We start from the raw sequence: 115,343 nt of genomic DNA on the forward strand, positions 1-115,343 counted from the left end.
TACGCAATGCTCCATAACTATACCAGGAAGATGATGGTGGTGTTATATTTTCTATGACCGAGCTACCCGGATAACTTCTCAATTTACTATTCACCAGGTATTTTACACCATTTATATAAACGGATACGGTATAATCACCTGCAGCCAGATTTTCGGGAATCACCGGTTGACACCACGAAACCCCATCGGTCATAGTTCCGGAAGAGCTTAAAGAAGCGGGAAGAGTTATATTATCATTGAGCTTAACGACTACAGAACTGGAAGAAGGAATAAACTTCGTATAATGAACATTGAGTGAGACCGATTTACCTTTTAAAGGTGTTGAACCAATTCCCTGACCTTCGTCAGTATAGTAGCTATCAATTCCGGAACTGTAAAAATCGATATACTTTATACCGAAATCCGTATTATTAAAATCCGAAGACAAATAGACTACCTTGTATGAGGACGAATAAACATTTTTGTCCGATTCGAGTACCGCTCTCACCTTATAATCATGATATTGCGTAGGCATCTTTATTTTCACCCAGGATGAATCCAATCTGTTTTCTGACAAGTTCAAATCATAGGTAAAATGATTATTCATATCTGTAAGCTCATAAAAATCAAGATAGTATTTATGAAATGATGTCCCTGCCCCCTGATCGGTTTTAATTCCAATAACACAGGAGTCCTTTGAAAGAGTTTTTACACTAATAATCGAAATGGAAGGAGTCTCGAAATCTTCATAAATCTTCTTACAACCATGAAGTACCAATGAAAGTAAAATAATTACGGCAGGAATGAGAAGCGTTTTTTTCATGGTTAAAGAGAAAAGATACATTTTCAGTTTTCAATACAAAAAATATAAAAACAAAGATAGATATTTTTTTATTGCCATATAAATATTTTTTTCTCAAAAAAAAACAAAAAACTCAGATCCAAACCAACACAATACCAACCACAACCAAATACGATGGCTTTTTTCTACCTTTGCAAAAAAATAATTTATGAATATTCTTGTCACCTATGCCATCCCACAGGAACGCGTTGCCGTATTTTTCCCCGGTTGCTCCATCACTTACTGCGAAACAGGAGTTGGAAAAGTAAACGCATTATTGGCTGTTATTGATGCAATCGGGATACAAAAGCCCGATTTAATACTCAATATCGGCACTGCGGGTTCGGTCGACCGTGACGTGGATTCAATCGTAATTTGCGACACATTTGTGGACAGGGACATGAAGAAATGCAAGGATTTTGGAGTTACCTATCACCTTGATTTCAAAGAAGAACTACAGAACATTCCCATCATCGAACACTGGGATAAGAACAATACCTGCAATACGGGAGACTCGTTCGTCACCCGCGTAATTGATGAAGCAGACGCTTTTGATATGGAAAACTTCGCCGTAGCTGCATTGTGTAAACGACGCCACATCCCATTCGTTTCCGTGAAATACATTACCGACAAAATCGGAGAAAATTCGGTTAAACACTGGGAAGACAAACTGGAAGATGCCCAAAAGGGACTTCAGGCTTTCTTCCATAGCCAGAAATGAGTTTCATTTGCAGCAGGAAGCGGTGCTTGCTCAATTCTCACCAGCAACAGAGCCATACTCAGAACCAATCGGATTGACACGTTACGTAGAACCTGAACAAAAATAACTCCGTCCTTCAGGGCGGAGTCTCCGAGCCCTTATCCTATTCGGGCTTTAGCCCTGATGCTTTAGTGTTCTACCCCAAACCCCTACAGGGGCTTCAATCTGCCTGTTAGAACCGATTTCATTTCTCAAACTTTCCTGTTTGCACCGCCCCAAAGTTCTTTTAAGGAAATAGAAAATCAGGAACTCTGTTTATTGACGATCCAGCTCATATAATTTCTGCTTAATTTTCCTTATTACTTTGTCAATATCATCGAACACTTCCTCATTTCGAAAGCGAATGACAGTAATACCCAAACGCTCAAGTTCTGCAGTACGTCCGTCATCATAATCTGTTTGGGATGCATGAACTTGACCGTCTACTTCTATAACCAGCTTAGCCGGATGACAATAAAAATCGGCAATAAAAATATCAATCGGATGCTGTGGCTTAAACCGAACTCCCAATTGATTGCGCCTGAGTTTCTCCCAAAGCATCATTTCCGCCTGAGTCATATTTTCCCGTAACTCTTTTGCCTTTGCAAAAATCGAGGGCAAAGCATTGTAATACATGGTATGTTCTACCGTATTCTTTTGAAGCATCGGTGTAAGATTTAGTTCAACCCCAAACCCCTGCAGGGGCTTCAATCTGCCTGTAAAAAAACAATCTCATTTATCAAACTTTCCTGTTTGCACTGTCTCCAAGTCCCCTGTAGGGGATTTAGGGGTAAGCTATGCTATTCCACACTAACATCTCTACTTAGCACGAATCAGGAAACCCACGCTAGCGAAGAGAAACATAACTCCGTCCTTCAGGGCGGAGTCTACAAGACCTTATCCTATTCGGGCTTTAGCCCTGATGCTTTAGTGTTCTACCCCAAACCCCTACAGGGGCTTCAATCTGCCTAAGAAAAACAATCTCATTTCTCAAACTCTCCTGTTTGCACTGTCCCCAAGTCCCCTGTAGGGGAATTGAAAATCAGCGAAGCTAAATAGGGGTAAATTATGCCATTCCACACTAGCTTATCTCTACTTTGTACGGATCAGGAGATCCGCGCTAGCGGAGTCATCAGGGGTATATTCTTTGTTGCAGAAGGTAAATGTATCATTGTTCATACAGAAATCTAGTTTAATCACCGGCTTACCGATTGGTGCGACTGGATTACCTTCCACTGATTATCTATTTTCTCGTAAACAAACGACCAGTCAAATTTTGTAGCAACGACAGAGCCATTCTTCAATTCAATCTGCGATTCACCGCTAGCAGTCAACAACGCAATAGATTCGGACAATACCGTAATCTTCTCTTTCTGCACGGTGATGTGCTGTCCGGCCACACCCGAAGATCGTGACTTGAGCAAATCAATCAACTCATCATACTTCTCATAATAAGTGCCGCCAACAATAAAACCTGCACTATGCTTGTCATCCACACCTGTGGTAAGTTTATTATAGTCCAGATTTTCTCCAGCCTTAATCATTTCATGAAAAATTGAGTCCACCCGGGTTTCAATTGCTTTTGATGAAGGTTTTTGTCCGCTCACATTGCAGACATATCCCAACGAAAAAAATCCCAATCAGACAATGAGTATTGCTTTTTTCATACGATAATAATTTATTTTTTAAAGGTCGTATGTAACTTCATGTTGCTGAAATTATTTCCCGATAGCTATCAGGAACCCTTGAGCGTTGTAAAGCAACATGTTCGTTTCATACCATTTTTTTATTAGAAGGATGAACAGGTATTACGCATTTAAGAATTACATAATTAGATAAGAGGCTTCCGCCCCTATGCCCCCTACTTCCTTTTTGTCCCCTCCCTTTCGGTCGGGATGTTCCACTTAAACTAAAAAGGAAGCAAAAAAATTCAAGGCTATGCATGGTTGCTCACGCGATGCATTAACTCCGTTGATTTTCAATTTGCGCGAGAGCAGTATCCTATTTCTACATCGGCAGAGCCATACGCAGAACCTCAACCCGTTTTACACGCTACTCAGAACCAGAGGAACATAAATCGAAAATGGACAATCTAGTGCCAGTTTTGCTCTTTCTATTAAATCAAAAACATTGCCGGTTTCAGCAACCTATATATTGATGGAATTTTCCGGATATATACCTCCGCTTGGTTTGCTCATGCGATTACATCGCGTGAACGGAAGTCTTTTTTCTTTTCATTTATTCTCTTGGTAATCCGAACTTAATAGGAATCGTATATTTCATTGATATAGGCTGACCTGTTTTTATGGCAGGTTTCCATTTTGGCATTAACGAAAGTACCCTTATCGCCTCATTATCCAGATCTCCTCTTACTCCTTTAACTATTGTGATATTTGTAATCTTACCGGTTTTGTATACTACAAAACGGATTATGACGGTTCCTTCTACTCGATCTTTCCAAGCAGATTCCGGATATCGTAAATGGGAGGAAATAAATTGAAAACATTTTTCTTTTCCACCTGGAAATTCAGGCATAGTATCCACAATACAAATTGTATCTATACCGTTTGTTTCATGTTCAATGCCATTGATCACAATTTTATGATACTTGTTGGTTGGTGTCTGTGCATACAATAACCCCACAACACTTATAAGACACGGGATAATAACTTTTTTCATATATTTCTGCATTTTCCTACTCGATATATTCTCACGATGCCCTCTTAGCACAAGCCTAAGCGAAGCGGGGCACTGTCCCCAAGTCCCCGGCTGGCGCAGAGCTCTGCTCTGTGCCCATGCCATACTAAATTCTTTCATGATTAGCACGGATCAGGAGATCCGCGCTAGCGGAGAAACTTATCTTATATTTTTTGAAACAATCCGGATCATATCATCTTCGATCTTAGGTTCATATGTAAAATTATATTTCCACAAGAACTGAGAAAGCAGTAGATTGTGTTTGTTGTTTTCAAATTTTGGTCGTTTACCTTTTTGTAATGCGATTTTAGCATAATCTCCTCCTAATTGGGTTAATCCTTCAACCACGAACTCTTCATCATACGTAGACGTGATGCATTTCTGTGTAAAGAGAGTGAGTTTATATTCTTGATTTGTACTATTCTTCAATAATTCAATCACGAGTTCTTTGCTCAGTTTAATCTCTTGTTGGGTACTTAGTATTTTGCAGACTGTTGTAGCTAATTGGGGTTGCTTATCTACTATTTCTATCGATAGGGTATAAATTATGGTTAGTCTTTCATTTTGTGTAAGGCGATCATTTTGCAGTAGTTTTAAGGCAATATTCGGTTTGAGGTCTAACTCTTTAATTAGAAAAAAATAGCTGCTTTTATTCTCTAAAATAAAATCAATTGTTTGATTTTTAAAATGATCTTCTATGAGCTGATAATTATGTAGATTAAATTCTATTCCTTTCGTTTCAATCAGATATTGAACTCGGACTTCTTCTAATTGAGTAAAATCAGTATCATTAAAAGTTTGATCAAAAGCCTTCCTGATATTCTTATAAACTTGCAACGATAATTGATTCGTATTAATCAATAAAGCAAATAAAAGTTTCCCATGTTTTTCTGAGATGTAATCTCTTATTGAATGTAATGCTAATATTTCATTATTGAGTTCTATAAAATGGATTAGATCTACCGATATTTTTATTTCACCATCCTCAGGAAAAGTATAAAGTGCAATATTATTCCATGTTGGGGAAATAATATTACTTCTTAAAGCCAAATCCCAGTATTCTTCATCTATATCATTAATATCATCTATTTTATTCTCTTGCTTTGATAAATAATACAGTTTTGTTTCTTCTTGAATATCTGGATTATTAATGATCTCAGCGTTAATAGTCGATGATTCGTGAATACTTGTAGACGGAAAAACATTTTCCAAGCAATCGGTTATATTAGCATCTACATATTCCCATAATTTCACATTATCAGAATCCATTATAGCAGTATAACTGGCTTTTGAATACAAAGCTTCATACGATGGATTAAATGCTTTGAGAATGGCTAATATATTATCATTAGTTAATTGATAGAAATAACCATCAACTACATATTGCAAGCACTCAACGACTAATCTTTCTGATAGTACGAGATTTTGATATTTGATATTCAGTTCTTTCGTTATAAATTTAAAGTTATTCAAACTATTTTCGCTGGGTTGTTGAGAAATAAAATCAAATCGGGTTGATATATACGTTTTGAATTCTTCAGTCTTGTAACTTTCAATCTTAGATTGAGGAAAGAATTTCAATAAAATCTCAAAATTGAGATTGGCAAGTTCTTGGTCTTGCTGTTTTTTTATGGCAACCATAAAAAACTTATTCCAAGAATTTAATAGTTCATTAAAGAAAGGCGTAGCATCTAATCCTTGTTCATAATATGCCTTGATGAAATCGAATGATTTTCCTTTTTTTACGTATTCTACAATGTTACTTGATTGTTGCACATATTGATCTTTGGTATTTACGAGAAAATGAACCAAATCAATGTTCAACATGGATCCTGTAGAAAAGCTGGCATCCAGCAGTTGTTCAATAACGGCTTCAGGCTTATGAATGTGATAGTGATACTCTTTCTTTCTTCCACAATTAGCACCCAATACAAATGCCTTATCTGAGATTGTCATTGTTCCGGGATAGAAATAGGATATATAATCGTAATAATCTTCATCGATATAGCCATTGCGTAATAGGAAAGAGATTAAATGGCTATCTTCTACCTCATGGAAAAAAGCTTCTGCCGAATACTGCTGAAGAATCTGACCCAACGATTGAGATTTGATTTCTATAATAGATAAATCAAGTTTTTTTATGTCTGTGTTTATTTCATCTACTCGTTTTGGAATCAATGATACCCGCTGTTGATATGTATAATTGGGATCGACCTCTTTTTCTATAGTTTGGAATTTTGTTTCTAAGCTTACAAAATCTCTATTACTTCTCCAGTAGTACTGAAAATCGTTGTTCATCAGCTTATTGAATAAAGAAGGGTCTTTGGCTACCTCTGCTAATAAATGCTTCTTACTTGAATCATAGGATTCAGAAAATGCAAAAATTGAGGGATGATGAATGGAATAATGAAATATATAGTATTTTCTAAGTTCTTCTTGAGAAAAAGCCTGATATTGGGTTTGAATCTTTACTAACTCTGCTTTTAAAGCATCACGTTGTTTCTCTTTTGAAGCTATCGAACTTTTAATATATTTTTCTTTATTGGAAATAGCATCGTAAACAATCCCTTTCTGATTGTGCAGCGAAGCAAAACCTTTCGGATAGTAGTTTTTATATATAATCATGGCCAATAACTTCTTTTGCTCTAATTGGTCCGCTAATCTATAGCGATATTGCTTGTATTCATTGACGATATTCAATAAAAGGCGCATATCATCTATGTAAAAGCCAAGCTCTTTGCAAACCTGATCGGAGATATCCGAATCGGTCTCAGGAATAATCTTATGCAATGAATCCCTCAGTTTTTCGCAAGAGTTGGAGGGATTAATTATCGGTATTACGGTTACTATATAATCGAAGAATTTGGTACGGGATGAATCATTGAAGATATCATCTTTCACCGCGTAGATAAAGGTGATTTTTCGTGTTCTGTCAGGATTAATTGCCTTAGATCTGTTGAGTAATTGGTTTAGCTCCCTTAGCTTTAAAAAGATATGATGGGTGGCAAAGCGATCCAGATCTTCAATTATAACAACATTATAGTTAGTTACTTCAAAGAAGTATATAATTTCATCCAGGTGTTTATTGAAAATAGAAGTATTTTCAGCCAGATCAATTTCTCCGTCTTTTAGATTTATCTTATTTAGTCGGCTATTGTACAGATTGGTAATCAGCCATCGAATGATACAGAATCCACAAATTACGATATAGATTAGAGCTAAAATATCCCAAATTGTTTTAGCTGTGGTCCCTACCGCAAGCAGATTATAAAGAAATTGATTGTATAAGAGCTTTGGTTCAAGTACGATACATAATGCTGCGATAAAAATTATACTCAGAATTGAATATACAAAACTCTTACATTTGTCGATATGTTTAATCCGTTTGAATCTGGATTCGGGAATATCCTGAATCCGTTCTTTATAAATTAGTTGCTGAAGAATACTGTATTCTATTAATCGATTCAAAGATGCTTCATTGTCTAATTGAATTGACTTTTCTGACTTCTTTTTTTTATCAAGGGTTGTTTTAGTGGGTTGAGATCCTTTCGGTTGATTATTTTGTGCATCTAGTTGTTTTTCAGCATCTTTTTCTGAACCTACAATTTCTTCATCTTCAATTTCAGGTATTTCCTTGTATGCTTCCAACGTAGCTAAAGAGATGTCAAGATAATTATATTCGGAAAAATCATGCTTTAAAGTTTTCAGAATAGAACTTTTACCCGACCCAAATGGTCCGGTAAGAGCTATATTAGATACGTTTGGATCGGGTAATTTTGCCGCTAAATCCCATACAGTTTGATAAGACTTATTTGGTTCTCCGTTCTCATCTTCTTGTTGAATAATGGTGGCCGCTAAGTCAAATTGCTTTTGCACATTTGATGTGCTTTCATCGTTATCTTTACATTCTACCTTGTTTTGATGTTGTAGCTTGTTGAGCAACCAATTCAATGCTTGTATGATGCAGTTTTTCATGGAATAATATTTCGAGAGATGGGTTTTATTTTGGATTTGATGAATTCGTAAAGTTGAGCTAATTTATTTAGAGACCTTCTTTGATTCAAGGTTGAGCCAATCAGCATCTGGTCTTCACAACCAAAGCGTTTTGTACAAAAATCTTCAGTTCAACCGCAATACAGACAGCCACAGTCATTTAACTTTCGCTCCCGCAAACTTACTATTTTTCTTTAACATCATAACCGTTTTTACATATAATGATGTAATATTTCGTAATAATATTTCAACTACTTATTAAAAACCACTGCAAAATATTTTGAATATCTTCCGGCAGTTTATAAAACAAAAAAAGCCCTCACAGTGTGAGAGCTTTCGTTGAAGATGCATGGCACCTGTATTATTTCTATCGCTTCATCGACATGATCATTGTGGCGACTTCGGCTGCCTGATTCTTGTTGTAACGGAAAGTCATTTCGCGAATATTGATCAGGTCGATAATGGTACCGATACAGCACAATCCTCCGGTAAGGAAGTAAAGGATGCCCATACCGATTTCACCCAGCATAAAGCGCTGCAACCCTGCCACACCCAGAAAACCGATCAAAGTCATAATCAACATTGTCTGTTGTTCTTTGCGACGGCCTGCATATAACGAAATAAACTGTTGTTGCTGATTCTCTGTCATGTCTTCTGTCAGAGTCTGAATGAAAATCAGTTCATCCGGCTGCATGCCGGGAAGCATCATAAATAATTTTTGTTGATCCATGGCTTTTGTGTGGTTTAAGTGTGTATAATGACTTGATTGTTGTATACAGTATGATTAGTACGGCAGGAATGCCCAGCAGATGCTCGTGAAACGAACGCGCAAAATTTAAGTGCAAAGCGTCGTGCATGGCATGACCGATGCCGCATCCGGGACAGGAGTGAAAGCCCACCATTTTGAAAAGGCAAAAGGAAGCACTATCCTTTGATGTGTCCATAAAGAATAGCAAAACAAGAGCGGTAAGCCAAATAGCTGGTTCGACAAGCTGTCTGAATTTGTGAGGCATAGTAAGTTGTTTATGCCCTGCAAATATATGCTATTTTTCTATTAAATAAGCAGCCGTATGCAATCTGGGGTAATTACACGTGAAGATATTGATAAGGGGCTTCCGCCCCTGTGACCCCGATCTCCTTTTTATCTTGACATAAAAAGGAGACAAAAAGGTCAAGGCTATGCCCGCTTCGCTTAAAAAAACCGGCGTTCGCCAAGCTAAATCGCCCAAACTCACTCCTTCCTTACGTCAGGAGTTTCTAACAGTGGGCGATTTTACGCTTCACTCACTTGTTTTTTTGCTCACCGGACAAGGCCGTTCCTAATCTGACTCAGCAACATTAGCCTATTTTGAAATTTTATCTGAAGCGGACTTTCTGTGTCATGTCCAGACGAAGCAAAATAAACAGCATGACGGTAAATGACCAGAGTGAAGAGCCTCCGTAACTAAAGAAAGGTAGCGGAATACCGATTACGGGCGTTATCCCCAACACCATCCCCACGTTTATCAATACGTGGAAGAGCATTATACTCACTATAGAATAGGCATAAACCCGGGTAAATGTGTCGCGCTGATTCTCCGCTATCCGCATGATCCGGTAAAAGAGCAGTCCGAATAAACATAACACTCCGGCAGCACCCACAAATCCGTGTTCTTCACCAATAGTGCAATAGATAAAGTCGGTATCCTGTTCAGGAACGTATTTCAGTTTGGTCTGAGTACCGTTCAAAAAGCCTTTTCCAACCCAGCCGCCCGAACCGATAGCGATTTTGGATTGATTCACGTTGTAACCAACGCCTTTGGGGTCTTTTTCCATACCCAGCACCACTTTAATACGTGTCTGTTGGTGAGGCTCAAGAATATGATCAAAGAAATAATCGACGGAGAAACTTACGCCTACCGATCCGATAGCAAACAGCGCCACCCAGATATACGAACGTTTACTCCGGTAAAGAAAGAGGAACAACAGGTAAATGGCAGCACCAATCACAGCGATCAGGGCAAAAATCTGGTACTGTACATCAAACCAGATATTGAGCAAACCGGCAATGGCAAACAGAACAGCTGTACCGCCAAGAATATGCAACATGGTAGTTCCGTCGGATTCGTATGCAATTACGCAACCCATCACCACAAGCAGTATAAAGATAAATGCCAGCATAAATCCAAGTGAACCCACGTTATGATAAACGGGCAAATCACTCAATGGAACGATGATAAGAAACAAGACCACCATACAGGCTGCCACCATCAGGAAAACACCGGGCAAACCTTCGCGGTAAAGCATCAGGAAAAAGGCAAAGAATACCAGCGCCGATCCGGTTTCCGACTGAAGGATAATGAGCATACAGGGCAACATAATGAGCCCTATCGCCCCTAACGCATCTCGCCGGTTCCCCATCGAAAAGCCCGTCTTGCTGATAAATTTCCCCAACGCCAGTGCTGTTGCGAGCTTAGCCAGCTCGGCCGGCTGAAAACTGATGGGGCCAAATACCAACCAGGAGTGAGACCCCTTGATATTCGGCGCTATAAATATGGTAACCAGCAGTAGCAAGAGCATTGCCCAGTAAAACAGGTTGGCCATCTGCTCGTATATCTTTCCGTCTATCAACAGAATAGAACCGGCTATGACCAGCGCACAGGCGATCCATATCAACTGCTTTCCGGAGCGATATTCGAAACCCCAAAAAGTAGTCTGGGTGTAGTCATAACTTGCACCGTACACGTTGAACCACCCGAATATGATCATAATCAGGTAAAGAGCAACAATCCACCAATCAATTGTCTGTGCTAATCTTATTCTGCGTTCCATAATTATGTATCAAAACGGTACTTGCCATTCTATCCAGCAATTCCTGACGCTGAGGAGAAATCTTCCTGCGCAGGTAAAACTCTATCATCAAACTACTGATGGGCACTGCATATGTTGCACCGAAACCACTGTTTTCGACAATACACATAATAGCAATTTTCGGATGCACTTTCGGGGCAAATCCCATAAATACAGAGTGGTCCTTACGGGGCGGATCCTGTGCCGTACCTGTTTTCCCACAAACCTCTATGCCCGGTATCTGACCACCTTTGGCAGTACCACCCAAAATAGCCATTTCCATACCCCTCACACATACATCATAGTATCTTTTCTCGATGGCAGTAGTATGTTTTTCTTTGAATTTTTCAGGAATCGGTTGATTTTCTATATACTTCACCATGTGCGGAGTAATCCAATATCCGCGATTGGCAACATTGGCACAAAGGTTAGCAATTTGCATGGCAGTAGCCACCACCTCACCCTGACCAATAGAAATAGAAACCACGTTGAGCGAGCGCCAGCGTCCTTTCCCATGAACACGGTCGTATGCCTTGGTAGTAGGAACATTTCCGCCATTTTCGTGAGGCAAATCCACTCCGAGTTTCTTACCGAAACCGAAAGTCATAATATCCGAACGCCAAATATTGAACGCTTCGGTAATATTTTTGTATTTATCGTTATCGAGCATAGCCCTCAAGCCTGCACAAAAATAGGCATTACACGAGTTGGCAATAGCTCCGTAAAGATCGAGCGGAGATGCGTGTGCGTGACAGGCCAGATGGAAGTGTCCTACCGTATAACCACGGTGACACGGGTATCGTGTTCCTCCGTTTATAATATTGTTTTGTTGCAGCACCAGTGCATTTGCCACCTTGAAAGTCGATCCCGGCGGATAACGCGCCATCACCGTACGATCGAGCAAAGGTTTATTGGGATTGGCATTCAATTCTTTGAACATGGCAGAACGCTGACGGCCGACCATCAATGTTGGATCGTAAGTAGGCGACGATACAGCAGCCAGAATCTCACCTGTTGAGGGTTCTATCGCAACAATACTACCCCGTTTGCCATTCATCAAACGTTCGCCCAGCATTTGCAGCTCAATATCAAGCCCGAGCCGGAGTGTTTTACCCGGAATCGGTTCTTCGTCATAAGCACCATTGGCATAACGGCCTTTGATACGTCCGCGAGAATCTCTCAGCATTATCTGTACTCCTTTTTCACCACGGAGTTCTTCTTCATAACTCTTTTCCAAACCGGTAATACCGATATAGTCGCCCATTTTGTAGTAATCGTCCTTCTCGATAGTGGTACGCGACACCTCTCCGATGGAACCGAGGGCATGAGCAGCTGACTTGTAGGCATAATCGCGGATAGTTCGCTGCTGAATGGAGAAACCCGGAAAACGGTATAATTTTTCCATCAGGCGGGCATAATCGTCAGCCAGCAACTGGTTGACAAATACCTGAGGAGTAAAAGGAGAATAGTTGTGGTTGATCTTCTTGTCTTTGATTTCATTCATACGGTCGACGAAATCTTCTTTTGTAATACCCAATGTATTACAGAAATCCATCGTATCGAGCGAAGTCACCTCCTTCATTGTCACCATCACATCATACGAAGGACGGTTGTAAACGAGAAGTTTACCAAAACGGTCATAAATCAGACCTCTTGGAGGAAAGATAGTCCGTTTCAGGAAAGCATTCCCTTCGGCAGACTCTTTATACGATTCGGTAAACACCTGAAGAAATAGCAGACGCGCAATGAAGATCAGAATAATCAACGCTATCAGGCCACCGATAACGTATTTTCGGTTTTGCAGCTCATCGTTGATCATGCTTACTTAAATTTTTGGGTACTCAGCACCAGCAAGATGGTGACTACTGAGTTGATGGCTGTTTTAAGAAGTACCAGCCAGTAGTGTTGAAATGAAAAAGCTTCAAGCGTAAATAACAACAAATGAAGCACAATGACCATACAAGTCACATATTTCAGGAAGATAGGCAGTCCCAGCACTTTTACCGAAGGCTCATAGTTGGCATACATATCTTTAGGTACAAACAGTTGCAGCAGATCTTTACGTGCAAAAGCCACAAAAACAGTTGCAAAAGCGTACATTCCGGGAGTATTGGAGAAAATATCAATCACCATTCCCATCAGAAAAGCTACCAAAAGAGTCAGAGAACGGTTAACGCCCGTGGGAAACGAGATGACAAACCAGATATAAATAAGCGGATTGACATATCCAAGAAAACGGATATTATTGAAAATCAGCACCTGCAACAGCACAAGCACGATAAAGCGTAAAGTATGTTTCAACACAAGATTCGTACTCATTGCTCATCCTCCTTCTGCACTTCACGCAGTTCTTCTTTATATTTGAATTTCACCACCTTCACGTACGAAAGAGTACGGAAGATAGCGGCTGTTTTAGCTTCAATCGAATAGTAACTCTTATTTTCTGGAGTAGCACACCGTGTGACATATCCGACAGGAATACCTTCGGGGAAAATAGATGAGAATCCGCTGGTTACCAAGGTATCGCGCACATGAATCACAGCATGACGGGGAACCTCATCCACTTGTACATAATCGGGATCGATGCCATTCCAGAGCAGGACTCCAAAATCATTAGACCGTTTTGATTTACAGCTAATGCGTGATTTGGAGTTAAGAACCGGTATTACAGATGCATAATGGTCGGTCACCGCGCTAACCACGCCAACCACACCCTGATTGTTGATCACACCCATTTCCGGTTCAATACCATCCAAACGACCTTTGTTGAGCGTAATAGTGTTTTTCAGCTTATTGACACTATTGCTGATTACTTTAGCAGCAATAAACTGATATTCTTTATCCGCCAACACCAAAGGCCGTCTGTCTGTGGTATCTGTAAGTTGTGCCAACTCGGCTTCGAGTCTGACAACTTTATTTTTAAGCTGATTGTTCTCGTCCGAAAGCTGTTTATTGGCTTCTGACAGTCCGAAATACTCTACGAAAGAGTTGGCTGCCGAATAGACCGAAGCCGAAATATAATTGCTCGACGATAAAAAAGAGGCACGTTGAAAGCTGTTTTGATTGACAATGAAGACAAAAGAGATTGCCTCCAGAAATACAAAGAGGAAGTATACCCCATAGCGCATCAAAAATCGCAACAGTTGTTCCATGCCTGATTTTTATGGTTGCCTGTTATCGCAACAAGAACGAGAAACGGTTTACATTCTTCAACGCAACGCCTGTACCACGCGCAACAGCATGGAGAGGATCGTCGGCAATGTGGAATGGAATATTCATTTTATTAGCCAAACGCTTATCAAGACCTTTCAGCAAGGCGCCACCACCCGCAAGGTAGATACCGTTACGAACGATATCGGCATACAATTCGGGAGGAGTTTGTTCAAGCGCACTCAACACAGCCGTTTCGATCTTCGAAATGGTTTTATCGAGAGCGTGAGCAATTTCCTGATAAGAAATAGGTACTTCCATCGGAAGCGCGGTCATACGGTTCGGGCCGCGTACCACAAAGTCTTCCGGAGCATCTTCCAACGATGTCAAAGCTGCACCTACATTCATTTTAATCATTTCGGCAGTACGTTCGCCCACCTTCATGTTATGCTGACGACCCATATACTCTACAATATCGTCCGTCAAATCGTCACCGGCAATACGGATAGATTTGTTGGTAACGATACCGCCAAGAGAGATCACGGCAATTTCGGTTGTACCACCACCGATATCAACAACCATGTTTCCTTCCGGAGCTTCAACATCGAGTCCGATACCGATAGCAGCAGCCATAGGTTCGTAAATCATGTAAACTTCACGTCCACCGGCGTGTTCAGAAGAGTCGCGCACAGCACGAATTTCAACTTCGGTACTGCCTGAAGGAATACAAACCACCATTTTCAATGATGGAGTGAAGAATGTCTTCTGTGTTTGCAGCATTTTAATCATACCGCGGATCATCAGCTCGGCAGCGTAGAAGTCGGCAATCACACCATCGCGCAAAGGACGCACGGTACGAATGTCTTCATGAACCTTCCCTTGCATCTGACGGGCACGTTCGCCGACAGCGATCAGCTTGTCGGTACGACGATCGAGGGCAACCACCGAAGGCTGGTCCACAACGATCTTGTCGTTATGAATGATAATCGTATTGGCCGTTCCAAGGTCAATAGCGATTTCTTGTGTCAATGAAAATAATCCCATTATTCAGTTGGTTATGAATGAATTTATATTTTATCAAATGATAGAACCAAGAATCAAGATACAAGAACCAAGATAAACAACCTGGCTTCTCATACATATTCAGAACAATCTCACTCTTTATATTACTTACAGCCAAAAATTAGTTCAAAAAAACGATAGCAGTTTGTCTTGGTTCCTGGCTCTTGGTTCTTAAATCTTTATTTTAATGTTTGAAGTGACGGAAACCTGTCATCACCATCGACTGACCGTTTGCATCACAAGCTTCCACAGAGTCGTTATCGCGGATAGAACCACCCGGATGAATTACGGCTGTGATACCTGCTTCGTTGGCAATCTGTACGCAATCAGGAAAAGGGAAGAAGGCATCCGATGCCATCACAGCACCCTGCAACTCCATTTTGAAGTTTTGTGCTTTTTCCACTGCCTGATTCAGGGCATCCACACGTGAAGTCTGCCCCACGCCGCTTGCACACAACTGTTTGTTTTTAGCAAGAACGATAGAGTTCGACTTGGAGTGTTTTACCACTTTGTTTGCAAAAAGAAGATCTTCCACTTCGGCTGCTGTCGGGGCTTTTTTCGTTACCACCTTCAGGTCTTCTTCAGTTTCGATCTTAGTATCTTTATCCTGTACCAAAATACCGTTCAATACCGTACGCGACTGTTTGGTCGGCAATTTGGCATCTTTCTGAACGAGAATGATACGGTTTTTCTTTTGTGTAAGAATTTCGAGTGCATCCACATCGTAATCGGGAGCAATGATCACTTCGAAGAAAATCTTGGTAATTTCTTCAGCTGTTGCTTTATCGATTACGGCATTGGTAACCAAAACACCACCGAAAGCAGAAACCGGATCACTTTCGAGAGCAGCTTTCCACGCATCAATCACAGCAGGACGCGAAGCAATACCGCAAGCGTTGTTGTGTTTGAGGATGGCAAAAGTTACTTCGTCAAAATCGTTGATCAGATTAACGGCAGCGTCAATGTCCAGAAGGTTGTTGTAAGAAATTTCCTTACCCTGTAACTGTTCGAACATTGCATCGAAATCGCCGTAGAATACGCCCTGTTGGTGAGGATTTTCACCATAGCGCAATACTTTTGCATTGTCGTCGGCAGCACGGAAATAACTTCCGTCGTTACCATCGAAGTAGTTGAAAATTGCGCTATCGTAACCCGAAGAAACTGCAAAAGCCTCTTTAGCGAAGAATTTACGTTCTTTCAGCGTAGTAGAAGCACCGTTTTCAGTAATAACGTCCAACAGCGGCTGATATTGTGCCTGCGATGCAACAATAATCACGTCGTTGAAATTTTTGGCAGCAGCACGAATAAGAGAAATACCGCCAATATCTATTTTTTCAATAATATCTTGTTCAGCAGCACCTGAAGCAACCGTTTGAGAGAAAGGATAAAGATCCACAATTACCAAATCAATGGTAGGAATCTCATATTGAGCAACCTGATCGAGGTCTCCGGCTTCGTCACGACGATAGAGGATCCCACCAAAAACTTTTGGGTGCAAAGTTTTAACACGACCACCGAAAATAGAGGGGTAACCGGTCAGATTTTCTACTGCCTGGCATGGGATTCCCAGTGATTCAATAAAGGTTTGTGTACCTCCTGTGGAGATAAATGCGACACCCTGTGCATGTAATTCACGGATGATAACATCTAATTTGTCTTTGTGATAGACTGATACAAAGGCTGTTTTAATAGGTTTTCTTTCGCTCATCGGTTGAATTTTTAATGCCTGCAAATGTACAAAAATGTTTGGATATAACAGATTCGTTTTAAAGTTATTTTGGAGCCGCAAAAAGTTGAAAAAACAGTCATCTCAGAGAGCCACAAATACTGTGCTGCTCAGCTGTGCTGCTCAACTTGCAATTACGGCGGCTGTGTTGTATTTTTGTACTGGAATTTGATGACTGCCAAACCCACTTTGCTACAACATTTAAATGACTGAATTTTTAAGTATTAATTATACAATTGCCGAATTTTTAGGATATAAAATGAGTCTGGTGGAACTCCTCGGCACAGTGACCGGTATCCTGGCCGTTATTCTCGCCACTCAGTCGAACATTTGGTCATGGCCGGTAGGACTCGTCAATTTCGTTTTGGCTTTTATCCTCTACTATCAGGTAAGCCTCTACAGTGATATGTTTCTCCAGATCTACTATGTCATCACCGGGATATACGGGTGGATATACTGGTACGGCATGAAAACAGAAGAGCAAACACCTATTACGCTTTTAACCATCAGGGGACGAATCGTGCATATTATACTGATGATTGTCGGCACCATTGGCATTGGCTATTTTATGAGCCATATTCATCAGATAATACCCACTGTATTCCCCACCCCGGCAGCATATCCATATCCCGATTCGTTTGTAGCCGTACTCAGCATTCTGGCTAACTGGATGCTGGCGCAACGCAAAATAGAAAACTGGATAGTTTGGATCGTTATCGATATAATTTGTACCGTCATGTATTGGCTGAAAGGTATCCAGTTCTTTTCGCTCGAATACCTAATTTTTACACTGATGGCCATCTATGGGTTGGCAAACTGGATAAAACTGTATAAAACCAGACATGAAGAGGTGAAAATTTGAAGAAGTAAAAATGAATCTCTCTTGCAAGATTCTTCCGAACTTTTTTACTCCAGGTTGAAGTCCCTCCAAAAACAGGGAATCATTCAACATTAAACACTAAACATTAAACGTTAAGCACATGCAATTGAAAGACGTAATACAGAATCGCATTCTCATTCTTGATGGAGCAATGGGAACGATGATTCAACGCTATAAACTCACCGAAGAGCAATACAGAGGAGAGCTCTTTGCCGGTGTTTCCATTCCACAAAAGGGGAATAACGACCTGCTTTGCCTCACGCAACCGGACATCATTTCGACCATACACCGTCAATATCTGGAAGCTGGAGCCGACATCATAGAAACCAACACGTTTAATGCTCAGGCTATCTCGATGGCCGATTACGGCATGGAAGCGCAGGTACGCACTATCAATCTGGAAGGTGCCAAACTGGCGCGTCGTCTGGCGGATGAGTTTACCGCAAAAAATCCTGACAAGCCCCGTTTTGTAGCCGGTTCGGTTGGACCGACGAATAAAACGGCCTCTCTTTCACCGGATGTGAATAACCCGGCTTTCCGTAGCGTAACCTTCAACGATCTGACGGTTGCCTATCAGGAACAGATCGAAGCACTGCTCGAAGGCGGCGTGGATGCCATTTTCATCGAAACCATTTTCGACACACTCAATGCCAAAGCAGCAATTTGTGCCGCCAACCTCGCGATGGAAAAAACCGGCATTAAAGCAGCCCTGATGCTCTCTGCAACGGTAGCCGACAAGAGCGGACGTACCCTCTCGGGGCAAACCATCCGTGCTTTTCTGGCTTCCATCTCTCATGCCGATCTGCTCTCGGTGGGGCTCAACTGTTCATTTGGTGCCCGCGACCTGAAACCATACCTCGAAGAGTTGTCGGACTTTGCGCCCTGGTATGTAAGCGCGCATCCCAACGCCGGACTACCCAATCGTTTCGGAGCGTACGACGAGACACCCGACATGATGGCCGAACAGATCAAAGAATACCTCGACGAAGGACTGGTGAATATCATCGGTGGATGTTGCGGCACAACCCCCGATCACATTGCAAAATATTATGCGTTGGTTGAAGGCAAAAAGATAAGGAAACCGGTTCCGGAATCCACCAATACCTGTCTTTCGGGATTAGAATCATTGGAGATTACTCATGAAAATAACTTCGTCAACATCGGCGAACGATGCAACGTGGCCGGATCGCGCAAGTTTTTGCGGTTGATCGCCGAAAAAAAATACGAAGAGGCAGTAAGTATTGCCCGTCAGCAGGTGGAAGATGGTGCGCAAATCATCGACGTGAATATGGATGATGCCATGCTCGAAACCAAAGAAGAGATGGTAACGTTCCTCAACTACCTGATGTCGGAACCGGATGCCGCCAAGCTCCCCATCATGATAGACTCCTCGAAATGGGACGTGATCGAAGCCGGCCTGCAATGCCTGCAAGGAAAAGCGGTGGTCAACTCCATCAGCCTGAAAGAGGGCGAAGAGGTGTTTTTGCATCATGCCCGTACCATTCGTCAATACGGAGCCGCCACTGTGGTGATGGCTTTCGACGAAAAAGGCCAGGCCGACACCTTCGAGCGCCGCATCGAGATTTGCGGACGCGCCTATAAAATATTAACCGAAAAGGCGGGCTTTCCGCCTCAGGACATCATCTTCGATCCGAATGTATTGGCCATTGCCACCGGCATCGAAGAGCACAACCGTTATGCCATCGACTTTATTCGCACAACGGAATGGATCAAGCAGAACCTACCGTATGCGAAAGTGAGCGGAGGGGTTAGCAATCTCTCGTTTTCGTTCCGCGGCAACAACACGGTGCGTGAAGCGATGCACTCGGTATTTCTCTATTATGCCATCCAGGCCGGGATGGACATGGGCATTGTGAATGCCGGTATGTTGCAGGTATACGAATCGATCGACAAAGAGTTGCTCGAACGGGTGGAAGATGTGATCTTCGATCGGCGACCCGACTCCACCGAACGACTAATCGAACTGGCCGAAAAAATCAAAGCCGACAGCAGCAACGAAACCATCGAAAAGAAAGAGGATGAATGGCGTACCCGCTCGTTACAGGAGCGGCTTTCATACTGCCTGATTAAAGGCATCGGTCAACACCTCGAAGAGGATCTGGCTGAAGCGCTGACCGTTTACGAAAATCCGCTGACCATTATCGAAGAACCGTTGATGGATGGCATGAACACCGTGGGCGATCTCTTCGGACAGGGTAAGATGTTTTTACCGCAGGTGGTAAAGACAGCCCGCACCATGAAACAGGCCGTCGCCATTTTGCAGCCACACATCGAGGCGCACCAAAGCGGACAGGCCGTACAAAAAGCCGGCAAAATTGTATTGGCAACGGTCAAAGGCGATGTGCACGACATCGGCAAAAACATTGTAGGAGTGATTATGGCCTGCAACAACTTCGAGGTAGTCGATCTCGGTGTAATGGTACCCACCGACCGCATTATTCAGGCGGCAATTGACGCAAAAGCGGATGTGATAGGACTCAGCGGATTGATTACTCCTTCGCTGGAAGAGATGTGTCACGTAGCTGCCGCCATGCAAAAAGCCGGGCTCAACATTCCGTTGATGATCGGCGGTGCCACTACATCAAAAATACATACGGCCGTAAAGATAGCCCCCAACTACACCAACAACGTGGTGGTCTATTCACGCGATGCTTCACTGGGTGTCTCTTATTTGGGAAAACTGGTCAACAAACAAACCTATGCCGAATTTGCCGCCTTTATCCGCGATGAACAGGAGAAGATGGTTACAAAAGAGGTAAAAACGCCGCTTCTGCCGTTGGCCGATGCAAAGAAGAACGCGTTGAATATCAACTGGAGCAATTTCACACCGCTGCGTCCTGTACAATTCGACCGTCAAACACTCGACATCTCCATCGACACGTTGTTTCCTTATATCGACTGGAGGTTCTTCTTTAAGGCATGGCGCATCACCGGCAGTTACCCCGGCATTGAAAACATTCACGAATGTCCTTCGTGCGAACAAGCATGGATCAACAGTTTTCCGTCCGAAGATCAGGACAAGGCTCGTGAAGCACTGAAACTGTTCCGCGACGCTACCCGCCTGCTCAATATTCTCAGCACAAAAGGGATAAAAGCCAAAGCTGTGGTATCATTCTACGAAGCCAATGCAACCGACAACCGTGATGCGTTGATTATACGCAGTAATGGACAGACAACTGCCTTACCGGTACTTCGTCAGCAAGCGGTAAAACCCGATGGACATAACCTCTCTCTGGCAGACTTCCTGTTGCCCGAAAAAGAAAACCGTACCGACTATCTCGGCGCTTTTGCCACATCGGTTGCCAGTGCCGAGCAGATTGCAAAAGAGTATGCTGCGCAGGGCGACGACTACTCAGCATTACTTATCCAGTCCATCTCCGACCGTATAGCCGAAGCTGCTGCCGAATGGTTGCACCTGCAGGTTCGTTGTCAGTTCTGGGGATATGCCAAAAACGAAGCGTTGAGTAAAGAAGAAATTTTAAAAGAACATTATCAGGGCATTCGTCCGGCAGTGGGCTATCCTTCCCTGCCCGATCTTTCGTTGATTTTCGACCTCAACAAGCTGCTGAATCTCTCCGAAATCGGCATTTCACTTACCGAAAACGGAGCCATGAGTCCCAACGCATCGGTTTGCGGCCTGCTCTTTGCTCATCCGCAGTCGAGCTATTTCATGGTTGGCAAAATAGATGACGAACAACGCAAAAACTACGCAGCGCAACGGGGCATCACTGTAGAAGAGTCGACCAAATGGTTGCCAAGATAACTTTCGAAACGCTAAAAAATCTTGTTCCGCCTCGATGAAACAGCCGTATCGCTTGTTGATACAAGATGAAAATACTATTTTTGTCGGGCTGTAAATGTTAATTGTACGACAAAAATTTATCTCTGAATAAATGCTGTCGTCATGTTGACATTCAATTTATTATTAAATTATTGATTATGCTTAAGAAGATTTTATCTGTATCTGGAAAACCCGGTTTGTTCAAACTGATTTCGCAAGGAAAAAATATGATGATTATCGAGTCGTTGGTCGACAAAAAAAGAGGTCCTGCCCTGGCTCATGATCGCGTGGTTTCTCTTGGCGATATCTCCATCTATACCGACAGCGATGAACTGCCGTTGAGAGCCGTATTTGCCAACATCAAGGAAAAAGAGGCCGGCAACAAAGCTTCTATCGATCCAAAAGCTGACGGAAACGCTTTACGCAGTTATTTCGGCGAAGTCGTTCCCGATTTTGACAAAGATCGTGTACACACTTCGGATATTAAAAAAATCATCAGCTGGTACAACCTTTTGATTGAAAACGAACTGACTGATTTTGCAGCAGCAGAGGAAGAAAAAGCTGCCGAAGCATAATTCGCATAAGAATGACATTCAAACGAACGCCCTGCCGGAATCCGACAGGGCGTTCGTCTATTTTATAACATTTAGGCAGCTTCGCTACTTTTCTTCTTTTACATCACACAAAGATGCCGCATACTCGATCGAATGTTTATAAACAGATCTCCAGCCATGCCATTTGCCGGAATTACTAAGGGAGCTGTTATGCCATAAACTGACAAACAACCCATCTACAGCCCTGACATTATTTATCAGACGCTGAATCAATAGTTCGGCATCCATACGCGACAACTGCATATGATAATTGAGAGTACCATCCATGTAGGCAAACGGATATACAACCAGCGGAGTAACTTCATTTACCGAAAGGTCAAACCACTTAAAAGGCGTACAAACCGAAGCCCGAAAACCCGGACGGCTTGCATATCCCATCGAGTAATCGGCTTTAATACCGTTTGCAATTAATGAACGATAGGTCTGAGGCATCTTTAGCTTCAGGTAATGCTGCCGACTTATCTCTATCTCGTTATTGACAAGCCCCGAAAATTTAGATATTTCTTTCCTTATTTTTGCCGCATCAGAATCAGACGCAAAAGATGGATGAATCCCAACTTTCCCATGTTGTCCAAGCTTCTGCATCAGTTTTTTGACATGACGACTATCACAGGCCAACGAACGCTCATATTTCCCTTTTCTCAACGCACATAGCACAAAATAGCAAGTCTTAAAGCCGAATTGTTGCTGGAGAGCAAACTGAAATCCGTAGGTATCGTACTGATCTTTACGATAGCGTATCATCATCAAGAATCGATTTTTAGCCTCTCTGAAATGGCTTTTAATCAAACTTTTCAGTAAACCGCCCAAATTAACCGCAAAACTCCGGTGAAGATAAGCATACGGTTGATCTATATCGTACGTCGGCAAGAAATCAAATTCACGTTTTGGAAATTCAACAGACGGATAGCGCTTTTGCAGTTCGGACAGCAATGTCTTTGCCCAAAGATTAACCAGAGGTTGGTCGAGAAAGTTTTCCTTTATTGCTAGTGCATTTTTGGGTGAATAACGACCAAATTTATCAGTCGAATGCGGAAGATATTCTTCATAGCGTGTTATCAGATAAAACGACGCAGCAAAAACATCGAAAGGAAATGGAGAGCATTCTGTATTCGTTCCAAAAAATGCAGGCATCCCATTATATTGAAAAACGTCAATATTCTGTTCGCATAAACCTGTCTCCAACAACAGAGGATGCTGTGCCACGAACAGCTCATCACCCAGCGGAGATGTACCGTACGACATTTTTATGGCCGAACTGTTTCTGAATTCATCCGTTGAATCCGTCAGGACACAATTCAGCAAAAGATAATCGTGAAAGATATAATCCGTGATATAACGGATTCGGGAAGTTATCTGCGAAGTGTATATCAATATCTCCATTACAATTTATCTGTAAATGTTTTTATCTGGAACAGACAAATTTAAAGACAATTATTGATTATTGCAAGGAATACAACGCAACCCTGTTATTCGTATCGAATAGCTGATGCAGGATTAATTTTTGTGATAAGATAAGACGGTGCAACCAGAATAAATGTCGACAAGAGAAAAACGCCAACATTGAGCAATATTATCGACGGAATGTTTAGCAAAATAGGCACCGAAGAGACATAATAATTGGCGGCATCGAGAGGAATAAGTCCGGTATATTTCTGGATCAGACAAAAGCTTAGCCCGATTAAATTACCCAGCAGCATCCCTTTTCCGATGAGGAAACAGGAATGATAAAGGAAAATCTTACGAATCATCCAGTTGGTTGAGCCTAGCGCTTTCAGAATGCCTATCATATTTGTGCGCTCCAGAATCAGAATCAGCAGTCCCGATATCATAACGAAGCCTGAAACCGCCATCATCAGGCCTAAAATCACCCATACATTCATGTCAAACAACCCTAACCAGGCAAACAATTGGGGGTTGATATCCTTGATTGTCTGCGAATAGTAAGGCGCTCCATTTTCATCAAAACGGTTGGCTACTTTCGTATAAACACGATCGCCGGCACTGTCAAGCTGATTAAAATCATTGATCGTAATTTCCATGCCGCTTACCTCACGGGGTTGCCATCCGTTAAGGCGTTGCACCGCTTTAATATCGGCCAAAATAAAGAGTTTGTCGTATTGTCCGAAGTTGGTCGAGTATATGCCCGAAACCACAAATTTCTTTGCCTTGATGCGATCCTGTATAAAGTAGGCAATGAAACTATCGTGTGTTTTCAGATGCATTATATCGGCAATCTTCTTTGAGATTACTACCTGATTCGATGGCGCAGTGTCGGTAGCTGCAAGAGGTTTCCCATCCACCATATTTTGCGTAAAGAACTTCCAGTCAAATTGCCGGTCGACACCCTTGAAGACCACGCCCTGAAAATCATCCTCTGTTTTTATGATGCCCGCTTTCGTCACGAACTTTTGCAGATGCTCAACACCCTGAATAGCCTTCAGCGCATTCTCCATCGAGTCGGATATAAGCAACGGGCGCATTTCATACGTAGAATTATTATCAAACCGTGTAATCTGAATATGCGAGCCGAAACCAACCACTTTATTTCTAACCTCTTGTTTAAAACCCAAAACAATAGCTACCGTAATGATCATAACTGCAAGACCGATGGCAATGCCCCACATGGCAATGCGCACCGCCGGTTTTGATACCCGCAGCTTATTATCACTTCCGAAATGTATTCGTTTTGCTATAAAAAAAGGTAAGTTCACAATCGCTATTTTTTGAATAAGGCCGCCACTGAGAGTAACGACCTTATACTTATTACGATGATTAATTGTTAATTATCAATTATATTGTTCTCCCCGGATAAGCCTCGAGTGCTTTTCGGAGGACAAACAGAGCTTTTGCCAGTTCGTCTTTCTGAAGTACATAGGCCAAACGAACCTCGTTGCGCCCAACGCCTTTATTAGTATAAAACCCGGAAGCGGGAGCCATCATCACGGTTTGTCCTTCATATTCAAAAGTGGACAGCAACCATTCGCAAAATTTATCCGAATCGTCGATCGGCAAACGTGCAACAGTATAAAATGCACCCATCGGAATCGGAGAGTAAACACCTGGGATACGGTTCAACTCGTCAATCATATACTTACGGCGCTCCACATATTCGTTGTAAACGTCAAGCATATATTCATCCGAAGCGTCCATCGAAGCCTCCGCTATAATCTGCCCGATAAGAGGCGGACTCAAACGTGCCTGACAGAACTTCATGGCGCTCTTTTTCACCTCTTCATTTTTGGTAACCAACGCTCCGACGCGAATTCCACACTCGCTGTATCGTTTCGAGACAGAATCAATAAGAACAACATTATTCTCAATTCCCTTCAAGTGGAACGCAGAAATATACGGAGCTCCGGTATAACAAAATTCACGGTAAACTTCGTCTGAGAAGAGGAAGAGATCATGTTTTTTGACAATATCACGAATATGATTGAGTTCTTTCTGGGTGTAGAGATAACCGGTAGGATTGTTCGGATTACATATCATAATCCCCTTTGTACGGGGAGTTATCAGTTCCTCAAATTGTTCTACCGGAGGAAGGCAAAAACCTTCGTCAATAGAAGAAACAACAGGACGAACAATTGCTCCGCTACCAATTGCAAACGCTGTGTAGTTTGCGTAAGCAGGTTCCGGCACAATAATCTCATCATCAGGGTCGAGACAAGAAAGGAATGCAATATTTACGGCTTCCGACCCACCGGTTGTGATGATAATATCTTCTACCGAAACATTAATCTTATATTTCGCGTAATACTTCACCAGCTTTTCACGAAGACTTCTGAGCCCGTCGCTGGGAGAATATTCAAAAATTTTCAAGTCGATGTCCTTCAACGCATCAAGCGCGACTTGGGGTGTAGGCAGATCGGGCTGGCCGATATTGAGATGATACACCTTGATACCGCGAGCTTTAGCTTTATCTGCCAAAGGCACCAGTTTACGTATTGGCGATTGAGGCATTGCAAAGCCCCGTCCTGAAATTTTTGGCATAAGTGATGTAGTTCAAAGTTTCAAATTCCAAGGTCCAAGATTTCGGGATCTTATCCTTTACATCTAAACATTGGTATATTTAAATCGATTTTTTAGACGCCCTGTCCATCTGGCGTTTATCTTCTTTTTCCTTCAAAGTCTGGCGTTTATCATAACTCTTTTTACCCCTGGCCACAGCAAGTTCGAGCTTTGCCAGACCTTTTTCGTTGATAAACAGCTTGGTTGGAATAATGGTGAATCCGGTTTCTTTCGTCGCTCTCACCAATTTTGCCAACTCTTTTTTTGTCAGGAGCAATTTTCGCTCCCTGCGGGCTTCATGATTGGCAAATGTACCAAAAGAATATTCTGCAATATGCATATTCTTCACCCACAGCTCATTGTTGATGAAAATGCAATAAGAATCGGACAAACCTGCCTTTCCCTCACGAATTGCCTTAATTTCAGTGCCAAACAATTGAATGCCTGCCACGAAAAAATCAGTCAGCTCGTAATCAAAAAATGCGCGCCTGTTTTTTACCGAAATATTGGAAGCTTTATGCATAAATAATAGAGCAACTTTTACTGAAGATTGGGAGTCATACCTCTAAGCACTCCATAAACCACCACCGGCACGATCATCATAAAAAATGTCATCCCGATTACAAAAACGCCACGTTCTTCAACCTTAAGGTTAAAAACAGATTCTGCTGCTACCCAAAGTAAAAACGCCGTGTACAAATAGAAAATCCAGAGGAAGAAAAAGCTGGGCATAACCGCCGTTGCAACGAACAGCAAAAACACGATCACAAGACCGTATCCAATCACAATAGAAGACTGTTCTTTTGTCGGTGTAATGTTATATCTTTTCTGCATCAGAATCTTCAAAATATACTGAAGAAGGTAAAATGACGCCAACAAAGAACCGAAATAAACCAAACCATGTACAATCAAGACATGAATGGGGTAAGCCGGGTGACGATGAAATATCGCCTCCTGAATTATTTTCAAAACAGATGCTACTCCCATCAACGGATAACAAAACTGCTTCAAAATCTGCTTATTAGTAAAACCCTCCCTCATAAATTGAGGCCATGCAACTTCAGGTTTTGCCAGTAATAAAATGATCTTTTTGATAATTTCCTTATACATAATTACTCATCCTATTTTATCCGTGCAAAAGTAGGACTTTCGCTTTAAATAGCCAAATTCAAATTTTGCAAAAAAGAGCCCTCCATTCCACTGTAACTTGCAAAAATACCCAAAACGCCCTCCCTACTTTCAAAAATAAAACATATCTTTGTCAGCAATTAAGAGAAAACATGCAGATTAATCGCATTCTTCATAGAATCAACATACTATGAAGATGCTTTGTTGTGTTAATAAGCTATAGTGCTGCATCCATCTTATAAGAGGCTGTGAAAGAAATACGACAACTGATCGTAACTCAAAAAACGGCTTTCTGTTTCCAAAATAAACCAATAAATATTGAATGATACAGGAACAATTATTTTCGGGACTACCTTATAAGGTTGCCGATATATCGCTGGCTGATTTCGGCCGCAAAGAAATAATTCTTGCAGAAAAAGAAATGCCTGGTTTGATGGCATTACGTGAGAAATATGGCAACGAAAAACCCCTGAAAGGTGCACGCATCATGGGGTCGCTCCATATGACCATCCAAACAGCAGTTTTGATTGAAACACTGGCTGCATTGGGTGCTGAAGTGCGCTGGGCAAGCTGCAACATTTATTCTACACAGGATCATGCCGCCGCTGCTATTGCTGATGCCGGAATTCCGGTTTTTGCATGGAAAGGCGAAACATTGGCAGAATACTGGTGGTGCACTTTACAGGCGCTTGTTTTTGAAGGCAACAAAGGACCAAACGTGATTGTGGACGATGGTGGTGATGCTACCATGATGATTCACGTCGGAAATGACGCAGAAAAAGATGCTTCGGTTCTCGACAAAGCTGTCGGCGGCGAAGACGAACGCGAACTCTACGCAATATTAAAAGAAGTGCTAAAAAAAGACACTTCTCTCTGGACCCGCATGATTCCTGAAATTCGCGGTGTATCGGAAGAAACGACTACCGGTGTTCATCGTTTGTATCAAATGCTGGAAGAAGGCAAACTTCTGTTCCCTGCATTCAACGTAAACGACTCTGTCACAAAATCCAAGTTCGATAACCTTTATGGCTGCCGCGAATCATTGGCCGACGGTATCAAGCGTGCCACGGACATCATGCTGGCAGGTAAAGTGGTGGTAGTTTGCGGTTATGGCGACGTGGGCAAAGGTTGTGCACACTCTATGCGCACCTACGGAGCCCGTGTTTTGGTAACCGAAATCGACCCGATCTGCGCATTGCAGGCGGCTATGGAAGGTTTTGAAGTAACTACAGTTGAATATGCTTTGGTCGAAGGTGACATTTACGTGACCACTACCGGCAACCGCGATATTATCCGCATCGAGCACATCGAAAAGATGAAGAACGCAGCTATCATCTGTAACATCGGTCACTTCGACAACGAAATCCAGGTAGATAAATTAAAAACGTTCCCCGGCATCAAACACGAAAATATCAAACCTCAGGTAGATAAATATATCTTTCCTGACGGTCACTTTATACTATTATTGGCCGATGGCCGTTTAGTAAATCTGGGTTGTGCTACCGGACACCCTTCCTTTGTAATGAGTAATTCGTTTACCAACCAGACATTGGCGCAAATAGAACTATTCACCAACAACTACGAAGTGAATGTATACCGTTTACCTAAAAAACTCGACGAAGAAGTTGCCCGCCTGCATCTCGAAAAAATCGGCGTTAAACTGACCCGCCTGACCCCCGAACAAGCAAGCTATATCGGGGTTTCGCAAGACGGACCATTCAAACCGGAGCACTACAGATATTAATCAAGTAATAATGAAAATTAGTAATTAACAGTGTGTGATATCTCCATTATTCATTGTTAATTATTAATTATTAATTCAACACATATGTTCAGTCAACTTTGCAACCCGATATTCAAAGCTGCTATTGATCAATACCATCTTACGGATAATGTAGATACTCCTATTAAAAATCCGTATGAACTGAAGACAATTGAATACTATCTTTTTCTGAAAAACTGGATCGATACGGTACAGTGGCATCTCGAAGATATTATCCGCAATCCGGAAATCGATCCGGTGGAAGCCTTGCAAATCAAACGTCGCATCGACAAGTCAAATCAGGATCGCACTGACCTGGTAGAATTGATCGACAGCTATTTTCTGGACAAATACAAAAATGTGCCCCAACTGGACGGTGCGACTATCAACACCGAAAGTCCGGCCTGGGCTATTGACCGGTTATCGATTCTGGCGTTGAAGATTTATCATATGCAACAGGAAGTTGACAGAAAAGAAGCTTCCGACAGCCACCGTGCCGAATGTAATAAGAAGCTGGCAATTCTGCTTGAGCAAGAAATTGATCTTTCATCTGCCATTGACCAGTTATTGAGCGATATTGAAGCAGGTCGCAAATGGATGAAAGTGTACAAGCAAATGAAAATGTATAACGATCCGGCATTAAATCCGGTGTTGTACGCGAAGCAATAGGAAGTAGTAGATTACTACAATTATATCAGGAGCAGTTCCTGTCTAACCAGAATCAAAAAGCAAGAGTTCCGTGAATATATTAATTACACGCTTATCGGCATTGGGTGATGTTGCCATGATGATCCCTGTGGTCAGCTCTATCGCTCAACGATATCCGGAACATAACTTCACGGTGGTTTCAATGCCATTGGTTGCTCCTTTGTTCAAAGGGCTTCCGAATGTTGATTTTGTTGCTTTTGAAAAAAGAACATCACACAAAGGTGTTAAAGGAATTCTGAAGCTCTTCCGTCAGTTGAACAAACTACGGAAATATGATTGCATGGTAGATTTGCACGATGTCCTGAGAACAAAAATCCTTCGGTCGCTCTTTCGTGTTATTGGAACAAAGATTTTTATAATCGATAAAGGAAGAGCCGAAAAGAAAGATCTTGTTGATAAAGGCTTTCAACATTCAACGCAACTGACATCATCGGTAGACCGATACCGTGCAGTTTTTGCATCCATGGGTCTGACCATCGGCACTGTAAACAGCAGCCTTCCTTTTGTAGCATTGACATCCGGAGACAAAATTATTGAAACTTTCGGAGACAAAAAAGGCAAATGGATTGGCATTGCTCCGTTTTCCCAGCATGTTGGCAAACAATTACCGCTTAATAAGGTCGAAACAGTAATTGATTATTTTTGCCAGGAACCTGAAACAACGGTTTTTTTATTCGGAGCCGGAGATCGGGAAAAACAATTAATTGAAAACTGGATAACTAAATATCCAAAAGCCAGATCTGTTGTCGGCAAGTTGCCGTTTGACGTAGAACTTCTACTGATGAAAGAACTGGACGTAATGATGACTATGGACTCCGGCAATATGCACCTTGCATCTTTAGTCGGTACTCCGGTCGTTTCCATTTGGGGTGCCACCCACCCTTTCGCCGGATTTTATGGAATGAATCAGCCGGAATCGAATGCAGTTCAACTGCCATTAGCCTGCCGCCCATGTTCCATTTTCGGTAATGTTCCCTGCAAATTTGGAACGTATGAATGTTTGAATGCCATTGACCCGAAAATCATTGTGGAAAAGATGGCAAAATATTAATTGTAGTATAGTTAGAAAAATAAGATATATGGGTAAAATAATTGCTTTAGCAAATCAAAAAGGAGGGGTTGGTAAAACAACCACAGCTATCAATTTAGCTGCTTCGTTAGCCTCGCTGGGTAAAAAAGTGCTGCTTGTTGATGCCGATCCTCAGGCAAATGCATCCTCCGGCTTAGGTGTAGATGTGCGTGACGTAAAAAAGAGTATTTATGAGTGCTTGGTTGAAGAAATAGAACCAAAAGAAGCAATTGTCCCTACAGAACTGAGCACACTTTCAATCATACCTTCTCACATTGACCTGGTAGGAGCTGAAATTGAAATGCTCGAAATTGAACATCGCGAAAAAATCATGCGTCGCATGTTGCAGCCTCTCAAAGATGAATATGATTACATCCTGATTGACTGTTTGCCATCACTCGGTCTGATCACCGTAAACGCATTGACAGCATCCGATGTGGTTATCATTCCTGTTCAGTGTGAATATTTTGCTCTTGAAGGTATTAGCAAACTACTCAACACTATCAAAATTATCAAGACAAAGCTCAATCCGGATCTGGCTATCGAAGGATTCCTGCTGACCATGTATGACAATCGTCTGCGTTTGGCCAATCAGGTGTATAACGAAGTGCAAAAACATTTCGGTGATCTTGTATTCAAATCTGTTATTCAGCGGAATGTAAAGCTGAGTGAAGCACCCAGTCACGGTAAGCCTGTTTTATTGTACGATAAAGAATCGAAAGGAACGCAGAATTACCTTGATCTGGCCAAAGAACTGATTGCCAGAGACGAAGCCGAAGAATAATATTTCCGAAGTAACATTTTTCTATCTGTAAACCGAAAGCTTTTTTTTGAAAAACGATATGGTACAAAAACACGCACTCGGACGCGGTTTGGGCGCCCTGATTGATATAGAACCTGTCAGCACCAGCGGGTCTTCTTCCATTAATGAAATAGCAATTTCAAAAATACATCCGAATCCACATCAGCCACGTACCTTTTTTGACGAAGAGGCATTGGCCGAGCTTTCCGCTTCGATCAAGGAAATTGGGATTATTCAACCGATCACACTCCGGGAAGTTGACGAAAATAATTACCAGATCATTGCGGGCGAACGCCGTTACAGAGCATCGAAAATGGCTGGTCTCACGACCATTCCGGCATATGTAAAGAAAGCAGAAGATGATTTGGTAATGGAAATGGCTCTTATCGAAAATCTTCAGCGTGAAGATTTGAATGCCATTGAGGTTGCTCTTACTTTCCAGCGTTTACTCGAAGAATACAAAATGACCCAGGAACGCCTGAGTGAACGGGTAGGAAAGAAACGTGCCACGATTTCAAACTATCTGCGATTGCTTCGTTTGCCTGCCGAAATTCAGATGGGCATCAAAAACAAGCAAATTGATATGGGTCATGCGAAAGCCCTTATCACCATTGACGATCCGGCCAAACAGATATCAATTTACGAGCAAATTCTTGCCAACCATTTGTCTGTAAGAAAGGTGGAAGAACTGGTACGGGGCAATGAAGAAAATGTCAGTGCAACTCCGGCAAGCGACACAACCGTTACGCCGAAAGACAAAACAATTACGCCGGTAGAGCACACTTTGATTCAGAATCGTTTGACAGAATGTCTGAAATCGAAAGTACAATTCTCATGCAATGACAAAGGGAAAGGTAAAATTACCATTTCATTTGGCTCCGATATGGAACTTGAACGATTGATGGAGCTTTTTGACAAACTGAATTGAAAGAATAAAACAGCGATAAATTGAGACATCTACTGCTCATACTGTTAGCGTGCATAGTAACGACAAATGCCAAAGCTCTTTCCGTTAATGATTCAACAAAGGTGGCAAGAGACACAATCGCTTTTTCCCTGCATGAGAAAAAGGCAGCTCTGAAAACGCCTGCCGATACATTAATGCGCAAGACCATTTTCAAACCAAATCCATCCAGAGCCGTTTGGTTGGGAGCTATTGTACCGGGATTAGGTCAGATCTATAACAAAAAATACTGGAAACTGCCGTTGATATACGGAGGTTTCGCCGGTCTTATTTATGCAATTTCGTGGAATGGCCGGATGTATAATGATTACAAGAATGCCTATCTGGATATTACGGATAACAACCCGAATACGACAAGTTATCTGCACTTTCTAACACCGGATCAGCAGAAGTCTTACGATACAGCTTGGTTGACAAGTGCATTGAAAACCAGAGTCAGCTCCTTTCGCCGTTACCGCGATTTAAGTGTAATATGCGCTATCGGATTATACGCAATTTCAATGATAGATGCCTATGTTGATGCGCAATTGTCCGATTTCGACGTTTCTCCGGATTTGTCGATGAAGATAGCCCCCACTCTAATGAATAATGCTTATCAGAGCGGCCTGAATGCTTCTCTTGGCATGAAATTAAAGTTTAATTTTTAAAATCAACGGAATGCGTTTTTTGTTCAACTGTTTAATTATCACACTCTTGACAACCTTGCCGCTATATTCTTTTGCTGCTGAAGCAGAAAAGAATGTAAACGACTCTGTATCAAAAGAGATAAAAAAACAGCTTGAACCGCTTGTTATGCCTGAAGGTTACGACATGAGTTTCAACGGGCTCCTCAACCAATGGTATGAACGCAAAAACATTAACACCACATTCGTTGATGATAAGGTTGATCCTTATGTCTCTGATTCCGTAATTATTGATCGGTTATCGAAGTTACCTGCTATTATGGAACTTCCCTTTAACGAACATATCCGGAAGTGCATTGATTTCTACACCATTCAAAAGCGCAAGCAGGTGTCTTACATGCTGGCGATGGGGCAATATTACATGCCGATTTTTGAAGACCAGCTTCTTGCCAATAAACTCCCCGACGAGCTGAAATACCTGCCCATCATCGAGTCGGCTCTCAACCCCACAGCCTATTCCCGTGCCGGAGCAGGAGGTTTATGGCAATTGATGGTGTCGACCGGACGAATTTACGGTTTACAAATCAACAGCCTGATTGATGAAAGAATGGATCCGTACAAGTCTTCCATCGCAGCGGCCAAATACCTAAAAGACCTTTTCCGTGTTTACGGAGACTGGAATCTTGTGATTGCCGCTTACAACTGTGGTCCGGGCAATGTAAATAAAGCGATCCGCCGCTCGGGTGGGAAACGTGATTACTGGCAAATTTATCCGTACTTGCCCAATGAAACACGCAACTATGTTCCTATTTTCATTGCAGCAAACTATGTAATGAACTATTACAAGCAGCACAATCTTAACGTTGCTCCGGTTTGCCTGCCAATGACAGACACAATCATGGTGAAAGAAAAAGTTCATCTGGTGCAGATTGCAGACCTGATGAATCTTCCTATTGCAGAACTCAGAACGCTCAATCCTCAATACCGTCAGGACATTGTTCCCGGCAATTTTCAGCCTTGCGCCATTCGGTTACCTCTGAATGAAGCGAGTTCTTTCCTGCAAAATAAGGATAAAATAGTTGCTTACAAAGCAGACGAACTCTTCACTAACCGTTTATTGGTAGAACCTGCAGAAGGCGTTTATTTTGCCAAAAACTCCAAAGCCTCCAAACACTCCGTCAAAGGTTCAAAATCCAAAAAGAAAAGCAGTTCGTCAAAGAGTCGTTCCGGTAAGAAATCGAAACGAAAAAAGCATTAATCAAAGTTCAACATTCCTTCAAGGTTTGACATTCTGCCATATTGTTGTTTTTAACACCACACGACAATGGAACGACTTTATTACTCTATCACCGAGGTTGCCGAACAGTTAAATGTCAATGCCTCATTGCTTCGCTTCTGGGAAAAAGAATTTCCTCAGATAAAACCCCGTAAAAATGGGAAAGGAACCCGTTTTTATACACAAGATGACATCCTGCTCATAAAACAAATCTATCATTTAGTCAGGGAGCAGAACCTCACTCTTGAAGGAGCCCGTCACCGTTTGAAAAACGACAAAGACAATGTTGCAAAAACGCAGGAAGTAGTTGAACGTCTGAAAAAGATCCGCCGCGAATTGCTAAATATCCGCAAACAGCTTGTAGCTTCTGCAAAACCACAGGAATAAAAACCTGCCCAATTTCAAATGCATCTTCATTCTGCTAATCCTTCAAATCGACATAAATACTTGTAACTTTTCCAATAATCTAAACACATCACACCCTTAAAAGAAAAAATTTAATATGAAAAAATACGTCTCATTGTTTTGCCTGTTCCTGCTTACCACGCTATGGAGCAATGGCTTTGCCCAGCAAAGCAGCCAGCTCCCCATTGATTCTCAAGTCAGAATCGGGCATCTTGATAACGGATTAACCTATTATATTCGACACAATGAAAAGCCTAAAGACAGGGCTGACTTTTATATCGTCCAGAAAGTTGGAGCTATCCTAGAAGAAGATTCCCAAAACGGATTGGCTCACTTTCTTGAGCACATGGCTTTTAATGGCACGAAGAATTTTCCTGACAAGCAATTAATCAATTTTCTGGAGAAAAACGGTGTGAAATTCGGAGAGAACATCAATGCCTATACCTCTCTTGATGAAACTGTCTATAATTTATCCAATGTCCCGACAACCCTTCAGGGTGTGATTGACAGCTCTCTTTTGGTGCTTCACGACTGGTCCAATTTCATTTCACTTGACGGCAAGGAGATCGACAAGGAACGTGGTGTTATTCGTGAAGAATGGAGAACAGGAGCCAACGCCGACCGCCGTATGTGGAAAGCCGGGAATTCCATTCTCTTTGCAGGATCGCAATATGCCAAGCGGGATGTAATTGGCGATACGGCCGTAATCAACCACTTTTCGTACAATACATTACGCGACTATTACAAAAAATGGTATCGCCCCGATCTTCAGGCCATCATTGTTGTTGGCGATATTAACGTAGACAAGACCGAGGCACAGATCAAAGAACTTTTCAATGCCATTCCCAAAGCGGTTAATCCGGCAGAACGTATTCTTTATACGGTTCCTGACAACGATTTACCCATTGTAGCAAGGATCACAGATCCGGAAGCTTCAAATATAGGGTTCATGGTTCAATTCAAACAAACACCATTATCAGATGACGCCAAGAAAACATCCATCGGCTACGTCACCGACATTGTCAATTCGTTGATAAGTAGGATGCAGAACACTCGTTTTCAGGAAATAGCTCAGAAAGCTGATGCTCCCATCGCTTATGCAGTATCTCAATATGGCGATCTGGTGAAAACCAAAGACGCATTTCTTTACTACATGGTACCCCGTAACGGCAAACTTAAAGATGCCATCTCGTTGTTATTTAATGAAATAGAAAAGACAAAACGATACGGTTTCAATTCGGATGAATATGAAAGAGCCAAGGCGGACATCCTGAAACAGATTGAACAAGCATACAACAACAGAGACAAGCAAAACTCTTCGTCGTACGTGCGTGAATACGTCAATAATTTTCTGAATCTTGAACCGATTCCCGGTATTGAATGGGAATACAAGACGCTGCAACTTTTGATGCCCAAGCTCACGCTGGAAATGGTTAACCAACAAGTGAAGAAATACATTTCCGACAAGAACCTTCTGTTTACCGAACAAGGCCCTGAAAACGAAAAAGCTAATCTGCTAGCGGATAAAGACATTATCAGCATGTGGAACAGTGTCAAACAATCTGACATTGTAGCGAATAAAGAGGAAACTATTAACAAACCACTGGTAGCTAATCCTCCTAAGCCTGGAAATATTCGAAAAGTGACTCATAACAAGGCTCTTGACGCCGAAGAATGGACATTAAATAACGGCATCAAAGTGGTACTGAAACCCACAAAACTAAAACAGGACGAAATCAGGTTACTGGGAATCGCATACGGCGGATTGTCGCTGGTAGATAATGCCGAAAAGCTACCCTCAGCATCCATCGCAGACAACGTTATTGCAAATAGTGGATTAGGCGAATTCTCGAAAACTGAGTTAAACAAGCTGTTGTCGGGCAAAGTAGCCGGAGTTTCGCCTAACATTTCCGATTATCAGGAAAGCTTTAGCGGATCGTCTTCCGTAAAAGATTTCCAAACGATGATGCAACTGCTCTACCTCTATTTTACAGCTCCGCGCAAGGACACGGACGGCTACAGTTCCTTTGTCAACAACGTGCGCACAAGTCTGATCAATGCCGCAAACGATCCGGATCAGGCATTCAGCGACACGGTCACCACTGCGCTTTATTGCAAATCGCCACGTAAATTTCTGTTTAACTTAAAGGCTCTTGACAAAGTAAACCATGACGATGTGATGCAACTTTATAAAGAACGTTTTGCCAATCCTGCAAATTTCACTTTCTTCCTGGCCGGAAGTTTAGACTTAGAGAAAGTAAAACCCGTTATTCTTACCTATTTAGGCGGATTAAAAACATCTAAACAACTGGAAACATGGAAAGACCGCGACATTCGTTATCCGCAAGGTACTATTAATCTGTCTTTCGATCATGCGATGAAGACTCCCAAAGCGTCGAATTTTGTGTTGTATAATGACAAGATAGAGTATAATCTCAACAACTCACTACTGGCTCAGGCTTTAGGAAGCATACTCGACATCCGCTATGTTGCCTCTATCCGTGAAGATGAAGGTGGATCGTATGGAGTTGGCGTGAAAGGTAGCATCGGTAAAATACCGGTGCCTACAGTTTCTCTTTTCATGCAATTTGACACCGATCCCTCAAAAGAAGATAAAATGATCGGACTCATCTATAAAGAACTCGAGGATATTGCAAAAGACGGCCCCAAAGAAGAAGATGTTCAGAAAGTGAAAGAAAACATGAACAAGCAACACAAAGAAAATGTTGAAGAAAACGGATGGTGGTTAAGCACAATGAACCATTATTATTTTTCAGATATTGACTTAGTTAACAATTTCGACAAAGCACTTAACAATATCTCAGCAACTACTATCAAACAACTTGCGAAGCAGCTTACCGACAAGAAAAATATTCTTCAGGTAGTAATGCGACCAAAGCAGTAAATACCTACCGAAACTGCCAAAGGCCTTATCAGAAAATTGATTATCTGATAAGGCCTTTCTTTTTTTGAAAAAAAGTATCTTTTATTTGTACCTTTATCATCCAAATGGCATACTGCATACGTCTAATAAGAAAAACAAATCAAGTTACAGGCTACTTTTGTTCTCTGTAACGATTAACACTAAAAAGAGATAACAATGAAAACGCATTCGATGATTAGCAAAGTAACCTTCTCTATCCTGATTTTAACAGGATTAGTAATCAGTTCGTGCACCTACATCAACCGTCAAAACGGTTCCGGAAAAGTAATCCGGGTTGAACATCCGGCTAAAGGCTTCAACAAAGTAGAAATCTCCCTTGTTTTCGATGCCGTAATTATTCCGGGTAATGACGAAAAAGTAGTAGTAGAAACAGACGACAACCTCCAGCAATATGTTCTGGTTTCTAATTCGGACAGCACGTTGAACGTCCGGATGAAAGAAAACGTCAATATCGGGTCACATTCTGCCGGAACAGTTTATATCTACACCAAAGGAATCACTTCAATCAACAACAGCTCTGTAGGAAAATTGACGAATGATGGCTCTTTAACCGCAGACACCTTCAGTTTCAGCAACAGTTCCGTAGGGAATAATGACTTGAAAATTAAGGCAAAGAAAATCATCATCAACAATAGTTCAGTTGGCAAAACCAACTTATTCCTTGACTGCAACATATTGGCTTTTACTAATAGTGCAGTTGGAAAGACTCTGCTTACCGGAAATTGCGACGATGCTCATATCGACAATTCGGGTGTTGGCAGCTTCGACGCGCAAAACTTTACCACTCAGGTTCTGCATATTGTGAACAGCGCAGTTGGCAGCACGGATGTAAATGCCAGCAAAGAAATTTACATCGACAACTCGGGTGTCGGACGTTTAGACGTTTATGGAGCTTGTGTCATTAAAAAACTGGATGACAATGGAGTAAGCAAAACACACAAACATTAAACGATCTTTCTGTTTATCCAAAAACCAAGAAAATAACAGCAACAATTACAAAAAGCTGATTTGTGTATTTACTTTGTATTCAGATGTCCCAAAGATATTCATTTTAAACACTTTATTATGAAAAAGAATATGGGCACTTTAGACAAAGGAATCCGGTTGGCAATCGCTTTTGTCATTGTAATACTCGACATTAACAATGTGGTCACCGGCACATTGGGAGACATTTTGCTGATAGTTGCTGTATTGTTGGTTATCACTACTTTTCTTGGATTTTGCCCACTCTATCTTCCATTTGGATGGAATACCAACAAACAAAAAGAAGAGTAAATACTCTCAAACAACATATCTGATCCTCAATCAAGGCGACATTCCGTATTTTACGAATGTCGCCTTTTTTATATTTTCACCGAAGCAACTCTGAAAGGATTAACCTCATTGCTTTTTCAATACTCTGATAATTAGCCTTTTTACGCAGTATATTTGCACCATATAGTATTAAAATTCCATCAAAGACGGGCAAAAGTTCAGACTAAAAACCATTAATCAGCCTGTGTTACATGGAAAAAATCAACCACATGGAACCACCACTTTTATCTCACCACTTTGGAAATCTTCTTTGATTCCATATTGAAGGGAATAACTGCACCACAACGCCAAAGCACAAAGGTTATATTTTAGAAAGCGAACCTTTTAATCTGAGTATTTTCTTATCCATAACAGAAAAAGGTTCAACATATTAACCTTTCAAATTCTTCGTTATGAAATCATTATTCCATGCCATATCTATCTTACTGATCGGATTGCTTATTGCTTGTCAGGATAATATGACCCTGACATACAATAATGGATCAATCGCATCACTCAGCAGCGCGAAAATAAGTGATGGTGCAAGAATCGCAATTCTTTCCGACATTCATGTTATGCACCCGTCGCTTTTGATCAACGATGGAACTGCATTCCAAAATTATCTTGCTCAGGATCCCAAGCTTCTGGAATATAGTGCCCAAATTCTGGAAGCTACAATTAGCAAACTCATTGCACAAAAACCTGATCTCGTATTAGTGGCCGGCGATCTCACGAAAGACGGAGAACTGATAAGTCACGAGTTTGTTTCCCGACAGTTGCAACGCCTTGTTTCCCACGGCATAAAAGTGTTGGTTACCGTTGGCAATCACGATGTAAACAACCCTGAGGCAGCAAAATTTGATGGAGATAAAGTATACCCTGCAGAAAATGTTCCGGCAAATAAAATTCGCTCCATTTATCCCAACTTCGGATTTGCCAATTCTTTATCCAAAGACCCGAACTCGTTGAGCTATGTCAATGAACCCATTAAAGACCTTTGGGTTATAGCCATTGACGCCAACGAATATTACAACAACAAATTGAAAAGTACCATTGGAGGCATTATCAAAAACGAAACAATGGCCTGGATAAAAGAACGCATGAACGATGCCAAGCGAAAAGGAAAAACCGTTATCGGCATGATGCACCATAACCTCATCGAACATTATTACGGACAATCGGTTATCGATACCGGATATGTTGTCAATAATTCAGAAACTGTCGCTAATGAATTGATGGAAGCCGGATTAAAAATCATCTTTACAGGTCATTATCACGCCAATGACATTACGAAACGAGAGCACAATGGTAAATTTATTTTTGATGTAGAAACAGGCTCTACCCTGAACTATCCATGTACTTACAGGATGCTTACAATCAAGGGAAATAAATATTCGTTCACCCCTCAAACAACAACAGATTTAATGCCTTCTGTAATGGGGATGACCTTTGACACTTATGCCAAAGCGTTTCTGTCTGCCCATCTCGATGGCTATTTTGCTTACCTACTTACCATGGCGAAAGGAGTTCCATCGTCGTATGCAACCCAATTCGCGCCCTGGTACAGAGCCGGATTTATGGCGCATTGCATGGGTGATGAATCGCCCACAAGCGATTTAGCCACTCAAACGGCAACATTAAATGCATTAGATCCTTCCGGCCAATTAAGCGGTATTCTCGGTTCATTCTGGACTGACATCAATACACCGGACAATACCGTGACGCTGGATTTGGAAACGGGATCAGCTTATTGAAAGCCATTTTTCACTTAACTAATCAGCCACAAAATGAGAGCTCCAACGGGCTCTCATTTTTTCATTTTAAGTACAACATGTATCCTATTTCCCACAGCTAAAAAAAATGTTGATGAATGTAAAAAACGCACTCAATTATAGTATATTTGTTGTGTAAAGAATCAATTAAACATTCTTTATACAGCTGATTCTCTTTATATTTCTCCGTATCCGCACAACCTCTCAAATAAGATAAACACCATGGAAAAAGTCACGCCATTCATCATCGCAGAAGCCGAACTGGACGCTATTATCGGGAAGCATCTGGGGAAACCGGGGATGCTACTGTCAGTTCTGGAAGAAGCGCAAGAGATGCATCCGCAGAAATATCTTCCGGGTGAAACACTCTTATCAATTGCACAAAAACTAAATATCGCCTATTCTCAGGTATACAGTGTTGTAACCTTCTATTCGTTTTTCAATCTTATGCCTCAGGGGCGTCATTCTATCGTTGTCTGCCGGGGCACCGCCTGCCACACAAAAGGATCGAAAGCACTACTGGACGAAATTTGTCCGCTATTGGGAATACATCGGGAGGCAAATGCTTCCGAATCGAACTTCACAACACCCGACAATGAGTTTACGATCAAGACGGTCGCTTGTTTCGGACAGTGTGCTCTCTCTCCCGTCATTGCTATTGATGGCATCATTCACAGCAATGTAAATTCTCAGAAGCTGGCCAAAATACTGAACAAGATCAAATCTTCAATTAAAACGTCCGGCGATAAATAATCGCTTGCGGTAGCCTTATTTTCGTTTTGCTTGTCTTTCATATTAAACCTATAAGCCATGACACCTTCTGATCTTGACAACATAAGACAAAACAACCGGCATCGCATTCTGCCCGAACAACCGATGATAATGGTCGGAATGGGAACTTGCGGCATCGGCAATGGAGCCGATTTGGTTTTCAATCGGTTGCAAAAAACCATTGCAGACACTGGTGTAAATTGCCAGCTAAAACAAACCGGCTGTTTTGGTTTTTGTGCCGGAGAACCCTTAGTTATGCTTTATCAACCTAATAGACCTCTTTTGGTTTACAGCAAGGTGGATGAGAAGGATGCATCGCATATAATCGACAGTTTAATAAAAAACAAAGTCTATCTCAAAAAGATTCTTTGCCGCATTGACGAATGGGATTTTCTAACATCGGAAGTGAAATTCGGCACCGATTACACCGACATTCCGCATTGGAATGAGACTCCTTTTTTCAAAGGGCAAACAAAAATTGTCCTTCGTCACACGGGGCTCATTGATCCCGAAAAAATACTCGATTATATTGCCATCGGAGGCTATCGCGCTTTGGCCAAGGTTTTAACAAACATGCAGCCTACGGATGTTGTTGATGAAGTACTTGCATCCAGGCTTCGGGGACGTGGTGGTGCAGGATTTCCAACCGGCACAAAATGGTCGATTATGCAAAAAGCACAAGCCGATCAGAAATACATTATTTGCAATGCCGACGAAGGTGATCCGGGCGCTTATATGAATCGAAACGAAATTGAGAGCGACCCGCACATGCTGATAGAAGGGATGCTGATAGGCGCCTACGCCATGGGAGCATCCGAAGGCATTGCTTATGTAAGGGCTGAATATCCTCTTGCTGTTAAACGCCTGAAAGCGGCTATCGAGCAAGCCACAGCCATGAAACTTTTAGGCAACAACATTTTAGGAACTAACTTTTCTTTCAATCTGGAAGTTGTAGAAGGTGCCGGTGCATTTGTCTGTGGAGAAGAGACCGCCCTGATAGCTTCGATTGAAGGGAAAGCCGGCAGGCCAATGCCACGTCCGCCCTACCCTGCACAAAAAGGACTTTACGGCAAACCCACCAATATCAACAACGTGGAGACCTGGTGCAACATACCGGTCATCATCGAAAAAGGGAGCGAATGGTTCAAGCAAACAGGCACAGAGAAAAGCTCGGGCACAAAAGTTTTTTCACTTGTTGGGAAAGTAAAAAACACAGGACTGGTAGAACTGCCACTTGGGTCAACCATCGAACAATTTGTTTTCAACATAGGAGAAGGAACCGGCACCTCCAAACGGGTCAAGGCCGTACAAACCGGTGGTCCGTCGGGAGGTTGTATTCCATTGGAATATTTTTCAACACCGGTAGATTATGAATCGTTAGCCAGCCTGGGTGCAATAATGGGCTCGGGCGGAATGGTTGTGATGGATCAGGACAATTGTATGGTTGATGTGGCACGCTATTTTCTGGAATTCAATTCCGCAGAATCGTGTGGCAAATGCACGCCCTGTCGTGAAGGGTTAGCACAGGCACTGGCTATTCTCACTAAGATCACAAAAGGAGAAGGCACGCATGAAGATCTCACTTTACTGGAACAGTTAAGCCAAACCATCAGGGATACATCCATCTGTGCATTGGGACAAACCGCACCCAATCCCATTTTAACAACACTGAAATACTTCCGTAACGAATACGAAGAACATATCCGCGAAAAACGTTGTCACGCCGGAGCCTGTGAAGCGCTTTATATGGCATTGTGCGAAAACAGTTGCCCGCTGCACATGAATATTCCCGGCTATATTGAACTGATGAAAGAAGACCGGATAGAAGACGCGTTTGAGCTAACCTTGCGCGACAATCCTATTCCGGGAACCATCGGACGCATTTGCCATTTCCATTGCCAGATGCGCTGCCGCCGCGAAATGATCGACGAACCGGTTTCGCAGGGTGAAATTCACCGCTATCTGGCCGATACGATGTATAAACTTGGGAAAGAGAATGAAATATACAAAAAACTGATCAAAGAAAAACTACCTTCTACAGGAAAGAAAATCGCGATTATCGGAGCCGGACCGGCAGGATTGACTGCGGCATACTATCTTGTACGGCTGGGGCATTCCGTAACGATTTACGATGCTCTTTCAGAAGCTGGTGGCGTAGTCCGGTTTGGCATACCTCAATATCGTTTACCAAAGTCTGTCCTTCAGAAAGAAGTTCAGTTTATCAAAAGACTGGGAGTACAGTTTGTCTTTAATACCCGGCTTGGGACGGACATCCGGTTATCAGATCTGGACAATGAAAACGATGCAATATATCTTGCCATTGGAGCATGGAAAGACATTGATCTGAACATTCCCGGAGAACATGCGAAAGGCGTATTTGCCGGAACGGAAGTTTTGAAAGAGCTCGCTTTGGGCAAAATCCCAAAGCTCGGACAACACGTCGTCATTATCGGGGCAGGCAATGTTGCCATCGATGCAGCTCGCAGCATTTGGCGACTTGGAAAAGATGTGACTGTGGTCTACCGGCGCGAAAAAGACGATATGCCTGCCAACAAAGACGAAATCATGGAGTCGGAAGCTGAACATATCACTTACCGTTTTCTGGCGGCTCCACACGAGATCATCACCGACAAAAACAATCGCGCTAAAGCGTTGAAAGTTGAACTGATGAGTATCGGACACATTGATACTTCAGGCAGGCGAAAACCTCTACCGACGGGCCAATATGAAGAAATTCCATGCGACTCCATCATTCTTGCCGTAGGAGAACGGGTGGATACAGCATCATTATCCTCAGAGTTACTCTCCACGACAAAAGACGGGAGAGTTATTGCCGATCAGTTTTCATTCCACACCTCCCGTCCGAAAGTGTATGCCGGTGGTGATGCCGTGACGGGACCTTCCACGGCTGCCGAAGCAATGGGGATGGCGAAGAAAGCCGCAGAAATCATCGATTTTGACTTAATGCACGAACGGCGATTTTACAAGCTGTTCCGCCGGTTTGACTATCGCAATATTATACCGACGAATCCGAAACCATCGACCAAAAACAAACCTTTCCGGCTTTCTGTAAAAGAACGAACCGGCAATTTCCACGAAGTAGCCTCCGGTCTCACCGGCGAACAAGCGCACAACGAAGCGAACCGTTGCCTGCGTTGCGACATTAAATGCGAGGATACCAAACAATAAAGCTGTAAGCGAATTTTTGAAATTTTGAAATCTCACGATTATGCAAATCACGATAAACGGTCAGACAATTGACGTACAGGATGGATTAACCATCATGGATGCCTGCGCAATTGCAGGAATTGATATTCCTTCGCTTTGTTATCTGAAAGATGTCTCAAGCAATGCATCTTGCGGCATTTGTGTTGTTGAAGTAAAAGGGGCGCGCTCGTTGCTGAGATCGTGCATTACACAGATAACCGAAGGAATGGAAATCGTCACGAACAGCCAACGGGTAATGGATGCTCGTCGCATGAATCTGGAATTGCTCTTAGCCAACCATCCTCAGGATTGCCTGATTTGCGATCGTAATGAAAATTGCGAATTACAACAACTGACATTTGATCTGGGAATGCACGGCATGCGTTTTGTTCGTACGCGTAAAGAAATTTTACCGAAAGACGAAACTTCCGCTTCGTTAGTGCGTGACCCCGAAAAGTGCATTCTATGTGGTCGTTGTATCGCGGTATGCCGTGAAGTTCAATCCGTACAGGCCATTGATTTTTCAGGACGTGGATCAAAAAGTAAAGTGGCAACTTTTATGGACCTGGGACTGGGTGTGGTGGCTTGCACCAGCTGCGGACAATGTGCGCTGGTTTGCCCCACAGGAGCCATCACCGAGAAAAGCTCTATTGATGCTGTATGGAAAGATTTGCATAATCACGAAAAAATAGTTTTGGTACAAACTGCACCTGCCATCCGGGTTGGAATTGGAGAAGCCATGGGAATGCCTTATGGCAGTCTCGTAACGAGGCAAATGGTTGCCGGGCTTCGTAAACTCGGATTTTCAAAGGTATTCGACACCAATTTTACGGCCGATCTGACCATCATTGAAGAAGGTCACGAATTGATAAAACGGATTAAAACCGGAGGTGTATTGCCAATGATTACCTCCTGTTCGCCGGGATGGATCAAATTCATCGAGCATTTTTATCCCAAATCACTGCCTCACCTTTCTACCTGCAAATCACCGCAACAAATGTTCGGAGCAGTAGCCAAAACATATTATGCCGAAAAAACAGGCCTCGATCCCCGGAATATTATTGTAGTATCAGTGATGCCCTGCACAGCCAAGAAATTTGAAGCTCGCCGCCCCGAGATGGATAGCGCGTTTCATTACTGGCAAGCCAAAATGAATTTATCTGACGCTGATCATTTCTACGACGTGGATCACGTACTTACGACCCGCGAATTAGCACGAATGTTCAAAGAAACCGGCATCGAATTCGCACATCTGCCCGAAGAGAATTTTGACAGTCCACTGGGAGAATCAACCGGAGCCGCTGTTATATTCGGCACAACCGGAGGCGTGATGGAAGCTGCACTTCGGACGGCTTACGAAGTTTACACCGGAAAAACACTCGCCAACATAGATTTTAACGCTGTTCGTGGATTGAATGGAATAAAAGAAGCCGAAGTAGATCTTGACGGAACAAAAATCAAAGTGGCGGTAGCTCACACGTTAAAAAATGCACGAAAACTGCTTGACGAGATTGAAAACGGCACATCACCTTATACGTTTATCGAAGTGATGACTTGTCCGGGTGGATGCTTGGGAGGTGGAGGGCAACCCATTCCTACCAACACTGAGATCCGTAAGATGCGCGCAGAATCAATTTATTATGAAGATGCTCATAAAGGAATACGCAAATCGCACGAAAACCCTGAAATTCATTATCTTTACAAAGAGTTTCTGCTCGAACCATTAGGAGAAAAATCACATCGCCTGTTGCACACGAAATATATAGAAAGAAAAAATTGAGAGTATAACAAGATCATTATACAAATGCGGAAAAATCTGAAGACATCAATATGGCTATTACTAACTGCCCTGGTATTTACAGCTTGTAACAATGATGCCGATACAACATTTAGCAAAACAATTGTGTCCGGGCAGACTGTCTCTATTCGTATAAAGGAGACTTTGCAAGACAAAACCGGCTACGTGAGGTTACGGATGGACGCGGTGTCGGATTCGCGTTGCCCCATCAACGCCATGTGTGTATGGGCAGGAAACGGAGCCGTCACTTTTACGTTGTTTATTAATGGAAATCCAAGTATATTGACGTTGAATACGACATTAGAACCCAAAGTCATATCTTCACAAGGATATAAAGTAACCTTACTCGAACTTCTTCCGTATCCCGGATCCGTGAATTATAACTATGACAATTATTATGCCTCCGTCAGGATTGAGAAAGAATAAAAACGGGAGACATAAAATGATAGATTTTATGCCTCCCGTTTGTTTTTTACTATTATTATCTGATATTCTGCCTAATGGCTTGAAAAGCCCCATTTTCATAACCGCGGGTCTGTGACCTGCGGGTGAACACAACTTCAATCTACACGACCTGAAAGGTCGGACAAAACTCAAAGTTATGACTTTCAGGCGCTATGAAAGTCTATTAGGTGATATATCAGAAATTTTTTATTACAACAGAGAAAGAGATTCTTTTCCTGCAATTTTAGCTTCATGCTCCAACAGCCAGGCTTTGCGCCATATGCCACCGGCATAACCGACCAACTTTCCGTCTGCTCCTATCACACGATGGCAGGGAACAACTATGGCTATCGGATTGTGATTATTCGCATTTCCAACAGCTCTCTGACCATTTGGAGTGCCAATCTCTTCAGCAATTTTTCCGTAACTGACCTGTTCTGCGAAAGGAATATCCATCAGTGAATCCCAAACCTTTTGCTGAAATTTGGTACCTTCCATCTGAACAGGCACTGAAAATGCCGTCAGAGTTCCCCGAAAATACTCGTGCAATTGATGTATGCACATTTCCACCGGTTTGGTTAGTTCGCCTTCCACATAATATTCATGCTTATCGTCGAACTCCACAGCCGTTACAGCCTCGGCATTGCCCTTAATGCGCAAGGTTCCTACAGGCGTATTAATTAATCGAATGCAGCTTGTTTCAACCATTGAATAGCAATTCTTTTCCTTTATGGGATTCATCGAAATCCCCGTTGTTGTATACTAGCTTTCCATTTACAAACGTGTGTGTAATGCGGGCATGAAACTCCTGACCTTCGAAAGGAGACCATCCGCATTTAGAAAGAACATTTCCTGAATCTACGGTCCAGGGATAATTGGGATTTACCAATACCAGGTCAGCATAATAACCTTTACGGACAAATCCTCTTTTTTGTATCTTAAACAAAGTTGCCGGTGCATAGCACATCTTTTCGAGCGCTTTTTCCACCGTAAAATGGCCATTTCGTGCCATTTCGAGCATGGCCGGCAATGAGTGCTGAATCAAAGGAATACCCGAAGCAGCCTGCAAACAATCGCCTTCTTTATCGGACAGCAAATGAGGTGCATGGTCTGTCGCAACAGTATCCAGCTTATTAGTTGTAAGCGCCTGAATGAGTGCCTTTTTATCAGCCTCTGTTTTTATAGCAGGATTACATTTAACCCGGGCTCCCCGTGTTTCGTAATCACGATTATCAAACCAAAAATAATGCACGCAACCTTCGGCAGTAATCTGTTTTTCGGCTAATGGCTTTGCCTCAAACAATGCCAGTTCATGTGCTGTGCTTACATGTGCAATATGCAGACGGGTCTTGTATTTCAAAGCCATCTCCACAGCTGCGGCTGTCGACTTGTAGCAGGCTTCGCCGGAACGGATAAGATGGTGGTTCGGAATTGGAATATTTTCGCCAAACTGGGCTTTGTATGTATCAATATTGCGCTGAATAGTGCCCATATCTTCGCAATGAGCCATCAGCATCAAAGGTGATTCGGCAAACAACCACTGCAAAAATTCTTTATCATCCACCTGCATATTACCGGTTGAAGCCCCGAGAAAGACTTTAATACCCGGAATCCGCTTTGGATCTGCATTTTTGATTTGCTCTCTGTTTTCGTTGGTAGCACCAAGATAAAAGGCGTAGTTCGCCAGAGATTTTTCCGAAGCCAACCGGTTCTTTTCGTCCCACAATGCCAAAGTTGTTGTTTGAGGCACCGTATTGGGCATATCGAAAAATGACGTCACACCGCCGGCTACAGCCGCTTTGGATTCTGTGTATAAATCAGCTTTCTGAGTCAACCCCGGCTCCCTGAAATGTACATGAGTATCAATTACACCAGGCAACAGCCATAAATCTGAAGCATCTATTACAGTATTGTTTTGCAAAATGCTTTCCGGCACTTCTCCCTTAAATATTTCTGCAATAAACTCACCTTCAATCCGAAGGGATCCTCTGAAGGTATTTTTTTCGGTAAAAATTTTAGCGTTGTGAACTAAGATTCCTTTTTGGCTCATTTTTGTTCCGTTTCGAAGAGAATGAGTAATATTAACGCGCAAATATGGCGTATATTACTTAATTAAAGGTTAATAATGAACATCTGTTCCTAAAACAGAAGGATGTGTGACAAAATTACAAAAAACTTATGGCGAACAATACCATTTTCATCAAAAATTGAAAGTTTTTTTGTGCATTGTTAAAAACGTCAGACGTTATACGTAAAACCCACCTGTAAAAACTTTATCACACCACTTAATCCTAAAATCTCACAAGGCCTCAATCATTTCCATGCACATCCGTCCATTGTGATACGGACACTTCCAGAAACCGGCTTTATCATCCGAAGTATTAATGCTGCCATCCGCTTTTATACTCCAATACCACTCACCGTTGTTCCTATCAACCAGATTGTTTTTTATGTAACTCCAGCAGGCCTTCGCTTTTTCGAGATATTCCTCTCTGCCGTACAGCCGATAGGCGTACCAGAAGCCCACAACAGCTTCGGCCTGCACCCACCAGTGACGATCAGAATCGACATGTCCCGTTACCAGATTCTTTTCATATATAAGGCTCCCATCCGGCTGAAGTCCTTCGGACGCAGCTTTCACAATGGCTGGTATAACAGCAATTACCCTGTCTGTCAGATCCGTTTCTCCGAGAACCACAGCTGCTTCATAAAGTAACCAGGATGCCTCGATATCGTGACCGTAAGAAAAAATATTTTGCTTGTTATGCCACTGTTCATCAAAAAAGAGCTGTAAATGGCCGGAAGGTGCCAGTATTTTGTCCAAAAATAGTTCGATCAGATTCCGCAAACTGTTTTTCAGTTCGGCAGTAGGCCAAATTCGGTAAAGATTGGTATATGGTTCCAAAATATGCAAATGAGTATTCATTGTTTTTTTCTCATTTGCATCTTTATCGCTCAAACGCACATCTGCAATTTCACCCCATTCTCCGGTAAATGCTTCCTGATAACCGTTCAGGTTCTGATCAAAGCTATATTTCTCAATAAGCTGATATAATTCGACAGCTTTTTCCAAAGCATCGCTATCGCCGGTTGCACGGGCATATTCGCTTAGTCCGTAAATAGCAAAGCCCTGGGCATATATTTGTTTCTTTTTATCCAACGGAGTGCCATCGGCCGCCAATTGCCAAAAGATTCCACCCTGCTCATTGTCCCAGAAATAAGTCAACAGATATTCTTTTGCACGCGTAGCCGTCTCCAGATATTCCGGTTTGTTGAACAAACGGTATGCTGCGGAGAATGTCCATAAAATACGGGCATTCAGAATAGCTCCTTTCGGAGCATCTGTATGTTTATCTCCATTTCCTGATACCCTACCGATAAAACCTCCGTTATCAGCATCGATAACGTTGTTTATCCAAAACGGCAGGATATTCAGGCACAACTCGTCAACAAATTCTTGTTTGGCAATCTCTTCCATTGATTTTATTTTTCTGCAGAAAGACCTCTTTTCTGATTAAGCAATTCAGCATTTTCTTTCACTTTTTTGTCGGAAAGAGGATAAAACAACATACCTACAAATGCCAGCACACAACAAATAGAAGGAATAAGACTAATCATAATATGCTCTCCAAAAATGGTCTGACTGCTTTGTTGTGCTGCATTCGGAACGTAATTAAACAGAGCCAGAATCCATCCGCCAAGAGCAGAGCCTAAAGCCCAGCCCAACTTTTGAGACATCGACGATGAAGAGAAAATCAAGCCCGTTGCACGACGTCCGGTAAGCAATTCCTGATGATCGACGATATCGGCAAACATTGACCATAGCAATGGCAAAACATAACCGGCAAACATGGAAATAATAAACTGGAACGTCAGGATAAGTCCTATACTATTAGGTATAAAGTAGAATCCGACACTAAAGATACCTGCCAGCAAAATAGAGATCATATACGTCCTCTTTTTCCCATATTTTGCCGAGAGAGACGGCGCTACCATTACACCTAAGAGATTAGCGGCCTGACCAACTAAGAAATAAATGGTAGTCATATCCCATCCGGTAGCCTCAACACGGTAGTTCATTTTTACATAATCTCTAAAGAAGTAAATAGCGACACTATCACGTATTGCATTGAACAACAAAGCTGCAAGTCCTGTTCCAACCAAAATCCACCATGGAGAATTATGGAACAAATTTTTCAAATCCTGCTTGATGGAAACATGCTCTTCGCTCTCGATTTGTACTACACGTTCTTTCGTCCAGCTAAAACACAAAAGGAATAAAACAACACATATAGCACCAATTGCACCTACACCCATTACCCAGCCGACAGGCGAAGTGCTAACGGTAGCATCCACTGCATGTTTTGCATTTTCGAGGCTTTGTGGGTCAAATGTTTTCGCAAAGAAATCGATCATCGGCTGCAACAGCATAAATGTCACGAAACTTCCGATAAACGCGAACGACATACGATAGGAGGAGAGAGAATTTCTTTCGGTAGGATCAGCTGATATGGCGCCAAGCAACGAAGCATAAGGCACATTGATGAGCGAATAAACAATCATCATCAATGAATAGGTAACATAAGCGTAAATCAGCTTGGCAGTTTGCCCGAAATCAGGAGCAAAAAATGTAATCATTCCCATCACTGCAAAAGGGATGGCAAACCACAATAAGAAAGGACGATATTTACCCCAACGAGATTTCGTTCGGTCGGCTTTTATACCTACAAAGACATCAAAAAATGAATCCCACAGACGTGCAACCAAAAACATGGTTCCCGCTGCTTTTGCTGTTATACCAAACACATCGGTATAAAAAAACAAAGAGTACATTCCGAATATTTTCCAGAACATAGAGGAGGCTGCATCTCCAAAGCCATAGCCGATTTTTTCTTTCAGTTTTATCATGGTAACGGTTAATAAGAAAGAGGTTCCAACAGGGAATCTCTCTAAGGTTATTCTTTTCTGTACAATTTCAGGCACAAAACATCGTGAGCCGGTATCACCGCTTTTAAGGGTTTGCGGGTATCACCACCCTCTTTGTTTTGCCAAATATCTTTTATTTTGAATATCTCTTTAGATGTGTTGAATTCACGCTGGCTAAGAGAGTCCGTCACGGACATGAATTTCCAGTCTAGGTCAACCGAACGGTATGATTTAGAACGGTTTAGCACACAAACAGCCCATTTACCTCCGCAAAGTGGTTTCATCCAGGTTTCCACGCTATCTTTCGAAACAAATTTGAATCCCTGAATACCAAGTGTATCCTGATTGATGGCAATTGCCTCTTTGTTAGTGAGTATTGCCTTGGTTTCAGGCGACATATTGCGCAAGTCGTTACCGGCAATCAACGGAGCCGCCAGTATACACCACATGGTAAAGTGAGCCCTGTCTTCATTTGCCGGCATTCCATTGCCAACTTCGAGCATATCGGGATCGTTCCAGTGATCAGGCCCCGCAAATTTACGTAATCCATTTTGCATATCAAGTATTTGAAGCACACCATTTGCAAACCAGTTACCATTATTTTTTTTGCAGTCGAAACAATTATAAATATCTCCGGTAGTGCGCCACAAATGTCCAACCGCTGCACCCCACAACCAGGGCTTGTTGTTGCCCCATTCACACAAACTGAAAACAATTGGTCTGCCGGCGGCAAAAAGAGCATCGCGCATGGTTGAATAAGCCTCTTCCGCATTCATTTTACCGGTATTGCACCAGTCGTATTTCAGATAGTCGACACCCCATTTTGCATACATCAAAGCATCCTGATACTCATGTCCCCGACCAGCAGGACGACCGGCACAGGTTTTATCTCCGGCACAAGAGTAGATGCCGAATTTTAGCCCTTTAGAATGAACATAGTCAGCCAAGGCTTTGATGCCGGATGGAAAACGTTGCGGATCGGGAACAATAAAACCAAGACTATCTCTGGTCACCTGCCAGCAATCGTCAATTACAATATATTGATAACCGGCCTCCTTCAATCCCGAAGCAGCCATAGCATCAGCCTCTTCACGAATCATTATTTCGCTCACATCACAAGCAAATTTATTCCAGCTGTTCCATCCCATTGGAGGCGTTTTAGCCAATCCCTGAATTTTTTGTGCCTGCAACGGATACAGTACCAGTAAAAACAGCACTGACCATAAAAGTTTAGTGTGTATTTTCATTTGAAGATAATTTTGATTCTAAATAACAAATGGAAATGAATTTTATAAACAGCGAAGCTAAATTCAGCGTCAGCTAATTCCTGATTGAAAGTTACACGCTCCATACACGGGTTGTTAGCCCATGTACAGAGAATGTCCGTTCATCAATCAATCTAAAATCCTATTGTTATCAACCAATATATTTATAGTTTCTACGGAAGTCGCGGAACGTAGCCCGTCAACCGGCGTATTCAAGCAATAGTCAACCAGCCTGTCAACTGTAGAAACAGCCACATGCAATCTTGTGTCTGAGGAAGCATAGTAGATAAATACAGTTCCATCTTCGTCGGCAATCCAACCATTTGAGAACAAAACATTTGACACATCTCCCACACGTTCTTCTCCTTCGGGAGCCATAAAATAACCACCCGGAGATGCGATCAGTTTGGTCGGGTCTTCCAGATCGGTCATATACATGTATAGAACATAGCGTAAACCGGCAGCACAACCTCTAACGCCATGCGCCAAATGGAGCCAGCCTTTTGAGGTCTTGATGGGATGCGGGCCTTCCCCATTTTTAAGTTCTTTGATGGTATGATAGTAACGATGATCGATGATAGCTTCTTCCTTAACTTCGGCGTGTTCTATATCGTCTACCAGTCCCCAACCAATTCCGCCTCCGCTTCCGGCATCAATGAAACCATCCTGCGGACGGGTATAAAAAGCATATTTACCATTTACAAATTCAGGATGTAACACCACATTGCGTTGCTGGCTTTTCGATTTAAGATCGGGCAGACGTTCCCATGTCTCGAAATCTTTTGTACGGGCAATTGCAGCAGCAGCTACAGCAGAAGAAAGATCGCCGGCTGGAGCGTTCGGATCTTTTCGTTCACTACAGAACACGCCATAAATCCAGCCATCCTCATGAGCCGTCAAACGCATATCATAAATATTCGTATCCGGTTCTTCTGTCTCAGGCATTGTTACTGGTCGTTCCCAGAAGCGGAAATTATCCACTCCATTAGGACTTTCGGCTATTGCAAAAAAAGATTTGCGGTCAGCTCCTTCAACACGAGCCACCACAATATACTTGCCATTCCATTTTATGGCTCCGGCATTAAACACGCCATTCATCATAATCCGTTCCATTAAAAACGGATTGGTGTTCTGATTCAGGTCGTAGCGCCACGTGATAGGAGTATGATCTGCCGTTAAAACCGGATTTTTATAACGTTGTAATAATCCATAATGACCAATTGGTTCGTTTTTGCCCGACAACAATGACTCGTGTTGTTGCTTTAAATGGTTCAAAGAATCTTGAAATTCGCTCATGTTAAATGGTTCTTTTTATTGTGTTATTTGACTAGATGGTTCTTATGATGTCAACTTACTTATACATTGATGGCAGCTTGCTTTCAAAAAAAACATTCTCTTTGTTTTTGAAAAGAATAAAATCATCCGCACTTGCCTGACCGAGATAAGGTGCATAAAAGTGACCGGGTTTATCGCATGCATTTCTCCAAACCAGAATATATGCAATAGGATTTCCGGATACGGCTTTGTAAATCACATTTGTCCACCAGTCTTTTAGTGGTAGTGACTCTATACCTGTTTCACTTAAAACCGCTACCTTATTCTTTGCAGCTGCGGCAGCTGTCATAAAATTCAATGTATTATGTACTTCATCAATAAATTTGTCTCTTGCCGGCTCTCCTCCATAATGGTAAATATCAACTCCCAAAATATCCACCATATTGTCTCCCGGATAACGCTCAAAATAATGCGCAGCATCCGGTGTTGAAGCCGGAGAGTAGATAAAAAGTAAGTTATGAAGCTTCTTTGTCTTAATCAAATAATTTACCGTATACTTCCAAAGAGCTGTATATTCCTGTACGGTACACTGTTTACTTCCCCACCAAAACCAAGCTCCCGTATGCTCATGATAAGGCCGCAACAAAACAGGAATAGAGGTTCCTTTATCATCTTTAAGGCTCTTCAGAAAGACAGCCAGACGATTTAGCCATTGTTGAAACAATGCGTTTTTTGAGCCTCCGGGCAAAACGCTTTTCACAGCTTCTGTCGTATTGCAATTCCAGGCATTTCCGCCCAATGGATTATTGACGTGCCAACTAATTGTATTAACGCCTCCCCGTTTATAAACCTCCTTAATCCGAAGGCGCATTGTATCAAAGCATACCGAATCAAGAGAATGCAAATGTCCAAGTTCAATATTGCCCAATTCCCAACCAAACACGGCAGGATAATCTCCGGATACACTCTTCACGTCCGAGCGTCCGGCATCATATTTCCAACCGACTCCGTACAAAGCATCGTCCTGATGTCCGAACATAAACCCTTTGGTTGCTATCTTTTTAAGATTAGCAAACAGGGCTTTTGTTGCTTTAGTCGCATTAGCGTCTACAGTAGCCGATTTAGCCATTGCGGGCATCGTCACACACATCATACTCAGGATTGCAGGAATCAGTCGGATTTTCATTTCAATTTATTTTCAACAATTGATATCATGTTCTACTCAACCACCTTGTTTGTCATTGGCCAACCCAAAATGGTTGACAGGTGGGGAATGAGTATTGAAGCCATTTTCTTTTGTCCTTCATAGTTGGGATGCATACATGCTCCGAAATCGGTAGCAACATTAAGCAACGACGGCATTAAACCAACAAAATGGACATTCTTATCATTACTGTCTTTTACAACGCGTTGTACATACTGGTATAGCGTTTCGCCCGACATGCACGATGTCATACAAATCACCGGAATGTTCCCGTAAACTTTTCTAACAGACGCAATCAGATCGAGATATCCTTTTACAAATTGATCTTCGGTAGGACATATTGCGGGATTACTCAGGTCATTGGTTCCGAGCTTAATCACCACTACATCAGGCTTCCACTTTGAAAAGTCCCATTCTACTGTAGGATTAATATCGAAAGTCTGAAAAAACAATCGCTGCATGGTCGTTGCCGGATGAGACATCGGATTTTTGTCTCCATAATTCCGCACAACACCACGACCGGAATGTGCTGTTAAATGATAATCGGCATTAAAGTATCTTGATACAATCGATGCATAACTATGGTTGCTATTTTCTGTTGAAGGCAAAAAAGGAGCCTTCCCGTCTGTCACTTCAGTGCCAAAACCGCAGGTAATTGAATTACCGATAAACTCTATTTTACGGATCGGAGTTCCGGTGCATTTCTTTAACGCTCCATTCTTATTTGTCATGAACTGATAAATGGTTGCTGTTCCCTGCTCACCTTCAGTTCGTTTGTACAACATCACCTGATGTGCTGCCGGAGTTGCATTCGACACCAGCACAACAACTGTATCACGACTTACCTTGAACGTTTTAGCAAGCTTGCTATCTACAAAAAGATCGAAATAATCGCCCCTGGTATCGCCTATTTTCACAGCCAGATAACCGCCCACAACCTGTGTTCTCAAATGAACGCCAGTCCAATCGAAAGAAACAGATCCGTTATTCTGAGCCGTGCGCCCAATATATTCCACATTAGGATCAGTTCCAGAAAACACTTTATAACGGGAAGTTGCTTTATTTTGTGCAAAAACACCCGTTACATTCAACAACACTCCGCACAAAAGCGGGATCAACACTCTCTTTGTCATTAGATTTTTCATACTAAAATAATTTTTTGTTCAAGGTAGTATGGAACTCCATGTCGCTGAAATTATTTTCCTGTAGCTGTCGAAACCACCCGGACATTGTAAAGCAACATGTTCGTTTCATTCTATCATTCATTTTAAAAATTGAATGACAAAGATACATTCTATACTTTACAAAGCCTTGACGGATTGTTTTTCTACCGAACAGATTTTGCCAATTTGTGATTGTACTTAAAGATCAGTTCCAGAGTAGTTTTATCCGTATCAAAAATATTATTCAAACCTTGCTCTTCCTGTGGAGGATCGCCCACAAACTGATCGCCTTTTTTCCATTTATAATTGGCATCCGAAGCTCTTCCTTCGCCACCAAAAGCCCAGATATTGATTCCCTGCAGGCTTTTCAATTTATTATCGAACAAGCCAAACAGATCGGCAAAATATTGATCCCGATGAGTCGTGGATGTTGCAGGATCGAACAAATGGCCATCACGGGGGAATCCTATTTCTTCAATCACCATTGGCTTATTGAGTTGATTGGCTAACAGCGCATGATCGAGAACGTATTTCTTCATTTTTTCTCGGGTAACGGCGAACGTTTTGTCGAAATCGGAGAAATCCATCCAGCTCCAGTTTTTAGCCCATATATGAATAGTTGTATAATCCACATCCGGGAAACTATGAATTTCCTTCCACAATTCGATATCTTCTTCCGTTCCTTTTTCTCCTTCGGTTCCCGTGGTAAGCAAATGATTTTTATCGAGCGATTTGATCAAATGCGATACTTCTCCGATCCATTGTTTATAAATTGCTTTATTCTGGCTTCCGTCGGGACGTGGCTCGTTGGCAATTTCCCATGCCATGATGGTAGGATCTTCGGTATATGGCTTGTGTGTGTATCGGTTTGTGCGACTGATGATGTATTTGCAATGACGATTGAACGCTTCCTTGCATTCATCGCAGTTATAGAACTTACCCACAAAATTTATGAAAGTGCCCCACCCCGCTTCGCTTGGATAAGGATAAGCGCCTTTCCCGTTCCATTCTAGGTATTGGGCAAAACCGCCCGACCACTCCCAATTGTTCGATAAGAAAAGGACAACTGTGATATGCCGTTTTGCTGCTTCGGCCAGGAAGTAATCGAGTCCATCCAAAACGGCATCATCGTATTCACCCTGCTTTGGCTGGAGTGGAAATTTGAGATGCGAATCATTTCTTGAAATGCCTTCTACGCCCACCATTGCCCGCAAATTAGTGATGCCTTGTTCTTGTAAAAAATCGAGTTCGCGTCCCAAACGAGCACGGTCTCCGGTTTTCATTCCAAGCAACGAACCATACCAATAATTCATTCCAATAAAACGGTACGGTTTCCCATTTCGGGTCAATTGTCCGTCAGTGACCCTGACAAAATTATCCACAGCATTCATCGACATAGAAAGCATTAAAAACACGAATAAACAACTATATATTTTTTTACCCATAGCAATCTTACCATTTATCGGTTCTGAACGGCATCAATGGCAATCCGTTCGAATCAAACAAATTTGGAACCCCATCATTTGTAAAGCAATAACGCACGGCAACCGGTTCCACAACTTCTTTTGCACTCACAACTATGTTGCCCTTCTTATCTACCACTGCTGTTGCCGGATAAAATTTCTTATCGGTACCTGCTATCTGAAAACTTTTTATCTCCTTTTCCTTACAACTAAGTCTGGACAACGATTTCACGCTGACAAAAGCCTTGCTTTTCGCAATCGTCACACCTGCGAATCTGGGAAAATATGGCTGGAGGTCTTTTACTCCGTATTGTTCTTTCAGCACAATGTTGACCAAACGGTTACCGACCTCCTTCTTAATCCGCGGATGAATATCTTTGATGTTATCAACCAAATCGCCTACCGTTATCATACCTGTATTGGGCAAAGCCAGTGCAGACTCCTGCTGTTCGCGAAGCAAAGCGGCACTAATACCACCATAGCCACTCCATGGTGCAATTTGCACGAAATAAAACGGAAAATCATTCTGATAGGCCTGACGCCACCCTTTAATCATTGACGAAAAGAGCGTTTCGTAATCTTCGGGATTATCCGTATTGGCTTCTCCCTGATACCAAATTGTTCCTGCAATTTTGTAGGGAACTATCGGATATATCATCGCATTATAGATGGCCGACGATTCTACGGGAGCCCAACTGACCGGTTTTACTTTAGCCGCTGTCTTAGCCAGTGCCGGATCTTTATCAAAAACAAAACCGGGAGTCCATGCCTGCACACAGGTACCGCCCCAGTAGGAAGCCACCATGCCAACCGGATTGCCTGTCACTTCATTCAGTTTCTTCCCGAAAAAATAGCCAACCACGCTCATCCCTTTTACTGTTTCCGGAGAACATACCTTCCATTCGCCTTCACAATTGGTTTGGGGAAAATTATTATACCCACGGCCTACCTGAAAAAAACGGATAGATTGATTGGCCGATTTGTCAACCGCATCCCCGGCATCAAGAACACCTTGCGGCCATGAAAAGTTGTATTCCATGTTCGATTGCCCGGAACACAACCACACTTCACCCGTGAGGATGTCGTCAATTACAAGCTTTTGTTTATCGCTGATAAATGTAATGCTGTATGGCCCACCGGCTTTCGGAGTATTTACTGAGGCATTCCAGGCACAATCTTTGCCCGGATTTGCAAAAACTGTGTCTGTCGGATTCCAACTACAAGAAATTTTCACTGGCCAGGTACAGGGAGCCCAACCCCAAAGTTTTACAGAAGAAGATTGTTGCAAAACAGCGTGATTGCTGATAATGGACGGAAGGCGTAAAGCAGGTTGAGCACTTGCACATAAAGCAAATGCGGGAAATAGCAGGAATAATAATGTTCGTTTCATGGTCATTTAGTTTCTATCGCTAAAACAGAAATAATCAAGGCTAATACAATGTTTCTTGTTCGTAGTCAATGGCTCTCAGGCTGTTCTTAGCATACTTATTGGTTGCTTTTCGAACCATTAATCATTCACACAAAAGTAGCTTATTTCAAGCTATTGTTTCAAGTACAATTTTATCAAAACCTAATACTTTCTTAGCGGAACAAATCAAATGATAAAGTCCATGTTCATCCATTCGATTCCCACTTCTTAACCTCACTCAAAACAAACATCTAAAGACTAAGTGCATACTATTATAAAACAAACACATAGCCCAAAATTCCTTTTCAATTTTATTGAAGAAATGCGGGAATCAAAAAAGGCTGATACGAAATATTCAGATCGTATCAGCCAGTTCTGTTGATTGGAGACTAAAATGGTCTACCAATAATATAATTTTAACCCGACTCCGGTTTGACGGGCGTGATTTAGAATCACAGGTCGTGGTGAGGATACACAACACCACACTTCTTTCGGATATCATCCATCGTTGACACTAACAACAAACTCTCATTATGACTCCACAAATTGCTTTCAGTTTGTCCGTTAAGAACGCACCGGGCAACCTCTTCGGCCTCGAATTCATAGCCATTTTTCTTTATATCAAAAGAAAATATTTCTTCCGAACCATTCTTCTTTGTCAGTGTGATTTTGCCCGGACAGAACCAGAGATGTTCAAGGGAAATTTCCCCTTCCGTTCCATGAATTTCAGCAACCACTTCGGGGTTTGCAAGAAAAGAGGAATACATCACTGAAAGTTTATTCTCAGGATAAGTAAAAGAATAACTGCAATTTGTATCAATCCCCTGATCACTCAGCGTTGCAACAGCAGAAACATTCTCCGGCTTACCAAACAGAAAAAGCGACAGGAAAATATTATAGATTCCGATATCAAGAATGGTTCCTCCGCATAAATCCACATTGTAATGACGATGCTCTGGTCCATTTTCAGATCGGACACAAAAAGTCGCTGTCAATAAGTTAACCGCACCGATAGCACCACTTTCAATCAGTTCCCTTGTCTTGATAATGTGAGGCAAAAACCGACTCCAGAGAGCCTCCATCAAAAACAGATTTTTTTCCTTCGCTGTTGCAATCATACGAATTACTTCCTGCTCATTGACTCCCATCGGCTTTTCACACAACACATGTTTGCCGTTATCCAATGCAAGTAATGTATTTTCAAGATGTAGATTATGCGGCGTTGCTATGTAAACCACATCCACCTGCGGATCTTTCACCAGCTCTTCGTACGATCCGTATGCCACATTCAGCTGATAATCTGCAGCAAAATGATTAGCACTCTCATTCGTTCGCGAACCCACGGCATATAATTCGCAATTGTCTGCAACCTGAAGAGCATCTGCAAATTTGCGTGCAATCCATCCGGTCCCCAGAATTCCCCATTTTATTGTATTCTTCATAAATTTATTCTTTTGTGTAAGTCATTTTCTTTCTATCCTTCTTCAACAATCCTTTTTCCAGCTCATTGGCATTCACCCTGACTGGCGCAGTTACAAATTCCGGCACATTGTATGAAAACAAAGAGGCATCGTAAAAACGAGGATCTTTTTGTGGCAACAAGAATGGTTTTGACACTTTACCCTTGTCATCGACAGATGCAATATACAGTCGGGTGTACAATCCGTCGCCTCTGCGACTGCTAAAAACAAACCAGTGAGAATTGCTGCTCCAGTCGTGAAAACTTTCGGTATTTTCACTATTCACCTCTGTCAATGGACGACTTACTCCTGCTTTTAAGTCACGCAAATACAAGTCGGCTTCTCGATGCCAAATCGAAAAATTGCCATAATCCGACTGAGTGTACATCAGATATTTACCATCAAAAGATGGCCGTGGGAAAGAGATACTTTTGCCTGTCTTTGCAGCAGAGATCACAGTATCAATCTTATTTCCAAATTTTCCCGAAGCAGGATCAAAAGCTATTTTACACAAACTATATTTGATTTGTTTGTAATTGGATTGAATATCCTGCTTTTTCGACAGACAAAAATACAACGTTTTTCCATCAGGAGAAAACACAGGAAAAGTTTCGAAATCGGCTGTTTTAAGCAGTGGAGAAGTCGTCAGTTGATTGGTCTTTATGTTATAAACCACCACATCCGACGCCTGATCAAAAACTTCTATCCGCTCGTTTCGCACCACATGAAATGCCTGCCGGGTTTGATTGACAGAATAGGCAATGTATTTTCCGGATGGATGCCAATAAGGATAAACACACGACGAAATCGTACTGTCGGTTTTGGTTGTGTACAATTCCATTTTGCCGTTTACAAGCAACATGGTGGCGCCGTTAGCTCCCCTTATATGCAGATTCATCTCGGCCGGATTATTCTTATTAAAGGCATGACAATTCACGCAGGAACCTGTAACCAAGGTATTCTCGACAATTGCTTTCTGGTCAAAAGAAGAAAGGTCGCGCTGATAGATTCCCATCTTGCTATACACTTCATAACCTGGAGCAATCATTCGGTAAACCAGTCCGTAATCGATCGGATACGCACTCACATGAATAGCAAAGGGTTGATATTGTTTCCATTTTCCATCCTGCTTTAAGCTAACAATCACTTTCAAATCTTTGCCCTTATTATCAGAAAGCAATTGTTTCCATTCGTCATGTGGAAATTGAACAATATCTTTACTCTGAACATGCAGTTCTCCGTGTTTAGAACCAGAAATAACAACATCAATCCGGTCGAACTTCTCTGCGGTAATAGTAAAATTGAGAGGCGCAACGGAAGCCGGAACCGTAACATCTGTATAATCAGGATAAAGTGCTGGTTTCGCATTGACCATCACCGGCGATTTTACCGATTCGTTACAGGCCGATAGAATAATTAAAAGAAGAAATATGTATACTAAATTGCGTTTCATAATCACCGTATTTATTTTCTGAATTGAAGGTAATACCAGTAGGTCTGTGAGTAAAGATTTTTAATTTGTTCCTCTGCATATCCGCCGGAAGAGCTTAACCGGGCATAATTATTAAATCGTTCTCCAACCGTCTGACTCACCGGCCATGGGAAGTCCGCCATTTTGCGACCCGAACCAGCCCAGAAAGCGAGCAAGGCTTCCTGATAATGAACCGGTATTTCTTTATAATTCAACGTCTTTCCTATAGGGAAATATTGAACAAAATGGTTAAGATCTTTATTGAGCAATGTATATGCAATAAGGTATTCATACGCCATTCGGTTGGTTTTACAATTCATAAACAACAGGCCCAGCATTTGGTCTTTCTGCTCTTCACTAAACAACACATCTTCTTTCATGCGATACTGACGCAATTGTGCCCACTCGGGATTTGCATCCATTTTCGTTTCATTCCCGATACATTGCATAGCTTCATTAGCCCAACTGCGATAAAAGAGAGTATGCTGCAACATATGCAAATACTTTTCAGCCACTTTATACTCACCATTCAGCAGGTTGACTTCGGCCATTCTTTTAATTGCGCGACTGCTTTTTTTGTAGTCAGGAATTGCCTCCATGGCCTCAAAATCATATTGCATGGACGTATTGAGAAATCCAAGGTGATAATAAATTTCCGATACAATTATCGGAACCGTGAAATCCCGCTTAAAGGACGGCAGCAAACCTTCCGGCCCATTTTGGAAGTAATGAAACATGCTATCGTTCATCTTGCCCTCCTTGCATAAAGCCAGATTAAGGCATGCAACCGAAAGTGGAGAATCGGGAGTTTTTCGGTCGCCCATTGCAATCACCTGATCCCAATTTTGCATTCTCACATTATAGTCGTAAGCCATAATTTCCTCTTTCGCCCCATCGACGGAATGGCGCACAAACCAGTCACTAACTACAATCAACGCGATAACTTCGACACACAACCACAAAATTGCTGGCTTCGAGCCCATCGGCTTAACAGGGAGCAAGAACATAAGCGAAACAAGAGGAATACTTATCCATGCCAGCAATAAAGGAACCGGTGAAACTGTAGAATAACGGTTATAACTGATTCCCCACCATAATCGGGAAAGCGGATATTGCAAAAATTGCTTGGTAAGTAAAGGAGGAACCGCAACGCAAACTACAAATAATGCTGTCAGCACAACCCATTGAAATTTTGTCAACTGCCTAAAAAAGAACAATTCAACACAAATAACGAGCAATACAAAAATCCAGAAAACGCCTCCGACCAGCCAGTACAAAGCAAGCAACATCATTGCCGCAAAAACGATTCTGACCAAAGGATTTCTGAGGTATAAATAGAGTTGGACGGCCAACAGAGTCAGCATAACAGCAATCAGTGACGCCAGCAAATAATTTTCATCGCAAAATAAAACCCAGAAGATTATTGACGGAATAAATGTCAACGGGTAAAGAAGCGGATTATCCTTCAGTCTGGAAGAGATAAAACAGACCTGTTGTTGAAGAAGAACTAAAAACAGAGCAATGATGAAAGCACCAAGCCACGAATGGTAATAAAACTGAGTGAAAAAAGTCCCGAGATAATCAGCCAAACCTCCGGGGCGGCTCATTAAATCTGCCCAATAATCGGACGTAAACAGAAACATTTGAAACTGTTCCTGGTAATGAAGATGATTGCTGTATGCAAGCGCAAAAAACAACCAAACGGCTATTCCAAAACTGAATGACAGTATCCCCCCGGAATACTTCAGGACTTTATTCATGGTATATATTTTGTGCAGTCATTTCAACATTTGGTCAAAATCACCGCTAAGGTTTACAAATTCAAAGAAACAAATTATCGTTCACAAAACAAAGTCCTCAAACGACAACATTACCGGTATTTTGTCCGGTTTTCAACCAGCATAACTGTGCATTCCGCCCAGAAAGCCGTTAACTCCAAAGTAAGTCATGACCACAGAAATGAGTGCAAAAATAAGGTATAGATGGAAGCTCAAAGGATTTTGCAGCCATTTAATCTTTTCGTCATGAAGGGGCACTGCGTATATGACAAAAGTAATCAATGCCCAGACTTCTTTGGGATCCCACGACCAATAAGCGCCCCAACTCTCGTTGGCCCAAACGGAGCCCAAACAAATTCCGATTCCCAGAAAAACGATAGCCGGATAAAGCATCAATTTCGCAGTCACTCTCAGATGCTCTATTTCCAGCCATGATTTTTTCATTCGCAGCACACAAGCCATTAATGAGTTGAGCGCCACTAAAACAAAAAGTGCATAACTTATTGCTATACACCACACATGTGGCTTTAACCAAAAAGATTGCAAAACCGGTTGTAAGTATTTTTCACTATGGCTCATACGTAATAATACGTACGAAGGCACGATAACTCCGGCAAATATCAATGCTCCTAAAAAGGGGAAAAGCACCTGCCGGTTTGGTTTCAAATTAGCAAGCCCTTGTTTGATTTTTCCTCTCCGACGAAAGAGGCTCAAAACAATGCCTCCCGAGAATAACAAATATCCAAAATAGACCAGCCACATCCCCCATGGATCATGACTGACAAGCAAAACCACACCTTGGTTATCACCGTCGTATGAACCCTGCAAAAAACGATACCCCTTATACGACAATACATTGTTCATTGATACGATTTCTTGCGCTTTGTCATTCCGATCTACAACTGTCACGCTACTCACATAATCCTTATGTCGTGTTGTTCCTTCGTGGTATTTTATTTCAAACCGATTCAAAACCAATGCAAAAGGAAGAGAATAACAATCTGAGGATGTATTGTCTAAAAAAAATCTGGCAGGCAAACCTTGCCTGAGATGAATTGTTCCTTTCTCTCCGAAAATAAAAGTAGTCAGCGCTCCGGCCAAAATAAAAACGATGGCGGAATGGAATAACCAAACGGGAAACGGGGCTTTCCCTATGCGGATAAACGAGATGACAACAACGACGGCAAGCAACACCCATAATGCAACAAACCACCAATTATGGTAACATAAGTCCATAACAGTGGTTGTTCCATAAAATCGCTCAAGAATTGTTGCACCCGCAAGCACAAAAACTATCACAGCCGATAATATGCAAAGTATTTTTTTATTCACAACTTGATTGAGGCTGACTTCAAGAAGCTTGGTAGCATCGGTTATAAATCTCTGAATTGAGGATTTTGAATCTCCTTCACTGCAATACATTCCATTTCCACCAGCCATCCCGGGCGACAAATAGGTGCATAGACAATTGACTTGGGTACATGGGGAAATTGTTCGTCGAATCGTTTTTTCACATTTTGGTAATCAGCCACGTCACGAAGATAAACAATGATTTGCATTAAATTGCTAAAATCACAACCGGTTTCATCCAATAACGCATGTACATTCTCCAGCATACGGGAAACCTGTTTTTCAATATCGCCTTCGTGTAATATCTTTCCGCTATTATCAATGCTGGCGGTTCCGCTAATCAGCACTCGCCTCCGGTCTCCAAAATCAATGCTTACTCCACGTTCAAAAGTAACTCCGTATTCATACGTAGGGCTCATATTCTCCAACGCGTACAGATAACGAATCTGTTCTTTTTCAATGCCTTTTATTGCATAAGCATCCAGTAAAACTTTTGTGCGATAATCAGCTGCACCGCCCTGAATGCCTGTACTTGCAATATAGTGCGTATCTTTAGTCAAGCCGTTAATTTGAAAATTTTCTTTGCGTGCTTCAACAACTCCCCTGTAGTCACAATCAATATCACGGGCAAAAAACCAGGTTCTCAAGCAATTGTCTCCAATAGAACAACCGGCCAAATCCAGTTTTCGTTCATAAGCATTCAGCAATAAATGTGTTTGAGTATACGATGATTCCGTCTTACCCAAAAAACTTGAATTGAAGACCGAATAATAATGCACGTAACCATTACGTTCATATCCATCTGTCAGTTCATCAGGGCACAACACATTGGTTTCCAACTGCAACCAAATTGCAATTTTACTACCATCCAAAGGTGGTTGTTGCACATAACTCACCGGACAATTCATCAGATTATCCATAGCCTGCTTTGCCAGATCATACTGATTTGACGCATCACTCAGAAAGCAGCGCGCAAAAACAGGCTTAGCCCCATCGAAAAAAGTTTCTTTGGTCAGATCGGAAAGTCCTTTGCTTAAATTCTGCAGTTGCTGAGAAAAGCTTCTTCCGTTTGGAGTAACATGCAGCATAGCCTGAAATTCATGCACTTTTCCCTGAGGCGTCAAACCCGTTACTTCGGCAACAACACCAACATCACTATATTTTTGTAACCAATAATTCATTGTAAGCCCTATAAGACAAAAAGAAGGCGGGCACAAACGTCCCGTCTTCTTTTAATAATCACATAAAGAACACCTGTTTTTCTATTTTGTATTTGACAAATTCAAATATACAAGATAATCAGTTTGACTTATTTACTGTCTAAGTAATTCATCAGAAAGAATATCCCTGACGTTTGAATACCCAGAACCAGGCTGTACCCCAGGCTCCTGTAGTAGAAGGTTCGGGAGCTTCCAGCACCATGATATTATTGTCAAGATACAAAATATCATAGGTATAAATAGATGGATATCCCGACACATTAGGCTGGAAGCCCAAGCTTACGGTTACACCACTTAAAGTCAACTGTCCAATTGCATAGGTATTGCTGTTTGAAGCTGAAGGAGGACTTGAACTTGCTTTTGTTTTGGACATATCAAAGCTATATGTTCCTCCATAAGTACCGGCTGCCAGACCTTTACCTGCAGTTTGACTATTACCTGTAACTAAGGTCATAGACGCGCCATCCAAACTAAAAGTCATTTTATCATTGGCAACACCCCAGCCTGTCAGATCCGAAAGGCCGCAAGTCCACCAACCCGGTGAGTTATTAGCCAAATAGCCACCGTTACCATAACATTTACCAGCTGCTGCTCCCGGGAATGCAGTTCCTGTAACATCAGTAGCCCATACCCATGTTTTAGAGCTGGAGCCGCACAAATAGCCCCACTGAGGAGGAACCGGATAATACAGTGAATCCACAGTTACGCTATACGTTTTTGTGAGCAAAGAGCCATCAGCAGCCATTGCCGTCAGTTTAATATTTTGAGCTCCTTTACCCAAAAGCAATACTGTCGTATCGTTGCTGATATAAGAAGCTGTTGTACTCCATTTGCACACGACTGGACTCTTGCATTGCACTTTGTATTTATTAGTCTTATACGTTTTGAACATTACCGGCGTAATAGTCACATTAAGCTGATCGGTAGAAGTAACAACTTCACCTGTGCCAAAATCTTTCTCTATCGGGTTGCAGGCAACAAACAGGACTGCAAACGCCAATGCAAAAGCTATATTTAATATTTTATTCATAGTCATTTGATAATTAAGTCATTTAACAATCCTCATTATTTCCATCCCGCATATTCCGATGCAGTGGTACCCCACCCGGCATTCTGTTTGAACTTACCGCCTGACAACGATATTTCGGTATCCGGAATCGGGAAAAATCCATTGGTTGCTTTATATCTTGCTGCATATCCACCACCATTGTGAGAAGTTACATTAGTTTCTGCTTTTCCTTTGTAATAAACAGGTTGGCCTGATTGTGCAGCCAGAGCGGTTTCTGCGATATGCCAACGACGAATATCATTCCAACGAACACCTTCACAAGCCAGCTCCCAACGACGCTCATTTTGCAAAGCGGCAAGACTATAAGTTCCAATAGCTGGTAATCCGGCACGGGCACGCACTTTATTGATACCGGCAACATCACCCTTGAGTTCCGATTGCATTAACAATACATCCGCAAAACGAATCAATACCAAATCATGAATATTCCACAGCTGCATGTTTGTTGCTTGTGCCGTGTAGCTATACATAATCGCATCGAATGATGAATAAGGATTAGCGGAATCTCCTGTTTTAGCTGTAATAGGAGCCCATTTTTTTGCATAATAATCGGTTTCCTGAACGTAATCAGTCCATCCTCCGTATGTATAGTTAGTCAATTCATTGGGAATATTGCATATTGTACCCGGACGACGAATAGTGTCGTTGGGCTCTGCAGTTGTCCAATCACTCCATAAATTCGGAGCTACAGGACCTGCACCCCAACCCTGGCCGAACGGAAATGTTTTTGCATAATCCTGAGCACCACGAACACCAAAGTGAAGAGCATATCCATTTGAGTATCCAATAGTTGTACCCCAGTCAGCAAATTTTGAAAATTTGATAGCAAACATCGCTTCAGGATTGACAGCATTATCATCTTCAACAAACTTCAAAGCTTTTCCATCTACACCTTTTTTACCTTTAGTCCAGGCATAATCATTCACCGTTAACCGGTTAGTATATCCCCAAAGATTACGATAATCCGGAACCAATGAATAACCTGAATTATTCACACAGTCATCAATCCAGGTAACAACATCTGCCTTTGTAACTTTTGAATTATCAGGCAATGTAACGTCTGTCTTGTTATAAAAGCCGGTATAGAACAAGAATGCTCTACCCATCATAGCCTCTGCATTCCATTTATCGGCATGACCTGATTCCACCCATCCGCTTCCGAATTTTTTGGCGGGCATCAAAGTAATCGCCTGCTTCAGGTCGGAAATAATCTGACCCCATGTAGCATCGGGAGCGGACTGTGGCAATTCTGTTGCCGCCGAGCTCGTAGTCAATGGAATATTTTCGAACAAAGAAGCCAGTTGATAGTAATAAAACGCACGCAGAAAATAAGCTTCACCAAGTAATTGATTCTTTTGATCGTCACTGGCATAGCCTGTACATTTTCCTAAAGTTTCGATGGCCGTATTTGCACGTTGAACTCCCTTGTAAGTATCTGTCCAAAAAGTGAGCAACATATTGGTCCCATTGTTCATCAACAAATCTTCCGACTGCATCAGTTTATCGTTCTCTCCACCACCACCAAGACAATCGTCTGATGCTAATTGTGAGATATACAGGAAAGACATTTGGGGATTTGCATTCCATAACGATAACGGGTTATAGATACCTGTTACCACCTGCTTTGCCTGATCCGCGGTTTGCGGATAGTTATCCGTAGTAGCCTGAGTCAGGTTTTTCGTATCCAGAAAGCTCTCGCAGCTAGACATAAGCAAAGCCGCAGAAGCAATTGCTATTACATTATATATCAATTTTTTCATAATCGAATACAATTAAAATTTAAGATTTACACCAACCAAATAAGTCCGTGGGCTTGGATAATAACCGATATCAATACCAGATGCCCAACTATCAGCTCCGCCAGATGATCCGACTTCCGGATCCATTCCGGAATAACCTGTTATTGTAAACAAGTTTTGTGCTGTGAAATACAAGCGAGCCTGTTGCAATGGCATCTTCGGAAATAATTTTTTGAAATCATATCCCAATGTAATATTTTGACATTTCAAATAATCTGCATTTTCCATGTAAATATCTGAAAGGTACATGTAATTAGCATTCGTATTTGAGGTTAAACGAGGCCATTTATTTGAGGTGCCTTCACCATGCCAGCGTTGATATACCTCTGTTGTGTAATTATCCGATCTTGATGTTTGACGATAATTCTTGGCAATCTGCATACCAAAAGCACCATGAGCGGCAACTGTAAAATCAAATCCTTTATATCCCAGATTAAAGCTTAAACCCATATTGAAATGAGGATTTGGATCTCCAATTTTTGTTCTGTCGGCATCAGTAACCTGGCCGTCATGATTCAGATCAACAAATTTCAAATCACCCGGCTGTACATTCGATTGGAGAATTCCGTTTCCGGCAGCTTTCCAGGCATCTATATCTGCCTGATTCTGGAATACGCCAGCGGTTTTATATCCATAAAAATACCCTATGGGATAACCTACCTGAGCACGGTAAATATATGTTGTTCCCTGAGCTAACACATTAGTAGATCCATTAATGATGCCTTCTGAATTAGCAATCCGGGTAACTTTATTTTTATTATAAGCTCCATTCACATTTACTCCATAAGTAAAATCTTTACCCACATGATCGTTCCATGAAATAACTGCTTCTACCCCTTTATTGGTAATATCACCACCATTTACATATGGTGCTACACTAACTCCAAAGTAGGGATGAATGGGTGCCTGAACAAGCCATCCTTTTGTGGTCTTATCATAGTAGTCAAAATTCACACCTAATCTGGAATTCAGGAAGCGGGCATCAAAACCAAAGTCCAACTGTTCCGATTTTTCCCAGGTAACATCAGGATTAGCCAAGTTATAAGGAACAGCTCCGGTTGACTGGCTGTCCTTGGCATTGCCGAATGAATATTTAGCTGATTGATCAAAAGATATCAGCGCTATGTAGTTGAAGTTAGAAATATTACAGTTACCGTTTTGACCCCAGCTTGCACGGAATTTTAAGAAATCCAACCAGCTTTTTGTCGATGCCATGAATTTTTCATTTGAAGCAACCCATCCAGCAGAAACAGATGGGAAATAACCCCAGCGTTTGCCACTGGCAAAATTTGAAGAAGCATCACTACGCAAAATCAAGGTCAACATGTATGTTTCATTCCAGTCATAGTTGATACGTCCAAAAACAGAGGCTAATCCACCTTGCCCCCAGGGACCTGTATTTGAATCAACTTTAGTTGTACCTGCAGCAATTCCCTGCGTATTTGCAAGATATGCATATTCAAATCCATTAAACAACAAATTTCCATTTGTAACAGATAAGCCTTCGCCCATACCCCATTTTTCAAGAGATTGTCCGGCTAAGACATCAACATGGTGATTGTTGATTGCAAACTTATAATCGGCAGTATTATCCAATGTATAACTCCAACCCAAATTCGCGCTTTGATTTACAGAAGATACCGTGTTCACTGCAGTTGTCGACAAGTTGTAAGCCGGAGTATATGAACGATAACTGCTTGCGCTCATTTTATATCCGAATTGAGATTTAAGTACTAAATTCTTGATCGGAGAAATTTGCAAATAAGCACTTGCATTCAGGTTATGGCTTTTCGATTTATTATATCCTCTCTGATATACCATCGAAGCAATGGGGTTAGCGGCCTGAGCATCATATGCATTAAGGCCCATTGCAGTCTTATCTGCATTATCAAAATAACCACCTTTATCGTTATAAATTGGCATAATCGGCATTGCTCTCAACATATTAGAAATATCGTTCCAATATTGATTACCCAAACCAATACCATTTTTCACTGAATAATTATAATTGACATTTTCGCCCAGTTTAATTACATCCCGATTTGCTGCCTTTAAGATCACATGATCTGAATTCAGGCGAATAGACGTACGTTCATAGCCTGAAGCTACCGGATCACCAAATATACCTTCCTGGTTTGTATATGCGACGCCTAATGAGAATTTAGAAATATCATTACCTCCCACAAGATTAAATGCGTGATTCTGAGTAGGAGCATTTTTATTACGGATAGCATCCATCCAGTTTGTACCTTTCCATGTTTCATCCATCACAGAACTGTACTTAGAACCCAAAATGCTTTTCCAGTTACGTGCAGAAATTCCTTCGTTAAAATCTACCTCATTCTCAATTGCCATGTATTGTTGAGCATTAAGCAACGACGGCATTTTATATACGTTCTGAACGCCATAATATCCGTCATAGGTTACTTGTACTTTACCACTTTTACCTTGTTTTGTTGTTACCAACACAACACCATTGGCAGCACGTGTACCATAGATTGCAGAAGATGCCGCATCTTTCAATACGTCAATTGACTCAATATCAGAAGGATTAAGACTGTTGATATCACCACCGGCAACTCCATCAATTACATATAATGGCGCTGAATTTCCGATAGTACCGATACCACGGATATTCACTTTAAATCCATCGCCCGGCTGACCAGAATTTTGTACGATATTTACACCCGGAGTCTGACTCTGTAAAGCTGTGAATGCATTAGTTGTGCTAAGTTTCTGGAGATTATCACCGCTTACCTGCACCGTAGCACCGGTAACCAGTTTCTTTTTCTGAACTCCATAACCAATGGCTACAACCTCATTCAGACTTACAGATTCGTCTTCAAGTGATATACTTACGGAAGAACGTCCCTGAAGTGCAACTTCCTGCGCTTTCATGCCAATAAATGACACTTTCAAAACGGCATTGGATGGAGCCTTTAGCGAAAATTTACCGTCCATATCAGTAACTGTACCGGTCTTCTGTCCTTTGATCACAATTGTTGCTCCCGGAATCGGATTTCCGGTTGCATCTGTAATTTTACCGGTCACGGTTTTTTCGCCGTCAGTTGGAGCCATACTGGCTGCCGAAGCTGACGACAGGCCGGCTGCTAAAAGGTTTGTGGAACAAAACCCCAATGTTAACACGAGTGCCAGCACCAGAGTCCGCTTGCATTGTCTTGGAAGAGGTATGTGTGTACATCTTCCCGCTTTCATGGTTTTTTTCATAAGTTTGTTCATGGTTTTAATGAATAGTCATCTAATAAAATCCGATTATTGAATTTGAAGTGTGCACTCAAAACCGAAGGCTCGTACTGAAATGCCAAAAGCAGCTTTAGTTCGAATGGTTTTGTTTACATGTTCATGTCGGAAACCGACGGCGCGCATCAGAAAAGGAAATTCTGATCATTAGTTTTTGCGAAACAGACCTCTGGATTAGGAATAAAAAGAAGCTGTCTCACAAATGATTGAGAATACTTTGAGTGAGAAGAGGGACGTGTTAAGTCATGCGTATTTAGTTTTAGGTTATACTTCAAAAATCAGAGTGTCGAATGCCGTTGAAATAATATTTCTTTCGGGGCACATACCGTTACACTTTACGAGCTGATTCATTGAACCAGTATCACGGATACAAAAATAGGCGAGTTGCCTCGCCTATCTCAAATACAATTTTATCAAAATATAATACTTTCTTTACCCGAATAAATTGTACTAGTTTTTCATACCCAATCATACTTTCTTATCACACAATTGTCTTTTTCTTGTTATAGTTTTCGCGAAACTCCTTTGGTGTACACCCCTTCCTCTTGCGGAATATTCTATTAAAATTAGACAAATTATTAAATCCACAACTATAACAAACCTCAGAGACAGACTGTGTTGAATCAACAAGCATTCTAATAGCATTTCCTATTCTGATATCAAGAAGATAGTCTGTTACACTCTTTCCCGTCCTTAATCTGAAGAACCGACTGAAAGCTACTTCGCTCATACCAACCATATCTGCCAGCTTTCCCAATCTAATCTCCTGCGTATAATTTTGCATCAGATAATCATGTACTTTCTGAACCCGTCTACTGTCCGCAGGCAATTTTACCCGCGCAAATGCACTACTTGAAAGAGTACGAGCTCCATTACTCAACGACAGTTCATAAAGCAGGCTTAAGAAGTTCATAACCGCATAAAAACCCTGCTTTTCATGCGATAACGAGTTGAGTAACGGACGAACATATAGTATTGTATCAAGAGGAAAATACAGTCCTTTTTGAGCCTGCTCCAACATCACTTTAATACTTTTAAACTGATGCTTATCTATGAAGTTTTTAAAAAACAGTTCCGGTGAAAATTGAATCGTTATCTCTCTTATTTCCTTTGCATTACACTTATGATTTTCCCAGGTATGCTCCAATTCGCTTCCGGTTATAAGAACCAAATCAAAATTAGATATCACCTCAACCGAATCTCCTACAGTTCTTCGCGCACCTTCTGCATGTTCAATATAATTCAGTTCATATTCCAAATGTCGGTGTAAAGGGAACGTAAATTCCGACTTATTTCTTTCCACAATATAAAAACAATCCTTTTCAGATAAAGGAGTAATTTCGTGTAAAATTTCCGGATTAATCATGATACTATTTTAGCAAGGGTTTATGGCGCCAAATATAGAGATTATTTTCTAAAAAAATACAATATCTGAACATCACACATCCTAAACCCGGTCGAAAAACCCGCTCTCATTAAAATTGAAGCAATGCCGCCAAAAAGTGTATTAAAATGAGTAATTTTGTACCATATTAAATATACAAACAACAAAAGTCTTAAAAACAACGTCCAATATGAGACCCTGCATATTAATAACCAACGATGACGGCTTAACGGCAAAAGGAATCAAAGAACTCAAGGATGCGATGTTACCGTTGGGAGATGTTATTGTCGTTGGACCCGACGGCCCTCGCTCGGGAATGTCCAGCGCCATTACAGTTTCAATTCCAACTCGCCTGCACAAAGTCCACGAAGAAGAAGGTCTGAAGATATACCGCTGTTCCGGCACTCCCGTTGATTGCGTAAAACTTGCCCTCAATGTTTTATTTAAAGACAGAAAACCCGACTTATTGGTAACGGGCATCAATCACGGCACCAATTCTTCTATAAGCGTGGTCTATTCAGGCACAATGGGAGCAACTATTGAAGGATGTATTAATAAAGTTCTTTCCATTGGTTATTCCTTATGCAATCATCATGCCGATGCTGATTTTTCGCACGTTATTCCTTTTGTAAAGAAAATCGCGGAAAAGGTACTTGAGAAAGGTCTTCCTTATGGAGTTTGTCTTAACGTCAACATGCCGGAAAACCCTCCTAAAGGGATCAAAATTTGCCGGCAAGCCAATGGATTGTGGACGGAAGAATTTGTTCGCCACGAAGATCCGAACGGACATCCATACTTTTGGCTGACAGGCAATTTCACCAACCGTGAACCCGAAGCCTCCGACACTGACGAATGGGCACTAACAAACGATTATATTGCAGTTGTTCCGACAAAAATTGACATGACGGCTTACGAGGTAATAGACGAATTAACCAGTTGGAACCTTTAACAACATGAAGATCGTTGATAAATTCTGGATCGGATTACTGGTTTCGATTATTTTGCCTGTCATTTTTGGGCTAACATACTTTCATACTGCATACAAAGGAGATCTGGAAATGTGGGATGCTCTTATCGCCACAGCTAAATCAGGATTACCTTTATTTGGGAAACTGGTACTTTTAAGCACCTTTCCAAACCTTGGACTGTTCTTTCTGTTTTACAAAGCCGATTATTGGCATGCTTGCCGTGGAACCGTAGTTGCTACTGCCGTCTTTTTTATTATTTCGTTTATATATCTCACCTGACAAAATTTCAAATTCATGCAAACTTTCAAAAAACATTTTATCATCAAAGCTACTCCTCAAGATGTATATGCTGCTTTGACCAATCCGGAAATAATTGCTTTATGGACCGGCGAAGATGCTGTAATGAGCACTACTCCTGATTCAGAATTTGAATGGTGGGGCGGAGACATTTGCGGCAAAAACATTGAATTCGAACAAGATAAAAAGATAGTACAAGAATGGTATTTCGGAGAAACAGAAACATCACTGGTGACTATCAAAACTCACCAGGACAAAAAGGGAACCGATCTGGAAATAAATCAGATAAATATTCCGGATGATGCTTTTGAAAATATTGTTGAAGGATGGGAAGATGCTATTGTTGCGTCTCTGAGAGATTTACTAGAAGAATAACTGCATATTCTTATATATCTTTTAACATTATTGCCATTTTTATTTTTAATTTTTATCCGAACTCAACGGAACAGTTTTCAGCATTTGTTCCTATCTTCGCATCGTAATTATCACACCACTAACCAAAAACAACTTTCCCGTGTCTGATAGTATTGTTATTATTCCGACGTACAACGAAAAAGAAAACATAGAAGCCATTATTCGCGCTGTTTTTTCGTTACCCAAACCCTTTCATATTCTTATCATTGACGATGGTTCGCCCGATGGCACTGCCGATATCGTAAAACAATTGCAGGGTGAATTTCCTGAATCTCTGCACATGGTTGAACGCAAAGGAAAACTGGGACTGGGAACTGCCTACATAGCAGGTTTCCGCTGGTCTATCGAACATAAATACGATTTTATCTTTGAAATGGATGCGGATTTTTCGCACGACCCGAAAGACCTGCTCCGTTTGTATGAAGCCTGCACAACCGGCGGTGGCGATGTCGCGATCGGTTCCCGCTATGTCGGTCATGTCGTTAACGTTATCAACTGGCCTATCGGACGGGTTGTTATGTCCTATTTCGCATCTACTTATGTACGAATCGTTACCGGACTGAAAATATTCGACACTACAGCCGGATTCAAATGTTATCGCCGTGAAGTGCTTGAAACTATTGAACTGGATAAAATTCGTTTCAAAGGATATGCGTTCCAGATCGAAATGAAATTCACAGCATTTAAATGCGGCTTCAACATCATTGAAGTGCCCATTGTATTCTCAAACAGAGTTTTGGGCGTATCAAAGATGAACGGCGGGATTTTTGGGGAAGCATTCTTCGGTGTACTATCACTAAAACTAAAAAGCTTTTTCAGGAAGTACCCGCAAAAAAAGAAATAACATACCGCTATTTTAATATTAAAAGCCTCAATTTATCAGTATTCCTGATAAATTGAGGCTTTCTTCATTTGTGCAGAATCGGTTTATTACCGCATTCTCCTGCTTCTTATTGCAATGTCTTGCTAAATTCCTTAACCACTTTCATTGCCTGTTCGTAATCCTTCGCAGCGACTATCACTTTTATAGCACCCACGCCTCCGGGCTCGGCCACCCATGGAGCCACCCTACCCAGAATTTCATCATTGAAATATGCTTCAATGTCATTATCGGCCAGCAAACTGACTAACATACCGGCTTCCCATGAAGTTCCCGCAAAAACCTCAACAGGATCTAAATCTGATTCTTGTGTCATAAGGCTTCATTATTAAAGGGTTGATATATTATCGTACACTAATCGTCATCCTTGTCTTTTTGCTGAACATTCAAAAATGCCGACCTTATCGGTGCAGGAGCTTTGGCCTTTTTGAGACCCTGCCACAATATTTCATTGAAGACAAGATCGGGCACCTGATCTTCTTTTGTCCAGTTGAACTTATCTGATAGCGCCGATAGTTTTTTATCAAATGGATTCTTATCATCAAGATTGATATTCGAAGGCAAATGCTCATACAAAGCAAAATCAGGCGTTGATGTAAAACAGCGCCACAAAGGAGTTGCTGCTGCATCGTATTGTGTCATGGGTGGCAATCCTAAAATCAGTTCCATTGTACGCAAAATACCGCTGGTGGAATACATGGTATGATCCACAAAGTTCCGTCTAACGTAAGGACTTACAATATAAGCCGGACTTCTGTGCGCATCCACATGATCAGGCCCGTTCTGAGCATCATCTTCCACTATAAAAATAGCTGACTCTTTCCAAACCGGACTCTTCGATATATGCTCGACAAATAATCCAACAGCCAGATCATTGTCCGCAGCAAAAGCATAGGGAGTCGGTTTTCCCGCACGCATACCTTCTGTATGATCGCAAACAAAACGCACCGTCGAAAAGCGTGGCAAAGCATTTTTTGCAACCAATGAATCGAAATCCATTTTCCATTGATTGAAACGGGTCGTATCGCGCACCTCCAAATCAAAGCCCGTAAAATGAGCAACATGTCCTTTTAGTACCGGAATGTTCGGTTTGTAATTATCAGCAAACTCCCCATACGTACGATAAGTCACATTATGCCTTTTGCACAAATCCCAGATAAATCCATCGCGATTATTGGCGATAGCCCGATTACCTTCCGCATCATAACGCCCGCCTCTTCCACCGTAATACGTAGGCCATGTCTTTTCAAGATAATCAGTTGCATAAGCCCCTGTACTCCAGTTGTGCCCATCGGCACTTACCTCGGCATCCACGTAAAAATTATCCAGCAGCACAAACCTGTTCACCAAATCGTGTTGGTTAGGTGTGATTTTCTTACCAAACAGCACCAGTGTCGTATCACCATTTCCGGCTTTCACGTCGCCAAGTACCTGATCGTAGGTTCGATTTTCCTTTATCACATAAAACACATATTTAATTGGCGACGCATCACCCACCTTCATGGGAATCGGATTACCCACCTCGCCCGGAGCATTCATTTCCTTTTCTTTCGAATAAGGCGTATTTTGATATACCTGTTGAGAATACAGACTTAACAAATTAGCCGATGGCTCTTTCAAAATGCTCATCGAACCAATTAACAGACCCGCAATATACTGAACTTTAACAGGCTTCGAACTATCTCCCTGCTGATAGGTCACTGTTTCTTTTTTCATCGTTGGATTTGGCCCCTGTGGATTTGGCAAAGAGGTCAAGCCTTTGGCATTCGTCACAAAGACATTTTTGCCCACCACCTTTACATTAGACGGATACCACCCTACCGGAATAAAACCTTTCGCCTTGCTCTCAGGAGTTTTGGAGACATCAAACACTGCCAGACAATTGTTATCAGCATTGGCAATATAAAGCGTCTTTCCGTTTTCGCTAAGGGCTAGTCCATTTGTTGTAGAACCACTCGGAGCGTTGGGATACAAAGCGGCTTTCAACGTCTCAACCACTTCATTTTTTCTTGTATCGATTACAGATACCGTATTATCATTGGCATTGGCCACAAACAGAAAATGTCCGTTCTTGGCCAGGCACATCTCGTTAGGATTACTGCCTACCGGAATTTCTGCCATAATCTTATTTTGTTCGCAATCGTAAACTACCACTTTACGTCCACCCCACACACTGATATAGAGCTTTTTATTATCCGCCGACAACAAGCAAGTATAGGCTTCATTGCCTAAAGATAACACATGCAACACCGTTTTAGAATCCGGATTAACCACATAAAGTGAATTATTTTCTCGAGTAACCACGTAGAGACGGTTGTGTTTGCTATCAAGCGCCATTCCGGCCGGCGAAATCTTTTGTGGCCATGGTTTGCCTAACCGAATTGTATCTCCGGCCTGCAATCCACTTCCCGAAACCTGATAACGGTAAATCGCATTATCATTTCCACCCGAAACAAACAAGCTGCGATTATCCGGACTAAAAGTCAATCCATACCAGGCCTTTGCAATCGGCATTGACGCAATCTTTTCTTGTTTAGCAACGTCAATCAGGTCAATCGTTTGAGTACTTTGTCCATTGTTTGTCACCGCTATCCAACGCTTGTTATGGCTCACTGCCATATTCAACGGCAAATCGCCCAGGGTAATATTTTTCCCAACAGGAGTAATTGTCCAACCATTGGGCAATTTTACTTTGGAAGGAAATAACACGTTAGTTTTCTGCGCAAAAAGAGACAGAGAAATCCCGGCGCACGCCAATACGAAACAATATCGAGTTATATTCATCATCTTCAATTATTTATCATCATTACTCATCGCACACTCAAAAGTAACTGTTCGATTACCTTTCGGGCTTCGGTAGAGCTTCCTGTATAATTATTTACCATAACAGAGAATGCGTACTCTTTATTGCCCAACTCCATATAACCGGAGTAGCAAAGCACTCTCCTGATAGAACCGCTTTTTGCCATCACCTTTCCGGCAAGAGGAGTTCCGTCAAGTAATTTTTTGAGTGTCCCGCTTTGCCCTGCGACAGGGAGAGATTTGAAAAACGCATCTTTATATTTACTCTGAGTACGCATATAGGAAAGCAAATCAACAAAGAAACGGGGAGAAACGCCATTCATTGGGGACATACCGCAACCATCGTGCTGAAATAGTGTTGAAACATCGGCTCCATGCTGCTTCCAGAAATCACGTACAATCCGTGTTGCCTCATCTCTTGTGGCCACAGCATTATTAATCAGCGCCAACCGTTTGAATACATGCTCCGCATACAAATTATTACTCTGCATATTGGTTTCTTTTACAATTTCAGCAAGCGTGGGCGACTGGTGAACAAAGAAACGCGTATGATTGTCACTGTTTTTCATTTCATCTAAAGGTGCACCAGATACAGCTATACCGGCTTCGTTCAGCTTTTCTGTAAACAAAGTTGCTAACTTAAGTGGCGGATTAGGCATGTCTCCATGAATACTAAACTGTTCCCGGTTGGAAGGGATTGTACCTGTTATATAGCGCTCGTTACTAAAAGGAGCACCATGCAAATATCCATCGTCATCATCTTCCCCTGTTTTACCAGCCTTCAACATATTATGAAATACCATTTCATACATTGGAGGAGTTGTTCCCAAAATCTGCGGAGTGGAGCCCGGAGCTCCTGTTTTGAAATGAATGGCATACATGTTATCATAAACCGAGAGGCCAAAAACGCCTGCCGCAAAGTAATTTCCCATATTCTCCCATGTCCAGTCGGGCGGTGTTACTTCTTTGTCGAATGCAGAGACGTTAGCAACAACATGTCCCAACACAGTTTTAATGCCGGTTTTCTGGACGGCATCCACCCAACGTTTGATAAAGTCATGATCATTAAAAACTGCCGAACCGATAGTCGGATCGCCGCTGCCGACAATATAAATATTCCCATGAAGAACACCCTGCACATCGATAGTTCCGTCATATTCAAGTGGCGTTTCGAACCTGAAATCGGCACCAAGTAATTCAAGAGCTGTGGCCGTGGTTATCAGTTTCATATTGGATGCCGGCATCAGACTTTTTTCGCCGCGATAATCCAGCACAACTTTTCCACTTTTAATATCTTTTACCAAAACAGCCAGATTACTTCCCTTAAAGTTAGGCGCTTCCACAAAATGTTTTATTCCCGGATTAAGAGCGCCAACGAGGCACACATCAAACAATAAAAAAGCAAATAACAGTATTTTCTTCATAAATTTCATTCTTAATCAAAAAAGATACGATCGTACTTTTCAAACGACTTACAAATGTACTTCTTTTGAAGAAGTTCCTGCAATCTTTACCGTAATTTATCAATACTTTAATAACGCTGTTCAACCGTAAAATATTCACGGAATCATATTCTGTATTTTGCCCTATATTCCATACGGTTTGAATTGGACAGTATGTGTTTTTTTGCTAAATTTGCAGGATTGAAAATCATTTCAACCCCTCACATGATAACATTTTTCAAATCCCCTGACAGTCATATAATTGCTGTCCAATCAAAAGAGGCTTTCACCTCGTCTGACCTTGAGAAATTAACCTGGTTATTCGAGAATGCCACCGTTGTGCAAGAAGATGAAATCATTGGCACTTTCATAGGCCCACGCCGCGAAATGATAACGCCGTGGAGTACAAATGCCGTCGAAATTACTCAGAACATGGGAATTGACGGCATTTTGCGTATAGAAGAGTTCTTCCCAGCCGATGCACAGGATGACCATGACCCGATGTTGCAACGTGTTTATGCACGCTTAACGCAGGACATTTTCACCATCAGCAAAACTCCGGATCCTATCCGTTACATCGACGATATCGCTTCTTATAACAAAAGCGAAGGTCTTGCCCTGAATGACGATGAAATTGAATACCTGAACGGCGTAAGTGAAAAAATAGGCCGAAAACTGACGGACAGCGAAGTATTCGGATTTTCTCAGGTAAATTCGGAACACTGTCGTCATAAAATATTCAACGGTCAATATATTATAGACGGAGAAGAAAAACCTTCGACTCTTTTCCAACTGATCAAAAAAACATCGACCACCAATCCCAACAAACTGGTTTCGGCCTACAAAGACAACGTTGCTTTCAGCGAAGGCCCTGTTGTTGAACAATTCGCCCCCAACGAAAGCGAAAAACCGGGATTCTTTGAAACAAAACCTTTTGAATCGGTTATTTCTCTGAAAGCCGAAACACATAACTTCCCAACCACAGTAGAACCATTCAACGGAGCCGCAACCGGAACCGGAGGGGAAATCCGCGACCGTCTCGGTGGTGGAAAAGCAAGCTTACCCATTGCTGGTACCGCGGTTTACATGACCTCTTACGCCCGCAATGATGCTTCACGTGCCTGGGAACAAAACATTCCAGCCCGCAAATGGTTGTACCAAACTCCGGAACAAATTCTTATCAAGGCTTCAAACGGTGCCAGCGATTTCGGAAATAAATTCGGACAACCGCTTATCTGCGGATCTTTGCTGACTTTTGAACACACCGAAAACGGCAAAGAATATGGCTACGACAAAGTAATTATGCAGGCCGGTGGTGTAGGTTATGCAAAAAAGAAAGATTGCCTCAAAGGTGATCCTCAACCCGGTCAGAAAGTAATTGTGATGGGTGGCGACAACTACCGTATCGGTATGGGCGGTGGTGCAGTATCATCCGTAGACACAGGACAATATGACAATTCTATCGAATTAAACGCTGTTCAACGTGCCAATCCGGAAATGCAAAAGCGCGTTGCCAACGTAATCCGTGCACTGGCAGAAGCGGACGAAACACCTATTGTTTCTATCCACGACCATGGTGCAGGTGGTCACTTGAACTGTCTCTCTGAATTGGTGGAAGCTACCGGTGGCAAAATCGACATGAGCCAACTTCCGGTAGGCGACCCTACCCTTTCGGCCAAAGAAATCATCGGTAACGAAAGTCAGGAACGCATGGGCTTGCTGGTGGAAGAAAAAGAAATTGAACATATCCGCAAAATTGCAGAACGCGAACGCGCACCGCTTTACGTGGTTGGCGAAACAACCGGCGATATGCAATTTGTTTTTGAACAAAAAGACGGTGAACGTCCTATCGACCTGCGTTTGGATTACATGATCGGGAAACCGCCACGCACCATTATTACCGACACTACCAACGACGACAAATATGCACCTGTAGCCGCTGACGCTACTCAGGTTTACAAATACATCGAAAACGTACTGCAACTGGAAAGTGTTGCCTGCAAAGACTGGCTCACAAACAAAGTTGACCGTTCGGTAACCGGTAAAATTGCCAAACAACAGACAGCCGGTGAAATTCAATTACCGTTGAATGACGTTGCTGTTGTTGCTCTCGACTACCGAGGCAAAGCAGGTATCGCAACCTCTATCGGTCATGCTTCGATGGCCGCGCTGGTTGATCCTGAAGCCGGTTCTGTTCTTGCAATTGCCGAATCACTGACCAATTTAGTTTGGGCTCCGCTTGCCGATGGATTGAAGAGTGTTTCTCTCAGTGCCAACTGGATGTGGCCTTGCAAAAACCCGGGCGAAGACTCACGTTTGTATCGCGCGGTTGAAGCTTGCAGCCGTTTTGCCTGCGAATTAGGCATCAACATTCCTACAGGGAAAGACAGTCTCTCGATGACACAGAAATACGGAGACGAAAAAGTGTTATCACCGGGTACCGTTATCATCTCTGCCGCAGGCGAAGTGAGCGATATCCGCAAAACGATTTCACCGGTTTTGATTAATGACCCGGACTCGACTCTTTACCTGATTGATTTCTCAAATACCGATTTACAATTAGGAGGTTCGGCATTGGCTCAAACATTGAATTTGCTTGGCGATGCAACACCAAACGTGAGCAGCGCTGCTTATTTCAGCCGGGCATTCAACGCCGTTCAAACCCTGATCAACAAGGGCCTGGTTCTGGCCGGACACGACATTTCTGCAGGAGGTCTTCTCACTGCGCTGCTCGAAATGTGCTTTGCGAACACCAAAGGCGGCTTGCAGGTCAATCTGAACAACGTTTCCGAAAAAATTATAGGCGAACTGGAACTGCTCTTTGCAGAAAACCCTGCTGTATTGGTTCAGGTGAAAGATACAAAAGCAGTTGAAGCCGTATTGAACGAAAGCAGCATTTACTACGCTGCGATTGCAAAACCGGTGGAAGAAAGATATGTTTCGGTAGAATACAACGACTTCAAATTCAAATTTGACGTCGATCGTCTGCGCTATCTTTGGTACAAACCATCGTACCTGCTCGACCGCAGACAAAGCGGGGAAGCTTGTGCCGAAGCCCGTTTCAACAATTACAAAGACCAACCGCTCCAATACAGTTTCAACAGCGATTTCAGCGGAAAAATGAGCCAGTATGGCATATCTCCCGACCGCGAACCGTCGGGCATCAAAGCTGCCATTATCCGTGAAAAAGGAACCAATGGAGAACGCGAAATGGCTTATGCGCTCTACCTTGCCGGATTTGACGTGAAAGACGTTCATGCTACCGACCTTGCAACAGGACGTGAAACCCTGGAAGATGTCAACTTCGTTGTTTTCTGTGGCGGTTTCTCTAACTCCGACGTTCTGGGTTCTGCCAAAGGATGGGCCGGCGGCTTGCTGTTTAACGAAAAAGCAAAAGCTGCTATCGACAATTTCTATGCCCGTCCCGACACGTTAAGCCTCGGTATCTGCAACGGTTGCCAGTTAATGGTGGAATTAAATCTGCTCCACCCGGATCATGCCGAACGTCCTCATATGTTGCACAACGATTCGCACAAATTCGAATCTTGTTTTGTTGGCGTGAACATTCCAAAGAACGATTCGGTTCTTTTCAGCTCAATGACAGGAAGCAGCCTGGGTATCTGGGTAGCTCACGGAGAAGGAAAGTTCAAATTCCCATATGCTGAAAATAAGTACAACATCGTGGCTAAATACAACTACGGCGAATATCCGGGTAACCCTAACGGTTCCGATTTTGCCGCAGCCGGTATTTGCTCAGACAATGGTCGTCACCTGGCTATGATGCCTCACCTGGAAAGAGCAATTTTCCCATGGCAATGGGCTCACTACCCTCTCGACCGCAAAGCAACGGACGAAATCACCCCATGGATCGAAGCATTTGTTAATGCCCGCAAATGGATTGAAAACAAATAATTACAGAACGACAAACCCCATCAATCGATGGGGTTTGTCGTTTTTAGTCCTTTCGTAAAGTACTATTTCTGCTTCAACTGCTTCTGTTCAGCCTTGATTTGTTTCAATTTTTCTTTAAGCGCATTCAATTGCTGATCCAGATCCCGCTTCTGAACGTTCAATTCATTTTGCTGTTCATCAATTCTCCGGCCTCTATCGTCCAGAATTGCATCTTCAGACTTAATACGCTTGTTTTCTGCGTCTAATTTTTCCTCAAACTGATCTGCCTTTTCTCTATCCGATCGTATGTTTTGTTGCTCCGAATAAAATTCCATATCCGGAGAAAGCTTCTGCTTCGACTTAAGAACCTTTTCGGAGGCGGCAATTCTTTTTCGCTCCTCTTTCGCTAACGACATTCTCGATTTCAGCATTTTTTTATCGTCCTTCAACTGCGAAACGTCCTGTTTCAACCTTTTCTTGTCATTATCAAGCGCTTTTTGTTTATCCTTCCATGCATCCCGTCTGACATTCAAATCGTTCAACGCCGAATTCAATTCCTTTGACTGTTTTTCCAGCTGATCGCTATTCGATCCGGTTACTGATACAGTTTTAACAGAGTCAATTTGCACTGATTGTGCTTTTGCCTGCGGTACAGATGCAACAAATGCAAACGCCACAAACACTCTAATAGCTAGTCTTTTTTTCATCTGCATTTTTTAGTTACCGGAAGAAATCCGCATGATGAATGTTCATTCCAATTCATGTTCTACGAATCATGCTCGCTACATACCAGTTTTGTGTTGATTTACTCTCAAAAGTACAATACAAAATCACTTTATATTTCGACAATTGGATAATTAACACATCTGTTCCAACTACTACTCATTCAAAAAATACAACTATAAATTATATACGCGCATCCTTACTATCATCAGAAACATCCATCCTTCAACACTTACATTGACCTGCTGTAATTCAACAGCATAAGCACGGTACATTTGTTAAATTGCGATTAAATTCAGGAGCTCCACACGGACAACCAAAAATATTTTATATTTTTTTACACTGCTTATTTACATCGCTATTTTATGCTTTATCTTTGTACTATAGACACCGAATTATATTGTATCGGAGCTGTTCTTATCCTCTCTGTTTTATCATTAAACAAAAGATTGCTTTGCATTTTGCAAGTCTGCACCACCATTACAAAATCATTGACACTTATTGCAATTACACGTAAACCGAACCGATCATCAATTAGCTGATTACGTATTCTGTCGACATATTTTTCAATTCTCAGACTTTTTAAATTTGAATATTATGAAAAAGTATTGGCTATTAATTCCGGTAGTTTGTCTGTTGGCAAGCGTATTATACTCTTGCTCACACGGCTTGAAAAAGAAAGAAAATATCATTATCGCGGTAATTCCCAAAATTGACAATGAGATTTTCGATCAGGTAAAGGAGAGCGCCATGCAGGCGGGGAAAAAGCTTGGCATTACCGTCACGTGGGAAGCTCCGACGTCGAACGATGGGGCAAAACAAAAAGCATTGATTGAAAACCTGATAAAATACAAGGTAGATGGTATTATTATCAGTTGCAATGACGAAGAAATGCTGAGAGAGCCCATTAACAAAGCTATAAAAGCAGGCATTAAGGTCGGCACTTTCGACTCTGACTGTGCAAAAAGTGACCGTTTATTTTATGTCGGATCTAACAACATCAAAGCAGGCAAAGTTTGCGGCCAAACCATGTTCCAGCTTTTTAACAAAGCAAAGAAAAAACCACAACATATCCTGGTGTTAAGCGGTGGAATCAACGCCAGTAATATGAAAGAACGTTTTAGCGGATTCCAGATGGAAATGGGCAATGACAAAATCAGCACGGTAATTTACACGTTCGAAATGGAAGGATATGGAGAAGAACTTCTAACCATGAACCTAAAGAAAAATAAAAACATAGATGCCGTCCAGATGATTTGGGGACTTCCGGCACTGAGAGGCGTTGATAGTATCCCCGCCTTATCCAATTTCATGAAAAAAGGAGGAATTGCCGTTTTCTTTGACACATCGAAACCGTTATTGAAATACATCAAAGATCATCCGAACTGCGCTACCATGAAGCAGGATTTCCATGGCATGGGCTACTATTCCGTCGAAAACATGTACAACGCAATCATGAAGCTTCCTTACGAAAAAGAAATGGCCTTTGATGTAAAGGTTATAGACCAATCGAATGCTGCAGAAGAGCTCAAAAACTGGTAATAGCAACCAAAATTCAATAAATAGTTAAGTCCGGAAATCCTCCCAATTTCCGGACTTTCTGTTTTAAAACGCTTCTTGTTTTGTAAAGACACCACCATATAGTCACATACATAACAGTAGCTACCCAAGGCCTTAATAGCATCAAAACAAAGATTCAAAACGGGGTTTCTCACTCCGAAATACACAAAAAACAACAAGGCCGAAAAATCAGTTCGCAGAACTTTTACCCCCCCACACCTACCACACTTACAAACCTTATCATCCTCGGCCATTGCCGCAAATCTGAGAGTACCAAATTGCAAACGATGACAAAACGACCTAGAAGAACTCAAAATTCCTCGCAACATTACTCAGGAGAAAAACCGATGGGCAGATCTAACAAAAAGGCAGAGAGTCCGCATAACAATATGCAGACTCCCCAATTATCAGGTTCAGACCGTATAAGACTAAACCTGCTTAGTTTGATTATTTATTCTCTACCGGGGTTGGTAAATAACCTTCCCCATATAAACCTTCTGTCCGACCGTTAACCGGTAGATCAACATACCCGTAGCCACATTACCGGCAGGAGCATAATCAATGGCATACAACTGATTTCCACTGACAACCTGATCAAATGCTACTGCAATTTTTCGTCCGCTGATATCAAATATTTCCAACAATGCATGAGCATCTTCAGGCGTTTGTAATTTAAAGAACAGATGAGATCCGAATGGATTCGGATAAACATTTAACTCAATTGGATCTGGATGTTCTGAATTGAAAGCCGAAGAGTTTAACGGCATAGTAATTTCAATCATCGCATCATCATCTGCACTTGAATATGTATTATTGCCACCATAATAAGCATCTACATTATGAGGCCCTACCCCTAAACTCGAAGTTGTAAATGTAGCTGTGCCATTACTAAGCAAAACAGTAGTCAAGACAGTTCCTGTTTCATTGTCTTTGAACGTAACAGATCCTGTTGGCATATTTTTGCTTCCTTTGACCGTAACATTAAATGTTATCGGAGTCCCTTTCACTCCTGATGTAGGTGTAGCTACCAAAGTTACAGTTGGCTGAATAGACCCTGTCTTGAATACGACCTTGCTGTGAATTTCAAGATTTCCATCGTTCAATTTTTGTTCAGCAGTACGTATCAATCCCCAGTTAGATGAAAACAACAAGCTGCCATCTGGGTTCCATACAGTAATTCCAAGTCTGTCATTTTTACCAGGTTGTCCATAATCAGTCATGGTAACCATAACTGTAGCTCCATTTGCAAACAAGATATTCGAATGTTGATTATCTCTGATATCAAGTTTACCCGTAAAAGTTGCCATCGCCGGACTTGTTGCTGTTGCAGGAACTACGGCAAGCGAAATCATGTCATCACCGTCAATTTTAAATTGGTGTAACATCCCATGATTTGGCATACATTTATGTCCCCATTGATCTTCAGTTCTGAAAATAATCGCATTAAAATGACCCTTCAGTTCATTCTTCGACGCATCGTATTTTACATTAAAACCAAAGTTCAATTTAGAACCTATATCTCCGTCTTTTGTTCCTGAAACTGCATTCGTCAAAAGCAAATTACCACCACCGGTAACAAAATTATCCAAAGGTTTAGCAACAGTTACGATAGTATTGTCTGACGTTCCTACATAATAGCCATCCACCTGAACCCCTAGTGTAAACTGCAACGCATCATTACTTCCTATATTAGTGGTCCAATCAAACATCACAGTACCTGTTTTTAAATCTGTACTATTTATTAGTGCTACTGGCAACCAATCCGTAATCGGAGTATTGGAATCCATATTCATGAATCTTACTTTTGCTTTCCGAATATCACCCGGATACGCATCATACTTCGGATTGTCAATAATCGCCGTAATATCCTGAATAGTAGCAGCCAATGTCACTATGGCCGTAGAACTTGAAATGCCGGAAGTTGAAGCAAACTGTACTCCAGAATAGTTAACAATCGCATTTTCACGAGCAAGCATCACATTAGACGTTACCGAAGCAGGAACATCATAATTGCTATTAATGCCGTTGAAGTTCACCCTCAGAGTTTTACTTCCAGGCATCATCTGGTCTGCTATTGTTTCCAGCAACGTTGCTGACAGTGTGGCTACCAGATCTTTCCCATTCACAGTCAGATTAGCAGGACCCATAGGCTGTGTTCCCACATAGAACGTTGCAGAGGTTGCTGCCTGAGGTCCGCCGCTCAATAACGGAGCGCCACCAGCTATCGTAGCAGTAAAAATAGCGACATCGCTATATTGGACTGAATCCTTATTCATAGTAACTGTAGCAGTCACAGAAGACGGAGTAATTGCAAACATGATTCCATCGGTAAATGTGATAGTATAGTTTGGATTATTTGCAGTTACAATATTATTCTGCAAAATGGAATAGTTACCTACATTTTCACCAGGACTACGCATTAATGATCCATTCAGATTTACAGTACTTCCATTTGGCAATAATGCAGGATTTGTACCATACAATAATGCAGGATCTGAAGAACCATATTTTTTTCCCTGCCCTGAATTTGGAGTAACCACAACCGAACGAGGCGTAATTGTAAAGTTTGCATTGGTAAATGTAATGTTGTAGTTGCTATTTGCCAATGTCCCCTGATTAATAGGATAACTTCCAACATTTTCTCCTCCGTCTCTACCTAACTGACCATTCAAAGCATCTCCATTCACCAGACTACCAGAGGTAATCTGATAAGTTAATACAGGATCATTATTTCCATAAAGTTTGGTCTGCCCGTCATTCGCAGTTACAGAAATAGCCTTCTGTCCAATGATCAATAAAGCATCAGTCGGAGTTACGATATAGTTTGGATTCGACCCTAAAGTAATTGATATAGGATAAGCACCTACATTTGAGAACTTCTCGGCGATTGTACCCAACGTGTAATTCAGATTATCTCCGTTGACGGTGCCGCTTACTACGGCTGTCAAGGTCGGATTGTCTTCTCCATAGGTCTTGCTCTTGGCATCTACAACGACAGAAGCTGCTTTGGCCGTCACAGTCAACGCACCATCAGGATTGGTAACGTTGTAGTTATCCAGTCTTCCGTTAGGATCAACCAAAGTTCCGACAATCGGATAGGTAGAACCGGCTACGGTTGCATTGGCTGCATCCCCGGTACTAGCGCGAGTGATGGTGATGTTATCACCGGCCTGGATGCCCGTGATACTTCCGGCATAGTCCGCATTGGTCAACACTGCACCATATACTTTCGAACGGTCGGTATTGACAACGGTCAGATCCGCTTTGGTAACGGTCAGGGCACCGTTCGGATTGGTAACGTTGTAGTTATCCAGTCTTCCGTTAGGGTCAACCAAAGTTCCTACAATCGGATAGGTAGAACCGGCTACGGTTGCATTGGCTGCATCCCCGGTACTGGCGCGAGTGATGGTGATGTTATCACCGGCCTGGATGCCCGTGATACTTCCGGCATAGTCCGCATTGGTCAACACGACACCATATACTTTCGAACGGTCGGTATTGACGACAGTCAGGTCTGCTTTGGTAACGGTCAGGGCACCGTTCGGATTGGTAACGGTATAGTTTGCCAGTCTGCTATCCGGGTCAACCAAAGTTCCTACAATCGGATAGGTAGAACCGGCTACGGTTGCATTGGCTGCATCCCCGGTACTAGCGCGAGTGATGGTGATGTCATCACCGGCCTGGATGCCCGTGATACTTCCGGCATAGTCCGCATTGGTCAACACTGCACCATATACTTTCGAACGGTCGGTATTGACAACGGTCAGATCCGCTTTGGTAACGGTCAGGGTATTATCTGTCTTGGTAACGTTATAGTTCGGGTTACTGCCCAGGGTTACCGTGATCGGGTAATCGCCAATACTCGAGAGTTTAACCGCTGTCGTTGCAAGGTTATAGTTAATCGCATCGCCTCCCGGTACCGCACCGCTTGCTACTGCTGTCAAGGCCGGATTGTCATCCCCGTAGGTTTTACTCTTGGCGTCTGCAACTACGGTTGCGGATTTCTGACCAATCGTAAAGATTTTGCTATCGCTGCTTCCCGTATGGTTAGCATCGCCAGCGTAGGTATAACTAGCAGTGGCTGTACCCGCATTGATATTGTTGTCATAAACAGGATCTGGAGTCAGGCTCAGACCGCCTGCACCTGTTACAGTAACCGAAGCCGGTGTAATTGCAGAACCGGCATAGGTAAACGGAGCACCCGTGATGGCAACTACAGTTGTAGAAGCCGCTTTTCCGATAGTAAAGCTCTTACTATCGCTACTACCTTCATGGTTCGCATCGCCGGCATAAGTGTAACTGGCAGTGGCTGTACCTGCATTGATATTATTGGCATAATCCACAGTCGGTGTCAGACTCAAACCTCCTGCACCTGTTACAGTAACCGAAGCCGGGGTAATTGCAGAACCGCTATAAGTAAACGGAGCACCTGTAATTGTTACTGTAGTAACAGAAGCGGCTTTACCTATAGTAAATGCATAACCATCTGAAGTCGCTCCATTATAGTTCGCATCTACCACAACAGTTGCTGTAACCACATAAGTTCCAGCATTAGTAGGAGCCGTCGCCGAAAGACCATATGAAGTAGAACCTGTACCGGAATAGCTATAAGTTACAGGACCTGTTGATCCTGTAACATCAGCAGAAGCAGGGCCTTGTGGTGAACCACTATAGGTAAATGATGTCGTTCCGGTTGCTGTGATTGTTGATTCGGCTTTTCCAATAGTGAAATTATAAGCTACTGAAGTTTTACCGTTGAAGTTATCGTCGGCAGCAACTGTTGCCAATACACTGTATGTACCTGCAAGGGTAGGCTTAGCTGCTAATGGGCCATAGGCTACTGAACCATTGCTCATACCGATGTAACTGAAAGTCACCGTTCCGGTCGAACCTGTAACCGATGAACCATCAGGACCTTGTGGTGAACCACTATAGGTAAATGATGTCGGTCCGGTTGCTGTGATTGTTGATTCGGCTTTATTTACCGTCAATGCCGCAGCATTACTCGTCACACTACCACAAATATTACTAACCACACACCGATATTGGTAACCACTCATCGCAACGGCAGGCTTAGTAAGGGTTAAGGTTACACTAGTTGCACCAGAATAAACACCACCGTTAGATATGTCAGTAAATCCACTACCAGTATTTACCTGCCATTTATAGGAAAGGGGTGTTGTTCCAGATGCTGCTACCGTGAAGCTTGTGTTTGCACCATAAGTTATAGTGGTAGAATTCGGTTGAGTTGTTATTGAAGGCGTAGTATTAATCGTAATAGTTTGTATTCCACTGGTAATAGCACCTAACGCTGAACAACCATTTCCAGAGTTTCCACCACTCCAGGAAACTGTTACATAATAATACAAAGTTCCTACTGCATTTGTAGGTGGTGTATAGGTTGCAGAGGTTGTGCTCGCAGTTTTAGTATTATCTATAGCTACAGCTGTTCCGTCAGTTGTAGAATTAGTCGTATTCTTATACCATGTAATTATTATAGGAAGATATGTATCTTTATTTCCAGGTGCATAAGTACAAGCTGTATTATTCCAAGATATACTAAGAGGTGATGCTGTAGCATCTTTACAATAAGAATTTTCACCTGAGAAATTAATATATGAAGATGGGTAATAATTTGTTTTACCTGCTCCATCCGTAAAAAACACCCTGTAATCATAACCCGAAGCTGTATAAGCTTCCAGTTGGAGCTGAGCACCGGCTTCAAAATCATTTACATACCAGGTAGCATGGACTTCACCGTTTGCATCAGCAATAACGGTCCATGCATCATAAGGGTTGGGGGTTACGCCTGTCACGTCAGGTACGGGCAGTGGCGAGAGGTGGGTCACTTTCAGGTAAACTGTTTCACCGGGGGTCCAATACTCTCCGGCTATTAGTACCGTTGATCCCGGTGCATAGTCCGGTGCATCGGTTTCCACATACGCTTCCTGATCCTGCGCATAAAGATTAGTGCTACACAGGGCACAAAACAGCATTACCAGAAAACTTATCAGAAATGTCTGTTTTCTTTTGGGCGATGACGAGTAGACTTGTGTTTTCATATGATAGGAATTTAGTTGATTAAGTACATATGGAAATAATATTCAGCAAAGCGAACTCCATGTTACAACATGATCGTCTCATCACTGATAGAAATTCATAAAGGATGCTGAATAAAAGAATATTTGCAAAAAACGACACACAATCATTTCTGTTCGGACACAGAAATGGCCAGACGTATTACAGCTTAGTCGTATTTTACAAAAGAATTGCGGAAGTAAAAGAATTACACCAAATCAAGCAGATATCGCTTGCTGATGCAAAAAGGGGCAAAATGGTTTGGAGTGGGTGCATTAATAGAAATCCCCTTACAAGAGTAAATTGAAAAGATCTTTGACAGATGTGTTATAAAAGAAATTATTTTAGGCGCTCAATGTCTTCTTATTAGGATAGATTCCACAACCAAAAATTAACACTTTTATAGCTACATCTACATTTTTATACAAAGTAAGTATTTACAAATGCAAAAGTCAACAGCAAATCACATTTTTAATTATTTTTACACATGGCAAATTTCAGCTTTCTGTTCCTGTAAAACACATCAAAAATAATCAGACTCACACCCTTCCGGTTATTCCAGGACTATGCACAGAGGAAATAACAAAGGAGTCGCCACTCTTGTTTTACGTCGTTTTTTTTTGTTGTTTTGCATAAATATTACAGACATGCAAATTAACAATTTATCAGAAGAAAACTCGCTTCTCAATCAGTTCCTGAAAGAGATACGAAATGTTGAAATACAACAAGATAGCTTACGCTTCAGACGCAACATCGAACGCATTGGCGAAATAATGGCATACGAAATCAGTAAAAGAATGACGTATGAAACCGAAAATGTAAAAACTCAACTTGGTGTCGCTCCCATTAACCTACCAACCGAACAAGTTGTATTAGGAACCATACTGAGAGCCGGTTTGCCTTTTCACAATGGCTTTTTGAACTATTTCGACCATGCCGAAAATGCTTTTGTTTCTGCTTATCGAAAATATAAAGACGCTCTCAAATTCGATATTTTTATTGAATATATTGCATCACCTTCTCTTGACGGCAAAACGTTGATTGTTACCGATCCCATGCTGGCAACCGGCAGTTCGATGGAACTTGCTGTTGGTGCTTTGCATACCAAAGGAAAGCCGGCACATATTCACATTGCTACTATAATTGCCAGCCAGCCGGCCATCGACTATATTCAGTCGAATCTTACTGCAGATAATATCACCGTGTGGACTGCAGCAATTGATCCGGAACTGAACAGCCACTCTTATATTATTCCGGGACTGGGCGATGCCGGAGATTTGGCATTCGGTCAAAAATTATAACATGACTCACAACGAGAGCCCCATAAAGACATTTGTCAAAAGATACTGGAGAACAATAGGCACCGCCTGTGTCATATTGTATCTCTCTACAGCACCCGGATCCGAGTTTGAGCACATTCCAAGCTTTCCAAACGAGGACAAGGTGGTTCATTTTCTCATGTATTTTGGCTTTGCTTTTATTCTCTTATGGGATCTCCTCGACAGGTTTGGAATATCGATTATCCAGCAAAAAAAACTTTTTCTCCTCATCGTAGGATTACCCGTCATTTGGGGTGGAAGTATGGAATTAATACAACAATTCTTTACCTCCACCCGTTCCGGCGACTGGCTTGACGAACTCACCAATACACTTGGCGCCATCTCCGGTTTTTTTGCGGGCAAATGGATATTACCAGCTCTGCTGAAAAGAAAAAAATAACCGTTATTTCTGATATGCGCTATCTCATTGCCTTATCGATGATTAAAGGTATCGGTCCTATTCTGGCTCGAAACCTGATTGCGTACCTTGGCGCTGCAGAAGCCGTTTTTACTGAGACACAACAAAATCTGGAGAAAATTCCGGGTATTGGCGGAGTGCTATCTCAGGCAATCATTGGCAAAACCGACTTGCTGAAATCAGCTGATAATGAGCTGGAATTTATCGCAAAAAATGGGTTCAACGCGTTTGCTTACACCGACAAAACTTATCCTTTCCGACTAAAAGAATGCAGCGATGCTCCTGTCGTTTTATACACAAATGGCAACATTGACCTGAACAAAGGGCGTTTTGTTGCTGTGGTAGGCACTCGCAACATCACCGACTACGGACGTAATGTCTGCGAAACCCTGATTGAAGATCTTGTTCTGCAAATTCCGGATGTCATTATTGTTAGCGGACTTGCCTACGGCGCAGACATAACTGCACATAAATCCGCCTTGAAGCACAACACTCCGACTGTCGGCGTTGTTGCTCACGGACTTGACCGGCTATATCCGGCTGCGCATACCTCAATTGCGTCCAAAATGACCGCCTCCGGAGCCATTGTCACCGAATACACAACCAATACGGAACCGGACAAGCCCAACTTTGTACAACGCAACCGTATAATTGCAGGGATGTGCGATGCAATTGTAGTGGTAGAATCTGCAATACGCGGCGGATCACTGCTCACTGCCGACGCCGCAAACCTGTATAACCGCGAGGTATTTGCCATTCCCGGACGGGTTGGCGACACACGTTCTGCCGGCTGCAACGACCTTATCCGACAAAACAAAGCGGCCCTTATCGAATCGGCATCCGACCTGATAAAAGCCATGAGCTGGCAACCGAACGAAAGCAAAAATTCTAAACAAACTCTCCTCTTCAATGATTTGTCGGAAGAAGAACAGACAATCATTTCTGTTCTTCGCCAACATGAATCCCTTCAAATCAACCAACTCACGCTCAAACTAAAGCTACCGGTTGAAAAACTATTTCCACTGCTTATCGAACTGGAATTCAAAGGACATCTTCGCTGTCTTCCCGGAAACGTATACAAAGTTGTAGGGTAAGAATATTTTATTCAATTATTTATTATCTTTGTTTCCCTGATAAAGCGTAAGCAAATCGGCTCATAAAGTATCAAATCATCAAATTTGAAAAGCCATATATTGCTCTATATTTTACCAGATTGACAACATTTTGCTTTATGTCCATTAGAATGTGCATCGCAACCTGAACAATTGAAGTCAGAAGAACGAATCTGCACATAAACTCCTTGTTTCAACCATTTAATGCTAAAAACCAACCAAAACAAAACCATTTACTCATGAAATCCGAAAGCAAAGTTGGCGAAAAAATTGCCTCCATCCGGGACTCAAAAAATATAACACAAGAAGAACTGGCAGAACGCTGCAACATGTCTTTATTCCAGTTAAAAGCTATTGAAGAACAGAATCTTATAGCTTCTCTTGCTATACTTATCAAAATAGCACGTGTACTGGGAGTCAGACTTGGAACTTTTCTTGATGACGACCTTGGACTTTGGCCGGTAGTTATTCGGAACGAAGAGTCGCACAGAACAATCAGCTTTTCAAGTCAGGTTTCAAACACGCATTCGCACCTCAACTTTTTCTCCCTTGCAGGAAATAAGTCTGGCCGCCACATGGAACCGTTTCTGATTGATATCTTACCCGCAGACAATAAGGAAATTGTACTTTCGTCTCACGAAGGAGAAGAATTTTTATATGTGCTCGAAGGCACCGTAAAAATTCATTACGGAAAAGAAGAATATCTTCTAAACAAAGGAGAAAGCATTTATTACGATTCAATAGTAGCCCATCTGGTTTGTTCAGCTGTAGAAAAACCGGCAAAAATACTGGCTGTGGTTTATTCTCCAATGTAAAAGAACTACCAACAATGGTGCATCATGAACTTGCTGCCACTTCTCTGACTGAAATTAAAGCATCCGTTATAGATCTGGCAATATTACCCTGGGGAGCAACTGAACCTCACAATTTACATTTACCATACGGAACAGATTGTCTTGCATCCACTTCAATTTCGATAGATGCAGCAAAAAAAGCAGCTCTGCAAGGGGTGCGCTGTATGGTTTTGCCTGCCATTCCGTTAGGCTCCCAAAATCCGGGACAAACGGACATGCCCTTATGCATACACGCTCGTTACGAAACTCAAAAAGCGATTTTAACCGACATTGTGGCATCACTTCAACGACAGGGATTTCGCAAGCTTGTAATTGTTAACGGACACGGCGGCAACAGTTTCAAAAACATGATTCGCGATCTGGCTGTCGATTATCCTGATTTTACAGTAGTGATCGCCAATTGGTACGATATTATTCCTCAGGAAGGATATTTTGAAAACCGCGACGATCATGCCGGCGAAATGGAAACATCCGTCATCATGCACTACTTTCCGGAGCTGGTTTTGCCTCTCTCAGAGGCCGGCGAAGGCACTGAAACGCGTTTCTCAATCGACTCGCTGAACGACAAGACGGCCTGGACTCCCAGACACTGGACAAAAGCGACCAACGATACCGGAGTTGGCAATCCTAAACTGGCAACGGCAGAAAAAGGCAAACGCTATGCGGATGTCGTTTCTGACAGGTTATGTAAACTTTTTATAGAACTAACTACCAAAGAATTATACTAAAACACGAACATTCCCATGCAGCTTTTTGACAGAACTTTAGGAGACTGGTTGGAACATTGGGCAACCGAAACCCCTGACCACGAATATATTGTATATTCGGATCGCAATCTGCGTTTTACATGGAAACAATTTAACGACCGGGTCGATTGCATGGCAAAAAGCATGCTCTCGATTGGCGTAAAAGGTGGTGATCACGTGGGCATTTGGGCGCAAAATGTACCTGACTGGCTTACCATACTTTATGCCTGTGCCAAGTTAGGAGCTGTTGCCGTAACTGTCAATACCAATTACAAGCAACACGAGCTGGAATATCTGGTTGAAAATTCCGATATGCACACGTTGTTCATTACCAACGGAACGTTCGAAAGCGACTATGTGAACATGACATACGAGATGCTTCCTGAACTGAAGAACTGCGAAAGAGGGCATCTGAAAAGCGAACGATTCCCCTGCATGAAAAACGTAGTCTATATTGGACAGGAAAAGTTCCGGGGCATGTACAACACGGCAGAACTATTGCTTTTGGGGCAGAATCTGGACAACGCACCTCTTCTGGAAGCAAAAAAGAAAGTAAATTGCCACGACGTAACGAATATGCAATACACCTCAGGAACAACAGGTTTCCCAAAAGGTGTTATGCTTTCGCACCATAACATCGCCAACAATGGCTATATTACGGGGGAAAACATGAAATTCACCCAACAGGATAAGCTTTGTGTTTGCGTTCCTTTATTTCATTGTTTTGGGGTTGTTTTAGCCACCATGAACTGCCTTACACACGGATGTACTCAGGTAATGGTTGAGCGGTTTGACCCACTGGTGGTATTGGCATCAATTCACAAAGAACGATGTACGGCTGTTTACGGCGTACCCACCATGTTTATCGCGGAGCTTCACCACCCGATGTTCAATATTTTCGACCTCACCTCGCTACGCACAGGGATTATGGCCGGATCGCTCTGCCCTATCGAGTTGATGCGTGAAGTAAGCGACAAAATGTACCTTCAGATTACCAGTGTTTACGGGCTTACCGAAACATCTCCGGGCATGACTCAAACCCGCATCGACGACCCGTTTGAGGTGCGTTGCACAACAGTGGGTAGCGACTTTCCATTCGTTGAAGTACAGGTCATCGATCCCGAAACCGGAGAAATATGTCCGGTAGGCGTACAGGGCGAAATGTGCTGCCGCGGATTCAACGTTATGAAAGGATACTACAAAAATGAAGCCGCTACTGCAGAAGTCATCGACAAGAATGGTTTCTTACACTCCGGCGACCTTGGTGTAAAGGACGAAAACGGAAATTATCGGATTACCGGCCGTATCAAAGACATGATTATCCGCGGTGGAGAAAATATTTACCCCCGTGAAATTGAAGAATACCTTTACAAGTTACCTCAAATAAAAGATGTGCAGGTGGCAGGTATTCCTTCCGAAAAATACGGAGAACAGGTCGGAGCGTTTATCATTCTCAAAGAAGGACAGACACTTCTTGAAGAAGACATTGTTGATTTCTGCCGGGGAAAAATATCGAGATTTAAAATTCCGAAATATATTTTCTTCGTCAAGGAATTTCCTATGACCGGCAGCGGAAAAATTCAAAAATACAAGTTGAAAACTATAGGACTTGAAATGCTTCAAGAGCAAGGCATTGAAGTTATCTAACAACAAAAAAGGCTTTAATCACTTTGATTAAAGCCTTTTTTTGTTGTATAACGATCAGATAATATTAGTTCCCCATTTCAGATAAGAATTTGACCCGTACCAAACGAATTTCTTCTTCGGTAAAATCATCTTCTCCAAGTTCTTTAAGGGCATCTGCAATATCATCGGTTTCAGCTTCACGGAAATAATCCTCTATTGTTCCGATGTGGTCATCATCCATAATATCCTCAAGAAAATAATCGATATTTATTTTTGTACCGGAATAAACAATTGCCTCTACTTCATCAAGCAGTTCGGTAAAATCAAGGCCTTTCGACTCGGCAAGGTCATCCAATGCAACCTTACGATCTATTGCCTGTATAACAGACACTTTCAACTTCGATTTATTGGCAACAGAACGAACGCGAAGGTCTTCCGGACGAACAATCTCATTTTCGATTACATGCCGCTTGATCAAAGCAACAAACTCTTCTCCGTAACGTTTTGCTTTTCCTGCTCCTACCCCGGGTACATTCTGTAACTCGTCTATAGAGATTGGATACGTAGTAGCCATCGCTTCGATAGAAGGATCCTGAAAAATTACAAAAGGAGGCAATTCCAGTTGCTTCGACATTTTCTTTCTCAGGTCAATCAGCATTGCGTAAAGCGCCGGATCAACAGCACTTGTGCCTGCTCCTTTTAATGGCGTTTCCTCTTCTTCTTCGTCAAAATCATTATTTTTGACTACCATAAAAGAGGTTGGTTTTGCAAGGTATTTTTTCCCTTTGGCCGTCATTTTCAACAAACCATAGTTTTCAATATCCTTCTCAACCAAACCAGCCAGCATTGCCTGACGAATTATTGCCTGCAAGAAGTTTTCATCTTCTTCCTGGGCTGTACTAAACTGTTCAAGCTCATCATGCCCGTAAGACTTTATATCTTCCGTTTCTACGCCTTTTAGCACGTTAACCACATACTCGGCCTTGAATTTTTCTTTAAGGGCACAAATGGTCTCTAAAATCAGTACCAGTAATTCCTGAGCCTCCACCTGTTTTTTCGGATGGCTACAGTTGTCACAACTTCCACAATTTTCCTCCATATACTCTTCTCCAAAATAATGCAATAAAATTTTTCTTCTACAAACTGATGTTTCCGCGTAAGCTGCGGTTTCAAATAATAACTGTTTACCTATTTCTTGTTCTGCAATGGGTTTCCCCTGCATAAATTTTTCCATCTTTTGCAAATCCTTTGCAGAATAGAATGCAACGCAAATACCTTCACCACCGTCACGTCCGGCACGCCCTGTCTCCTGATAATAGCCTTCCAGACTCTTCGGCATTTCGTAATGAATTACAAATCTAACATCAGATTTATCAATTCCCATGCCAAAAGCAATAGTTGCTACAATCACCTGCGCATTTTCCATCAGGAACTTATCCTGATTTTCAGCGCGTGTAGCAGCGTCCATCCCAGCATGATAGGGCAATGCAGCAATACCGTTAACCTGCAACGTTCCCGCAAGATCTTCTACTTTTTTACGGCTGAGACAATAAATAATACCCGATTTTTTAGGCTGAGACTTGATATATTTGATAATTTCCTTATCAATATCATTTGTCTTGGGACGTATTTCGTAATAAAGATTGGGGCGGTTGAATGACGATTTGAAGACAGTTGCATCTGTCATCGCCAGATTCTTCAAAATATCGTGTTGAACCTTCGGTGTTGCACTGGCAGTAAGCGCTATGATGGGAGCTTTCCCTATCTCGTTTACAATAGGTCGAATTCTTCTGTATTCCGGGCGGAAATCATGTCCCCATTCCGAAATACAATGAGCTTCATCTACGGCATAAAACGAGATGTTCAGCTGCTTCAGAAACTCCACGTTATCTTCTTTTGTCAGCGATTCCGGGGCAACATAAAGCAATTTAGTCTTACCACTAAGGATATCGCTTTTAACCTCGTCTATGGCTGCTCTGTTGAGAGAAGAATTCAGGAAATGAGCCACTCCGTCTTCCATACTGAAGCTACGCATGGCATCAACCTGATTTTTCATCAAAGCAATAAGCGGAGAAATGACAATTGCAGTTCCCGGCATCATGATTGCGGGCAACTGGTAACACAGGGATTTGCCGCCTCCGGTTGGCATCAAAACGAAGGTGTCTTTTTTATCCAGCACATTCTGGATAATAGCCTCCTGATTGCCTTTGAAGACATCAAAGCCGAAGTAGGTCTTTAATTGCTCTGTCAGTTCTGAATGCTTATTCGCCATATAAAAGTTAGATCAAGGTTAGTTTGTCAATATTTAGTAGGTCAATATAAAGTAAGTCTATAATAAACGTTTCTTTCAAACGACTAAATTTATGTTCTCAGTTGATTTTTTCACAACAGGCTGAATCTAACCTGATTTTCATTAATACTCTTTGGGGATAACAATCGACGGATTCTCTATTGATTAGCCCATAATTCGGATTGCTCTTTCCCGTTAATCGCGTTCTTCATAAGAACAACGCAAGAGCAGATAGTACTATCCAAACAATAAAACACCTCCTTTATAAGGAGGCATGTTTCATAGAACAAATTTATAAACAAGTTTCCCAAACCCCCTAATATTTTGATAAAAAAAAACCCATAAAAGCACAAAAGTTTTTTCCCTATATTGTTTAACCGTATATATCACTGTATTTATGCTACTTACACAACAAAACACCAACTACAAGCATAAAAAAATGGTGTGAAACCGCAATCATCAATATACGATTCCACACCATTCATCAAGAAAAACTGTTTACGACGACAGTTTACGTCTTATCAGGCTGATATTTTTCCCGATTTGTCCATTTTTTCTTTAGCAAAAGCAGCTGTTATTACCAGTTCTTTTTGATTTCCTGATGGAACTTCATACATCGCATCCATCATTATGGTTTCTGCAATGGATCTTAAACCGCGGGCGCCCAACTTAAATTCGATAGCCTTATCGACAATAAAGTCTAACGCGGCATCTTCAAAAGTCAGCTTAACGTCGTCCATTCCAAAAAGCTTTACATACTGCTTTATAATAGAATTTTTAGGTTCTGTAAGAATTCTCCTCAATGAGGTTCTTTCAAGCGGATTAAGATAGGTAAGAACCGGTAAACGTCCGATAATTTCAGGAATAAGGCCAAAAGCCTTCAAATCCTGCGGAGAAATATACTGAAGGAAATTGCTCCGATCTACTTCATGTGATGCTTTTGTAGCACTATAGCCTACCACGTGCGTATTTAGACGTTGCGCAATTTTTTTCTCAATCCCGTCAAATGCGCCACCGCAAATAAAGAGAATGTTTTGCGTGTTTACGGCAATCATCCGTTGTTCCGGATGCTTACGTCCACCTTGTGGCGGAACATTCACAACCGAGCCTTCCAACAACTTGAGCAAGCCCTGCTGCACGCCTTCGCCGCTTACATCCCTCGTAATGGAAGGATTATCGCTTTTGCGGGCTATCTTATCTATTTCATCAATAAAGACAATACCTCTTTCAGCAGCCTTCACATCATAATCAGCTACCTGCAAAAGACGGGTCAGAATGCTTTCTATATCTTCGCCAACGTACCCGGCTTCGGTAAATACCGTTGCATCTACAATGGTAAAAGGAACATGCAATTGACGGGCAATGGTACGGGCCAAAAGCGTTTTTCCAGTACCTGTGGGTCCAACCATAATGATGTTCGATTTTTCAATTTCCACATCATCGCCATGATCACGTTGAGTTAGTCGTTTATAGTGATTGTAAACAGCTACCGATAAAAACTTCTTGGCTTCATCCTGCCCAATAACGTATTGATCGAGGAACTGCTTAATCTCCATAGGTTTGGGAGGTGCTCCATTTTTAAATTTGATATCCTCCGCTCCTGATTTTTTCGAAAATTCCTGAACGATATCGTAGGCCATTTCAACGCACTGTGAACAAATCGCGCCGTCGACACCCGTAATTAAAGCGCCCACTTCCGACTCCGATCTGCCGCACATTGAGCAGCATCGACCTGTTGTATTCTTTTTTGCCATAAATTACTAATCCTTATTTCTTTTCACGGAACAGTACTTCATCCACCATTCCGTATTCTTTAGCTTCAGCAGCGGTCATCCAGTAGTCGCGATCCGAATCTTTTTCGATTCTTTCATACTCATTTCCGGAATGATCTGCAATGATCGTATATAATTCTTTTTTCAGCTTCTGAATCTCGCGAGCTGTAATCTCTATATCTGAAGCCTGCCCCTGAGCACCGCCCATTGGTTGGTGAATCATGATACGCGAGTGTTTCAACGCAGAACGTTTACCCTGGCTACCGGCAACCAACAACACAGCGGCCATCGAAGCTGCCATTCCGGTGCAAATAGTTGCCACCTTACTGCTGATAAACTGCATAGTGTCGTATATACCCAAACCGGCATACACAGATCCGCCCGGACTATTCAAATAAATTGCGATATCTTTTCCCGGATCAGCAGAATCGAGATAAAGCAACTGAGCCTGAATCACATTTGCCACATAATCATCAATGGGCATTCCCAAAAAGATAATACGATCCATCATCAAACGCGAAAAAACATCCATCTGAGTTACATTCAACTGGCGTTCTTCCAAAATTGACGGAGATATATAATTGTCGGTTATCCGGGAATACTGGTCTAATGCCAGTCCATTCATTCCCAAATGTTTGGTTGCATAATTTCTAAAATCGTTCATAAGTATTCTGTTTGTGAAACTTTTATCTGTTTTATTCTAACATTCGTTTCTGTTTTTATATAGAAGAATAACAAAGGTAGCATAAATTCAATGTAAACACAAGCGTCTGAATCTGTAACAAATTACAAATCAGATCAGACACCCTACCCCTTTATTCAAACATTCTCCTGAAATTCTGGAAGAATGATTTTGAAGCAGATCCGTTTGGCTTTACATTGGGAGATTCATTCAGCTTTTCAATCAGCTTTTGTTCATCTTTTGTGAGATGTTCAGGAATGTATACTCCGATGTGTACCAATAAATCGCCATGCCCGTAACGGTTAACATTGGGTAACCCTTTTCCCCGCAACCTCAGCACCTTACCTGGCTGAGTACCAGCATCCACCTTCACCTTAACACGTCCGTCTACCGTCGGTACTTCTACAGTACCTCCCAAAATAGCGACAGTCACAGGCAAAAGAAGATTGTACACAAGATCATTTTCATCACGAATCAGTTCCGGATGTTGTTCTTCTTCAATCAAGACAAGAAGATCTCCCGTAACACCACCACGTCGGGCTGCGTTTCCTTTGCCACTAACCGACAGCTGCATACCTTCGCCAACGCCGGCCGGAATATTGATACTAATCACTTCATCCTGACGCACAATGCCTTCACCGTTACAATGAGGGCATTTTTTAGTTATCGTTTTGCCATCGCCGTTACAGGAAGGACAAACCGATTGGGTCTGCATTGCGCCAAGAATAGTTTGCTGTACACGGGTTACATGTCCGGAACCATGACAGGTAGAACAGGTAGACACGCTGCTCGGATCTGCCGCACCACTTCCCCCGCAATGAGAACAGGCAACATATTTATTGACCTTAATTTTCTTTTCAACACCATTGGCGATCTCCTGCAAATTCAGGTGAACTTTTACTCTCAAATCTGCCCCCCTGTTATAACGGGGTGAGTTACCTCCCCCGCCAAAGCCGCCGAAACCACCAAAGCCGCCAAAATGACCACCGAAAATATCGCCGAAATGAGAGAAAATATCGTCCATATTTCCACTCCATTGAGTACCGCCACCTGCAGCACCGCCCATACCGGCATGTCCGAACTGATCGTAACGCTGACGTTTTTGGGCATCGCTCAGCACTTCATATGCTTCAGCAGCCTCTTTGAATTTTTCTTCAGCTTCTTTATTTCCGGGGTTCTTATCCGGGTGAAACTGAATTGCCTTCTTACGATAGGCTTTTTTTATTTCGTCTTCCGAAGCGCTTTTGGCAACACCAAGCACCTCGTAATAGTCTCTTTTCGACATCGTTATTTTTAATTTACAATTTATTCAATTACGATTTACAATTAAAAAATCGCCACTTGACTCCACTCCGGAATACCTGTTGAATTTTTCAAATGTTGAATCTCCGAACTATTGATTTTTAAATGAGCAATCCGGTTATTCTCCGACAACCACTTTTGCAAAACGTATCACTTTATCATTCAATACGTAACCCTTTTGAACACAATCAACAACCTTTCCTTTCAACTCTTCAGACGGAGCCGGAATAGTTGTAATTGCTTCATGAAATTCGGTATCGAAAACACTATTTTCAGTCTCAATAGCCTTTACTCCGTTTTGAGTGAGAAATGCCACCAACTTAGAATAAATCAGCTCCATTCCCTGTCGAACAGCATCCACATCCGTACTACCTTTTGAAGCTTGCAAGCCTCTTTCGAAATCATCAGCCAATGGCAACAGATTTACCAAAACCGATTCACCTGCCGATTTTATCAGTTCAGATTTTTCGCGCAAAGTACGTTTTCTGTAATTATCAAACTCTGCCATCAGTCGCAAATGAGAATCATTCAACTGATTATATTTCGATTCCCATTCATTAACCTCATTTTCCACTGAGGTTTCTTCGGGAACTTCACTTTCCCGAGCCTCGTTTTCCTGATTCTGAACCTCTTTTTCTACAATTTCCTCTGATTTCTTCTCCTGAGTCATAGTTCTATATTGTATTTATTTATTCGTTTTTAGACAGACGTCTCCACCATTTTTTACAACAAAAAGTCTACCAAAAACATTTAAGACTCCATTTTGTCAGCCTGAGACTCCTAAAAATGCAGTTTTGTCAGGCATATTACTCGTGATGGTATGGCTCCCCTTTTATAATGGTCATTGCCCGATATACCTGCTCGACAAACAAAAGCCGGATCATCTGGTGCGAAAAAGTCATTCGCGAAAGCGACAATTTCCCGTTTGCGCGCGCATACACATCGCAGGAGAAGCCATAAGGGCCACCCACAACAAAAACCAGACGTTTAACGGAAGCAAGTCCTTTCTTCTCCAACAACGAAGCAAATTCCACCGAACTGTACTGAGATCCTTTTTCATCCAGCAAAATAACTTCATCCGAGCTATCCAATGCATTCAGGATTGCCACTCCTTCTTTTTCCTTTTGTTGGTCGAAAGTCAGATTTTTAGCATTTTTCAGTTCAGGTATAACCGACACCTCAAACGAAATGTAGCGCTTAAGGCGTTTAAGATATTCTTCAACTGCCTGATTCAAGTGGCTTTCCGTGGTTTTCCCCACCAGTAAGAGTGTAATTTTCACTTAAATAGCATCAATTATAATTAGGCGCACAAAGGTACAAACTATATCTTCAACCAACAACCCGCAGACTTCTCCACTTGCAATCCTACCGTAAAGATTCCGTGCGCTAATTTTTTATCAGAAACTTTAATAATCATTCACTCATACCACATTCCACCTTCCCGTGAATCAAATTTCAGTATATCAACACGATGCAGAGAAACCGCATTATTCACCACAAACGACAAACATTTTAAATAGTTGGTCGATTCCAATTTCCGCCTATCTTTGCAGCAAAGGTTATCAAACAAAACAGAGAATGAGCTGACAAAGGAATTATCTGAAAAATTATCGAAATTATTTTTTCGTTATTTACCGTAATTTCACTACCTTTGCAGGTCATTTTAGGATTGTGCTGTATTCGTTTTTACATTGAACACACCGAAACAAATCGGCAACTGAAACGAGCTATGAATAACGTTTTCTACAACAGGGAATTAACATTATAGCAAGTTTCATGTGACCTTAAAAAAACAAAGTTCCAAACACATGAAATGAGCTATTCGCCCTTTAAATGAAACAACATCAATCAATGAAAAAACTATCGCTTTTACTACTGATCACTGTCTCATTTTTAACTTCTTGCAGTCAATTTCAGAAATTACTCAAAAGCAACGACAACGAGTTAAAGTACAATGAAGCAAAAGCTTACTACGACAAAAAGGACTACAATCACGCAGCACAATTATTCGAAGACATTTCGACCTATTACAAAGGAACAGACCGTTCGGAAGATGTGATGTATTATCTGGCTAAGTCGTACGCAGGACAAAAAGATTTTTATAGCGCCGGAGAGAACTTCAAAGGCTACATAAAAAGCTTTCCAAGAGGCAGATATGCAGAAGAAAGTTATTTCATGATTGGTTATTCATCCTATCTGGATTCACCGGATGCCCGACTCGACCAGTCAAGCACAAACGACGCTATCACAGCTTTTTCAAACTTTGTAGAAAGCTATCCGCAAAGCGAACGAGCAAAACAGGCATACGAATACCTGACGGAATTAAAAGACAAACTGGCGTACAAAGCATATTTGAATGCAAAAACATATTACAACCTGGGCAATTATCTGGGAAGAAACTGTTACGCATCTGCTGTGATCACAGCAAACAACGCTTTAAAGACCTACACCGAGACTAAATATCGCGATGATCTCACAGCTCTTGTAATGAAATCAAAACATGCACAGGCTGTTGAAAGTTTTGAAGAAAAGAAAGCCGACCGTTACCGTGACGTAATTGATGAATGCTACAGCTACATCAACGAATTTCCGAACGGCAAATATATCAAGGAAGCTCAATCCTTCCTCAAAGAAGCAAAGAATTACGTAAAAGAAAAATAACTATGGACTTTAGAAAAACAAAAGCGCCTCTTTCAACCATTACCCGTGACATGAACAGCATGTGTGAGCCAACAGGTAATGTGTACGAGACTGTCAATGTTATTGGCAAAAGAGCAAACCAAATCAGCTTATTGATTCGTGACGAACTGGATCAAAAACTGAAAGAATTCACCTCCGTAGCAGACAGCCTGGAAGAAGTATTCGAAAACCGCGAACAAATCGAATTGTCGCGTTTTTACGAAAGACTGCCTAAACCTACTTTAATTGCAGCACAGGAATACGTTGACAACAAACTGTTCCACCGTAAGGCTATTAAGTAAGTTTTTCTGAAACGATAAACTATAATTTTGCCGGTTCGTCACAAACGGATCGGCAAAAAGTGTCTTTAAACGGCACTTAAATACCCATCCTTTACTCAATTTAATTCCGGCATCATGCTTCGAGGGAAAAATATTATACTTGGCATTACCGGCAGCATTGCCGCATACAAGTCGGCTATGTTGACCCGTCTTCTGGTAAAAGAAGGTGCAAACGTCAAAATTGTGATGACACCTTTGGCAAAAGAGTTCATTACTCCCTTGACATTAGCAACTCTGGCAAAGAATCCGATACTTGTCGATTTTTTTGACCCGACAAACGGCAACTGGAACAGCCATGTCAATTTGGGTCTATGGGCCGACGCATACGTCATTGCACCGGCGACTGCGAACACGCTGGGCAAAATGGCCAACGGGATTGCGGATAATCTATTGATGACCACTTATTTTTCAGCGAAATGTCCGGTATTTGTTGCTCCGGCAATGGATCTTGACATGTTTCAGCATCCGGCCACACAAAAAAATATCAGCACCCTGCTAAGCTATGGTAACCATATTATTGACGCCGGCACCGGAGAACTGGCAAGTGGATTGGAGGGTAAAGGAAGGATGGCCGAACCGGAAGATATCGTAAGCTATCTGAATAGCTATTTTTCGGAGACAGCATCTCTTACCGGGAAGAAAGTACTGATCACAGCCGGGCCTACATATGAAAAGATAGACCCTGTACGTTTCATAGGCAACTATTCTTCCGGAAAAATGGGATTTGCACTGGCACAAACATGCGCCGAAAGAGGTGCAAAAGTAACTCTTATTGCCGGACCGGTGAGTCTTACGATCAGCCATCCGAACATAGAACGGATTGACGTCGAAAGTGCAGAAGAGATGTATCAGGCTGCATCAACTCATTTCGCCAACAACGACATAGCAATTCTCTGCGCGGCTGTGGCCGACTTTACACCGGAGACCAAAGCTGATCAAAAGCTCAAAAGAGGCAAAGACGATTTAGTACTTAACCTCAAACCAACACGCGATATAGCCGCATCACTCGGAACGGTAAAACGGGACAACCAGTTATTGGTAGGGTTCGCACTGGAAACAAACAACGAAGAAGAAAATGCCTTATCGAAGCTTAAAAGAAAGAATTTTGACATGATTGTATTGAACTCATTGCGCACACCACAAGCCGGATTTCAGTACAACACCAATCAAATTACGATCATCGATAAAAACGGCGATAAGACAGAATATTCTCTTAAAGACAAAAAAGAGGTTGCAAATGACATTGTAAACGTAATTGAACAAAAATTATAACAGCTCCAATGGAAACACAAAGCATCGTTACTCAGGTTCAACTCTATCAGTTTGAAGAACTGGCACCCGATTACCAGAAAATAGTAACCCTGGCCAAAGAGCAAACCGGGAAGTCATACTCTCCCTATTCTCATTTTGCCGTAGGTGCGGCTGTATTGATGGAGAACGGCGAAATATTTGCCGGCAGCAATCAGGAAAACGCGGCTTACCCGTCAGGATTATGCGCAGAAAGAACCACGATGTTTTATGCCAATGCACAGCGCCCTGATGTACCTATCAAAGCCATTGCCATAGCTGCATATACAAACGATGATTATTTGGAAGATCCGGTAGCTCCCTGCGGGGCTTGTCGTCAGGCTTTGCTTGAAAACGAAAGCCGTTTCGGACAACCTTTACAGGTTTTGCTTTACGGAAAGAAAGGAATATATTTTGTAGAAAGTATCAAAGACCTTCTGCCGCTTTGCTTTACAAAAGAGAGTATGCAATAAACAGCAGAAAGCCTTTGGGAAGTTTTATTTTCCTTTGAGGAAGTCGAGACGGGCAGGGCTGAATCCGTCAATCAGGATGCCTTCTTCGAGGCACACAACACCGTGGACAACATTTGGTTCCACATAAAAACCATCGCCTGCCACCAGAATTTTTGATTCTCCGCCTACCGTCACTTCAAAGCGGCCACTCACAACGACGCTGCTTTGAGAATGAAAATGTTGGTGTGAATACCCAATGGCTCCTGTTTTAAAAGCCACTTTTACCTGCATCAACTGGCCATCATAGCCTAATATCTGACGTACCACGCCTTCGCCGGCTGGCTCCCATGCAAGCTCTTTTTCTATTATAAATTTTGAACTCTTCATTATAGTCTGTTTCTGTTATTGTTTTTATTACTTCTTCAATGACGAAGCAAATACCATCACATTATTAAGGTGAAGTCTCATTGTTGCTTCCGCAGCTTCGGAATCCTTTGCCCGGATATATTCCAATAATTTAAGGTGCTCATTAGACGCCACTGTTTCGACCGCCTGGCACACCTTATATTCATTAAAGCTTTTCAGAATATCGGGGGTAATAATCATCATCAACGATTTTATCACCATATTCTTACTTCCCTCAGCAATGCTTCTGTGAAACGCCATGTCGGCATCAGCAACTTCCATTCCTCCCGTCTTATCCTTATCAAGATAATTACGGAGAGCAGCTTCAATCTTCACAAGATCTTCGTCGGTACGACGCAAAGCGCAAAGACGAGCGGCGTTGGTTTCAAGAATCAGGCGCGTTTCCACCAAAGAATAAAAATCGTAATTATCCAGTTTGAGAACATCCGTGATCAAGCCCTCAAGAGCCGGGATTTCCAACCCTGCAATAACAGATCCGCTCTGAGGTAAGGTTTTCAATACCCCATAAAATTCGAGTTTCTTGATGGCATCCCTCACATAAGCCCTGCCTACGCCAAATTGCTCTGCAAGCTTACGTTCGGCAGGAAGTCTGTCGCCGGGTTTCAATTTCCCGTTGTTCAATAAACTTTTAATTTCGCGAATAATGATGTCTGAAGGCGATTCTGTTGTAGATTCGGAAATAGTGCTAGCAATAGATTCTACAGTCATACGATACTGACAGATTGATAGTTGATTAACTTCTGTACAAAACAGTTCGTGTTCGGCAACAGAAATTGATGATATTTGAAGAAAATAAATACAAAGATAACGACTAAAAGCAATACCGCAATAAAAAATTCGTGAGTTTTAAGAAAAGTGTGCAGTTTTGCAACCAATTGATAGATTGAAACATGTATATAGTTTGAAGCTCAGATAATCAGTTTTGAGAAAAATGCACCATAAACCCAAATTAATTTTTTACCTTTGCAACCTATAACCAAAAACTGAAAACTGTGAGTTTACTTAGCGAAAAAATGTCCCTGTTCGATGCACCTCAAAAGTATCAGGAAGCAGGGGTATATCCGTATTTCCGTCCGATAGAATCAGACCAAGACACAGTGGTAACCATTGATGGTAAACCAGTATTAATGTTTGGTTCAAACAGTTACCTTGGACTTACCAACCACCCGCGCATTAAAGAAGGCGCAATCAAAGCGGTGGAAAAATATGGAACCGGATGCGCCGGTTCTCGTTTTTTGAACGGCACGCTCGATATTCACATTGAATTGGAAGAACGTTTAGCCAAGTTAGTACATAAAGACGGTGCACTTGTTTATGCGACCGGATTTACTGTTAATTCAGGAGTAATTCCTTGCCTCGGCGGAAAAGACGACTATCTGTTATACGACGAACTGGATCATGCTTCCATCATCGAAGGACGCCGTCTTTCTTTTGCCAACCAAATCAAGTACAAACACAACGACATGGAGTCGCTGGAAAGACAACTCAAACGTTGCGCTCCCGACAAAATCAAGTTGATCGTTACCGATGCTGTATTCAGCATGGAAGGTGATGAAGCCAAACTGGTTGAAATGGTTGCTCTTGCCAAGAAGTACAATGCTTCTCTCTACGTGGACGAAGCCCACTCTCTGGGCTTTTATGGAGCAACGGGCGCCGGTCTTTGCGAAGATTTGGGCATTTCAAAGGATGTGGATTTGATCATGGGTACTTTCAGCAAATCGCTGGCCACCATCGGTGGTTTCGTTGCGGCTGACAACCATATCATCAACTTCCTGAAGCACAACTCCCGCACACTTATCTTCAGTGCAAGTATCACTCCGGCATCTACCGGCTGTGTGCTGGCAGCTCTTGACGTGATGCGCGACGAGCCATGGCGTAAAGAACAGTTGTGGGCTAACACCAAACGTGCGCTCGAAGGCTTCAAAAAAGCAGGCTTCGACACAGGTCACACCACAACTCCTATCATTCCTCTCTTTGTTCGCGACAATGACAAAACATTCCTGTTGACCAAAATGTTGATGGACGATGGTGTATTTGTCAATCCGGTGGTTTCTCCGGCTGTACCTTCAGAAGACACGTTAATTCGTTTCTCGCTGATGGCCACACACACCTTCGAACAAATTGACGAAGCTGTAGAAAAAATCAGCAGCAATGCCCGTAAATTAGGCATTATCGAATAAAAGAAAAAGCCGGTGCAAGGTAACTGTTTCAAAAAAACTATTATCTTTGCACCGCTTTTAACGCGGAAGTAGCTCAGTTGGTAGAGCATCAGCTTCCCAAGCTGAGGGTCGCGGGTTCGAGTCCCGTTTTCCGCTCTTATAAATCAGACAGTTACATTAATGTGATTGCCTGATTTTTTCTTTTAAAGCCTCTGGTTTACGTTCGGTTTACATGATTTTGCTTCTCAAAATGTAAACCAAAACCACATGAACGCTTCTGTTTCTGTAGTCTACTACAAGTCCAAAATTCTTTCCAATGGTGAGCATCCTTTAATGCTTCAAATCTCTAAAGACGGCAAACAAAAATATCAAAGCTTAGGGATTGGACTTGCATCTATTCATGTGATAATTCTATCTTAATGACTGTTTCTTCCCAATTCTTGGAAGGATTTGAAATATTTGCAAGAATTAGAAAGCCGATTATATTTCCTATTCAGGTACTATACCAGAATCCTGTTTTCATTTACTCGATTTTTTGGACAGCATCAAACTGTAACGCTTTTCAGAACTAGCCATCTTTTTCTTTCATAACATTACTTTTTGTGTTACGCTATTTCAGGACTAGACAGCTCCAAGATTATAAAAACACTTGCAATTATTTTTGCAGGTGGCTTTTTTGTTTCCGCTTCATCATGTAACTTTGTTCACTAAAACCTTACCGTACAATTATGAAAACGACTTCTCTTTTTCTTACTATTTTGTTCTCTATCCTGTTATCTTCCTGTTCATCAAACAGCGATCGACTGATTGCGGCTTTTACCTCTGAAATCGGAACGGCTCCCAATCTCAAAGCGCAGGGGAATAGTAAGATTTCGTACACATGGCCGGCTGTGAGTATCGTAAAAAAAGATGTATTGAAAAGTATTGCCGACAAAGAGCTTAAAATGGCTCCTACGTCAACGGAGGACATGGGAATTGCGGTAGATGAAAATGGCAATCCTGTAATGGGGAAAATACAACAATCGTGGACATACGAAATTCCGGACAACAAAACCAAGCTTGTCTACCAAATATCAGGATCAACCATTGATGTTATTCTAACTGTAACGAAGAAATAACTTCTCTAATAAACGACGACGCCGACAAATTGTTTTTGTCGGCGTCTGTTGTTTATGAGCTAAATTGAATTGATTTTTCTGTTCTGGGTATCTTCACAATAAGGTAAGGTTGCGTTATCACCATAGGAACAATACCACCTAAAGGCTTTTTATAAACGCCCTCAACATATACTTTCATATTATCTTCAAAGACATTTATGTCTATAGAATAGCCCCCACTTCCTTCGACTTCGTCAAAAATGGCAAGTACCATGTATTGTGAAAAATCAACTTTTCTCTCCAGAAAACCTCCCGATACGTTATTCACGGCATTCATTTTGGCAACAAGCCGGTTCCAGCTGAGACTATCAGCAACAACTATCATTTGTTTGCTGATTTGTTCCTTGCCATTACCCATCAGATTCCCTTTTGCAATGATAGTCGGAGTTACAGAATTGTATCCATTTTCCTGAACACATCCTGCCAGCAAAACAACCAATAATATCAGAAGGCTTTTCTTCATAACATATGAGACACGAAAATTTACAGTTACAAATGTAGCATACAATTCGGAAAAACAATTCGGCTATCCTTATAAACTAAAGTGGCTATATTTGCAGCTACAAATAAAGGCACAACAATCGAATCGACAGATATAAACTACAGGCATCGCATGAAAAATATTTTACTCGCAACATTTCTACTGGTAAACGCATTTGCGTTGTTTGCCAGTAACAATGACACATATTACAAGGCATCCGACAAACGTTTCTCCTACATGGGGCGGGGTGATTTCAGCAATCCCGATCATCCCCGTTTTTGGACTGCTGCGGCGCAAGTGTCGTTCTCGTTTAAAGGCGCCAAATGCACTATCGACCTAACAGACGAGCATTTATATGGCAAGAATCTAAACTATATTGTTCTCGTTGTGGATGGAAAAT

At 42.0% G+C, this 115,343-nt stretch carries 91 protein-coding genes, 1 tRNA gene and 1 pseudogene (2 of these 93 running past the window's edge); 42 read left to right on the plus strand and 51 right to left on the minus strand.

Going from position 1 to position 115,343, the window contains the following annotated elements:
* A protein-coding gene (locus PJIAN_RS13485) for a Kelch repeat-containing protein (protein ID WP_172795618.1) crosses the window boundary here: on the minus strand, positions 1-802 show its 5' portion. 854 nt of this gene lie to the left of the window's left edge; the window shows 802 of its 1,656 coding nt (coding positions 1-802); it begins with the start codon at positions 800-802; its stop codon lies beyond the left edge, outside the window.
* A gap of 187 nt (positions 803-989) precedes the next feature.
* On the opposite strand from PJIAN_RS13485, the gene PJIAN_RS13490 reads away from it, so the two are divergent.
* Complete coding sequence (locus PJIAN_RS13490; RefSeq protein ID WP_068705929.1) at positions 990-1,541, plus strand: 5'-methylthioadenosine/S-adenosylhomocysteine nucleosidase family protein; 552 nt, start codon at positions 990-992, stop codon at positions 1,539-1,541.
* A gap of 294 nt (positions 1,542-1,835) precedes the next feature.
* Here the strand turns inward: PJIAN_RS13490 and PJIAN_RS13495 are convergent, their stop codons facing one another.
* From PJIAN_RS13495 to PJIAN_RS14820, 6 genes are all read right to left on the minus strand, one after another.
* Positions 1,836-2,225, minus strand: a complete 390-nt coding sequence (locus tag PJIAN_RS13495; protein ID WP_068706482.1) for an endonuclease domain-containing protein — start codon at positions 2,223-2,225, stop codon at positions 1,836-1,838.
* Positions 2,226-2,755: 530 nt separating this feature from the next.
* Positions 2,756-3,166 carry a nuclear transport factor 2 family protein gene (locus PJIAN_RS13500; RefSeq protein WP_369691206.1) on the minus strand — a complete coding sequence of 137 codons (411 nt, stop codon included), beginning with the start codon at positions 3,164-3,166 and terminating at the stop codon, positions 2,756-2,758.
* A gap of 631 nt (positions 3,167-3,797) precedes the next feature.
* Positions 3,798-4,376 (minus strand): energy transducer TonB, encoded by a 579-nt coding sequence (locus PJIAN_RS13505; protein ID WP_068705935.1) that lies wholly within the window; start codon positions 4,374-4,376, stop codon positions 3,798-3,800.
* A 39-nt stretch (positions 4,377-4,415) separates the two neighbouring features.
* Positions 4,416-8,231: a YobI family P-loop NTPase gene (locus tag PJIAN_RS13510; protein WP_068705937.1), complete on the minus strand. Its 3,816-nt coding sequence runs from the start codon at positions 8,229-8,231 to the stop codon at positions 4,416-4,418.
* Positions 8,232-8,616: 385 nt separating this feature from the next.
* Positions 8,617-8,979 (minus strand): TM2 domain-containing protein, encoded by a 363-nt coding sequence (locus PJIAN_RS13515; RefSeq protein WP_068705939.1) that lies wholly within the window; start codon positions 8,977-8,979, stop codon positions 8,617-8,619.
* A complete protein-coding gene (locus tag PJIAN_RS14820; protein WP_084252420.1) occupies positions 8,930-9,262 on the minus strand; it encodes a DUF2752 domain-containing protein in 333 nt (110 codons plus the stop codon). Before PJIAN_RS14820 ends, PJIAN_RS13515 begins: the two co-directional genes overlap by 50 nt.
* Before the next feature lie 166 nt (positions 9,263-9,428).
* On the opposite strand from PJIAN_RS14820, the gene PJIAN_RS14950 reads away from it, so the two are divergent.
* Positions 9,429-9,572: a hypothetical protein gene (locus PJIAN_RS14950; RefSeq protein WP_153802578.1), complete on the plus strand. Its 144-nt coding sequence runs from the start codon at positions 9,429-9,431 to the stop codon at positions 9,570-9,572.
* 33 nt (positions 9,573-9,605) lie between these two features.
* Here the strand turns inward: PJIAN_RS14950 and rodA are convergent, their stop codons facing one another.
* From rodA to purH, 6 genes are all read right to left on the minus strand, one after another.
* Entirely contained in the window at positions 9,606-11,063 is a 1,458-nt protein-coding gene (gene rodA / locus PJIAN_RS13520; RefSeq protein ID WP_439951414.1) for a rod shape-determining protein RodA, read from the minus strand.
* On the minus strand, positions 11,026-12,897 hold the full coding sequence (locus PJIAN_RS13525) for a peptidoglycan D,D-transpeptidase FtsI family protein (protein WP_068705943.1): 1,872 nt from the start codon (positions 12,895-12,897) through the stop codon (positions 11,026-11,028). Before PJIAN_RS13525 ends, rodA begins: the two co-directional genes overlap by 38 nt.
* A 2-nt stretch (positions 12,898-12,899) precedes the next feature.
* Positions 12,900-13,397 (minus strand): rod shape-determining protein MreD, encoded by a 498-nt coding sequence (mreD, locus tag PJIAN_RS13530; protein WP_068705945.1) that lies wholly within the window; start codon positions 13,395-13,397, stop codon positions 12,900-12,902.
* The gene (mreC, locus tag PJIAN_RS13535) at positions 13,394-14,230 is read right to left on the minus strand and encodes a rod shape-determining protein MreC (protein ID WP_068705953.1); all 837 of its coding nucleotides are present in this window, start codon (positions 14,228-14,230) and stop codon (positions 13,394-13,396) included. The genes mreD and mreC overlap by 4 nt, the downstream gene beginning before the upstream one ends.
* 22 nt (positions 14,231-14,252) lie before the next feature.
* The gene (locus PJIAN_RS13540; RefSeq protein ID WP_068705955.1) at positions 14,253-15,272 is read right to left on the minus strand and encodes a rod shape-determining protein; all 1,020 of its coding nucleotides are present in this window, start codon (positions 15,270-15,272) and stop codon (positions 14,253-14,255) included.
* A gap of 202 nt (positions 15,273-15,474) precedes the next feature.
* Positions 15,475-16,998, minus strand: a complete 1,524-nt coding sequence (purH, locus tag PJIAN_RS13545; protein WP_068705957.1) for a bifunctional phosphoribosylaminoimidazolecarboxamide formyltransferase/IMP cyclohydrolase — start codon at positions 16,996-16,998, stop codon at positions 15,475-15,477.
* Between the two features lie 223 nt (positions 16,999-17,221).
* Here purH and pnuC point away from each other — a divergent pair, with 223 nt between their 5' ends.
* The 3 genes from pnuC (at position 17,222) to PJIAN_RS13560 (ending at position 22,273) form a co-directional block, all read left to right on the plus strand.
* Entirely contained in the window at positions 17,222-17,878 is a 657-nt protein-coding gene (gene pnuC / locus PJIAN_RS13550) for a nicotinamide riboside transporter PnuC (RefSeq protein WP_068705959.1), read from the plus strand.
* Between the two features lie 118 nt (positions 17,879-17,996).
* A complete protein-coding gene (gene metH / locus PJIAN_RS13555) occupies positions 17,997-21,680 on the plus strand; it encodes a methionine synthase (RefSeq protein WP_068705962.1) in 3,684 nt (1,227 codons plus the stop codon).
* A 176-nt stretch (positions 21,681-21,856) separates the two neighbouring features.
* The gene (locus PJIAN_RS13560; RefSeq protein WP_068706484.1) at positions 21,857-22,273 is read left to right on the plus strand and encodes a DUF5606 family protein; all 417 of its coding nucleotides are present in this window, start codon (positions 21,857-21,859) and stop codon (positions 22,271-22,273) included.
* Between the two features lie 84 nt (positions 22,274-22,357).
* Here PJIAN_RS13560 and PJIAN_RS13565 read toward each other — a convergent pair whose 3' ends face one another.
* The 5 genes from PJIAN_RS13565 to PJIAN_RS13585 all read right to left on the minus strand — a co-directional run bounded on the left by PJIAN_RS13565 (position 22,358) and on the right by PJIAN_RS13585 (position 27,433).
* Positions 22,358-23,695 (minus strand): polysaccharide deacetylase family protein, encoded by a 1,338-nt coding sequence (locus PJIAN_RS13565; RefSeq protein ID WP_068705964.1) that lies wholly within the window; start codon positions 23,693-23,695, stop codon positions 22,358-22,360.
* Between the two features lie 86 nt (positions 23,696-23,781).
* On the minus strand, positions 23,782-25,026 hold the full coding sequence (locus PJIAN_RS13570) for an ABC transporter permease (protein WP_068705966.1): 1,245 nt from the start codon (positions 25,024-25,026) through the stop codon (positions 23,782-23,784).
* A 79-nt stretch (positions 25,027-25,105) separates the two neighbouring features.
* Positions 25,106-26,305, minus strand: a complete 1,200-nt coding sequence (locus tag PJIAN_RS13575; RefSeq protein ID WP_068705969.1) for a pyridoxal phosphate-dependent aminotransferase — start codon at positions 26,303-26,305, stop codon at positions 25,106-25,108.
* Between the two features lie 79 nt (positions 26,306-26,384).
* Positions 26,385-26,846: an SsrA-binding protein SmpB gene (gene smpB / locus PJIAN_RS13580; protein WP_068705970.1), complete on the minus strand. Its 462-nt coding sequence runs from the start codon at positions 26,844-26,846 to the stop codon at positions 26,385-26,387.
* 17 nt (positions 26,847-26,863) lie between these two features.
* Positions 26,864-27,433 carry a DUF1282 domain-containing protein gene (locus PJIAN_RS13585; RefSeq protein WP_068705971.1) on the minus strand — a complete coding sequence of 190 codons (570 nt, stop codon included), beginning with the start codon at positions 27,431-27,433 and terminating at the stop codon, positions 26,864-26,866.
* 340 nt (positions 27,434-27,773) lie between these two features.
* On the opposite strand from PJIAN_RS13585, the gene ahcY reads away from it, so the two are divergent.
* The 16 genes from ahcY (at position 27,774) to PJIAN_RS13665 (ending at position 47,271) form a co-directional block, all read left to right on the plus strand.
* Positions 27,774-29,195, plus strand: coding sequence for an adenosylhomocysteinase (ahcY, locus tag PJIAN_RS13590; RefSeq protein ID WP_068705973.1), 1,422 nt, complete (start codon positions 27,774-27,776; stop codon positions 29,193-29,195).
* Between the two features lie 84 nt (positions 29,196-29,279).
* Positions 29,280-29,882 carry a DUF4254 domain-containing protein gene (locus PJIAN_RS13595; RefSeq protein WP_068705975.1) on the plus strand — a complete coding sequence of 201 codons (603 nt, stop codon included), beginning with the start codon at positions 29,280-29,282 and terminating at the stop codon, positions 29,880-29,882.
* 70 nt (positions 29,883-29,952) lie between these two features.
* Positions 29,953-30,972, plus strand: a complete 1,020-nt coding sequence (locus PJIAN_RS13600) for a glycosyltransferase family 9 protein (RefSeq protein WP_153802579.1) — start codon at positions 29,953-29,955, stop codon at positions 30,970-30,972.
* Positions 30,973-31,000: 28 nt separating this feature from the next.
* Complete coding sequence (locus PJIAN_RS13605; protein ID WP_068705979.1) at positions 31,001-31,774, plus strand: ParA family protein; 774 nt, start codon at positions 31,001-31,003, stop codon at positions 31,772-31,774.
* A 58-nt stretch (positions 31,775-31,832) separates the two neighbouring features.
* Positions 31,833-32,720 (plus strand): ParB/RepB/Spo0J family partition protein, encoded by an 888-nt coding sequence (locus PJIAN_RS13610; protein WP_068706486.1) that lies wholly within the window; start codon positions 31,833-31,835, stop codon positions 32,718-32,720.
* Positions 32,721-32,740: 20 nt separating this feature from the next.
* Complete coding sequence (locus tag PJIAN_RS13615) at positions 32,741-33,403, plus strand: DUF5683 domain-containing protein (protein WP_068705983.1); 663 nt, start codon at positions 32,741-32,743, stop codon at positions 33,401-33,403.
* A gap of 10 nt (positions 33,404-33,413) precedes the next feature.
* Entirely contained in the window at positions 33,414-34,637 is a 1,224-nt protein-coding gene (locus tag PJIAN_RS13620) for a lytic transglycosylase domain-containing protein (protein ID WP_068705984.1), read from the plus strand.
* A 66-nt stretch (positions 34,638-34,703) separates the two neighbouring features.
* A complete protein-coding gene (locus PJIAN_RS13625) occupies positions 34,704-35,042 on the plus strand; it encodes a MerR family transcriptional regulator (RefSeq protein WP_068705985.1) in 339 nt (112 codons plus the stop codon).
* A gap of 115 nt (positions 35,043-35,157) precedes the next feature.
* The gene (locus PJIAN_RS13630; protein ID WP_068705987.1) at positions 35,158-37,965 is read left to right on the plus strand and encodes a M16 family metallopeptidase; all 2,808 of its coding nucleotides are present in this window, start codon (positions 35,158-35,160) and stop codon (positions 37,963-37,965) included.
* 195 nt (positions 37,966-38,160) lie between these two features.
* The gene (locus PJIAN_RS13635) at positions 38,161-38,952 is read left to right on the plus strand and encodes a GIN domain-containing protein (RefSeq protein WP_068705989.1); all 792 of its coding nucleotides are present in this window, start codon (positions 38,161-38,163) and stop codon (positions 38,950-38,952) included.
* A 117-nt stretch (positions 38,953-39,069) separates the two neighbouring features.
* On the plus strand, positions 39,070-39,279 hold the full coding sequence (locus PJIAN_RS13640) for a YgaP family membrane protein (protein ID WP_068705991.1): 210 nt from the start codon (positions 39,070-39,072) through the stop codon (positions 39,277-39,279).
* A gap of 431 nt (positions 39,280-39,710) precedes the next feature.
* A complete protein-coding gene (locus PJIAN_RS13645; RefSeq protein WP_084252421.1) occupies positions 39,711-41,051 on the plus strand; it encodes a metallophosphoesterase family protein in 1,341 nt (446 codons plus the stop codon).
* 240 nt (positions 41,052-41,291) lie between these two features.
* A complete protein-coding gene (locus tag PJIAN_RS13650) occupies positions 41,292-41,822 on the plus strand; it encodes an NADH-quinone oxidoreductase subunit NuoE family protein (protein ID WP_068705995.1) in 531 nt (176 codons plus the stop codon).
* 57 nt (positions 41,823-41,879) lie between these two features.
* A complete protein-coding gene (locus PJIAN_RS13655) occupies positions 41,880-45,029 on the plus strand; it encodes an NADH-ubiquinone oxidoreductase-F iron-sulfur binding region domain-containing protein (protein ID WP_068705997.1) in 3,150 nt (1,049 codons plus the stop codon).
* Between the two features lie 40 nt (positions 45,030-45,069).
* A complete protein-coding gene (locus PJIAN_RS13660) occupies positions 45,070-46,827 on the plus strand; it encodes an NADH-dependent [FeFe] hydrogenase, group A6 (protein WP_101750756.1) in 1,758 nt (585 codons plus the stop codon).
* Positions 46,828-46,851: 24 nt separating this feature from the next.
* Positions 46,852-47,271, plus strand: a complete 420-nt coding sequence (locus PJIAN_RS13665; RefSeq protein WP_068706002.1) for a hypothetical protein — start codon at positions 46,852-46,854, stop codon at positions 47,269-47,271.
* A gap of 228 nt (positions 47,272-47,499) precedes the next feature.
* Here the strand turns inward: PJIAN_RS13665 and PJIAN_RS13670 are convergent, their stop codons facing one another.
* The 19 genes from PJIAN_RS13670 to PJIAN_RS13760 form a co-directional block, all read right to left on the minus strand.
* Positions 47,500-47,997 (minus strand): methylated-DNA--[protein]-cysteine S-methyltransferase, encoded by a 498-nt coding sequence (locus tag PJIAN_RS13670; protein WP_068706004.1) that lies wholly within the window; start codon positions 47,995-47,997, stop codon positions 47,500-47,502.
* A complete protein-coding gene (locus PJIAN_RS13675) occupies positions 47,990-49,339 on the minus strand; it encodes a dihydroorotase (protein ID WP_068706006.1) in 1,350 nt (449 codons plus the stop codon). The genes PJIAN_RS13670 and PJIAN_RS13675 overlap by 8 nt, the downstream gene beginning before the upstream one ends.
* Before the next feature lie 249 nt (positions 49,340-49,588).
* Complete coding sequence (locus PJIAN_RS13680) at positions 49,589-50,767, minus strand: AGE family epimerase/isomerase (RefSeq protein ID WP_068706008.1); 1,179 nt, start codon at positions 50,765-50,767, stop codon at positions 49,589-49,591.
* A 5-nt stretch (positions 50,768-50,772) separates the two neighbouring features.
* On the minus strand, positions 50,773-52,197 hold the full coding sequence (locus PJIAN_RS13685) for an MFS transporter (RefSeq protein WP_068706014.1): 1,425 nt from the start codon (positions 52,195-52,197) through the stop codon (positions 50,773-50,775).
* Positions 52,198-52,244: 47 nt separating this feature from the next.
* Positions 52,245-53,462: a glycoside hydrolase family 27 protein gene (locus PJIAN_RS13690; RefSeq protein WP_068706016.1), complete on the minus strand. Its 1,218-nt coding sequence runs from the start codon at positions 53,460-53,462 to the stop codon at positions 52,245-52,247.
* A 147-nt stretch (positions 53,463-53,609) separates the two neighbouring features.
* Positions 53,610-54,776: a glycoside hydrolase family 130 protein gene (locus PJIAN_RS13695; protein WP_068706018.1), complete on the minus strand. Its 1,167-nt coding sequence runs from the start codon at positions 54,774-54,776 to the stop codon at positions 53,610-53,612.
* 55 nt (positions 54,777-54,831) lie between these two features.
* Entirely contained in the window at positions 54,832-55,941 is a 1,110-nt protein-coding gene (locus PJIAN_RS13700; RefSeq protein ID WP_068706020.1) for a glycoside hydrolase family 26 protein, read from the minus strand.
* Positions 55,942-55,973: 32 nt separating this feature from the next.
* Positions 55,974-57,104 (minus strand): SGNH/GDSL hydrolase family protein, encoded by a 1,131-nt coding sequence (locus tag PJIAN_RS13705; RefSeq protein WP_236714412.1) that lies wholly within the window; start codon positions 57,102-57,104, stop codon positions 55,974-55,976.
* 182 nt (positions 57,105-57,286) lie between these two features.
* Entirely contained in the window at positions 57,287-58,519 is a 1,233-nt protein-coding gene (locus PJIAN_RS13710; protein WP_068706023.1) for a glycoside hydrolase 5 family protein, read from the minus strand.
* A 55-nt stretch (positions 58,520-58,574) separates the two neighbouring features.
* Entirely contained in the window at positions 58,575-59,975 is a 1,401-nt protein-coding gene (locus tag PJIAN_RS13715; protein WP_068706488.1) for a sialate O-acetylesterase, read from the minus strand.
* A 470-nt stretch (positions 59,976-60,445) separates the two neighbouring features.
* On the minus strand, positions 60,446-61,435 hold the full coding sequence (locus tag PJIAN_RS13720; protein WP_068706025.1) for a Gfo/Idh/MocA family protein: 990 nt from the start codon (positions 61,433-61,435) through the stop codon (positions 60,446-60,448).
* A gap of 4 nt (positions 61,436-61,439) precedes the next feature.
* Entirely contained in the window at positions 61,440-62,906 is a 1,467-nt protein-coding gene (locus tag PJIAN_RS13725) for a TolB family protein (RefSeq protein WP_068706027.1), read from the minus strand.
* A gap of 11 nt (positions 62,907-62,917) precedes the next feature.
* Positions 62,918-64,684: a DUF6057 family protein gene (locus PJIAN_RS13730; RefSeq protein ID WP_068706029.1), complete on the minus strand. Its 1,767-nt coding sequence runs from the start codon at positions 64,682-64,684 to the stop codon at positions 62,918-62,920.
* A gap of 132 nt (positions 64,685-64,816) precedes the next feature.
* Positions 64,817-65,938 (minus strand): cytochrome c biogenesis protein CcsA, encoded by a 1,122-nt coding sequence (locus PJIAN_RS13735; protein WP_172795619.1) that lies wholly within the window; start codon positions 65,936-65,938, stop codon positions 64,817-64,819.
* Positions 65,939-66,075: 137 nt separating this feature from the next.
* Complete coding sequence (locus PJIAN_RS13740) at positions 66,076-67,233, minus strand: Rid family hydrolase (RefSeq protein WP_084252423.1); 1,158 nt, start codon at positions 67,231-67,233, stop codon at positions 66,076-66,078.
* Between the two features lie 151 nt (positions 67,234-67,384).
* The gene (locus PJIAN_RS13745) at positions 67,385-68,302 is read right to left on the minus strand and encodes a hypothetical protein (protein WP_068706038.1); all 918 of its coding nucleotides are present in this window, start codon (positions 68,300-68,302) and stop codon (positions 67,385-67,387) included.
* A 35-nt stretch (positions 68,303-68,337) separates the two neighbouring features.
* Positions 68,338-70,101: a RagB/SusD family nutrient uptake outer membrane protein gene (locus tag PJIAN_RS13750; protein ID WP_068706040.1), complete on the minus strand. Its 1,764-nt coding sequence runs from the start codon at positions 70,099-70,101 to the stop codon at positions 68,338-68,340.
* Positions 70,102-70,113: 12 nt separating this feature from the next.
* A complete protein-coding gene (locus PJIAN_RS13755; RefSeq protein ID WP_236714413.1) occupies positions 70,114-73,368 on the minus strand; it encodes a SusC/RagA family TonB-linked outer membrane protein in 3,255 nt (1,084 codons plus the stop codon).
* A gap of 514 nt (positions 73,369-73,882) precedes the next feature.
* Entirely contained in the window at positions 73,883-74,767 is an 885-nt protein-coding gene (locus PJIAN_RS13760; protein WP_068706041.1) for a helix-turn-helix domain-containing protein, read from the minus strand.
* Positions 74,768-74,975: 208 nt separating this feature from the next.
* On the opposite strand from PJIAN_RS13760, the gene surE reads away from it, so the two are divergent.
* The 4 genes from surE to PJIAN_RS13780 all read left to right on the plus strand — a co-directional run bounded on the left by surE (position 74,976) and on the right by PJIAN_RS13780 (position 77,308).
* Positions 74,976-75,734 (plus strand): 5'/3'-nucleotidase SurE, encoded by a 759-nt coding sequence (surE, locus tag PJIAN_RS13765; RefSeq protein WP_068706043.1) that lies wholly within the window; start codon positions 74,976-74,978, stop codon positions 75,732-75,734.
* Between the two features lie 4 nt (positions 75,735-75,738).
* Positions 75,739-76,032 (plus strand): hypothetical protein, encoded by a 294-nt coding sequence (locus PJIAN_RS13770; RefSeq protein ID WP_068706045.1) that lies wholly within the window; start codon positions 75,739-75,741, stop codon positions 76,030-76,032.
* Between the two features lie 15 nt (positions 76,033-76,047).
* A complete protein-coding gene (locus PJIAN_RS13775; RefSeq protein ID WP_068706047.1) occupies positions 76,048-76,425 on the plus strand; it encodes an SRPBCC domain-containing protein in 378 nt (125 codons plus the stop codon).
* Between the two features lie 139 nt (positions 76,426-76,564).
* Complete coding sequence (locus PJIAN_RS13780) at positions 76,565-77,308, plus strand: polyprenol monophosphomannose synthase (RefSeq protein ID WP_068706049.1); 744 nt, start codon at positions 76,565-76,567, stop codon at positions 77,306-77,308.
* Positions 77,309-77,414: 106 nt separating this feature from the next.
* On the opposite strand, the gene PJIAN_RS13785 is transcribed toward PJIAN_RS13780, so the two are convergent.
* Genes PJIAN_RS13785 through dacB form a run of 3 tightly spaced genes read right to left on the minus strand, consistent with a single transcriptional unit; the run spans position 77,415 to position 81,570 of the window.
* A complete protein-coding gene (locus tag PJIAN_RS13785) occupies positions 77,415-77,660 on the minus strand; it encodes a DUF2007-related protein (protein WP_068706052.1) in 246 nt (81 codons plus the stop codon).
* 38 nt (positions 77,661-77,698) lie between these two features.
* Positions 77,699-80,131, minus strand: coding sequence for a bifunctional YncE family protein/alkaline phosphatase family protein (locus tag PJIAN_RS13790; RefSeq protein ID WP_068706054.1), 2,433 nt, complete (start codon positions 80,129-80,131; stop codon positions 77,699-77,701).
* Positions 80,132-80,154: 23 nt separating this feature from the next.
* Positions 80,155-81,570 (minus strand): D-alanyl-D-alanine carboxypeptidase/D-alanyl-D-alanine endopeptidase, encoded by a 1,416-nt coding sequence (dacB, locus tag PJIAN_RS13795; RefSeq protein WP_172795620.1) that lies wholly within the window; start codon positions 81,568-81,570, stop codon positions 80,155-80,157.
* Positions 81,571-81,813: 243 nt separating this feature from the next.
* Here dacB and purL point away from each other — a divergent pair, with 243 nt between their 5' ends.
* On the plus strand, positions 81,814-85,500 hold the full coding sequence (purL, locus tag PJIAN_RS13800) for a phosphoribosylformylglycinamidine synthase (protein ID WP_068706494.1): 3,687 nt from the start codon (positions 81,814-81,816) through the stop codon (positions 85,498-85,500).
* A 62-nt stretch (positions 85,501-85,562) separates the two neighbouring features.
* Here the strand turns inward: purL and PJIAN_RS13805 are convergent, their stop codons facing one another.
* A complete protein-coding gene (locus tag PJIAN_RS13805) occupies positions 85,563-86,186 on the minus strand; it encodes a hypothetical protein (RefSeq protein WP_153802581.1) in 624 nt (207 codons plus the stop codon).
* Positions 86,187-86,799: 613 nt separating this feature from the next.
* Here PJIAN_RS13805 and PJIAN_RS13810 point away from each other — a divergent pair.
* Positions 86,800-87,744: a substrate-binding domain-containing protein gene (locus PJIAN_RS13810; protein WP_068706060.1), complete on the plus strand. Its 945-nt coding sequence runs from the start codon at positions 86,800-86,802 to the stop codon at positions 87,742-87,744.
* 476 nt (positions 87,745-88,220) lie between these two features.
* Here the strand turns inward: PJIAN_RS13810 and PJIAN_RS13815 are convergent, their stop codons facing one another.
* Positions 88,221-93,824 carry an MBG domain-containing protein gene (locus tag PJIAN_RS13815; protein WP_068706062.1) on the minus strand — a complete coding sequence of 1,868 codons (5,604 nt, stop codon included), beginning with the start codon at positions 93,822-93,824 and terminating at the stop codon, positions 88,221-88,223.
* Between the two features lie 663 nt (positions 93,825-94,487).
* On the opposite strand from PJIAN_RS13815, the gene upp reads away from it, so the two are divergent.
* The 6 genes from upp (at position 94,488) to PJIAN_RS13850 (ending at position 99,936) form a co-directional block, all read left to right on the plus strand.
* Complete coding sequence (gene upp / locus PJIAN_RS13825) at positions 94,488-95,141, plus strand: uracil phosphoribosyltransferase (protein WP_068706066.1); 654 nt, start codon at positions 94,488-94,490, stop codon at positions 95,139-95,141.
* A gap of 1 nt (position 95,142) precedes the next feature.
* On the plus strand, positions 95,143-95,559 hold the full coding sequence (locus PJIAN_RS13830) for a VanZ family protein (protein WP_068706068.1): 417 nt from the start codon (positions 95,143-95,145) through the stop codon (positions 95,557-95,559).
* Positions 95,523-96,671, plus strand: coding sequence for a DNA-processing protein DprA (gene dprA / locus PJIAN_RS13835; RefSeq protein ID WP_084252425.1), 1,149 nt, complete (start codon positions 95,523-95,525; stop codon positions 96,669-96,671). The genes PJIAN_RS13830 and dprA overlap by 37 nt, the downstream gene beginning before the upstream one ends.
* A 257-nt stretch (positions 96,672-96,928) precedes the next feature.
* Positions 96,929-97,504 carry a helix-turn-helix domain-containing protein gene (locus PJIAN_RS13840; protein WP_068706070.1) on the plus strand — a complete coding sequence of 192 codons (576 nt, stop codon included), beginning with the start codon at positions 96,929-96,931 and terminating at the stop codon, positions 97,502-97,504.
* A gap of 14 nt (positions 97,505-97,518) precedes the next feature.
* Positions 97,519-98,271 carry a creatininase family protein gene (locus PJIAN_RS13845; protein WP_068706072.1) on the plus strand — a complete coding sequence of 251 codons (753 nt, stop codon included), beginning with the start codon at positions 97,519-97,521 and terminating at the stop codon, positions 98,269-98,271.
* Positions 98,272-98,286: 15 nt separating this feature from the next.
* Positions 98,287-99,936, plus strand: coding sequence for an AMP-binding protein (locus tag PJIAN_RS13850; RefSeq protein ID WP_068706074.1), 1,650 nt, complete (start codon positions 98,287-98,289; stop codon positions 99,934-99,936).
* A 64-nt stretch (positions 99,937-100,000) separates the two neighbouring features.
* Here PJIAN_RS13850 and recQ read toward each other — a convergent pair whose 3' ends face one another.
* From recQ to rlmH, 6 genes are all read right to left on the minus strand, one after another.
* Positions 100,001-102,187 (minus strand): DNA helicase RecQ, encoded by a 2,187-nt coding sequence (recQ, locus tag PJIAN_RS13855; protein ID WP_068706076.1) that lies wholly within the window; start codon positions 102,185-102,187, stop codon positions 100,001-100,003.
* Between the two features lie 539 nt (positions 102,188-102,726).
* Positions 102,727-103,959 (minus strand): ATP-dependent Clp protease ATP-binding subunit ClpX, encoded by a 1,233-nt coding sequence (gene clpX, locus PJIAN_RS13860; protein WP_068706078.1) that lies wholly within the window; start codon positions 103,957-103,959, stop codon positions 102,727-102,729.
* A 13-nt stretch (positions 103,960-103,972) separates the two neighbouring features.
* The gene (gene clpP, locus PJIAN_RS13865) at positions 103,973-104,641 is read right to left on the minus strand and encodes an ATP-dependent Clp endopeptidase proteolytic subunit ClpP (RefSeq protein WP_068706080.1); all 669 of its coding nucleotides are present in this window, start codon (positions 104,639-104,641) and stop codon (positions 103,973-103,975) included.
* 151 nt (positions 104,642-104,792) lie between these two features.
* Positions 104,793-105,944, minus strand: coding sequence for a molecular chaperone DnaJ (gene dnaJ, locus PJIAN_RS13870; RefSeq protein WP_068706081.1), 1,152 nt, complete (start codon positions 105,942-105,944; stop codon positions 104,793-104,795).
* 135 nt (positions 105,945-106,079) lie between these two features.
* The gene (locus tag PJIAN_RS13875; RefSeq protein ID WP_068706083.1) at positions 106,080-106,631 is read right to left on the minus strand and encodes a nucleotide exchange factor GrpE; all 552 of its coding nucleotides are present in this window, start codon (positions 106,629-106,631) and stop codon (positions 106,080-106,082) included.
* Positions 106,632-106,767: 136 nt separating this feature from the next.
* Entirely contained in the window at positions 106,768-107,241 is a 474-nt protein-coding gene (gene rlmH, locus PJIAN_RS13880) for a 23S rRNA (pseudouridine(1915)-N(3))-methyltransferase RlmH (RefSeq protein WP_068706085.1), read from the minus strand.
* Between the two features lie 571 nt (positions 107,242-107,812).
* Here rlmH and PJIAN_RS13885 point away from each other — a divergent pair.
* From PJIAN_RS13885 to cdd, 4 genes are all read left to right on the plus strand, one after another.
* On the plus strand, positions 107,813-108,622 hold the full coding sequence (locus tag PJIAN_RS13885; RefSeq protein WP_068706087.1) for an outer membrane protein assembly factor BamD: 810 nt from the start codon (positions 107,813-107,815) through the stop codon (positions 108,620-108,622).
* Positions 108,623-108,624: 2 nt separating this feature from the next.
* On the plus strand, positions 108,625-108,942 hold the full coding sequence (locus PJIAN_RS13890) for a DNA-directed RNA polymerase subunit omega (RefSeq protein WP_068706089.1): 318 nt from the start codon (positions 108,625-108,627) through the stop codon (positions 108,940-108,942).
* A gap of 114 nt (positions 108,943-109,056) precedes the next feature.
* The gene (gene coaBC / locus PJIAN_RS13895) at positions 109,057-110,253 is read left to right on the plus strand and encodes a bifunctional phosphopantothenoylcysteine decarboxylase/phosphopantothenate--cysteine ligase CoaBC (RefSeq protein WP_068706092.1); all 1,197 of its coding nucleotides are present in this window, start codon (positions 109,057-109,059) and stop codon (positions 110,251-110,253) included.
* Positions 110,254-110,261: 8 nt separating this feature from the next.
* The gene (cdd, locus tag PJIAN_RS13900; protein ID WP_068706094.1) at positions 110,262-110,741 is read left to right on the plus strand and encodes a cytidine deaminase; all 480 of its coding nucleotides are present in this window, start codon (positions 110,262-110,264) and stop codon (positions 110,739-110,741) included.
* 24 nt (positions 110,742-110,765) lie between these two features.
* Here the strand turns inward: cdd and PJIAN_RS13905 are convergent, their stop codons facing one another.
* Positions 110,766-111,107, minus strand: coding sequence for a cupin domain-containing protein (locus tag PJIAN_RS13905; RefSeq protein ID WP_068706096.1), 342 nt, complete (start codon positions 111,105-111,107; stop codon positions 110,766-110,768).
* 27 nt (positions 111,108-111,134) lie between these two features.
* Positions 111,135-111,854: a FadR/GntR family transcriptional regulator gene (locus PJIAN_RS13910; RefSeq protein WP_068706098.1), complete on the minus strand. Its 720-nt coding sequence runs from the start codon at positions 111,852-111,854 to the stop codon at positions 111,135-111,137.
* A gap of 284 nt (positions 111,855-112,138) precedes the next feature.
* Between PJIAN_RS13910 and spt the strand changes: the two genes are divergently transcribed.
* From spt to PJIAN_RS13925, 4 genes and pseudogenes are all read left to right on the plus strand, one after another.
* Positions 112,139-113,326: a serine palmitoyltransferase gene (spt, locus tag PJIAN_RS13915; protein WP_068706100.1), complete on the plus strand. Its 1,188-nt coding sequence runs from the start codon at positions 112,139-112,141 to the stop codon at positions 113,324-113,326.
* 62 nt (positions 113,327-113,388) lie between these two features.
* A tRNA-Gly gene (locus PJIAN_RS13920) sits at positions 113,389-113,461 on the plus strand.
* Between the two features lie 111 nt (positions 113,462-113,572).
* Positions 113,573-113,695, plus strand: a pseudogene (locus tag PJIAN_RS14825) (Arm DNA-binding domain-containing protein); the annotation flags it as partial.
* A gap of 338 nt (positions 113,696-114,033) precedes the next feature.
* Positions 114,034-114,423, plus strand: a complete 390-nt coding sequence (locus PJIAN_RS13925) for a hypothetical protein (protein ID WP_068706102.1) — start codon at positions 114,034-114,036, stop codon at positions 114,421-114,423.
* A gap of 52 nt (positions 114,424-114,475) precedes the next feature.
* Here PJIAN_RS13925 and PJIAN_RS13930 read toward each other — a convergent pair whose 3' ends face one another.
* Positions 114,476-114,925, minus strand: a complete 450-nt coding sequence (locus PJIAN_RS13930) for a protease complex subunit PrcB family protein (RefSeq protein ID WP_068706104.1) — start codon at positions 114,923-114,925, stop codon at positions 114,476-114,478.
* A 150-nt stretch (positions 114,926-115,075) separates the two neighbouring features.
* Between PJIAN_RS13930 and PJIAN_RS13935 the strand changes: the two genes are divergently transcribed.
* On the plus strand, positions 115,076-115,343 hold the start of the coding sequence (locus PJIAN_RS13935) for an SGNH/GDSL hydrolase family protein (protein ID WP_068706106.1). Its footprint extends 797 nt past the window's final position; the window shows 268 of its 1,065 coding nt (coding positions 1-268); the start codon lies at positions 115,076-115,078; its stop codon lies beyond the right edge, outside the window.

Origin of the sequence: Paludibacter jiangxiensis, assembly GCF_001618385.1 — a bacterium.
GTDB classification, from domain to species: Bacteria; Bacteroidota; Bacteroidia; order Bacteroidales; family Paludibacteraceae; genus Microbacter; species Microbacter jiangxiensis.

Bases quoted from the DNA above. Each gene is read 5' to 3' on its own strand.
- PJIAN_RS13785 (WP_068706052.1), bottom strand. From the start codon at position 77,660: ATGACACAAGAATCAGATTTAGATCCTGTTGAGGTTTTTGCGGGAACT.
- PJIAN_RS13925 (WP_068706102.1), top strand. From the start codon at position 114,034: ATGAAAACGACTTCTCTTTTTCTTACTATTTTGTTCTCTATCCTGTTA.
- PJIAN_RS13625 (WP_068705985.1), top strand. From the start codon at position 34,704: ATGGAACGACTTTATTACTCTATCACCGAGGTTGCCGAACAGTTAAAT.
- PJIAN_RS13700 (WP_068706020.1), bottom strand. From the start codon at position 55,941: ATGAAAATCCGACTGATTCCTGCAATCCTGAGTATGATGTGTGTGACG.
- PJIAN_RS13610 (WP_068706486.1), top strand. From the start codon at position 31,833: ATGGTACAAAAACACGCACTCGGACGCGGTTTGGGCGCCCTGATTGAT.
- PJIAN_RS13505 (WP_068705935.1), bottom strand. From the start codon at position 4,376: ATGAAAGAATTTAGTATGGCATGGGCACAGAGCAGAGCTCTGCGCCAG.
- metH (WP_068705962.1), top strand. From the start codon at position 17,997: ATGCAATTGAAAGACGTAATACAGAATCGCATTCTCATTCTTGATGGA.
- purH (WP_068705957.1), bottom strand. From the start codon at position 16,998: ATGAGCGAAAGAAAACCTATTAAAACAGCCTTTGTATCAGTCTATCAC.
- PJIAN_RS14820 (WP_084252420.1), bottom strand. From the start codon at position 9,262: ATGCCTCACAAATTCAGACAGCTTGTCGAACCAGCTATTTGGCTTACC.
- PJIAN_RS13595 (WP_068705975.1), top strand. From the start codon at position 29,280: ATGTTCAGTCAACTTTGCAACCCGATATTCAAAGCTGCTATTGATCAA.
- PJIAN_RS13690 (WP_068706016.1), bottom strand. From the start codon at position 53,462: ATGAAAATACACACTAAACTTTTATGGTCAGTGCTGTTTTTACTGGTA.
- PJIAN_RS13745 (WP_068706038.1), bottom strand. From the start codon at position 68,302: ATGAATAAAATATTAAATATAGCTTTTGCATTGGCGTTTGCAGTCCTG.
- PJIAN_RS13645 (WP_084252421.1), top strand. From the start codon at position 39,711: ATGAAATCATTATTCCATGCCATATCTATCTTACTGATCGGATTGCTT.
- PJIAN_RS13805 (WP_153802581.1), bottom strand. From the start codon at position 86,186: ATGAAAAAAAGACTAGCTATTAGAGTGTTTGTGGCGTTTGCATTTGTT.
- upp (WP_068706066.1), top strand. From the start codon at position 94,488: ATGCAAATTAACAATTTATCAGAAGAAAACTCGCTTCTCAATCAGTTC.
- purL (WP_068706494.1), top strand. From the start codon at position 81,814: ATGATAACATTTTTCAAATCCCCTGACAGTCATATAATTGCTGTCCAA.
- PJIAN_RS13490 (WP_068705929.1), top strand. From the start codon at position 990: ATGAATATTCTTGTCACCTATGCCATCCCACAGGAACGCGTTGCCGTA.
- PJIAN_RS13850 (WP_068706074.1), top strand. From the start codon at position 98,287: ATGCAGCTTTTTGACAGAACTTTAGGAGACTGGTTGGAACATTGGGCA.
- PJIAN_RS13885 (WP_068706087.1), top strand. From the start codon at position 107,813: ATGAAAAAACTATCGCTTTTACTACTGATCACTGTCTCATTTTTAACT.
- PJIAN_RS13635 (WP_068705989.1), top strand. From the start codon at position 38,161: ATGAAAACGCATTCGATGATTAGCAAAGTAACCTTCTCTATCCTGATT.
- dnaJ (WP_068706081.1), bottom strand. From the start codon at position 105,944: ATGTCGAAAAGAGACTATTACGAGGTGCTTGGTGTTGCCAAAAGCGCT.
- PJIAN_RS13910 (WP_068706098.1), bottom strand. From the start codon at position 111,854: ATGACTGTAGAATCTATTGCTAGCACTATTTCCGAATCTACAACAGAA.
- clpP (WP_068706080.1), bottom strand. From the start codon at position 104,641: ATGAACGATTTTAGAAATTATGCAACCAAACATTTGGGAATGAATGGA.
- PJIAN_RS13770 (WP_068706045.1), top strand. From the start codon at position 75,739: ATGAAGATCGTTGATAAATTCTGGATCGGATTACTGGTTTCGATTATT.
- PJIAN_RS13730 (WP_068706029.1), bottom strand. From the start codon at position 64,684: ATGAATAAAGTCCTGAAGTATTCCGGGGGGATACTGTCATTCAGTTTT.
- cdd (WP_068706094.1), top strand. From the start codon at position 110,262: ATGGAAACACAAAGCATCGTTACTCAGGTTCAACTCTATCAGTTTGAA.
- PJIAN_RS13585 (WP_068705971.1), bottom strand. From the start codon at position 27,433: ATGTATAAGGAAATTATCAAAAAGATCATTTTATTACTGGCAAAACCT.
- pnuC (WP_068705959.1), top strand. From the start codon at position 17,222: ATGACTGAATTTTTAAGTATTAATTATACAATTGCCGAATTTTTAGGA.
- PJIAN_RS14950 (WP_153802578.1), top strand. From the start codon at position 9,429: ATGCCCGCTTCGCTTAAAAAAACCGGCGTTCGCCAAGCTAAATCGCCC.
- PJIAN_RS13525 (WP_068705943.1), bottom strand. From the start codon at position 12,897: ATGATCAACGATGAGCTGCAAAACCGAAAATACGTTATCGGTGGCCTG.
- PJIAN_RS13665 (WP_068706002.1), top strand. From the start codon at position 46,852: ATGCGGAAAAATCTGAAGACATCAATATGGCTATTACTAACTGCCCTG.
- PJIAN_RS13540 (WP_068705955.1), bottom strand. From the start codon at position 15,272: ATGGGATTATTTTCATTGACACAAGAAATCGCTATTGACCTTGGAACG.
- PJIAN_RS13725 (WP_068706027.1), bottom strand. From the start codon at position 62,906: ATGAAACGCAATTTAGTATACATATTTCTTCTTTTAATTATTCTATCG.
- PJIAN_RS13905 (WP_068706096.1), bottom strand. From the start codon at position 111,107: ATGAAGAGTTCAAAATTTATAATAGAAAAAGAGCTTGCATGGGAGCCA.
- PJIAN_RS13710 (WP_068706023.1), bottom strand. From the start codon at position 58,519: ATGTCGATGAATGCTGTGGATAATTTTGTCAGGGTCACTGACGGACAA.
- PJIAN_RS13815 (WP_068706062.1), bottom strand. From the start codon at position 93,824: ATGAAAACACAAGTCTACTCGTCATCGCCCAAAAGAAAACAGACATTT.
- PJIAN_RS13790 (WP_068706054.1), bottom strand. From the start codon at position 80,131: ATGATGAATATAACTCGATATTGTTTCGTATTGGCGTGCGCCGGGATT.
- PJIAN_RS13605 (WP_068705979.1), top strand. From the start codon at position 31,001: ATGGGTAAAATAATTGCTTTAGCAAATCAAAAAGGAGGGGTTGGTAAA.
- PJIAN_RS13620 (WP_068705984.1), top strand. From the start codon at position 33,414: ATGCGTTTTTTGTTCAACTGTTTAATTATCACACTCTTGACAACCTTG.
- PJIAN_RS13560 (WP_068706484.1), top strand. From the start codon at position 21,857: ATGCTTAAGAAGATTTTATCTGTATCTGGAAAACCCGGTTTGTTCAAA.
- PJIAN_RS13650 (WP_068705995.1), top strand. From the start codon at position 41,292: ATGGAAAAAGTCACGCCATTCATCATCGCAGAAGCCGAACTGGACGCT.
- PJIAN_RS13930 (WP_068706104.1), bottom strand. From the start codon at position 114,925: ATGAAGAAAAGCCTTCTGATATTATTGGTTGTTTTGCTGGCAGGATGT.
- dacB (WP_172795620.1), bottom strand. From the start codon at position 81,570: ATGAAGAAAATACTGTTATTTGCTTTTTTATTGTTTGATGTGTGCCTC.
- PJIAN_RS13675 (WP_068706006.1), bottom strand. From the start codon at position 49,339: ATGAGCCAAAAAGGAATCTTAGTTCACAACGCTAAAATTTTTACCGAA.
- mreC (WP_068705953.1), bottom strand. From the start codon at position 14,230: ATGGAACAACTGTTGCGATTTTTGATGCGCTATGGGGTATACTTCCTC.
- PJIAN_RS13660 (WP_101750756.1), top strand. From the start codon at position 45,070: ATGCAAATCACGATAAACGGTCAGACAATTGACGTACAGGATGGATTA.
- coaBC (WP_068706092.1), top strand. From the start codon at position 109,057: ATGCTTCGAGGGAAAAATATTATACTTGGCATTACCGGCAGCATTGCC.
- PJIAN_RS13875 (WP_068706083.1), bottom strand. From the start codon at position 106,631: ATGACTCAGGAGAAGAAATCAGAGGAAATTGTAGAAAAAGAGGTTCAG.
- clpX (WP_068706078.1), bottom strand. From the start codon at position 103,959: ATGGCAAAAAAGAATACAACAGGTCGATGCTGCTCAATGTGCGGCAGA.
- PJIAN_RS13640 (WP_068705991.1), top strand. From the start codon at position 39,070: ATGAAAAAGAATATGGGCACTTTAGACAAAGGAATCCGGTTGGCAATC.
- PJIAN_RS13670 (WP_068706004.1), bottom strand. From the start codon at position 47,997: ATGGTTGAAACAAGCTGCATTCGATTAATTAATACGCCTGTAGGAACC.
- ahcY (WP_068705973.1), top strand. From the start codon at position 27,774: ATGATACAGGAACAATTATTTTCGGGACTACCTTATAAGGTTGCCGAT.
- PJIAN_RS13510 (WP_068705937.1), bottom strand. From the start codon at position 8,231: ATGAAAAACTGCATCATACAAGCATTGAATTGGTTGCTCAACAAGCTA.
- PJIAN_RS13755 (WP_236714413.1), bottom strand. From the start codon at position 73,368: ATGAAAAAAACCATGAAAGCGGGAAGATGTACACACATACCTCTTCCA.
- PJIAN_RS13830 (WP_068706068.1), top strand. From the start codon at position 95,143: ATGACTCACAACGAGAGCCCCATAAAGACATTTGTCAAAAGATACTGG.
- PJIAN_RS13705 (WP_236714412.1), bottom strand. From the start codon at position 57,104: ATGAAAAATCTAATGACAAAGAGAGTGTTGATCCCGCTTTTGTGCGGA.
- PJIAN_RS13715 (WP_068706488.1), bottom strand. From the start codon at position 59,975: ATGAAACGAACATTATTATTCCTGCTATTTCCCGCATTTGCTTTATGT.
- PJIAN_RS13630 (WP_068705987.1), top strand. From the start codon at position 35,158: ATGAAAAAATACGTCTCATTGTTTTGCCTGTTCCTGCTTACCACGCTA.
- PJIAN_RS13695 (WP_068706018.1), bottom strand. From the start codon at position 54,776: ATGAGCGAATTTCAAGATTCTTTGAACCATTTAAAGCAACAACACGAG.
- surE (WP_068706043.1), top strand. From the start codon at position 74,976: ATGAGACCCTGCATATTAATAACCAACGATGACGGCTTAACGGCAAAA.
- dprA (WP_084252425.1), top strand. From the start codon at position 95,523: ATGGATATTACCAGCTCTGCTGAAAAGAAAAAAATAACCGTTATTTCT.
- PJIAN_RS13810 (WP_068706060.1), top strand. From the start codon at position 86,800: ATGAAAAAGTATTGGCTATTAATTCCGGTAGTTTGTCTGTTGGCAAGC.
- PJIAN_RS13890 (WP_068706089.1), top strand. From the start codon at position 108,625: ATGGACTTTAGAAAAACAAAAGCGCCTCTTTCAACCATTACCCGTGAC.
- PJIAN_RS13680 (WP_068706008.1), bottom strand. From the start codon at position 50,767: ATGGAAGAGATTGCCAAACAAGAATTTGTTGACGAGTTGTGCCTGAAT.
- PJIAN_RS13750 (WP_068706040.1), bottom strand. From the start codon at position 70,101: ATGAAAAAATTGATATATAATGTAATAGCAATTGCTTCTGCGGCTTTG.
- PJIAN_RS13740 (WP_084252423.1), bottom strand. From the start codon at position 67,233: ATGAATTATTGGTTACAAAAATATAGTGATGTTGGTGTTGTTGCCGAA.
- mreD (WP_068705945.1), bottom strand. From the start codon at position 13,397: ATGAGTACGAATCTTGTGTTGAAACATACTTTACGCTTTATCGTGCTT.
- PJIAN_RS13720 (WP_068706025.1), bottom strand. From the start codon at position 61,435: ATGAAGAATACAATAAAATGGGGAATTCTGGGGACCGGATGGATTGCA.
- PJIAN_RS13565 (WP_068705964.1), bottom strand. From the start codon at position 23,695: ATGGAGATATTGATATACACTTCGCAGATAACTTCCCGAATCCGTTAT.
- PJIAN_RS13735 (WP_172795619.1), bottom strand. From the start codon at position 65,938: ATGGACTTATGTTACCATAATTGGTGGTTTGTTGCATTATGGGTGTTG.
- PJIAN_RS13685 (WP_068706014.1), bottom strand. From the start codon at position 52,197: ATGATAAAACTGAAAGAAAAAATCGGCTATGGCTTTGGAGATGCAGCC.
- recQ (WP_068706076.1), bottom strand. From the start codon at position 102,187: ATGGCGAATAAGCATTCAGAACTGACAGAGCAATTAAAGACCTACTTC.
- PJIAN_RS13840 (WP_068706070.1), top strand. From the start codon at position 96,929: ATGAAATCCGAAAGCAAAGTTGGCGAAAAAATTGCCTCCATCCGGGAC.
- PJIAN_RS13760 (WP_068706041.1), bottom strand. From the start codon at position 74,767: ATGATTAATCCGGAAATTTTACACGAAATTACTCCTTTATCTGAAAAG.
- PJIAN_RS13495 (WP_068706482.1), bottom strand. From the start codon at position 2,225: ATGCTTCAAAAGAATACGGTAGAACATACCATGTATTACAATGCTTTG.
- PJIAN_RS13575 (WP_068705969.1), bottom strand. From the start codon at position 26,305: ATGCCAAAAATTTCAGGACGGGGCTTTGCAATGCCTCAATCGCCAATA.
- smpB (WP_068705970.1), bottom strand. From the start codon at position 26,846: ATGCATAAAGCTTCCAATATTTCGGTAAAAAACAGGCGCGCATTTTTT.
- PJIAN_RS13775 (WP_068706047.1), top strand. From the start codon at position 76,048: ATGCAAACTTTCAAAAAACATTTTATCATCAAAGCTACTCCTCAAGAT.
- PJIAN_RS13655 (WP_068705997.1), top strand. From the start codon at position 41,880: ATGACACCTTCTGATCTTGACAACATAAGACAAAACAACCGGCATCGC.
- PJIAN_RS13515 (WP_068705939.1), bottom strand. From the start codon at position 8,979: ATGGATCAACAAAAATTATTTATGATGCTTCCCGGCATGCAGCCGGAT.
- PJIAN_RS13845 (WP_068706072.1), top strand. From the start codon at position 97,519: ATGGTGCATCATGAACTTGCTGCCACTTCTCTGACTGAAATTAAAGCA.